At 51.2% G+C, this 115,343-nt stretch carries 90 protein-coding genes (2 of these 90 cut by a window edge); 48 read left to right on the top strand and 42 right to left on the bottom strand.

The window, feature by feature from the left end; all coding sequences use genetic code 11:
* The 8 genes from CLR69_RS10935 to CLR69_RS10900 form a co-directional block, all read right to left on the bottom strand.
* Positions 1-45, bottom strand: the 5' portion of a protein-coding gene (locus CLR69_RS10935) for a hypothetical protein (RefSeq protein ID WP_129712658.1). It extends 300 nt beyond the left edge of the window; 45 of the gene's 345 nt are visible here — the first part of the coding sequence; it begins with the start codon at positions 43-45; the stop codon falls past the left edge of the window.
* A complete protein-coding gene (locus CLR69_RS10930; RefSeq protein ID WP_129712657.1) occupies positions 38-379 on the bottom strand; it encodes a hypothetical protein in 342 nt (113 codons plus the stop codon). Before CLR69_RS10930 ends, CLR69_RS10935 begins: the two co-directional genes overlap by 8 nt.
* Positions 380-455: 76 nt before the next feature.
* On the bottom strand, positions 456-935 hold the full coding sequence (locus CLR69_RS10925; RefSeq protein ID WP_129703206.1) for an Hcp family type VI secretion system effector: 480 nt from the start codon (positions 933-935) through the stop codon (positions 456-458).
* Positions 936-1,287: 352 nt separating this feature from the next.
* Positions 1,288-1,917 carry a glutathione S-transferase family protein gene (locus CLR69_RS10920; protein ID WP_129712656.1) on the bottom strand — a complete coding sequence of 210 codons (630 nt, stop codon included), beginning with the start codon at positions 1,915-1,917 and terminating at the stop codon, positions 1,288-1,290.
* Positions 1,918-2,114: 197 nt separating this feature from the next.
* Positions 2,115-2,882 carry a Fe(3+) dicitrate ABC transporter ATP-binding protein FecE gene (gene fecE, locus CLR69_RS10915; RefSeq protein WP_129712655.1) on the bottom strand — a complete coding sequence of 256 codons (768 nt, stop codon included), beginning with the start codon at positions 2,880-2,882 and terminating at the stop codon, positions 2,115-2,117.
* Complete coding sequence (fecD, locus tag CLR69_RS10910) at positions 2,883-3,842, bottom strand: Fe(3+) dicitrate ABC transporter permease subunit FecD (RefSeq protein ID WP_129712654.1); 960 nt, start codon at positions 3,840-3,842, stop codon at positions 2,883-2,885. It lies immediately after the preceding gene.
* Positions 3,842-4,837, bottom strand: coding sequence for an iron-dicitrate ABC transporter permease FecC (gene fecC, locus CLR69_RS10905; protein WP_129703215.1), 996 nt, complete (start codon positions 4,835-4,837; stop codon positions 3,842-3,844). Before fecC ends, fecD begins: the two co-directional genes overlap by 1 nt.
* Positions 4,834-5,748, bottom strand: coding sequence for a Fe(3+) dicitrate ABC transporter substrate-binding protein FecB (locus CLR69_RS10900; protein WP_129712653.1), 915 nt, complete (start codon positions 5,746-5,748; stop codon positions 4,834-4,836). The genes fecC and CLR69_RS10900 overlap by 4 nt, the downstream gene beginning before the upstream one ends.
* A 477-nt stretch (positions 5,749-6,225) precedes the next feature.
* On the opposite strand from CLR69_RS10900, the gene CLR69_RS10895 reads away from it, so the two are divergent.
* The 5 genes from CLR69_RS10895 (at position 6,226) to CLR69_RS10875 (ending at position 10,758) form a co-directional block, all read left to right on the top strand.
* Positions 6,226-7,848, top strand: coding sequence for an EAL domain-containing protein (locus tag CLR69_RS10895; protein ID WP_129712652.1), 1,623 nt, complete (start codon positions 6,226-6,228; stop codon positions 7,846-7,848).
* A gap of 120 nt (positions 7,849-7,968) precedes the next feature.
* Positions 7,969-8,310 (top strand): zinc ribbon domain-containing protein YjdM, encoded by a 342-nt coding sequence (locus CLR69_RS10890; RefSeq protein WP_010285776.1) that lies wholly within the window; start codon positions 7,969-7,971, stop codon positions 8,308-8,310.
* A 136-nt stretch (positions 8,311-8,446) separates the two neighbouring features.
* Positions 8,447-9,532: a lytic murein transglycosylase B gene (mltB, locus tag CLR69_RS10885; RefSeq protein WP_129703221.1), complete on the top strand. Its 1,086-nt coding sequence runs from the start codon at positions 8,447-8,449 to the stop codon at positions 9,530-9,532.
* Positions 9,533-9,586: 54 nt separating this feature from the next.
* Positions 9,587-9,724 (top strand): hypothetical protein, encoded by a 138-nt coding sequence (locus CLR69_RS22885; protein WP_165345993.1) that lies wholly within the window; start codon positions 9,587-9,589, stop codon positions 9,722-9,724.
* A gap of 308 nt (positions 9,725-10,032) precedes the next feature.
* Complete coding sequence (locus CLR69_RS10875) at positions 10,033-10,758, top strand: sulfite exporter TauE/SafE family protein (protein ID WP_197730546.1); 726 nt, start codon at positions 10,033-10,035, stop codon at positions 10,756-10,758.
* Here CLR69_RS10875 and CLR69_RS10870 read toward each other — a convergent pair.
* The 6 genes from CLR69_RS10870 to CLR69_RS10845 form a co-directional block, all read right to left on the bottom strand.
* Positions 10,755-11,648 carry a LysR family transcriptional regulator gene (locus CLR69_RS10870; RefSeq protein WP_129712650.1) on the bottom strand — a complete coding sequence of 298 codons (894 nt, stop codon included), beginning with the start codon at positions 11,646-11,648 and terminating at the stop codon, positions 10,755-10,757. The genes CLR69_RS10875 and CLR69_RS10870 overlap by 4 nt on opposite strands.
* Positions 11,649-11,727: 79 nt before the next feature.
* Complete coding sequence (locus CLR69_RS10865; protein ID WP_129712649.1) at positions 11,728-12,435, bottom strand: GGDEF domain-containing protein; 708 nt, start codon at positions 12,433-12,435, stop codon at positions 11,728-11,730.
* Positions 12,422-12,874, bottom strand: a complete 453-nt coding sequence (locus CLR69_RS10860) for a DUF1987 domain-containing protein (RefSeq protein WP_129712648.1) — start codon at positions 12,872-12,874, stop codon at positions 12,422-12,424. Before CLR69_RS10860 ends, CLR69_RS10865 begins: the two co-directional genes overlap by 14 nt.
* A gap of 1 nt (position 12,875) precedes the next feature.
* Positions 12,876-13,430 carry a SiaB family protein kinase gene (locus CLR69_RS10855; RefSeq protein ID WP_129712647.1) on the bottom strand — a complete coding sequence of 185 codons (555 nt, stop codon included), beginning with the start codon at positions 13,428-13,430 and terminating at the stop codon, positions 12,876-12,878.
* A 13-nt stretch (positions 13,431-13,443) separates the two neighbouring features.
* Positions 13,444-14,688, bottom strand: a complete 1,245-nt coding sequence (locus tag CLR69_RS10850) for a SpoIIE family protein phosphatase (RefSeq protein WP_129712646.1) — start codon at positions 14,686-14,688, stop codon at positions 13,444-13,446.
* A gap of 355 nt (positions 14,689-15,043) precedes the next feature.
* Complete coding sequence (locus CLR69_RS10845) at positions 15,044-16,237, bottom strand: alpha/beta fold hydrolase (RefSeq protein WP_129712645.1); 1,194 nt, start codon at positions 16,235-16,237, stop codon at positions 15,044-15,046.
* A 211-nt stretch (positions 16,238-16,448) separates the two neighbouring features.
* Here CLR69_RS10845 and CLR69_RS10840 point away from each other — a divergent pair, with 211 nt between their 5' ends.
* Both CLR69_RS10840 and uxuA read left to right on the top strand, forming a co-directional pair.
* Positions 16,449-17,183 carry an FCD domain-containing protein gene (locus CLR69_RS10840; RefSeq protein ID WP_129712644.1) on the top strand — a complete coding sequence of 245 codons (735 nt, stop codon included), beginning with the start codon at positions 16,449-16,451 and terminating at the stop codon, positions 17,181-17,183.
* A 276-nt stretch (positions 17,184-17,459) separates the two neighbouring features.
* The gene (uxuA, locus tag CLR69_RS10835) at positions 17,460-18,656 is read left to right on the top strand and encodes a mannonate dehydratase (protein ID WP_129712643.1); all 1,197 of its coding nucleotides are present in this window, start codon (positions 17,460-17,462) and stop codon (positions 18,654-18,656) included.
* Between the two features lie 100 nt (positions 18,657-18,756).
* Here the strand turns inward: uxuA and pelI are convergent, their stop codons facing one another.
* The gene (gene pelI / locus CLR69_RS10830) at positions 18,757-19,812 is read right to left on the bottom strand and encodes a pectate lyase PelI (protein ID WP_129703239.1); all 1,056 of its coding nucleotides are present in this window, start codon (positions 19,810-19,812) and stop codon (positions 18,757-18,759) included.
* Positions 19,813-20,389: 577 nt separating this feature from the next.
* Between pelI and CLR69_RS10825 the strand changes: the two genes are divergently transcribed.
* Complete coding sequence (locus CLR69_RS10825) at positions 20,390-21,595, top strand: glycoside hydrolase family 28 protein (RefSeq protein WP_129712642.1); 1,206 nt, start codon at positions 20,390-20,392, stop codon at positions 21,593-21,595.
* Positions 21,596-21,687: 92 nt separating this feature from the next.
* Here the strand turns inward: CLR69_RS10825 and CLR69_RS10820 are convergent, their stop codons facing one another.
* From CLR69_RS10820 to CLR69_RS10805, 4 genes are all read right to left on the bottom strand, one after another.
* Complete coding sequence (locus CLR69_RS10820) at positions 21,688-22,857, bottom strand: HlyD family type I secretion periplasmic adaptor subunit (RefSeq protein ID WP_129703244.1); 1,170 nt, start codon at positions 22,855-22,857, stop codon at positions 21,688-21,690.
* An 11-nt stretch (positions 22,858-22,868) separates the two neighbouring features.
* Positions 22,869-25,007, bottom strand: a complete 2,139-nt coding sequence (locus CLR69_RS10815) for a type I secretion system permease/ATPase (RefSeq protein WP_129712641.1) — start codon at positions 25,005-25,007, stop codon at positions 22,869-22,871.
* Between the two features lie 39 nt (positions 25,008-25,046).
* A complete protein-coding gene (locus tag CLR69_RS10810) occupies positions 25,047-26,459 on the bottom strand; it encodes a TolC family outer membrane protein (RefSeq protein WP_129703248.1) in 1,413 nt (470 codons plus the stop codon).
* A gap of 247 nt (positions 26,460-26,706) precedes the next feature.
* Entirely contained in the window at positions 26,707-41,325 is a 14,619-nt protein-coding gene (locus tag CLR69_RS10805; RefSeq protein WP_129712640.1) for an Ig-like domain-containing protein, read from the bottom strand.
* Between the two features lie 707 nt (positions 41,326-42,032).
* On the opposite strand from CLR69_RS10805, the gene CLR69_RS10800 reads away from it, so the two are divergent.
* The 7 genes from CLR69_RS10800 to CLR69_RS10770 all read left to right on the top strand — a co-directional run bounded on the left by CLR69_RS10800 (position 42,033) and on the right by CLR69_RS10770 (position 49,748).
* Positions 42,033-43,679 (top strand): multidrug ABC transporter permease/ATP-binding protein, encoded by a 1,647-nt coding sequence (locus CLR69_RS10800; protein WP_129712639.1) that lies wholly within the window; start codon positions 42,033-42,035, stop codon positions 43,677-43,679.
* Positions 43,680-43,873: 194 nt separating this feature from the next.
* Positions 43,874-44,923: a type II asparaginase gene (locus CLR69_RS10795; RefSeq protein WP_422762868.1), complete on the top strand. Its 1,050-nt coding sequence runs from the start codon at positions 43,874-43,876 to the stop codon at positions 44,921-44,923.
* A gap of 280 nt (positions 44,924-45,203) precedes the next feature.
* Complete coding sequence (aroL, locus tag CLR69_RS10790) at positions 45,204-45,725, top strand: shikimate kinase AroL (RefSeq protein ID WP_129703254.1); 522 nt, start codon at positions 45,204-45,206, stop codon at positions 45,723-45,725.
* 139 nt (positions 45,726-45,864) lie between these two features.
* Positions 45,865-46,149, top strand: a complete 285-nt coding sequence (ppnP, locus tag CLR69_RS10785) for a pyrimidine/purine nucleoside phosphorylase (RefSeq protein ID WP_129703256.1) — start codon at positions 45,865-45,867, stop codon at positions 46,147-46,149.
* A 346-nt stretch (positions 46,150-46,495) separates the two neighbouring features.
* Positions 46,496-47,773: a nucleoside permease gene (locus tag CLR69_RS10780; RefSeq protein WP_129703258.1), complete on the top strand. Its 1,278-nt coding sequence runs from the start codon at positions 46,496-46,498 to the stop codon at positions 47,771-47,773.
* Positions 47,770-48,771: an ADP-ribosylglycohydrolase family protein gene (locus CLR69_RS10775; protein ID WP_129712638.1), complete on the top strand. Its 1,002-nt coding sequence runs from the start codon at positions 47,770-47,772 to the stop codon at positions 48,769-48,771. Before CLR69_RS10780 ends, CLR69_RS10775 begins: the two co-directional genes overlap by 4 nt.
* A complete protein-coding gene (locus tag CLR69_RS10770; protein ID WP_129712637.1) occupies positions 48,771-49,748 on the top strand; it encodes a PfkB family carbohydrate kinase in 978 nt (325 codons plus the stop codon). Before CLR69_RS10775 ends, CLR69_RS10770 begins: the two co-directional genes overlap by 1 nt.
* On the opposite strand, the gene CLR69_RS10765 is transcribed toward CLR69_RS10770, so the two are convergent.
* Positions 49,722-50,468: a GntR family transcriptional regulator gene (locus CLR69_RS10765; protein WP_129703264.1), complete on the bottom strand. Its 747-nt coding sequence runs from the start codon at positions 50,466-50,468 to the stop codon at positions 49,722-49,724. The genes CLR69_RS10770 and CLR69_RS10765 overlap by 27 nt on opposite strands.
* A gap of 816 nt (positions 50,469-51,284) precedes the next feature.
* Here CLR69_RS10765 and CLR69_RS10760 point away from each other — a divergent pair.
* Positions 51,285-53,075, top strand: a complete 1,791-nt coding sequence (locus tag CLR69_RS10760) for a methyl-accepting chemotaxis protein (RefSeq protein ID WP_129703266.1) — start codon at positions 51,285-51,287, stop codon at positions 53,073-53,075.
* Between the two features lie 93 nt (positions 53,076-53,168).
* Here CLR69_RS10760 and rdgC read toward each other — a convergent pair whose 3' ends face one another.
* Positions 53,169-54,098 (bottom strand): recombination-associated protein RdgC, encoded by a 930-nt coding sequence (gene rdgC / locus CLR69_RS10755; protein WP_129703268.1) that lies wholly within the window; start codon positions 54,096-54,098, stop codon positions 53,169-53,171.
* Between the two features lie 225 nt (positions 54,099-54,323).
* Between rdgC and mak the strand changes: the two genes are divergently transcribed.
* The gene (gene mak, locus CLR69_RS10750) at positions 54,324-55,235 is read left to right on the top strand and encodes a fructokinase (protein ID WP_129712636.1); all 912 of its coding nucleotides are present in this window, start codon (positions 54,324-54,326) and stop codon (positions 55,233-55,235) included.
* 3 nt (positions 55,236-55,238) lie between these two features.
* Here mak and CLR69_RS10745 read toward each other — a convergent pair whose 3' ends face one another.
* Complete coding sequence (locus CLR69_RS10745) at positions 55,239-58,922, bottom strand: SbcC/MukB-like Walker B domain-containing protein (RefSeq protein WP_129712635.1); 3,684 nt, start codon at positions 58,920-58,922, stop codon at positions 55,239-55,241.
* A complete protein-coding gene (sbcD, locus tag CLR69_RS10740) occupies positions 58,919-60,145 on the bottom strand; it encodes an exonuclease subunit SbcD (protein ID WP_129712862.1) in 1,227 nt (408 codons plus the stop codon). Before sbcD ends, CLR69_RS10745 begins: the two co-directional genes overlap by 4 nt.
* Positions 60,146-60,439: 294 nt before the next feature.
* Here sbcD and phoB point away from each other — a divergent pair, with 294 nt between their 5' ends.
* From phoB to proY, 6 genes are all read left to right on the top strand, one after another.
* Positions 60,440-61,129, top strand: a complete 690-nt coding sequence (gene phoB, locus CLR69_RS10735) for a phosphate response regulator transcription factor PhoB (protein ID WP_005975981.1) — start codon at positions 60,440-60,442, stop codon at positions 61,127-61,129.
* 27 nt (positions 61,130-61,156) lie between these two features.
* Positions 61,157-62,479: a phosphate regulon sensor histidine kinase PhoR gene (gene phoR, locus CLR69_RS10730; protein ID WP_129703274.1), complete on the top strand. Its 1,323-nt coding sequence runs from the start codon at positions 61,157-61,159 to the stop codon at positions 62,477-62,479.
* A 15-nt stretch (positions 62,480-62,494) separates the two neighbouring features.
* Positions 62,495-63,433 carry a PstS family phosphate ABC transporter substrate-binding protein gene (locus tag CLR69_RS10725; protein ID WP_129712634.1) on the top strand — a complete coding sequence of 313 codons (939 nt, stop codon included), beginning with the start codon at positions 62,495-62,497 and terminating at the stop codon, positions 63,431-63,433.
* 241 nt (positions 63,434-63,674) lie between these two features.
* A complete protein-coding gene (locus CLR69_RS10720) occupies positions 63,675-64,781 on the top strand; it encodes a cobalamin-independent methionine synthase II family protein (protein WP_129712633.1) in 1,107 nt (368 codons plus the stop codon).
* A 589-nt stretch (positions 64,782-65,370) separates the two neighbouring features.
* Complete coding sequence (gene brnQ, locus CLR69_RS10715; protein ID WP_129712632.1) at positions 65,371-66,690, top strand: branched-chain amino acid transport system II carrier protein; 1,320 nt, start codon at positions 65,371-65,373, stop codon at positions 66,688-66,690.
* 140 nt (positions 66,691-66,830) lie between these two features.
* Positions 66,831-68,207, top strand: coding sequence for a proline-specific permease ProY (proY, locus tag CLR69_RS10710; protein WP_129712631.1), 1,377 nt, complete (start codon positions 66,831-66,833; stop codon positions 68,205-68,207).
* Positions 68,208-68,373: 166 nt separating this feature from the next.
* On the opposite strand, the gene CLR69_RS10705 is transcribed toward proY, so the two are convergent.
* From CLR69_RS10705 to CLR69_RS10695, 3 genes are all read right to left on the bottom strand, one after another.
* Entirely contained in the window at positions 68,374-69,648 is a 1,275-nt protein-coding gene (locus CLR69_RS10705) for a mechanosensitive ion channel family protein (protein WP_129703284.1), read from the bottom strand.
* Positions 69,649-69,864: 216 nt separating this feature from the next.
* Positions 69,865-70,467 carry a peroxiredoxin C gene (locus CLR69_RS10700; protein WP_005975989.1) on the bottom strand — a complete coding sequence of 201 codons (603 nt, stop codon included), beginning with the start codon at positions 70,465-70,467 and terminating at the stop codon, positions 69,865-69,867.
* A gap of 211 nt (positions 70,468-70,678) precedes the next feature.
* Positions 70,679-71,260 carry an acyl carrier protein phosphodiesterase gene (locus CLR69_RS10695; RefSeq protein ID WP_129712630.1) on the bottom strand — a complete coding sequence of 194 codons (582 nt, stop codon included), beginning with the start codon at positions 71,258-71,260 and terminating at the stop codon, positions 70,679-70,681.
* 184 nt (positions 71,261-71,444) lie between these two features.
* Here CLR69_RS10695 and queA point away from each other — a divergent pair, with 184 nt between their 5' ends.
* The 5 genes from queA (at position 71,445) to secF (ending at position 77,057) form a co-directional block, all read left to right on the top strand.
* Positions 71,445-72,512 carry a tRNA preQ1(34) S-adenosylmethionine ribosyltransferase-isomerase QueA gene (queA, locus tag CLR69_RS10690; protein WP_129712629.1) on the top strand — a complete coding sequence of 356 codons (1,068 nt, stop codon included), beginning with the start codon at positions 71,445-71,447 and terminating at the stop codon, positions 72,510-72,512.
* A 97-nt stretch (positions 72,513-72,609) separates the two neighbouring features.
* Positions 72,610-73,755 (top strand): tRNA guanosine(34) transglycosylase Tgt, encoded by a 1,146-nt coding sequence (gene tgt, locus CLR69_RS10685; RefSeq protein ID WP_129712628.1) that lies wholly within the window; start codon positions 72,610-72,612, stop codon positions 73,753-73,755.
* Positions 73,756-73,864: 109 nt separating this feature from the next.
* The gene (gene yajC / locus CLR69_RS10680) at positions 73,865-74,197 is read left to right on the top strand and encodes a preprotein translocase subunit YajC (protein WP_010282033.1); all 333 of its coding nucleotides are present in this window, start codon (positions 73,865-73,867) and stop codon (positions 74,195-74,197) included.
* A gap of 27 nt (positions 74,198-74,224) precedes the next feature.
* The gene (gene secD / locus CLR69_RS10675) at positions 74,225-76,072 is read left to right on the top strand and encodes a protein translocase subunit SecD (RefSeq protein WP_129712627.1); all 1,848 of its coding nucleotides are present in this window, start codon (positions 74,225-74,227) and stop codon (positions 76,070-76,072) included.
* A 73-nt stretch (positions 76,073-76,145) separates the two neighbouring features.
* Complete coding sequence (secF, locus tag CLR69_RS10670) at positions 76,146-77,057, top strand: protein translocase subunit SecF (protein ID WP_242451639.1); 912 nt, start codon at positions 76,146-76,148, stop codon at positions 77,055-77,057.
* 72 nt (positions 77,058-77,129) lie between these two features.
* Here the strand turns inward: secF and CLR69_RS10665 are convergent, their stop codons facing one another.
* The gene (locus CLR69_RS10665) at positions 77,130-77,699 is read right to left on the bottom strand and encodes a SadB/YajI family lipoprotein (RefSeq protein WP_129712625.1); all 570 of its coding nucleotides are present in this window, start codon (positions 77,697-77,699) and stop codon (positions 77,130-77,132) included.
* A gap of 217 nt (positions 77,700-77,916) precedes the next feature.
* Here CLR69_RS10665 and nrdR point away from each other — a divergent pair, with 217 nt between their 5' ends.
* From nrdR to pgpA, 6 genes are all read left to right on the top strand, one after another.
* Positions 77,917-78,366 carry a transcriptional regulator NrdR gene (nrdR, locus tag CLR69_RS10660; protein WP_005975999.1) on the top strand — a complete coding sequence of 150 codons (450 nt, stop codon included), beginning with the start codon at positions 77,917-77,919 and terminating at the stop codon, positions 78,364-78,366.
* Between the two features lie 35 nt (positions 78,367-78,401).
* Positions 78,402-79,538: a bifunctional diaminohydroxyphosphoribosylaminopyrimidine deaminase/5-amino-6-(5-phosphoribosylamino)uracil reductase RibD gene (gene ribD, locus CLR69_RS10655; RefSeq protein ID WP_129712624.1), complete on the top strand. Its 1,137-nt coding sequence runs from the start codon at positions 78,402-78,404 to the stop codon at positions 79,536-79,538.
* 109 nt (positions 79,539-79,647) lie between these two features.
* Positions 79,648-80,124 carry a 6,7-dimethyl-8-ribityllumazine synthase gene (gene ribH / locus CLR69_RS10650; protein ID WP_012773708.1) on the top strand — a complete coding sequence of 159 codons (477 nt, stop codon included), beginning with the start codon at positions 79,648-79,650 and terminating at the stop codon, positions 80,122-80,124.
* A gap of 24 nt (positions 80,125-80,148) precedes the next feature.
* A complete protein-coding gene (gene nusB, locus CLR69_RS10645) occupies positions 80,149-80,568 on the top strand; it encodes a transcription antitermination factor NusB (RefSeq protein WP_039301606.1) in 420 nt (139 codons plus the stop codon).
* Positions 80,569-80,637: 69 nt separating this feature from the next.
* The gene (thiL, locus tag CLR69_RS10640; protein WP_129712623.1) at positions 80,638-81,618 is read left to right on the top strand and encodes a thiamine-phosphate kinase; all 981 of its coding nucleotides are present in this window, start codon (positions 80,638-80,640) and stop codon (positions 81,616-81,618) included.
* A complete protein-coding gene (gene pgpA / locus CLR69_RS10635; RefSeq protein WP_129712622.1) occupies positions 81,593-82,129 on the top strand; it encodes a phosphatidylglycerophosphatase A in 537 nt (178 codons plus the stop codon). Before thiL ends, pgpA begins: the two co-directional genes overlap by 26 nt.
* Positions 82,130-82,195: 66 nt before the next feature.
* Here pgpA and dxs read toward each other — a convergent pair whose 3' ends face one another.
* Genes dxs through xseB form a run of 3 tightly spaced genes read right to left on the bottom strand, consistent with a single transcriptional unit; the run spans position 82,196 to position 85,236 of the window.
* Positions 82,196-84,061 carry a 1-deoxy-D-xylulose-5-phosphate synthase gene (dxs, locus tag CLR69_RS10630; RefSeq protein WP_129712621.1) on the bottom strand — a complete coding sequence of 622 codons (1,866 nt, stop codon included), beginning with the start codon at positions 84,059-84,061 and terminating at the stop codon, positions 82,196-82,198.
* Between the two features lie 18 nt (positions 84,062-84,079).
* Positions 84,080-84,991, bottom strand: a complete 912-nt coding sequence (gene ispA, locus CLR69_RS10625; RefSeq protein ID WP_129712620.1) for a (2E,6E)-farnesyl diphosphate synthase — start codon at positions 84,989-84,991, stop codon at positions 84,080-84,082.
* Complete coding sequence (gene xseB / locus CLR69_RS10620) at positions 84,988-85,236, bottom strand: exodeoxyribonuclease VII small subunit (RefSeq protein ID WP_129712619.1); 249 nt, start codon at positions 85,234-85,236, stop codon at positions 84,988-84,990. The genes ispA and xseB overlap by 4 nt, the downstream gene beginning before the upstream one ends.
* Positions 85,237-85,489: 253 nt before the next feature.
* Between xseB and thiI the strand changes: the two genes are divergently transcribed.
* Positions 85,490-86,938 carry a tRNA uracil 4-sulfurtransferase ThiI gene (gene thiI / locus CLR69_RS10610; RefSeq protein ID WP_129712618.1) on the top strand — a complete coding sequence of 483 codons (1,449 nt, stop codon included), beginning with the start codon at positions 85,490-85,492 and terminating at the stop codon, positions 86,936-86,938.
* Positions 86,939-86,974: 36 nt separating this feature from the next.
* Here thiI and yajL read toward each other — a convergent pair whose 3' ends face one another.
* Both yajL and panE read right to left on the bottom strand, forming a co-directional pair.
* The gene (gene yajL / locus CLR69_RS10605) at positions 86,975-87,565 is read right to left on the bottom strand and encodes a protein deglycase YajL (protein WP_129712617.1); all 591 of its coding nucleotides are present in this window, start codon (positions 87,563-87,565) and stop codon (positions 86,975-86,977) included.
* Positions 87,528-88,436, bottom strand: a complete 909-nt coding sequence (panE, locus tag CLR69_RS10600) for a 2-dehydropantoate 2-reductase (RefSeq protein WP_129712616.1) — start codon at positions 88,434-88,436, stop codon at positions 87,528-87,530. Before panE ends, yajL begins: the two co-directional genes overlap by 38 nt.
* A gap of 188 nt (positions 88,437-88,624) precedes the next feature.
* On the opposite strand from panE, the gene CLR69_RS10595 reads away from it, so the two are divergent.
* Positions 88,625-89,116: a YajQ family cyclic di-GMP-binding protein gene (locus CLR69_RS10595; protein WP_010282093.1), complete on the top strand. Its 492-nt coding sequence runs from the start codon at positions 88,625-88,627 to the stop codon at positions 89,114-89,116.
* 69 nt (positions 89,117-89,185) lie between these two features.
* On the opposite strand, the gene CLR69_RS10590 is transcribed toward CLR69_RS10595, so the two are convergent.
* From CLR69_RS10590 to CLR69_RS10555, 8 genes are all read right to left on the bottom strand, one after another.
* Positions 89,186-90,550, bottom strand: a complete 1,365-nt coding sequence (locus CLR69_RS10590) for an MFS transporter (protein WP_129712615.1) — start codon at positions 90,548-90,550, stop codon at positions 89,186-89,188.
* A 223-nt stretch (positions 90,551-90,773) separates the two neighbouring features.
* Entirely contained in the window at positions 90,774-91,664 is an 891-nt protein-coding gene (gene cyoE, locus CLR69_RS10585) for a heme o synthase (protein WP_129712614.1), read from the bottom strand.
* A 14-nt stretch (positions 91,665-91,678) separates the two neighbouring features.
* The gene (locus CLR69_RS10580; protein WP_011092734.1) at positions 91,679-92,011 is read right to left on the bottom strand and encodes a cytochrome o ubiquinol oxidase subunit IV; all 333 of its coding nucleotides are present in this window, start codon (positions 92,009-92,011) and stop codon (positions 91,679-91,681) included.
* Positions 92,011-92,625, bottom strand: a complete 615-nt coding sequence (locus tag CLR69_RS10575) for a cytochrome o ubiquinol oxidase subunit III (RefSeq protein ID WP_129703319.1) — start codon at positions 92,623-92,625, stop codon at positions 92,011-92,013. Before CLR69_RS10575 ends, CLR69_RS10580 begins: the two co-directional genes overlap by 1 nt.
* Entirely contained in the window at positions 92,615-94,606 is a 1,992-nt protein-coding gene (cyoB, locus tag CLR69_RS10570; protein ID WP_129712613.1) for a cytochrome o ubiquinol oxidase subunit I, read from the bottom strand. The genes CLR69_RS10575 and cyoB overlap by 11 nt, the downstream gene beginning before the upstream one ends.
* Positions 94,607-94,610: 4 nt before the next feature.
* A complete protein-coding gene (gene cyoA, locus CLR69_RS10565; RefSeq protein WP_129703324.1) occupies positions 94,611-95,573 on the bottom strand; it encodes a cytochrome o ubiquinol oxidase subunit II in 963 nt (320 codons plus the stop codon).
* A gap of 424 nt (positions 95,574-95,997) precedes the next feature.
* Complete coding sequence (ampG, locus tag CLR69_RS10560; RefSeq protein WP_129712612.1) at positions 95,998-97,485, bottom strand: muropeptide MFS transporter AmpG; 1,488 nt, start codon at positions 97,483-97,485, stop codon at positions 95,998-96,000.
* 59 nt (positions 97,486-97,544) lie between these two features.
* Positions 97,545-98,123 carry a lipoprotein gene (locus CLR69_RS10555; RefSeq protein ID WP_129703327.1) on the bottom strand — a complete coding sequence of 193 codons (579 nt, stop codon included), beginning with the start codon at positions 98,121-98,123 and terminating at the stop codon, positions 97,545-97,547.
* A gap of 314 nt (positions 98,124-98,437) precedes the next feature.
* Between CLR69_RS10555 and bolA the strand changes: the two genes are divergently transcribed.
* The 9 genes from bolA (at position 98,438) to CLR69_RS10510 (ending at position 109,185) form a co-directional block, all read left to right on the top strand.
* Complete coding sequence (gene bolA, locus CLR69_RS10550; protein WP_129703329.1) at positions 98,438-98,752, top strand: transcriptional regulator BolA; 315 nt, start codon at positions 98,438-98,440, stop codon at positions 98,750-98,752.
* A 317-nt stretch (positions 98,753-99,069) separates the two neighbouring features.
* Positions 99,070-100,374, top strand: a complete 1,305-nt coding sequence (tig, locus tag CLR69_RS10545; RefSeq protein WP_129703331.1) for a trigger factor — start codon at positions 99,070-99,072, stop codon at positions 100,372-100,374.
* 527 nt (positions 100,375-100,901) lie between these two features.
* Positions 100,902-101,525, top strand: a complete 624-nt coding sequence (gene clpP / locus CLR69_RS10540; protein WP_014700831.1) for an ATP-dependent Clp endopeptidase proteolytic subunit ClpP — start codon at positions 100,902-100,904, stop codon at positions 101,523-101,525.
* A 163-nt stretch (positions 101,526-101,688) separates the two neighbouring features.
* The gene (gene clpX / locus CLR69_RS10535) at positions 101,689-102,963 is read left to right on the top strand and encodes an ATP-dependent protease ATP-binding subunit ClpX (protein ID WP_129703333.1); all 1,275 of its coding nucleotides are present in this window, start codon (positions 101,689-101,691) and stop codon (positions 102,961-102,963) included.
* 192 nt (positions 102,964-103,155) lie between these two features.
* Entirely contained in the window at positions 103,156-105,537 is a 2,382-nt protein-coding gene (gene lon / locus CLR69_RS10530; RefSeq protein WP_129712611.1) for an endopeptidase La, read from the top strand.
* Between the two features lie 197 nt (positions 105,538-105,734).
* Positions 105,735-106,007, top strand: a complete 273-nt coding sequence (gene hupB / locus CLR69_RS10525) for a nucleoid-associated protein HU-beta (RefSeq protein ID WP_005976031.1) — start codon at positions 105,735-105,737, stop codon at positions 106,005-106,007.
* Positions 106,008-106,278: 271 nt separating this feature from the next.
* Entirely contained in the window at positions 106,279-108,159 is a 1,881-nt protein-coding gene (gene ppiD, locus CLR69_RS10520) for a peptidylprolyl isomerase (RefSeq protein WP_129712610.1), read from the top strand.
* A gap of 138 nt (positions 108,160-108,297) precedes the next feature.
* The gene (locus CLR69_RS10515; protein ID WP_129703339.1) at positions 108,298-108,663 is read left to right on the top strand and encodes a helix-hairpin-helix domain-containing protein; all 366 of its coding nucleotides are present in this window, start codon (positions 108,298-108,300) and stop codon (positions 108,661-108,663) included.
* Positions 108,664-108,786: 123 nt separating this feature from the next.
* Complete coding sequence (locus CLR69_RS10510; RefSeq protein ID WP_129703341.1) at positions 108,787-109,185, top strand: acyl-CoA thioesterase; 399 nt, start codon at positions 108,787-108,789, stop codon at positions 109,183-109,185.
* An 82-nt stretch (positions 109,186-109,267) separates the two neighbouring features.
* Here the strand turns inward: CLR69_RS10510 and queC are convergent, their stop codons facing one another.
* Together queC and CLR69_RS10500 are read right to left on the bottom strand one after the other, a co-directional pair.
* Positions 109,268-109,963, bottom strand: coding sequence for a 7-cyano-7-deazaguanine synthase QueC (gene queC, locus CLR69_RS10505; RefSeq protein WP_129712609.1), 696 nt, complete (start codon positions 109,961-109,963; stop codon positions 109,268-109,270).
* 140 nt (positions 109,964-110,103) lie between these two features.
* Positions 110,104-111,180: a PLP-dependent cysteine synthase family protein gene (locus CLR69_RS10500; protein ID WP_129712608.1), complete on the bottom strand. Its 1,077-nt coding sequence runs from the start codon at positions 111,178-111,180 to the stop codon at positions 110,104-110,106.
* Positions 111,181-111,465: 285 nt separating this feature from the next.
* On the opposite strand from CLR69_RS10500, the gene CLR69_RS10495 reads away from it, so the two are divergent.
* The 3 genes from CLR69_RS10495 to CLR69_RS10485 all read left to right on the top strand — a co-directional run.
* Complete coding sequence (locus tag CLR69_RS10495; protein WP_129712607.1) at positions 111,466-111,927, top strand: Lrp/AsnC family transcriptional regulator; 462 nt, start codon at positions 111,466-111,468, stop codon at positions 111,925-111,927.
* Positions 111,928-112,005: 78 nt separating this feature from the next.
* Complete coding sequence (locus tag CLR69_RS10490) at positions 112,006-113,775, top strand: SmdA family multidrug ABC transporter permease/ATP-binding protein (RefSeq protein WP_129712606.1); 1,770 nt, start codon at positions 112,006-112,008, stop codon at positions 113,773-113,775.
* Positions 113,768-115,343 carry the 5' portion of a SmdB family multidrug efflux ABC transporter permease/ATP-binding protein gene (locus CLR69_RS10485; RefSeq protein WP_129712605.1) on the top strand. The gene runs 200 nt beyond the window's last position, so 1,576 of the gene's 1,776 nt are visible here — the first part of the coding sequence; it begins with the start codon at positions 113,768-113,770; the stop codon falls past the right edge of the window. Before CLR69_RS10490 ends, CLR69_RS10485 begins: the two co-directional genes overlap by 8 nt.

The raw sequence follows: 115,343 nt of genomic DNA, 5'->3' as shown, positions 1-115,343 counted from the left end.
GAAACCATTCTCTAAGAGTTCCTTTTCTGTCTCTTGGTCATTCATGTTCCTGCCCCTTTATTAATTTATATGATTTATATGCCAACTTCATTGGCCCTATGTGATAAACTAAAAAAATAGAAAGCATCATGACAAAAAAGTAAACAAAGAATTCAATTAAATCAGCTCGTGTGTTAAAAATAAAATTAATGGTAAATGCAGCTATTATAATAACAAACAAAAAGCACCCGTTATAAAACCGTGTTCGTAATGTATGAATCAGTCTCTGTAGCGTTTCTTCACTATCCTCACCACGAGAGATTATTTTTCTCATGAAGTTAATATCATTCTGTGTGAAACCATTCTCTAAGAGTTCTTTCTCTATCTCTTGGTCATTCATGGTTTTTTTCTCCTAACTTTTATTATATTTTATAGGGTGTAGCAATGTGTTAACACTATCACCCATCAATTATGTATTAGTAAGCTGAATCAGTCCATAAGAGGAAAGAACTGGTTCTTGCTACCACATGCTCCCATTCGATTGATGCAAACTTGAACGAAATGCTTTCCTGTGGCTGGGTTTCATTATGTGTTAATGAGTTAGGATAGAAAAACTGAATGTCATTGATAATGGCGTCTCTTAGCACCATTTTAAAATAGAGTTCGTTGCCACCCGCTTGAGAGGTTCTGTAAAACAGGAATTCACAGGTTAGTTTTTCGTTATCACCTAATGCCTGTGCCAGAAGAGGCGTTGCCTTATCTATCGGTTTTCTGATTTCCACAGGGTTGAGGGAAACATTATCCTGCCGAGTTATTCTATTCATTAACTCATAAACAAAAATTTCATCTTCATGGGAAGTCTGATATTTATTGCCAATCGAGTCTGCACTTGAACAGCCCGCAGAGATGAGACCTTGCTTGGTGCCAGTGAGTTTCAAATAGATCAAATTTGCCATTATTTACTCCTTAATGTTGTCCATAATCCTGCCCCATAAATCCTTTTTCCTTATGGGAGGATAATTTCTGCATTTTTTAATCAATGAGTCAATAGCGGTTATCGTGCGATGTATAACACTAACCATGCTTGATTCTCGTGGTAATTAGTATGCTAATTTTTTTAATAAAGCTAATGCTAATGAGAGGGGGCTGGGTTGTGACTATACAAGTTTTTATATTGATTTTAATGAGTTTTTGGCTGATTTATCAGGTCGGAATAGATAAGTGGGGTCAGTTCTCCACAGTAGTCTGGGAGCGCGAGGCCACTCGTAATTTTTCTAAAGTATGGCGTGGTGGCCTCGCGTTTATTCCTTATTCTGCGCTTGCTTCAATATTCTGAACTTTCCGCCAGCTGGGAAGGTTTTTCAGCCGCTGTGAATAGCGTTGAATATTAGGAAAACGTTCAGCAGGAACGAGCCGTTCTATAACGGTATGAATAACGAAACCCAGCATAATATCTGCGCCAGTTAATGTATCCCCCACGATAAATTCTCTCGAAGACAGCGTGTCATCTAAAAACGAAAAGACTTTATCGAATTCGTTGTCAGCGTAACCCTCAAGGAAATTCAGTGTGGTACCGGTATTCTTTTCAAACTCGCCAAAAATCTTTAGTAAAACCGGTAACATGGCGGAGCTTTCTGCAAAGTGTACCCACTGAAGATAATCAATGTATTCGGCTGTGTTTGCATCTGGGGCTAAGTGTTGTGCGTAACGATTGATCAGGTATTCAACAATCGCCCCAGATTCTGCGATGATTTTTCCATCCTCTTCAATTAATGGTGATTTACCTAAAGGATGTATCGCTTTCAGTGATGCTGGGGCCAGATGCGTTTTTTCATCTCGCTGATATCTGACAAGTTCATAAGGTATTCCGGCTTCTTCAAGCAGCCAGAGGATACGAACAGAACGTGAATCGTTAAGATGGTGTAATTTTAGTCCCATACAACTCTTCCTTAAATTCTGATGGTTTGAGCTAATCGCTAGGATGTTGTTCCCACTACGTGTAGTAGATTCCACGTTAATACACGTAGAGTAGCGATTCCGATGGCTCGCGGCCAACAAGGCTATTTTTGTAGGGGTATAAATATTTTTATGAGGTAGGTGTGCCTATCGACGGTGGATAGGAGCACGACCCATGCTCACCGCACGACACACATCGGCTGGCCTGATACGGGGTCGGCGTGGATCTCTGCATCAATGCTGAACACCTGTTGTAGTAATTCAGGCTTCATGACCTCGTGCGGTGACCCCTGCGCCATTACGCGCCCACCCGCCAGCATCACCAAATGATCGCAGTAGCGGCTGGCCTGGTTCAGATCGTGCAGGACAGTCACCACCGTTTTTTCAGCCTGATTCAGTTCGCGCAGCAGCTTCATCAGCTCCACTTGATGATTGATATCGAGGTAAGTCGTCGGTTCGTCGAGCAGCACAACGGGGGTATCCTGCGCCAGCAGCATCGCCAGAAATGCCCGCTGACGTTGCCCACCGGACAAATCGGTCAAGCGTTTGTCGGCGAGGTCGACGATGTGCGTTTTCTCCATCGCGAGCTGCACGCGCTGGCGATCGTCCTGTGATAACCGTCCCCACAGCGATAGCCAAGGGCTGCGTCCGTAGGCCACCATATCACGCACGGTAATCCCTTCTGGCGTCAAATGATGCTGTGGCAACAGCGCCAGATGACGTGAAAGTTGTCGTGCAGAGAAAGTAGATAGCGGTTTGCCGTTGAGCTGAATAGCACCGGACTCTGGAGTAAGCAGCTTGGCGAAACACTTCAGCAGCGTTGATTTTCCACAGCCGTTAGGGCCGAGCAGGGCGGTAATTTTTCCCGCAGGCAGTGAAAGCGATAGGCCGTCAAGAATCCGCTTTTCGCCATAACCTGCCGTCAGGTTTTGTGTTGTTAGTTCCATTTAGCGCATTCTCACGAGAAGCCAGAAAAACCAGGGCGCACCGATAATAGCAGTGAGCACTCCTGCGGGTAATTCCATTGGTGGGTTCAGTGTACGTGCCAGCAGATCGGCAAGTAATAGCACTAGTGCACCAGCAACGGCAGAAGCAGGAAGAAGCCAGCGATGCCGTCCTCCGACAAGGTGACGAATCAGATGCGGCACAACGAGGCTGATAAAGCCGATAGGCCCGCAGACGGCAACGCTGGTTGCAGCGAGTGCCACGGCGAGCGCCAATCCCCAGAACTGAATGCGTCCGATGTTGACGCCGAGTGTACTGGCGCGATCGTCGCCCAGCGCCAATAAATCCAGATCGCGGCAAAAACGCAGGCTGAGCGGAATTAGTACGCAGAGGACAGGCAGCGCGACCAAGACGAATGACCAGTCACGTCCCCATAGGCTTCCCGTCAGCCACAACAACGCATTGTTGACATCTTGCGGTCGGGAGAGGATCAGGTAATCAGTGATGCTTGCCCAGGTGGCTGATAGCGCTATCCCGATGAGTGCCAGACGCATTGGGGACGACGTTCCCGCGATAAGTCGCAGTAGCAGCAGCCCGGTGATGCCGCCGATGAATGCAAGGAGCGGCAACCAGATTACGGGTAATGAAGGCATCAGCATGAGTGCGCTGACGGTTGCCAAACTCGCCGCGTGGTTTACGCCGAGAATATCCGGCGAGGCAAGTGGGTTACGTATAATCCCCTGAACCAATACGCCAGAAATCGCCAGCGCAGCGCCGACGAACAGTGCCAGTAGAACGCGGGGCAAGCGGTATTGCGTCAGTACGTAATGATGTTCGTTGGCGTTGTGCCAACCGCTCATCAACGCCGACCACGGTAGCGGAATCGCTCCCATACGCAGCGACAGAACGCTGGTGATGAGTAACAGCAGTGTAATCGAGATGAACACAGTGACGGGGCGCATTATCCTCGTCTCCTTGCGAGCCAGACGAAACAGGGAGCACCGATCAGTGCCAATACCGCTCCGGCAGGTAGTTCGCCCGGCCAGGCCAACGCGCGGGCAAGCAGATCGGCTAGTAACATAAACGTCGCCCCCATCAGCATACTCATCGGGAGCATCTTTCTTTGGTCGTAACCTGCCCAGAAACGTGCCAGGTGCGGTATTAACAGACCGATAAACGCTACCGGTCCCGCCACGCTCACGCAGGCACCCACTAGTATCAGCACTGCCAGATTCAAGATCAGGCGCAGGCGACCCAAGTTGACGCCCAGCGTATGGGCGCTTACGTCACCGATATTCAACAGATTTAGCTGGTTTGCCATTAGCAGGACAACCGGAGTGACGATGATGACAAAGGGGAAAAGCTGCCAGAACTCCACCCAACGTGCGTGTGATACGCCACCCGCCAGCCAGTAAAAAATGCCATAGGCGTGATCTTCCGCCAGCAGCAACGTGATGCGAGTTAAGGCCATACACAGGGCCGAAAGCGCGACACCCGCCAGAATAAGGCGATTACGATCGAGTGTTTGGCGCCAGCCGCCTCCCGCAGCCATCACGATAAGCCAGCACAGGCCACCGCCGCAGGCGGCAACAAAGGCAATAGGGTAGCCAGAGAGTGAAGACGTGAAGGCGCTGGTTAGTGCCATCGCCAGCGCTGCGCCACTGTTGATGCCGAGCAGAGAAGGAGAAGCCAGCGGATTATGGGTCAAGGTTTGAAGCAAAGCGCCGGACAGGGCCAGACTGGCGCCGATCAGTATGGCAACCAGACTGCGTGGCAGGCGCAGGTTGAGCACCAGTGCTTCCGGTAGCGAAGACGGCGATCCCGTTATCAGCGCTTTGATGGCACCCAACGCGGGGATGGGGATTGCCGAATAACAGAACAAGCTGAGCCAGAATACGCCCAACAGCACCGTTATTGGTAACCCCCAACGCCAGAACGGATGGAAATTTTTCCTCATTGCTCGCTGCTGATGCTAACGGGTTGATGTTTAAAAATCTTCACCGTATCGCTGCCGATGCGTTCCGCTGCAAAGATACCGCGCATCCGCGCCCAGGCATTACTGTCTACGGCGGCAATCTGCTGTTTTTGCTGTGCTTCCAGCATGTTCCAGAGCGCATCCTGCTGCCAGCGTTTCACAATACTTTCTTCACGGTAGTGCGTCACAATCAGCCACTGTGGATTAATCGCCAACAGCTGTTCCAGATTGATGGAGGCCATGGGCGCATTGTTGATGGGCTTCGGCACGCTCAGGCCTAGAGCAACCAGCACGCTACCGGTGTAGGCCTCGTTGGAGTACAGGTTAAACTGCTGTTCGCGCGAGGTGCCGAAGGCGACGCTTGTCCCCTTGGGAAGCTGGGCTGCATAGGCTTTCATTGTCTCACGATGCTGGGTAAGACGAGCCTGCATCTCGTTGTCTTTCCCCAACACTTTGCCGATGATCTCCGCCGAATGCAGGTTTTCTTCATAAGTTTCGTTGCGTGATTTCAGCAGCAGTACCGGAGCGATAGCCTTCAGCGCCGTGTAAATACCGCTATGGCGACTACTGTCGGCGATAATCAAATCAGGTTTCAGGGCGCTGATGGCTTCCAGGCTCGGCTGCGCGCGCGTTCCCACGGAGTGCCACGGTTTAAGGTGTTCACGGACTTCCGCCAGGATCCGGTCTGGATCGTTGTCATCGGCGATGCCGACTGGGCTGACGTCTATCGCGGCCAGCGCATCAGCAAAAGAGAGCTCCAGTACCACAATGCGCTGAGGCGGCGTGTCGAGCGTAAAGGAACCCTGTTCATCCTGCACGGTTACGGCGTTGGCGCGACCTAATCCGAAGAGGCAAAGCGTTGCAATCAGGGCAACGCGAATCAGAGCAAACATAGCGTAACTCCATAATAGTTAAGCTGAGTTTTTACCCAGCGAAGGGAAAGATAGGGGCGTCGTCCCCTGAATGTAGAAAACACGGGGTAGCCTGCTCAACTGTTTTTATTCGTGAGGGATTGTTCGCACCAGTATGGCTCTGATAGCAATATGAGCGCCAAACCAACAGAGAAAAAGGAGGGAAATCAGACATAAAAACAGCTAACGGTGGCCAAAAAACAGTAATAAGGTGCCATGTTAATATGATAATGGTTTTCATTACAATTAAATCATCGGGTGAAACCGTCACGACAAAAGAAGCGTAAGGCAACATTCTGTTTTTGAAGAGAATAAATGTGTCATCGCTGTGTGGCAGTGCTCCTGTAGCAAGTGGTTGTCAGCAGATTAAAATCATAATTATTTAGGATATCCATACATTGCGGGGAAGGGTTATGTGCTATGTTGGATTTCTCGTGATGATTATACGTCGCCCTCCCTATGAGCAAAAACCTGTTAGCCTATTTTCAAACGCTCTATTTTAAGAAAGGTTTTTTCTTATTATCCCTCTGCCTATTTTTTATTCTGATTTCGCTTTTTGCGTTGACGCTTGTGGTTTATTCAACCATCACGATGCGGGAATTTGAAGACAATGTGGATAACTTCTCTAATGCGACGCTGAAACACGCTGAAGAAATCATGGGGCAAGCGACGTCGGTATTGGATTTGTTGGAAAACAATTTCGCAGCCTATTGTGACAACTCGCATTTAGATCTATTGAGAAAAACGACTTACGACAATGATTATATTCAGGACATCGCCTATTTTGATGGTAACTATGTCAGTTGTTCTGCCATGCTGGGTGATGTCAATGCGTCTTTTCTTGCTGCGTCGAATTTCTCTTACAAAGGTAAGTATCATCTCTGGTTTAAAGTTGGGAGCCTGCTGAACAAGAAAAAGGGGATGGTTTATATTGGATCAGCGCGCCATTTTGTTGTGCTCAACCCACGTTCATTTTTGGATGTCCCTTCCTACAGCTACAATATCAAATACGCCCTATTAGAGAAAAATAAACAAGAGGTGCGGGTTATTCTTTCTGGCTCGATGAGTGATGACGTTTTTTCCCGCCTGAGAACGGGAGGAAATCGAGCCGATAGATTTTATATTGGTAATAATTATTATGTCACGAAGGTGTTACCGGGCAGCGATTTGGCGTTGGCGGTGAGTGCGGTTAAGCCGATCGATTCGCTGCTTTATATCCGGCAATTTTTCTATTCACTGCCTGTCTTTCTGCTACTTTCCCTGCTGCTGTCCACAATTATTTCCAGAAAGTCGCTGGCGATTCAGAGACCGAGTTATGTTTTTAATCAGGCTCTGAGACAAAAAGAGTTTGAATTACATTATCAGCCGATTATTGAACTGAATACGGCTCAGGTTGTGGGGTGTGAAGCGCTAATACGATGGCGTCATTCTGACGGCCGCTTAGTTATGCCGGACTCTTTTATACCAATGCTTCGTCAAGTGGGATTGATGAAAGCACTGACGTTATACGTCATCGATCAAGCGTTACAAACGGCTTGCATACTAAAGAAAAGTGATCCCGAGATGTTTGTTTCCATCAATCTTGAAGCGGCAGAATTCGAAGATATTTCCATTTTCAATTATCTCGTGGAGCACATTGCTGCACACGATCTTGAAGGGGCGAATATTAATGTCGAGCTAACCGAATCATCAATGATCGAACCACAAAAAGCCGGGCTTATGGTGGAACTGTATCAGCAGAAAGGTATTGACGTTGCCATTGATGATTTTGGTACTGGATATGCCGGGCTGTCATATCTTGAACGGGTCAAAGCCAATACGCTTAAAATTGATAAATCTTTTGTCGGGCATATTAATAACCATTCACCCACGGATATCGTTCTGTCCCATATCGTCAGCATGGCGCATTGCCTTAACCAGCAAATTGTTGCGGAAGGCGTCGAGACTCCTATTCAGGAAGCTTACCTAAAAAGCCTCGGCGTAGCCTATGCGCAGGGGTGGCTGTATTCCAAAGCACTAACGCAAGAGGCGTTAATTGCGTTTTTGGCGGCAACGCGAGAAACCACGTCTGACGGGCAGTAAAGCCACGATAAACGCTGCTTCACTATCAAAAATGTGCATAAAAGGGTAAAATATCGAAAATATGGTAGTTACCTAATGATATTTATTACTTTTTTATTATGAATTTTTCAGGAGTTTATCATGCAACAGTTGCCTCATTGTCCAAAATGCAGTTCTGAATACACCTGGCAAGAGGGTGAAATGCTCAATTGCCCTGAATGCGGAAATGAGTGGTCGGCGGCGGGTGATGCGGCGGCGCAGGATGACGTTTTAGTGGTAAAGGATGCCAACGGCAACCTGTTGGCTGATGGTGATACGGTAACGGTCATTAAAGACCTGAAAGTAAAAGGCAGCTCGACGCCGCTGAAAATCGGCACCCGTGTGAAAGGGATTCGTCTGGTAGAAGGCGATCACAACATTGATTGTAAAATCGACGGTTTTGGCCCGATGAAGCTGAAATCCGAGTTTGTGAAGAAAAACTGATTTAGGTGTGATGGCGTGCGCCGCTCTTCCATTCGGTCGGCGCGCGGCACTTTTTCACTTCAGGCTGGTTTTTTCACATCAGACAATCCTTTACCATAGCTGATATTGATTTCTTACCTGGCTATACGGATATCTGATGCGTCATTTGGTTCGTTTTCTCCCTCTGCTCGTTTTGCTCTCTGCTTGTAGCAGTCAGCCAGCTCCTCCTCCCGCAGAAGTGCCTTCGGGTAATCCTTTCAAAGGCGGCTTCTTGCTTGAACCCGCACACAATGTTCACCCGCTAGGCGGTGATTTTGCGACTAATGCGGCCACCGCGCGGTTTGTCGATAAAATGGTACTGGAGCATGGGTTTAACCGTCAGCAATTGCATGATGTGCTGGTACAGGCAAAAAGTCTGGACTGGGTGATTCGCCTGATGGATAAACAAGCCCCGACATCGCGCCCGCCTTCAGGGCCGAACGGCGCCTGGAATCGCTATCGTAATCAGTTTATTACGCCAGATAACGTGCAGAATGGCGTAGCGTTCTGGAATCAATATCAGGATGCGTTACAGCGTGCTCAGGACATTTACGGTGTTCCTCCTGAGATCATCGTCGGTATTATTGGCGTAGAAACCCGCTGGGGCAGAGTGATGGGGAAAACGCGCATCATTGATGCGTTGGCAACGCTGGCGTTTGATTACCCACGACGTGCCGACTACTTTGCGGGCGAGTTGGAAACGTTCCTGCTGATGGCGCGTAAAGAAGGCAATGATCCACTCAGCCTGCGCGGCTCTTACGCCGGTGCGATGGGTTATGGACAGTTTATGCCTTCATCCTTCAAGAACTACGCTGTGGATTTCGACGGCAATGGGCATACCAACCTGTGGGATCCGGTGGACGCAATTGGTAGCGTTGCCAATTATTTCAAAGCGCACGGGTGGGTGAAGGGCGCGCCTGTCGCGGTACAGGCAAACGGTCAGGCGCCGCTGCTCGCGAATGGTTTTAATACTCGCTACTCGCTTACTGAACTTCAGGCCGCAGGGTTGATGCCACAGCATTCGCTAGCGGGATACAGTGAAGCCAGCCTGCTGCGGTTGGATATCGGCACGGGGTATCAGTACTGGTACGGCTTGCCGAACTTCTACGCCATCACGCGCTACAACCACAGCACGCACTATGCGATGGCCGTATGGCAGCTCGGCGAAGCGGTAGGCCGCGCACGTCAAGGTCAGAGCTACTAAGATATCTGCTGTTTGGTGTTGGTAGCCCCATTTGCCGGGTCTGTCTCTTACATAATGCAGGGGCGTAAGTGGGGGTTGGCCGTTATCCGGCATAAGAAATTATGCAGCGGTAAGCGTGACCGCCGAGTGAGCGGCATGGATGCCGCGAAAGCCAGTGCCGCGTCGGGAACGCGTCACTGGTGGCTCGATTAGCGGTCATGAACACCGATGGCATCGCGCAGCGACATAATTTAGCCGGAAGCCAGGGTTCGCAGGGCGGCGGCGATTGAGCGCCCTGCGTCGGGCGCGTGCTACGAGGTAGCATGAGAATAGCGATATTGTTGCGCACGAAACGGTCTCTGAGCCTGCATAAATATGTGACTCCGAGAATCCCAATCTTCCCTCTACCTCCAATTTTCCTTGAACCAGCCTCAATACAATCCGCATAGACACCCGCAGCCGTCTCATTGGAATATTCATGCGTAGGGATCTTCCTATAGCGTTGCAAACCGAGGCAATAAATGACGACGATGATGGTGGTGTTCCTGCTGGCTGGCGTGGTGAAAGGTGTAATTGGCCTGGGATTACCGACGATCGCCATGGGGCTGTTAACGCTGGTGATGCCCGCAGCCAGCGCGGCAGGGTTGCTGATTGTGCCTTCCCTGGTGACCAATATCTGGCAGCTTGTCTGTGGCCCTGCCTTTCTTAGCCTGATTAAGCGGTTCTGGACGCTATTTGCCGGAATCATTATTGGGACGTTCTGGAATGTATTGCCTGCGCTCACCTCGTCGTCTTCATGGACGAGCGCGGCGCTCGGCGGCATTTTGGTGGTTTATGGCCTGTGGGGCATCGTGGCGACGACTTTGCCGCAGCCAGGCCGTCATGAAATATGGCTGTCGCCGCTGGTAGGCTACATCACCGGGGCGATCACGGCGGCAACGGGGGTCTTTGTGATTCCCGCTGTGCCTTATCTGCAATGCCTGCGGCTCAATAAAAACGATCTGGTACAGGCATTGGGGCTGGCGTTTACTGTCTCCACGCTGGGGCTGGCGTTGCAGCTCATGCGGGGGATCGGGCTACAGGGTATCGACCTCTGGCAGTCCGTGCTGGCGCTCATTCCCGCGCTACTGGGTATGATGATAGGGCAACGCCTGCGCCACGCGATTAGTGAGCAGGTTTTCCGGCGCTGCTTTTTTAGCGGGCTGATTGTGCTGGGCGGATACATGGCGCTACGCGGGCTGGCTTAATCCGCATGATCTCCGGTAATAAACGTCACGAAATCCTGAACATAGCCGGGCAGGGTGGAAAACTGTCGGGCGCAGATAACCAGATTGCGCGTCGCCCAGTCATCTGACAGCGGGATGGTATGAATATCTAGCCGTTCCATCATGCGCTGTGCCGCATGTCGAGGAAGAATGCCAATACCGATACCGCTGTGAATCACCTGAGTGACAGCATCGAAGCTGGCCAGGCGCACACGGTAGTTCAGTCGTTTTCCCTGTTTTCTTGCATGGTCATCGATGTGTTCCTGCAGCGCGGCACCTTCACTGAGTCCGACAAACTCGGCGTCGGTAATATCTGAAAAGCTGAGCCGCTTCTCCCCAAACCATGTGCTATTTTTCGGAACCACAACCACCAGCTGATCCTGGCGGAACGGACGAGTTTCCAGTCCGTCAAGCGTCACGGAGTCGGCCACAATGCCGAGATCGGCGGTTTGGTTGCGGATCGCATCGACGATATCACGGCTGAGTTTTTCATTCACCGCAACGGATATTTGCGGACAGACTACCAGATAGCGGCCCAGCAGAGCGGGTAAATATTCATTCAGCGCCGCCGAGTTGCACAATAGTGGAATATGGCCGCGTAGTCCTTTGCCGTATTGGTGTAATTCGCTGCGCATATGTTCTACCTGACGCAGGATAATGTGGGCATGGTGCGCGAGCGAAAATCCCGCGTCAGTGAGTGAAACGCCCGCCTTTGATCGCAGCAGCAGCGCGACGCCCAATTCATCTTCCATACCCCGAATTCGCTCACTGGCGGCCTGCACGGTGAGACTGGACGCCGAAGCACCCGCGGTAATACTGCCTGCTTTCTGAATATTGAGAAACAGCCGGAGATCGGTTAAATCGAATCGCATAGGGGAATCTGTCTCGGGTGAGCCGATACCCACTATTATGGTCGTGAGTCAGGGCGACGGCAATCGTCCGCCCTGAGACTTATTGAAACTCCACCCTATTTCTTCCTTTTTCTTTGGCCTGATAGAGTGTCACATCCGCTGCGCCATAGAGCGCATCGAAACTGGTGTTTTGCGGTGCCCAACTGACGCCAAAGCTGGCGGTAACGCGCTGCTGTGGCAGTACGCTGAGCGGCATCCTGTTGAGATCGTGATGAAGGCGGTTGGCGATCGAGACGGCTTGCATGAGCGTATGTCCTTCCAGCAAGATGGTGAACTCTTCGCCACCGACGCGGCCAATGCTGCTTGTAGTATTCAGGATGTGCTGCACGCGTGACACCAGATCGCAGATCACGGCATCACCGGTAGGGTGGCCATAGGTATCATTCACCTGTTTGAAGTGATCGATATCCAACACGATGAGCGCAGCCTGATTGCGTTCCAGCGCGTGGTTTATGCGTTCAATAATCGCGCCGCGGTTATACACGCTAGTCAGCGGATCGTGGCTGGCTTTGTACTCCAATTCGACTGCCAACTGATTAAGCTGCGCATTCAGACGGTTCAGTTCCTTCTCTGCTCGGTCACTGCGTGAAATCAGGCGGTGCGATTCTCGCACCAATCGCTGGTAGTGATCGGTGAGTGCCAGCAGCGTGTCGCGATAGACTTCCGCTGGTCTTTCCTGCTGATTAGCGATGTTGCGCGCGGCGAGCAGAATGTCGTATTCCGGTGTAAACAATTCAATTGTGCTCATGGTTATCACTCAAAATCGTGCTGTGAAAGGTCAGGGCAGGAAAATCGATGTGGAGTTCTTCACCAAATTCTTCCGCAATGTCATCGTCTTTGTCGTAATACCAATACAGCGCAATAGAAAGTGCCTGTTCAGCGGCCTGATTAAGCAGATTGAACAAACTAAACAGCATCTTGGTGCTGGAGCTGTTGAAGTAGATCAGGGAGACGTGTATCTCGATGTTTGGCAGTGTCTCATCCGGTGGCATTGTTTCTGCATCGATCGTTAACGCGTGCAGATACGACTCAATCTCAGTGAGCAGTGGGCGATAAAACGCCGCGGCATTCTCAGGATAAGATTCGCCGGAAAGATAAAGACGGTGTGTGTCAAAGTGAAAATCAACTGCCGGGGTACAGGATGTCCCCGAAATATGGAGGTTGCTTATGGTCGTTATATTTTTCATGTCAAATGATTGCCTTCAGATAAAACGTAGATAGCCCCGTTGATGCGTCGGCCCGAAACGTAAACTGGAGTGGCTCACTGGCATCACGTGCGACGGTCAACAGCCCCATATCCGCGCCTTTGCTTGATGACGGGGTTTCATCACGCAGAGAGACCTTATAGGCGAGTCGGATTTCATCAAGCGTCATACCGCGCAGCGGTTCAAGGCGTTCCCGCAGCTTCTCGACATCGTCGGGGCGTACGGGATTAGCGCACAACAGGAAGTATTTCCCATTTTCATAACCCAGACACACGGAACCATGACGAACCTCGGCGGGGCTCTCAAGAGCGGTCAACTGTGCGGCAGAATAGCGAGTGATGTTCTGTACCATTTCCACGAACGTGGAGAACAGTCGGCGACGAATACCGGCGGGAAGCTGCTTTTTTTCCAACTGTAACCGCATGGTTTCAGCCAGTGAACTGATGATGTTTTGTGAAAAATACCCCACGTAATACAGCGTGATGTCATGCTGATGTGAGGGCGAAAAAAACTCGGTGTATTTGATGTTTGGCATCATGCTGCCTACCTGATTAAACAAAAGTCGAACAATGTCGGAAGCCCCAAAATGTTAAATCGTCTCGTCGGGTCTGATCGCCCTGGTAGATTTTGTGTGCTGACAGAAGCTGGTTAGCCAGATCACGCATTGGTTGGTGTTGATAGTGTTGGAGATGTTCTTGTAGTCGACGTTTACCAAACATAATTCTGCGTTCTCCGCCAATTTGATCCGTCAATCCATCCGTGGTGATGAAAAACATGTCGTTGTCATGCAGCGGTAATTCATAGCTCGACCACTGATAGTCATAAGGCGTTTCGGTATAACCGATACCCATACGATCACATTGGAGTGGCGTCAGCTGTCCGGTGTGGCGTTGCATCATGAAGGCTGGCATCCGCGCGCCGGAAAATGTCAGCGTGTTGCGCGTCATATCGCAGAACACCAACATTGCATCGCAGCCGTCATTAGAGGTGGAAAGCTGGCGTGATTCGCCGCGCTGCCCCAACGTATCTTTGATATGGCGGTTGATCGCTTGTAATAACTGTGCTGGCAGCATCGGGCCGTGCTGCGTGAGTGCCTGTTCCAGTGCGGAAGAGAAAATCAGCGTCATAAATGCGCCGGGTACACCGTGCCCGGTACAGTCCGCGACGGCAGCCAGCCAGCCGTTTTGATAGGTTTTAAAAGCATAACAGTCGCCACCGACACAGTCTCGTGGCTCCCAGGCTAAGCACCAGTCGGCCAGTGTGCGAGACATCGCCTGCGTTGACGTCGTCAGCATCGCGGCCTGAATCACGCTGGCATATTCGATGCTCTGCATAATTTGCTGATGTTGACGCAGGTGCATATCGGATACGGCCTTGATCAGATCGATACCGAGTCCGATACCGATATAGCGCCCGTTCTCGGTGATCATAAAGCCATCTGTCAGCGATTTATCACCAGTGATCACCGTTTGATCGGCGACATCGTTCAATGACGCCAGCGCATCAACGATCAGCGGGTTTTTATCCATAAACGCGATGCAGCTCTTTTTATCATACAGTTCGCGATAAAAAGGCCGGGACATCTGCGAGAGAAAAATATGGCGGTTGATTAAGCCGAAAGGGCGTCCATCCTCAACGACAGGCAAGCTGACCCATTCTTTATTTTTACTGAATAACTGCAATACGGTGGCATTGTCGGTGTTGGGAGAAACGTCCGGCAAAGGAATGCAAAGATCTCGCGCCACCGGAGTACCCCGGAGGAGTGGTTGGGCGCAAGGAGCGGGCATGGAGATCATGGTTAATCTTTGGGCGGATTTGTCTTTAAGTAAAAATACCTGCCCTTGATGACCAAATGATGACAATTCCCGTCATACTTCAAGCCGTAGGTGCGTTGGCAATACTCGGCTCATCTCTGAGCCTCGCCCTGAAGGGCCGCCGCAAGCGGCGTTCAAATCGACTTAGCTGATTTGTCCTTACTCACCCCAGTCACTTACTTGTGTAAGCTCCTGGGGATTAATGAACCTCATAAATGAGGTTCCCCCTTCGGGCTGGCGCTAGCGCTGTTCAAATCGGTTTAAAACCGATTTGTCGTGCGATTGCCGCTTGCCTACAACTCGAATGATCTAGGGAAGGCACCCGCTTTTGGTAAGGTTATTGCGCGCCCAGTACGTTGGCCATGATCTGATTTTGCCAGTCGAAATAGGGATTAAAGGTCAGGCGCACATGGGTTTTGCCATTCTCGATATATCCCCAGTCGGAATACCACAGCGTGCTGCGATCCGCGCAGGCCGTCAGGTCGCTATTGGTTTGTCCATTGGCGCAAATAACGATCGCGCCCGTTTTGCCGTATTCCTTATTCTCTGGTGAAAACAGGAGCGACATATGCGAAAACTGGCTGATACGCCATTCAGGTAGTGAGCCGGTACGCACCAAAACGCGCGAGGAATGCACACCCGCAGGGCGATCGCCATACCAGATCAGGCGGCTGCGTGGGTTGGTAAACTGCGTATCGAACGTATTGACAATATAGGTCGTATCGACGACGGAATCGTGCTCCGCCAGTACGATTAACACCGGTTTGTCATAAGGTTTTTTGGCCAACTGCGAACGAACTCCGCTGCTGGAATAATAATATTGGGCGAAACCGTTGGTCGGCACTCGCATATAGCGGGTCGCCAACTGCTCAGGATAGCCGGGGCGCGGTGACATCAGCCAATCGGTAAATACGGACAGCAGAGGTGTCATGAAATCGTATTTTTCGTTGGACTTAATCGCGGGTGAGAACAGCACCAACCCTTTAATTTCGGGGTGTTGTGAGGCGTATTCCAGGACCAGATTACCGCCAGTCGAAAAGCCGCCCAGATAGACTTCATCGACTTCTTTACTGAGGATGGCTATCTGCTCGGCGACCACTTTGCGCCAGTCATCAACGGTGACGTGCAACAGATCGGATGGTCGAGTGCCGTGCCCCGGCAGCAAAACGGTTCTGACCAGAAAGCCTTGTTTGACCAATTGCGGTGTGATGTCAATGAACGAACCCGGTGAGTCTCCCAGTCCATGAACCAGCAAAATTGCTTTATGCGGTTGACCCGCAGGACGGGTTTCACTGGGCGTGTTCCAGCGTAATTCCAGCTGTTTATCCGTGGTTTGGAAGGCGCGATGCTGCGCTACCCAGCGTGTGGTGTCTTGCTGGTAACGTTCGAATGACGTTTGCCCTAATGGTGTGATGTCGCGTGGATTGCTATTGCACCCCACGATAAAAAGTACGCCGATGATGGCGAATAAACCAGTCATCACCCGTTTCCAGACTGTCCACGAAACGAACCGGAATACGTCTATTGTCATTAATGCTCCTTGCCTGCTGGCAATATCAACCTGATCGGTAACGGGATATGGCGTTTCGACAACACTATATCTGAAATTATTTGGCAAGCATGGCGCTCAACGTGCTGGCGTGGTGGGGCTTCATGTTATACTTCAGACAAATTGGGCGTTTTTTCTGTCTTTTGGTCAGGCCAATATTGCGATGGCCGATGTTGAATAAAGGGATGGCGGTATGCGTTTATATCAGCAGATTGGTGACAATCTTCGCGTGGAAATTCTGAAGGGAAACTATCAGATTGGAGACCGCTTGCCTCCCGAGCGTGATATTGCTGAAACCTACAACGTCAGCCGCAGCGTGGTGCGTGAAGCCTTAATCATGCTGGAACTGGAAAAGTTGATTGAGGTGCGTAAAGGTTCTGGTGTCTACGTTATGCAACTCCCTAGCGCACAGGGAAAAGATAGCGCGGTGGAGAGCGACTATGGCCCTTTTGAGCTGATGCAGGCGCGTCAATTGCTGGAAGGTGAAGTCGCTGCATTTGCCGCAATGCAGGCGACCAAGAGCGACATTGTGAAGATGCGACAAGCCATTGAACAAGAAAGGGCGTCTCTTGAGAACGGTAGCGTGGATGAAAGCGCTGATGAACAATTCCATTGCCTGCTGGCGCAGTCTACCCAAAATAGCGTCTTAGCGAATATGGTGTATGAGGTTTGGCAGGCGCGTAAGCGCAGTCCTATGTGGCAGGGAATTCACTCTCATACCGATGATTTTAGCTATCAGCGCCAGTGGTTAGACGATCATGAACAGATCCTGCGTGCCGTATCTCGTCGTGATGTGAACATGGCACGTCAGGCGATGTGGCAGCATCTTGAGAACGTAAAAATTAAACTGTTGGAAATCTCGAATGTGGATGACCCCGCGTTCGATGGCTACCTGTTCGAATCCGTCCCTTCCCGTCTGGAATCCTGATATCCCAGCTATTTCCTTTCCTGAGTTAACGTTCTCTCCGGCACTATATTGGTGTGCGATTGGTGTGCGGAGGGGAAATATATCAGACCAAATTTGTCATCATTGACTTATTTTCCATTTACACAGCCTTTTTATGCATGGTGTTAGTCCAAATAACGGTTTTTTTGTGTAATTGGTCAATCAATTTGTGGGTTTCGTTTGACAGCCCGTCTCGGTGAGGTAGGCTTTTGCTATCTCGACGAAAACCACTATTTTTGGCAAAAAAGGTAACTCGGTATGGAACAAACCTGGCGTTGGTATGGCCCGAACGATCCTGTCTCACTGGATGATGTGCGGCAAGCCGGAGCGACTGGCGTGGTGACGGCGTTACACCATATTCCCAATGGCGAAATTTGGTCGATTGAGGAAATTGAGAAGCGCAAAGCCGAATTGAAGGCAAAAGGGCTGGTGTGGTCGGTAGTAGAAAGCGTTCCTGTTCATGAAGAGATCAAAACTCAGACGGGGAATTATCAGCAACATATTGCCAACTATCAGCAGTCACTGCGTAATCTGGCACAGTGTGGCATTGATACGGTGTGCTATAACTTCATGCCCGTACTGGACTGGACGCGAACCGATCTGGAATATGTGCTGCCGGATGGCTCAAAAGCACTGCGTTTCGATCATATTGCCTTTGCGGCTTTTGAACTGCATATCCTGCAACGCAACGGTGCCGAAAAAGATTATACGGCGGATGAGCAGGCACAGGCTGCCGATTACTACCGTGCAATGAGCGAAGAAGATATTGCGCGCCTGACAGGCAACATTATCGCGGGTCTACCGGGGTCCGAAGAGGGCTATACGCTGGAGCAATTCCGTGGCCGCCTGGCAGAGTATGATGGTATCGATCATGCCAAACTGCGTGAGCATCTTGGGCATTTCCTCCGCGAAATTGTGCCAGTGGCGGAAGCTGCGGGTATCCGCCTTGCTATTCACCCCGACGATCCACCGCGTCCGATCCTTGGGCTACCGCGTGTGATGTCGACCATTGACGACATGCGCTGGCTGAAACAGACGGTCGATAGCCTTCATAACGGCTTTACCTTCTGTACGGGTTCTTACGGTGTGCGGGTAGATAACGATCTGGTTAACATGTTGGAAATGTTTGCCGATCGCGTGCATTTCACCCATCTGCGTGCGACCTGCCGCGAAGACAATCCCAATTCCTTCCATGAAGGGGCGCATTTGCAAGGGGATGTAGACATGGTGGCGATCATTAATGCCATTTTGGCGGAAGAGTTGCGTCGTCAGAAGACGGGCGATCGCCGTCCGATCCCTATGCGCCCGGATCACGGGCACCAGATGCTGGACGATCTGAAAAAGAAAACCAATCCGGGCTATTCGGCAATCGGACGATTGAAAGGGCTAGCGGAACTGCGTGGCGTTGAGCTGGCGCTGAAGCGCACGCTGTTTACCGAATTGCAGCAAGGATGATGAAATGAAACAGACCGTGCTTTGTAGGCACGGTCTGTTGAAGATTGATGCGTTAGGACCCTAAAGAGGTATTCGCTTAGATATCGTTCTACTAGCTGAATTACAGGGCTTTCACGTTTGAACGGCTGACTTTGCAGTTCTTGGTATCCCAGAACTCGCCGTGTTTAGGTGAGTTACCTTTGCCTTTTTCTACGCCAGTAAACTCTTCACATACAGGCGGTTTGCCTTCTTTATAGTTTTTAATGCGCAGATCGCGAATTTCAGCGACATCACCAAAGTTACGGTTTACACCAGCAATACTATCAATGGTGCCGTTAACGGTTGCGCTGATAATGGTGAGGTTGCGTGGGCCACCGTTGTTGGTGCAGTCACCGCAAGAACGCCACAGTTTGCCGTGTTGACCCGTCAGAGTGAAGTTGCCCTGCACGATAGTGTGGCTGTTTTTGGCATTCTGTTGCAGTACTTTGTCCGGTTTGCCGCCAGGGCCATTGGTGGTGTTATGTGCGACACCGCCGACGATGGTCAGGGTTTTACCGTTATTGGTTGCTGCATCTTCACAGATGTCTTCCCAGATTACGTTTTCAATACGGCAGTCACCTGATTTACAGTGGATGCCGTCAGAACCGCCTTTTTCAGAGATGCGCAAGTTCTTGATGGTTGCATTTTCCAGAGTAATAACAGGAGGCTGCTTATCACTGTCTCCAGAACAACTCAGACCCAGAGTAATACCGCCGCAGTCGACGGTTTTGTTTTTGATCACTGCACCTGCTTTACATTCTGAGCTGGCGGCTTTAAGTGACGCCGCGCGCAGTGGTGCAACTTCCAGATTGGCATTGGTCGGTGCTGCGTTAGACTTCAGGACTTTATTATTGCCGCTAACCGTATCCACCCAATACCAATATTCCGACTTCGGATTAGCCGTTAAATCCGTAAATGTTCTGTCGGTGGAATTGAGCTCTGCGATTTTTTCGCTGCCAGCCTGATTATTACTGGTACTGCGATACACATCCTGACGAACTACATTGCCTGCATCGGTAGACCAGCTTAAATAGGTGGCATTATCTTTTTTCAGCAGCATCAGCATGGTGTCATCAGCCTGAGCTTGAAAAGAAAAAGCAGCCGTACATAAAAATATCGGTGTTAAATACTTAAACATGTGTTTTTCCTTGTAAATTAAACGGATATTTTTTTCTCTTTATTTGGAAAATAAAGAGGGAGTCCTTGCGCATCGACGGGGATTATATATTAGAGAATATAAAATGAATAATAATTCATGAAAAATATTGAGGTGGGATAAGTTATTTAATTTAGTCTGTTATTATTTTTTATTTAATTTTATCTTTTGTTTATTATATTTTATTTAATTATTTTTTGTGAATTAATAAATATTTTGATGGTTCTTATTAAAGAATAAGAAAAATGAATGTCGTGAAGAGATAAAAATCTTAGCATTCGCTGACGGCTGCACGTGACGGGATTCGGTTTGTTTCCACGTTCTGTTGATACTTCATTTAATTTTCTGGTGATATTTTAATCACGCGTAAAACTGGATGTCTTTTCTGGGAAACATAGACAAAGTTTTATGTAAATGGACTTTTATTAATCTACATATGTATGTCCGACAATTTTTAGTTTCTATAAAAGTGTTTTATTTTTCTTATTAAGCTAAAAAGAAGCGTAATTCCTTTTTTGGTTACAACCAAATTGCGGATATCTATAAGGTAAGGTTTGACATGGAATATCAATCAAAGCGGGTTTTATCATTATCACTAGGCCTTATCGGCCTGTTCAGCACATCGGCATGGGCTTCTGATTCGCGAACGGTAAGTGAACCGAAAGCTCCATCTTCCTGTACGGTGCTGAAAGCGGACAGCAGTACGGCCACCAGCGCCATTCAAAAAGCACTGAATAATTGTGGGCAAGGAAAAGCGGTAAGATTGAGTGCGGGAAGCACTTCCGTCTTTCAGAGCGGGCCACTTTCTCTGCCTTCGGGCGTCAGCTTATTAATCGACAGCGGGGTGACGCTGCGGGCTGTGAATGACGCCAAGTCTTTTGACAATGCGGCGTCATCCTGTGGCGTAGTGGATAACAACGGTAAAGGTTGTAATGCATTTATTACCGCCACGAGTACGACGAACAGCGGAATCTATGGGCCGGGCACCATTGATGGGCAAGGGGGCGTGAAGCTTCAGGATAAAAAAGTGAGCTGGTGGGATCTGGCTGCTGACGCCAAAGTGAAGAAGTTAAAACAGAATACCCCTCGCCTGATTCAGATTAATAAGAGCAAGAATTTTACGCTGTATAACGTCTCTCTCATTAATTCCCCGAATTTCCACGTCGTGTTCAGTGATGGTGATGGTTTCACCGCATGGAAAACCACGATTAAAACGCCGTCCACCGCCAGAAACACTGACGGTATCGATCCGATGTCATCAAAAAATATCACTATCGCTTACAGTAATATTTCAACGGGTGACGATAATGTCGCGATCAAAGCCTACAAAGGCCGTGCCGAGACGCGCAATATCTCCATCCTCCATAACGATTTTGGTACCGGACATGGCATGTCGATCGGTAGTGAAACCATGGGCGTTTATAATGTCACGGTCGATGACTTGAAGATGAATGGCACCACCAACGGTTTACGCATTAAAAGCGACAAATCGGCTGCTGGTGTGGTCAACGGTATTCGGTATAGCAATGTCGTGATGAAGAATGTGGCCAAACCGATTGTGATTGATACGGTATATGAGAAAAAAGAAGGGAGTAATGTCCCGGACTGGAGCGATATCACGTTTAAGGATGTGACGTCGGAAACCAAGGGCGTCGTAGTGCTGAACGGTGAAAATGCCAAAAAGCCGATAGAAGTGACGATGAAGAATGTCAAACTGACCAGCGACAGCACATGGCAGATCAAGAACGTCACGGTTAAGAAGTAGTTCAACTAATACGTTGTTTTGTCATGACAGCGCCGCGCGGGAAACCGTGCGGCGCTTCTGTTTGTTACTTACTGGCATTGTACTGCGTGAGCTTAACGCTCACGCAGCGCTTCATTGACCTTGTTCAGTGGTTTAATCAGATAATCCAGAACGCTTTTCTGGCCGGTTCTTATCTCGACGCTGGCAACCATGCCGGGCACGATAGGGAATTTTTCCCCCACCTTGTTAGTCAGCTCGGCCTGTGTGGTACGCACATAGACCCGATAATAAAACTGATCGCGCCTGACTTCGTCCTGAAGGGTATCGGGCGACACGCTTTCGACTTCGCCCGTTAAATTACCGTAGATGGAAGAGTCATAGGCGGTAATTTTTACCGTGGCGGGTAAGCCCGGTCGGATATAGGCAATATCACGCGGGTTGATGCGCGTTTCGATCAGCAACTGATCTTCCAGCGGTACGATCTCCATCAATTTACCGCCCGGTTGTAGCACGCCGCCAACGGTCGTTACCTGAATGTCTTTCACAATTCCGCGCACTGGTGACGTAATGGTGGCGCGCTTGAGCTGGTCGGCTTTTCCGCTGACGACCTCCCTCTGTGCTTCCAGATCGGCATTGTTTTTGACCTGTTCTTCACGCGCCCGCACGGCATATTGATTGCGTGCTTCATCGATTTTTCCGCGTATTTCGCTAATTTGGCGGCGTAATCGAATCACCTCAACGGCGCTGGCTGCACCGCGCTGCACCAGTGGCTCCGTCATCCGCAGTTCCTGCTCGACCAGCCGCATCGACTGTTGCAGATTGGCGACTGTCTCATCGCGATTGCGCAAGCGTGATTCATAAAGCTGGCGCTCCCGCGTGGCCAGTGCAGACTCCTTCATCGTTTCCGCGCTGAATTTTAGCGGTTCGCCGCTAAGTTCTGCGTGCAGACGTTCAGCAGATGCCCGCAGCGTCTGTACGCGGGAGAAGGCTTCGCCGTAGACGGACTGAAAGCGGTTGACGTCCAACTGCGCCAATACCTGTCCTTTCTCGACGACATTGCCTTGCTGCACATAGAGCTGGCCGATGATCCCGCCATCCAGGCTTTCAATCACCTGCGCACGGGTCGATGGGGTTACCTTACCGCTCCCAACGGAAACCTCATCCAGCACGGCGAATTTGGCCCAGACAAAAAAGGCGACCAGCCCCAGCAGGCTGAGCCAGATAATGACGGATACACGTCGCCCCTGGCGTTTCAGGTCATCATGGATCGTGATACTACTCATTGTGTTTCCCCTTACGCCACGCTCTGTGCGGAGTCTGCTGGTTTACTGGCGGCCTTCAAAATCTGGTCACGCGGGCCATCTGCCACGATGCGTCCGTTATCCATGACGATCACGCGGTCAACCAGCTTGAGCAGTGCAGGGCGGTGCGTCACCAGAATCAGCGTGCGGCCCGTGAGCCAACTGCTCAATTGGTGAATAACGTGGTTTTCCAACTGCTCGTCCATAGACGCGGTGGGCTCATCCAACAGCACAATCTGAGGATTACGTAATAACATCCGACTAAGCAGGATCATCTGCTTCTGTCCGCCGGATAAACCGCGTCCGCCCTCATGAATGATACGATCCAAGCTGGCAGCGTCCTGCTGGATCAGGCTGAGTGCGCCACTAATGCGCAATGCCTGTAACAGTTCCTGTTCGGTGGCGTGTGGGTTGCCGAGCATCAGATTCTGTCGCAGGCTACCAAAGAACAGGCGGGAGTCCTGTGACAGAAAACCCAACTGACGGCGGACATCGGCCGGGTCGATCTGGCTAATATCTACGCCATCAATGATGACCTTGCCGCGCGTCGCGGTAGCCTGATTGGCGAGCAGCTTGAGCAGGGTAGATTTACCTGCGCCAACCTTACCCAGCAGCGCCACTTTTTCGCCCGGCTTAATGTCCAGTTTCACGATCTGTAAGGCGGTATCACCCTGTTCGGGATCGTAGCTGTATTGGACGTTGTTGAGCTGAAAATGACCCTGAAGGATCGGGCAGTGCGCCATTTTTCCTTCTTCTGGCCGGTCCAGCGGTTTTTGCAGCAAATCGTCCAGCCCGGTCATGGCGGTTTTGGCGTGCTGCCAGCGCGAAAAGACCATCGTTAGCTGCATGAGCGGGGCGATGGTACGGGAGGAAAGCAGGCTACAGGCCACGAGTGTACCGGTGGTGATATCACCTGCCAGCACCAGATAGCTACCGAACACCAGCATTCCGGCATAGGTTAACTGCTGGACGGTTGACGCCCAGCCGCTGAGCCGCGCCCCCCAGACGCGCTGCTTCATCCCGATGGAGGCGCTGACGTCGTGCGTTTGCTCCCATTGACGCTGGAAGTAGGGTTCAGCCTGCAACGCTTTGATATCTTCAAGCCCTTCAATAGACTCGACCAGCACCGCATTACGCAGCGCACTTTCACGCATCCCTTCCTTGGCGAGTTTCGCCATCGGCCATTGCAGCATCAGGCCAGGGATCACAATCAGCGGAATCGCGAGCATAGGAATAAACACCAGCGGGCCGCCGATCATCGCCATGATGCCGAGAAACAGAAAGACAAACGGCATGTCGGCTGCCGCCCCAACGGTCGTTGAGGTCAGCAATTCACGTACCTGATCGATTTCCCGCAGCTGAGAAATAAACGAGCCGGTGGACTTGGGTCTGGCCTCATTTTTTATTGCCAGCGCGCGGGCGAATAGCATCCCCGATACGTTCAGATCGATGCTCTTGCCCATCAAATCGGAGACGACGGTGCGCGACAAACGGATGGCGTACTCGAGGGCGGCGGCTAATAGCACGCCGAAAAACAGAACCCATAGCGTGGGAATCGACTGCGCCGGAATCACGCGGTCATACACCTGCATGGAGAACAGGATCCCTGCCAGTGCCAGAACGTTACCCACGATCGATGCCAGAGAGATTTCCCCGATCTGCCGTTTTGCGCCGCGAAAATGTTGCCAGAACCAGTGCTTGCGATACGGTTTGACGAAATCATCGATGCGTGTATCACGGCCACGCTCCGCAATCCCAACCAGCACGATAATTCCCTGACTGTGTTTGATGAGTTCTGTTAGTTCAGCCTCACGCTGAAGATCGCCGCCGTCATCCAGCCAATAGGTCGCGATTCCTTCGTCATTCAAGGATTCGATGACGACGACACCGCCATCGTCGGTTTCTGCCAGCACCGGTAGAATTTTGTTGCGCCAGCGAATCTTCTCCGTGTGTCGCAGGCTGATGGTCAACCCCATCAGGTGGCTGATCTGTTCTAACTGGCGTGCGATGGGGAGATGTTCATACCAGCGCATCTGCTGGCGTACCGACTGGGGATCGACCACTTGCCCATAGTGAGCTGCGGCGCGTGCCATCGCGGCTATCCAGATCTCAGTTTTGGTGACTTGTGTCATTTACATTCCTGCATGTTCTTATCCGGCAGGCAAGCCGGCTTACAGCGACGGTAGCGTCTCGCCACTGGCTTGATGACGTTCAATACCCAGCATATCCAGCAGATTATCGACGGCCGCGGCATAGTTAACCGCCGCCTCCCAGCCGTCGTATAACGCGCCGATGCGTGAGGTTTCGGCCTGCAACACGTCTTGTTCGACGCTGAGCAGGTCATTCAGGCTGCGTTTGCTGAGCTTGTATTCATCCTGATAAACGTTGCGGGTGTAAGTCGCGCTGGTAATTTGCTGCTGGCTGGCTTTTTCACGCTGTTGCGCACCGATGAGATCGGCATAAGCCGTTGAGGCTTTCTGATTCATATCCAGCTTCGCTGCTTCGACTTCGGCCTGCGCCGCTTCACGCGTACCTGATGCGGCATCAACGCGTGCGCTGACTGCGCCTCCCTGATAAAGCGGGGCTTCTACGACCAACTGTAGCTGGTCATCCCAGTAATTCCGTCTGTCGGTTTCATAGCGGGTACGCGCAGCTTGTACGGCAACGGTAGGCCAGTGCTGTGCTTCTGCCTGACGAATTCGATGGCGAGAGGCTTCCTGCTTGGACTGCGCACTCAACACCGCGTTGCTCTGCTGGTAAGGAAGCGCCTTGAGGGTAATCTTTTGTTGCAGCAGCGCACGTGGCAGATCGGGCAGGGCGCTAGGGAGGACACCGGTCAGCACGCTGAGCTGTGCCAGTGAGGAACGTTCCAACGCACGATATTGTTCCAGCGTCGCCCTCATACCCGAGATGCGGGTTTCTGCTTGAAGGGTATCGGATTGCGTACTGAGACCCGCTTCGGAACGGAGCGTCGCGATATCTTTTACCTGACTGAGTGACGTGATATTGCGTTCCGCTGCCTGATTCAGTTCCTGATAACGTTTAACTTTCAGGTAGGTGAGTAAGGTTTGCTGGCCGACGGTGGTCATGATGCCATAAAGCTGATAGCGGTAGGCATCCGATAAGCTGTGCTGCTCATCAATGCTGCCGCCCGTCTTACCAAAATCGTACAGGAGCTGCTTCAGCGTGATGCCCGCTGTGGAATTGTTGCTCATCGTGCCGCCAGAATCACTTTGATCTGATCGCCCGACGTTACCACTTAGGCCGATTTGCGGAAACCAGGCGCTTTGCGCTACGCGCAGATCGGCGTCGCCGACACGAATTTGCGCCGAAGCCTGTGCGATTTGTGGGTTGCGTGCAAACGCGCGAAGAATCGCCTGCTTTAGATCCAGACTATCAACCTGTTGCTCTGTTGGCGCGGCGGACCAGTCAAACGCGACGGCCTGCGCGAGCGTCGCTGGACTATAGAAGAAGGGAAGGCTGCCGCAGGCTAGCCCGAGTGCCAGTACATAACGCGGTATGTGTGTCAAAAAAGCGCGATTACGCGGAAAAAACATGCCCCTGATAAAAAATGGTTTGTGCATCAATTGCCCCTGTTTTCATCACTCTTGTTTTAGTCCCTTTAAAAGGAGGGAAGGGCACGCTGGCAAAATGCGTTAATACCCTTCCCGATCTCTCTCTTCTTCATATTTTTATGCTGCTGGGGGATATTTCGTGCGCGACAATACCGTTATTTTCACGCTACCTCGTAGCATGCGACCGACTCGGGGCGGCTCAAACGCCGCTCGCCCCGAGCCCCGGTCCTTTGTTGGGCCGGCACTTAAAACGCGGTTACACCATATTGACGAGCAGCCCTTGCTGCACCAGCACATCTCCCAGGTTGTTGGCGTTATCCAGCGATGAATGGTGGTAGACATCGAAGTGCTGGCCATCAATATCACGCTGTCCTACCGTGCTCCAGGCACCGCCGCCTGGAATCAGGTTCACCTTGCTACCTTCACCCCCGACGATCAGCAGGTCATCTTCTGGTCGGTCGGTGACATTCAGGGCGCGCTCGAGATCCAGCGTGATGCTGTTGGTACCGTTTTGGCCTAAATCAAAGATCTCCACGTTGTCGATTTTCAGCCCCAACACGGTGAGATCCAGATTGAGTTCGGTGCCATCCAAAACCAGCGTATCAATGCCATCGCCACCATCGATCTGCGTAAAATCGAGAGTCGAGAGCGTAATGAGGTCATCACCTTCACTGCCTTCGATGTCGGTGCCTGTGTGCACGCTGCCGTCGGCCAGACTGATAACAACGCCGCCGATGGCATACACGCTGTCATCCACTTCGGTGCTGGCGCTATTGTCGATGGTGGTTGTCTCGCTAAGCGCAGTCGCCGCCACTTTCGAGCTGACATGCAGGGTTTGCACATCGGCGCTTTCCCCTGTATCGCTCTGTTCACTGGATAGTGAAGCCACCTGAGCAAGGCTGTTATCGTCAACGTCCAGCGCCATCATGCTCGCGATCGGCAAGCCGATAACGACGCCAGAGGTTAATCCGGCAGAAACACCAGTGAAGTTACCGGCCTGGTCGGTAACAGAGGCTTCAACTGCCGTACCGAGTAGCGCTGTCAAAATTGCCCCTACATTGAAGGCGTTAATGCCGAGTAGGGTACTGGTGAAATGTGCGCTCCACTTGCCATCGGCACCGACGGTGCCCTGTAGCGTTTGGCCGAGCAGGGTGACATTGACCTTGGTACCTTGCTGGACATAGCGTGATACCCCGCTGACGGTGACGCCGTTTGTCAAAAGGCCAAGCGTGTTACCAATCAGTGACCCGACCGCATCAATGCCCAACTGCGGTAGTTGGTGTGTTTTCACGATTACATTGCTGCTGGTGTTGTTGGTATTGCCGTAGCGGTCGGTGACGGTAACACCCACGGACAAATTACCGTCGGCGATGTTGAGGAGGTTGGCGCTGGGTACGCTGATGCTCCAGGTGCCGTTACTTGCGACGGTGGCGTTGAGCGAGAGCCCGCCTACGTTTAACGTGATGCTGCCGCCTGCTGCATTGGTTGTGGTCCCGCTAATGATCTGGTTCACGCCAGCTTCAGCCAAATTCAGGTAACCGTCTCCACCAAACAGGGAACCGAGGTTGACCGTTGGCAGCGCGTGAATACCTACGCCGATCGACGCTCCTGCGCTGATTGTTTTCCCTGCCGCGTTGGTTAACGATGCGCTGAGAGAAAGTGTACCGTCCGTCAGATTGTTGAGATCGAGTGCTGGTAGGCTCACAGACCAACTACCATTGCTCTGTACCACGGCAGAATACGTCTTTGTTCCCAGCGATATTTGGATCGTGGAACCTATCGCATTGGTACTGGTGCCACTGATCACTTGACCCGCAGCGGCTTCGATGGCATTCAGCAGGCCATCACCGCCAAAGAGTGGGTTGATGGTCAGCGTTGGCTGGCCGTTAATCGCCACACTCAATGCACCGGTTCTTTCGCCCACGTTACCCGCGGCATCAACCAGACGGACGCCGACACTCGTGACGCCATCCACGAGGGCTTTCAGGTCGAGGCTAGGAACCGGCAGGCTCCAACTGCCGTTTGCGCCGACCGTTGTGGTGTAGGTCTTGTTGCCCAGCGTGACGTTGAGTGCGGTACCGGCAGCCACGTTGGTCGTTGTTCCGCTGATGGTTTGGGCGCTCAGTAGGCTGGAGAGATCCAATACCCCATTGTTAAACAACGTGTTAAGAGTGATGGTTGGTGGCAATATGGCGACGTTAAGACCCGTGCTGATGCCATTGCTGTTACCTGCCGGATCGGTCACTGTCGCGCTGACGGTGAGGTTGCCGTTGGCCAGGCCGGACAGTTGCAATGGCGTTACGCTGGTGCTCCAGGTGCCGTCATTACCTACAGTGGCATTGAGCGTCAGAGAGCCGATGCGTATCACTACGGACGATCCTGCTATCGCATTGGTGGTGGTTCCGCCGATCGTCTGCGTCAGTGCAGCCTCTGCGGCGTTGAGGAAACCATCACCGCCAAACAGCGAGCCAAGACTAATCGTTGGCAAGTTTTTGGCAATAATGTTGATGGCGTTATTAACCGTGCCAGTGTTGCCGGAGGCGTTGGTGACGGATACGCCAAGCGTCACGCTACCATCGGCCAGTGCACTAAGATCTGACGGTTGCAGCGTCAGGCTGAACACGCCACCCGCACCGACGGTAGATAGGAAGGTTTTACTGCCAAGGGTAACGGTAACCTGCGATCCCACACTTGCATTGGTTACCACGCCACCGATAGTTTGTGCGACCAGTGCTTCTGCTGCATTGAGGAAGCCATCGCCGCCAAATACCGGATTCAGCGTAATCACTGGCTGTGCGAAATCGAACTTGATACCTGCACCGGCGTTGGTGCTATTACCTACGCTATCTGTCGCGGTCGCGGACACGGTGAAGTCACCGCTGCCCAGCCCTTGCAGGACGCCCAGTATGCTAGGGGTGACGGCCACGCTCCATTTACCATCTGTGCCAACGGTAGCCGTAGCGATTTGTGAACCCGCGATGCTCAGCGTAATGGTTCTGCCTGCCAGACCAGTGGCCGTGCCGCTCAGGGTTTGATTGACCAGCAGATCGGCCAGGTTGAGCACGCTATCACCAAAGACCGGGTTGAGCGTAATGCTCGGCAGATTCTTGATGACTGCTGGAACGTTGACAACCTGGCTGGTGGTGTTGCCCGCATGGTCGGTGACTGCAACGCCTACCGCTAAGGTTCCATCCTGCAAGGCTTGCAAATCAAGAGCAGGAACGGACAGGCTCCAGGCACCGCCTGCGCCGACGGTAATACCGGTATAAATGGTGTTACCCAACGTCACAGCGACCGTTGCACCCGCAGCGATGTTCACATTACTGACCACACCGCTGATAATCTGGCTGGTAGCGACATCAGCCGCATTTAAGGCGCCATCGGTGAAAGCAACGATGGAGTCAATCACGGGCAGTGATTTCAGCACGTCAATGTTGATCAACTGGGTTTTCTCGTTACCGTGTGAATCGATAATGCCTACGTTAACTTGCAGTAGCCCGTTACTTAATCCGTTGAATAATGTCGAAGGAAGCGAAACGCTCCAGGCACCGTTAGCGCCCACCGTGGCCTCCACCGTGGTGCCGAGCACGGTGACTTGTACTTTCGCGCCCAGATAGTCCCCCGTCGCGTTACCGCTGATGACCTGTGTCACCAGCGATTCGGCCAGGTTGAGAATGCCATCATTACCGAAGATATTGCTGACGCCAGCACCGAGCGTTTGATTGAGCGCGACGTCCAGCGTGACATTAAGGTGTGTGGTGTTGCCGGAGGTGTTCGTCAGCGTCACACCGATGACCTGCGCGCCGTCTGTCAGACTTTGCAAATTGACGGACAGCACGGGGATGCTCCAGGTACCGTTAGGGCCGACAGTGGTTGTGCCTGTCAGCGGGCCTGCGGTTAGCGTAACGGTGGCACCCACTTCGCCTGTCCCGGTAATTGCACCCCCCGCCAGCGCCTCTGCCAACGTCAGAATATTGTCATCAAACAGCGTAACGCTAAGCAGTGGGATGGCGGTATCGACGGCAACCGTCTGCGTAGTGGTGGTGCTATTTCCTGCTTTATCGGCGAGAGTCGCCGTGATGGTGTGGCTACCATCGGCTAGCTGTGCCAGATCGGCCGCGGGAACATTGACGCTCCAGGTACCTGTTGCGGAAACCTGCGCGCTGTAGGTTTTCCCATTCAGGCTAATCGAAACGATTTGCCCTGCTTCCGTAATGGATGCCGTACCGGTAATCGCCTGTGCCGTACTCATTCCCGCGGCGTTGAGCACGTTGTCCGACGCAAAGGAGATGATGTTCAGCGTAGGCGCTACCGTATCGACCAGCACCGTTTTGGTGCTGGTTATGAGCGGGAATGTTGTTACGGTTGCCGAGACAGTAATATCACCGTTGATCGTGAAATAGGTACTGGCGGAAATGGTGGTTTGCCAAAATCCATTGGCATCAGTCGTGATTATGCCACTAGCTGGCATGCCCCCAATTAACACGGTTATTGGGGCCATTGGCTGGCCAGCCACTCGCCCGGATAGGGTGATATCACCGCTTATCTCAGCAGCGTTAATAATATCGTCACCTGCGATGGGGTCGATCACCATCGTCATTGAAGGTGGCGTCAAGTCGACATTGAATCCTACACTGGCTTGCGCTGCCGGATTGCCCGCTTTATCTGTTGCATCGGCGGTGATGGTATACGTCGTGTTCGCCAGAGTTTGCAGCGCCGAAGACGGAATGTTAACGCTCCAGATCCCCCCTGTGAGCACTTTTGTGGTGTAGTCGATGCCATTCAGCCTGACGACCACGTTTTGCCCGACTTCCAGCCCGGTCGAGGTACCGCTGATGGTCTGTGTGGTGCGACTTTCCGCATAGGTGAGGCCATCCAGTCCGGCAAAGGCGGTAATAGCGAGTGCCGGGGTCGATTGTACGGCAAGGATTGCCTGAGAATTCAGCGTTGTGCTGTTACCTACGGCATCTGTCGCCGTGATGACGATACTCTGTGTACCGTCAGTAAGTTGGGTGAGCTGAGCTGTCGTCAGCTCAGCCGTCCAGACTCCAGCGATAATTTGCGTAACAAGCGTTTGTCCTCCCAGCGTGACGGTCATGCTGGCTGCATCCCCCGCGCTACCGCTTAACGTCCTGCCCGCAAGCGTTGCGGCTTCAGCAATACTCAGGTAGCCATCGCCAAACGGCGTATTGAGTGTGATCGTCGGTGGAGTGAGGTCGCTGGTAAACGAAATTGGCGTTGAACCGACATTCCCTGCTGCGTCGACGGCTGTCACCGTGATGGTATGCGGACCATCGGTCAGTGAGCTCAACGCATTAGCAGGCAGTGTGACAGACCAGTTGCCCGCGCTATCTACCGTCGCGGTGTAGCGAATGCCGTTGAGATCGATCTCCAGTTTCACGCTTTGCCCGTTACCGCCGATCTGCGTACGACCAGAGAATGTCAGTGCTGACGCAGCCTCGGCGCTGCTCAGAATGCCATCTGCACCAAACGGCTGTACGTCGACAATCGGCGATGGCAGGGTTAATGCTGCACTCACATCGCGCGGGACGCTGGTGTTGGTATTGCCTACCCGGTCAGTGACGGTGACAGCAATACTGTAATTTCCTTCGGTGAAGAGCGCCAAATCGGTAGGGGACAGATCTCTGGACCAACTGCCGAGTCCATCTGCGGTGGCGGTAAAGGTGGTTTCCAGCAGCGTGGTTTTATTCGTCACCGTAACGGTGACGTTCTGACCCACGCCGGTAATGCCGGTTTGACCGGTCAGGCTCTGGGTAACCTGAATCTCGGTAGTATTAAGAATGCCATCGCCAAAAGGCAGATTCAGCGTTGCCGCTGGCAGGGTTGTCGTCAGAATATCTGCGGTGCCTGATGCGGAGCTGGTATTGCCTGCACCGTCGGTGACGGTGACGGTGAAGGTTGCTGTGCCGTCCGGTATATTGATTAGCGTGGTGCTGTCCAGCGACAGCGTCCAACTCCCATTGGCATTCACGGTAGCCGGGAAGCTTGTACCATTAATGCTGACCGATACGGTTTGTCCCACATTGCTGGATAACCCTGTTTGTCCTGAAAGTGTACCGCCCGGCAGTGCATCTGCCAGACTCAGTTTGCCATCGCCGAACGGGGTATCCAGCGTAGCGGCAGGAACATCCACAATCACGCTGGCAAACGTTCTGCTTCCTGAACCTGTATTACCTGCATGGTCTGTGGCGGTGACGTTGATGGTGTGTGTGCCGTCACCGAGTGAAGTCAAATCGGCTGCGGGTAAGGTTACATTCCACTGGCCATTGGCGGCAACGGTGGCGCTGTAGGTATGGGTGATTGTGCCGTTGGTGATCGAGACGGACACACTCTGGCCAGGATCGAGGAGCCCCGTTGTACCCGTTAGCAGTTGATCCACGGTGCTTTCTGCCTGATTGAGCACCCCGTCAACAAACGGTGGAGTGATACTGATGGAGAAATTGGTATTAATGACGACATCCAACGCGCCGCTCGCACTGCCGGTATTACCTGCACTGTCTGTGACTGTCGCGCTGACCTGCACGTTGCCATCTGCCAGGATGCTAAGTGCATTGGCTGGGATGGTTGCGCTCCACAGTCCACCTGCGAGTGTCACACCCGTTACGGTGTAAGTCCCTATTGTGACCTGAATCGCAGCCCCGATTGGCAGGTTGGTGTAACTACCGCCGATCGTTGTTGCTATCGCCACTTCCGCGGTAGTGAGGACATTGTTGTCATACAGCGCATCCAGCGTCAGCGTTGGGAGCGATTGCGTTTTTAGCGTGATATCAATGCTGGTGGCGCTGGCATTCCCTGCGCCGTCGGTCACGCTGGCCTCAAGCGTTTTCACGCCGTCGCCCAGCGCCAGCAGGTCGTTCGCCGCAATGGCGATCTGCCAGACGCCGTTGCTATCTGCAACAACGCTATAGACGTGCACACCGACTTTGATGGTGACCAAAAGACCTGCTTCGGCCTTACCGCTCAGTGGGAGTCCGGCCAGTGCGTCTGCCAAACCGATATCGCTGGTATCGACCAGCATGTCGATGGACAGCAGTGGTGGAATGGTATCAACCGTAAACGGATGCGTCGCCGTGGCTGGGTTTTGCGCGATGTCACTGACCGCTGCGGTAACATCCTGACTGCCCTGTGGCAGGCTTTGCACATCGCTAGCGGGAACGGTGGTGCTCCAACTGCCGTCAGCGCCGACGGTCGCCAGATACGTTTTACTATTTAACGTCACCGTGACGCGCTGTCCTGTCTGAACATTTGTCGTTGAGCCTGAGATTATCAGGTCGGATTGGCTATTCTGTGCGCTGATAATGTCGTTGCCTGACAGTGTCGCAATGGTGATGCCCGGTAAGTTGGCGACATCGGTAATGACGGTGATTGAGTGCGTGGCTGCACCGGGGTTACCGCTCACGTCGGTCACGCTGGCACTCACGGTTTGTCTGCCGTCAGGTACGTTGCCAACATCTGCTGCCGGAACCTGTACGCTCCAACTGCCATCCGCACCCACTGTGGCAAAGTAGGTCTGATTATTGAGGACGATAGTGACTTGCTGGCCTTGTTCTACATTTTGGCTGCTGCCGTTGATTGTCAATGGCTGGCCCGACTCTGCCAGATTGAGATAATCATCGTTCGACAGTGTAGCTATCGTCAGGGTTGGTGCTTTGGCAGGATCGGTATCCAGCGTAATCGAATGGCTGACGGTGCCGGTATTGCCTGCGGCATCGGTCAAGGTGGCGGTGATTGCTGTAACGCCGTTCGGCATGTTTTGCAGGTCGCCTGCGGGCACGGTGACGCTCCATGTGCCATCGGCCTGTGCCAGCCCCTGATAGATTTGCCCGTTGATGGTGACGTTGACAATGATGGGACGGCCGCTGTCGTTGATAGGCGATGTCCCGCTGATTTCCAGTGGCAGCAGGCTTTCCGCGATGTTGATGATATCGTCGACGCCAATCGGGTTGATGGTCAGCACTGGTGGGGTTAAATCTACGAATGCACTGCCCTGAACGGTAGACGTGTTGCCTGCCGCGTCGCTGACGGTAACGGAAATGTTGAGTATGCCGTCTGGCAGCCCAGTCAGAACGGACGATGGCAGTTGAAGGCTCCAGTTACCGTTGTTGTCAACCGTGCCGGAATAGATCGTGGTGCCAATGGTGACGCTGACGGTTTGTCCGGATCCGTGAAGGCCTGTGCTACCAGAGAGCGTCTGCCCAGATAGTGCGTCATTGGCATTCAGGTAACCGTTGCTGAATGGCATATTCAGCGACGCTACCGGTGGATTATGGATGCTGACGCCCAATTGCTGTGTACTCGACAGGGTATTGCCAGCCTGATCGACGGCCGTAACATGAACCGCAATAATGCCATCACCCAACAGTTGCAGATCGCCAGATTGAACCGTGGCGCTCCAGGTACCGTCTGGCTGCACCTGTACGGTATAGGTTTTTCCGTTGAGTATGACGTTGACATCCGTTCCCGGTGCTACGTTGACGGCACTACCGTTAATCGTAATGCCGTTTGTCGCTTCCAGCGCATTTAGCTGGTTATCCCCAGTAATTGGCGCAATAGACAGCCCACTTGCATTGGTATTAACCGTGACGGTGCTGCTGGATGTCGCGGTATTGCCAGAGACATCATTCACGCTGACGGTAATGGTCTGGCTACCGTTAACCAGCAGGGCCATATCGGCGTCCGAGATCGTGGTGCTCCAGTTCCCGTTTGACAAAACCACGGCAGTATATGGTTTGCCATTGAAGACAATCGTCACCGTCTGGCCTTGCTCAACATTTCTACTGGTGCCGCTGAGTACCTGACTGACTCGAGCTTCCGCGCCGTCAATAATATTGTTGCCCGCGAAAGTACCCACTGTGATGACTGGTGCGTTTAACGGGCTGGCATCGACACCAATCGTCTGCGTGGTGGTGGTGGTATTGCCTGCGGTATCAGTCAGACGGGTAACGATGCTGTAACTGCCATCGGACAAGCTGAGCAGATCGGCCGACGGAATGGTGATGCTCCAGGTGCCATCACTACCGACGGTGCCGCTGTAGGTTTTACCGTTCAGCGTTGCGGTGACGGTTTGTCCTGCGCTGGACGGCGAGGCGGTGCCGGTTAGCAACTGATCGCTCAATACTTCGCTGCTATTCAGGACGTTATCGGTAGCAAAATTGGCTGTCGTCAACGTTGGCGGCGTACGAGCTACGGTAATATTGCTGGTTAGGGTATTGCTGTTTCCTGCTGCGTCGCTGACGCTAACCTGCAATGTTGTTGCACCATTAGGCAGATTTTGCAGACCGTTCACAGGCAGAGAAATCGTCCAGTTGCCTGCTGTATCAACGATCCCTGTGTAAGTCACGCCACCTAGCGTGGCGGTGATGACTTGCCCTGGTGAGGCGATACCGGTTGTGCCGCTGAGCGTCTGGGTCACGCCAGCCTCTGCGGCATTAAGTATGCCGTCGCTAAACGGCGTGTTCAGCGTCAGTATCGGGCTGCTGTGGGTAAACACATCAATGGTGCGGCTGCTGCTTAATACGTTCCCCGCACTGTCTATCGTAGTGACGGTCAGGGTTGATGTGCCGTCGGCCAGTGTGCTGACATCCGCGGCAGACACGGTGATGCTCCAGGCTCCGTTCTGCTGTACCACGCCATCGTAACTTTTCCCGTTTAGCATGATCGTGACGGTGGTGCCGGTTGCCACATTCTGGCTGCTGCCGTTAATGGTCAGGTCTTGTGTGGCTTCGACTTGATTCAGCCTGTCATCACCCGCGACGGTGTCAATGGCGATACCGCTTAGGGCGGTATTTACTGTAATCGTCTGGCTGAGCGTTGCCGGATTACCGCTGACATCGTTGACGCCGATCGTTACGGTATGCGTGCCTTGTGCCAGATGAATAAGATCGACAGATGGCACGCTGACGCGCCATTGGCCGTTGCTGTCAACTGTTGTGGTGTAGGTGTTATCACCGAGTGTAACGGTAACGCGCTGCCCAGCTTCGACATTCAGGCTACTGCCGCTGATGACTTGCGCAACGTTGATTTCACCGCCGTCAATGACGTTATTGAGCGCGATGGCGTTGATAGTGAGCAGAGGTAGGTTAGCTGGATTGGCATCCAGCGTTAATGACCCTGTGCTGGTGGTGCTGTTACCCGATGCTCCGGTCAATGTTGCCGTAACGGTGTAATTACCGTCAGCTAAAGCCTGGAGATCGGCGGCGGGAATGGTGGTACTCCAGTTACCATCTGCCTGAATTTGTGCCTGATAATTTTTATTGTTGACGGTAACAATAACGGTGCGTCCAGCATCCGATTGTAGTGCATGACCGGAGATCAACTGATCGTTCAAACTCTCGGCCGCGTTAATGATACCGTCGCTGGTCAGCGGTTTCAGCGTTAGAACAGGGAGATCCATGTCGATGGTAATATCGCGAGCGATCTCTATGCTATTGCCTGCGGTGTCGGTTGCCTCTACACGGATTGTTTGTACGCCGGTTGACAGGGATTGCAGGTCGGCGGCAGGAAGTGCTGCGATCCAGTTCCCCTGATTATCCACGGTTGCCGTATACGTTTTGCCATTCAACGTGACAACAACGCTTTGTCCCCCTCCGCTGATGCCGGTTTTCCCTGTCAGGTTTTGCCCGCTGGCCGATTCCACAATGTTCAGTATTCCGTCACCGAAAGGCTGATTAATTGTTGGCTGCGGCAGATTATTGATATGGATATCAATATTGCGGCTGGCAGTTACTGGGATATCGCCAGGGTTGGCCACGCTGGCCGTAATGGTTGCCGTCCCATCTTGTAACGCCAGCATGTCGCTGCTGCTGATTGTTACACTCCAACTGCCGTTTGCGGCAATCGTGCCTGTATAGGTTTTGCCATTAAGTGTAACGGTAACGCTTTCTCCAGGGGTGACGTTGACCGTCGAACCCGAAATGGTCAGCGGCTGTGATGCTTCGAGGCGATTAATCTGGTTATCAAGTGCGACAATGCTGATAGAGATACTGTCACTGCTGGTGTCGATAGAAGACCAGATTTCATGATTCCCCGTGTTCCCCGCGAGATCGGCGATCTGGGCAGAGATAGATACCGTTCCCTCGCTGAGTTCAGCCATATGCTCAGCCGGAATTTCCACACTCCAATTACCATCGCTCTGGATGGTGGCAAAGTAGAATTTCTTGTTAAGAAGAATAGTTGCGACCTGCCCCGTTTCCACATTCGCACTGGTGCCCGTTAGCAACTGGCTGACTCTGAGATCTGCCGCGCTGATAAGGTTATTCTCATCGACAAAAGCATTAACGAAGATCGTTGGCTGGAACGCCGGGTCGGCACTAAGCGTAATAGATTTCTCGACGCTGGTGGTATTCCCGACGGTATCGGTGAGCGAAGCGGATAGCGTGTAGCTGCCATCAGCTATGCCGCGCAGGGCCGCCGTGGGTAAATTGATACTCCAGTTGCCATTGGCGGCAACAACGCCAGTATAGAACTGTCCATCGAAGGTGATAACAACGGTACGACCCGCTTCACTGATTGAAGCAGTGCCGTTGACCGTCTGGTTGCTTTGCGATTCGACGAGATTGATGGTGTCATCGCCTGCAATGGTGCCGATGGTCAGGGTAGGGGCGGTGAAATCGGTATGACTGACAAATGTGTGGCCTGCCTGATTGCCTGCGGCATCCTGTGCAGTCACCAGCAGCGTATTATCACCTTCTGGCAGTTGTTGGAGATCGGCCGCAGGGACGGTGACTTTCCAGTTGCCAGCCGCATCAACCGTCCCCGTGTAAGACTTCCCGCCAAGAGACAAGATGACGCTCTGACCTGCGCCGCTGATACCGGTGTGGCCAGTAATCGTCTGGCTGACCAGCGCCTCTGCACCGTTCAGTGAGCCATTGCCGAACGGGGTATCAATCGTCGGTTGCGGCAGGGTATGAATATGAACGCCGAGGGGCTGGTTGTCGGTTACGGCCGCACCTCCCGCAACATTGACACTGGCGGTGACGGTGGCATTGCCGTCTGACAGAAGCTGAAGATCGGCACTCGGGATTTGCAACGTCCAACTGCCGTCAGCCGCGACGGTGGTCGTGTAATTTTTCCCATTCAGCGTAACGGTAACCGTTTGTCCCGCAGGAACATTGGCGGTATTACCGCTGATCGCCAGTGGTTGAAGGGATTCTGCCCGGCTTAACAGATTGTCATTGGCGATGATGTTGATGGCAATACTATCGCCAGACTTGTCTACGTTGATATCCCGGCTTCCGCTCGCCGTGTTGCCCGATTTGTTACTCACATTAACGCTAATGCTGTGTGGACCGTCTGCCAGCAGGGCTATATCCGCAGTTGAAACATTAATGCTCCAGATACCGCCAGACTGCACGGTAGCAAGATAAGTTTTTCCATTCAGGCTAATGGTTACAACTTGTCCTGCCTCAACGTTGGCCGTCGTTCCGCTTAACTGCTGGCTGACTTTGGCTTCCGCACCATCAATAACGTTGTCATCCGCGACGTTATTGATGGTGATGGTTGGGGCGTTGGTCGCACCGCTGTCAATGGTGAGTGGACGGGTAACCGTGGTGGTATTGCCAGCGGCATCCGTCAATGTAACGGTCAGATTCTGGTTGCCATCTGCGATAGCCACCAGATCGGCCGTTGGCAGTGTGACGCTCCAATTTCCGTCACTGCCGACGGTAGTGGTGTAGGGTTTGGCATTCAGCGTAATGGTAACTGTGAGGCCTGCTTCACTGAGTGATGCTGTGCCGCTGACGATCTGATCGACCGCCAGTTCCATGCCGTTGAGAATGTTGTCCTGAGCGATGGCGGAGACGGTCAGCGTCGGTGGCGTTGTATCCACGCTGATATTCTGCGTCACAATCGCTTCGTTGCCTGCGATATCGCGGACCACAATCTCCAGCACGCTGACATTATCCGATGGCAAGTTTTGCAGTACGTCTTTAGGGATCGTGACCGTCCAATGCCCGTTGGTATCTACCGTTCCTGTAACGTAATATCCGCCGATCGTCAGGCTGACGGTTTGGCCTCTACCGCTAATTCCGGTTTCCCCACTGATGGTCTGATCTTGTGCGGCTTCGGCTCCGTTTAATACGCCGTCGGTGAACGGCGGTGTCAGCGTAATTGATGGGAGCGTATTGATGTGTACATCCAGCGAGTGATCGACGGTGACAGTTTCTCCGCTGATCCCTTGCACGCTGGCAGTAATGGTATTGCTACCATCCGTCAGAGCAAGCAGATCGGCGCTAGGAATGTCCACAGACCATTTGCCGTCAGCCCCTGTTGTGGCGGTGTAGGACTTTCCGTTCAATGTAACGGTGACGATTTCACCCGCTGCAACGTTAGCTGTGGTGCCATCAATCGTTAGCGGTTGTCCTGCTTCTACGGCATTCAGGCGATTATCAAATGAGATGATACTAATGTTGACCGCTTCGGCGCTGGTATCCACCGTGATGGTTTGTGGAGGTAGCGTGGTGGTGTTGCCCGCTTTATCCGTTAATGACGCCACCAGATTATAGGTGCCATTAGTTAACGCCTGCATATCACCGGAAGGAATGAAAACGCTCCATGCGCCGTCACTCTCCACGGTAGTGGTGTAAGTCGTGCCGTTAAACGTCACCGTGACGGTCTGGCCGACATCCGATAGTGAAGCCGTACCGGAAATAAACTGTGAAGATTGGAGTTCGTCTGCGGTGATCAGATTATTTCCGGTAAACGGTGACAGGGATAACTCGGGTGGCGTGGTATCGACAATGATGGTGCGGTTAACCACAGTGATATTGCCAGCGCTATCGCTAATCGTGAACGACAAGGTGTGCTCGCCTTCGCTCAGAACGCGAAGGTCTGCGGCAGGAACGGTTAATGTCCAGTTACCCGCCGCATTAATCGTCGTGGTGTATGTTTTTCCATTGAACGTAATCGTGACATTCTGACCCACTTCGCCCGTCCCGTTGAGCACCTGGCCGTTTGCCAGTTCTCCTACGGTGAGGTAGTTATCTCCCGTAAATTTATCGACGGTTAAATGCGGAGGCAGCGTATCAATGGTGAGGTCGAGGGTTTTCTCGTGGATGATGCCGTTCGCGCCCGGCACGCTGACTTTTAATGTATAAATACCGTCTTCCAGTCCGGTAAATGCATCTGCTGGCAGAGTAAATTGCCACGTACCGTCGGCAGCCGTTATGGTGGTGTAAACCACGCCGTTCAGCGTGATGGTGACGGTTTGCCCTGCGCTGACTCCGGTGGTTTTCCCGCTGAGGATATGTGGTTGGCCTATCTCTGCACGGTTCAGTCCGTTATTGCCAGCGAAGACATCAATGGTTAAGGGTTCTGGCTGTGACGGTGGTGTGTTGTTGTTATTGTCATTGCTCGATGATGCCACAGCGACTGCGACCCCTGCGACAGCGGCTCCGCCGAGAGCGACAGCACCAAGAATGCTACCCAACGTGGCGGTCGATAGTGCGCTGGTGGTACTGCCAATCAGTAATGACGCCATGTCACCCAGTGTGGCGTATTCTGGCGTGAGGGCTACGGCTTCTGCCGTGAGTGCGGCCCCTTCTCCTGCTGCCGCGCCGGAGAACTGGGCATGGATAAGCCGAGTGCCATCATCAAAAACCAACTCACTGTGATAGCCAGCTGTGTCGAGGGTGAAGAAGCTTTCATAGCGGATGGTTGTGCCGTCTTTCATGTGCAAGATAAGATCGTTGCCGACGCGCTCATAGCGGGACACCATCTCGGGTGTGCCCTGGACTCGAACGGTGCTGCTTTCCAGTAGTTCGACGTTCCTCGTCCCCTGTGGAACGTTTTCTATGAACCGGCCATTATGGCGCGACAGGATGTTCACATTTCCCGCAATAACATTCATATCTGACATGAAATAGCCTCTTACTCATCTGCAACCATTGTCTGGATACATCCCCCCGACAGAACGATGTGGCAACGGGAATGTATAGGTATATGCGCAACCAAAAATGGAGCACAAAAACAGGCCTGGTTTAGATAACAGTAAAGTGTGGCTAAATTGAATGCAGCGTAGGCCCCTTTCCGTAGGGAATCTCGCTGGTATGAGATTTGTCCGATTCTTGATATTTATAGGTGTGGCTTAACTAAAAATCCAACTTTTTTGAAATGTTTTGAAAATAAAAAAATATGACAATATTCCTACATATTAAAGGCGTTAGTTGGCGAATTCCTTTTTAAGATTATTACTATGCTAATTATCATGTTTAATTACCATCACTTAGCATTTTTTATGGCATGTTAAGACGTTTTTTGCACACATTGAAGCGAAGATGGAGGGAGCAGCTTTCTGTAAACCGCTATCTTGAAGTGTATTGATTGTATCAATTTGTGTTTTTTTATTTGACGGAGACGTGTGGTCTGTTAACGGAACTTGTTGTCAGGGAAATAATAATAGCTGTGATTATTCATTCTTTTTTCTAATGAGTTTCGTTAACGGCGCAAAGTGTGTTGCGGGAGTAGCGAATGTGACACAAGACCGGATATGAGAATTATTCTTGATATCACGGTCATCACCATTACACTGCGGGCGATTGTTTTCATTATAGAGACCAGGTTGTTATGGAATTGCTCCGCATTGTTTACCAACAATACCGTTGGCCATTTCTCGCTGTTATCATTTTAAGCTTGCTGAGCGCCGCATTGGGTATTGGGTTGATTGCCTTTATCAACCTGCAATTGATTGAAACGGTCAATCAGTCGTTAAGTGTCTTGCCACAGTTTTTGGGCTTGCTGCTGCTCCTGATGGGAGTAACGCTGGTATCGCAACTGGCGTTGACCACGCTCGGACACCATTTCGTTTATCGCCTGCGCGGGCAATTTATCAAACGAATTCTGGATACCAACATTGCACGTATTGAGCAGATTGGGAGCGCGCAACTGCTCGCCAGCCTGTCCAGCGATATCCGCAATATCACCATCGCGTTTGTACGCCTGCCGGAACTGATTCAGGGTATTGTACTGACTATTGGCTCAGCGGCTTATCTGGCGTGGCTCTCTCCAAAAATGCTGGTAGTGACATCCATCTGGATTGCGATAACCCTCTGGGGTGGGTTCATGCTGGTTTCCCGCGTGTACAGCCACCTCACTCAGGTTCGGGAAGCGGAAGATCGCCTCCAGAAAGATTATGAAACCGTGATTAACGGGCGTAAGGAATTGACGCTCAATCGGGAGCGGGCGCAGAAACTGTACGAAGAGGTTTATCAGGCCAATGCGCAAGATTATCGACAGAATGTGATTCGTGCCGACACCTTCCATCTTAGCGCGGTGAACTGGTCGAATATTATGATGCTGGGCGTGATTGGTGCGGTCTTTTTCATGGCAAACAATCTCGGTTGGGCGGATACCAATGTTGCGGCGACTTACTCACTCACGCTGCTTTTTTTACGGACGCCGATGCTTCAGGCCGTTGGTGCACTACCGACGCTGTTGAGCGCACAAGTGGCGTTTAATAAGTTGAAACGCTTCGATCTCGCGGACTATCAGGAACCTTTTTCCTCTGCAATGGCTCCTGCCGACTGGCACACGCTGGAACTGCGTGACGTGATGTTTCGCTATAACGATTCCGGCTTTGAAGTTGGGCCAATCAATCTGGTGATTAAGCGTGGCGAACTGGTGTTTCTGATTGGTGGGAACGGGAGCGGGAAATCGACGCTGGCAATGCTGCTGACAGGGCTTTATACGCCGGTGTCGGGGATATTACTGTTGGATAATCAACCTGTTACGCTGGAAACTCGAGGGGATTATCAAAAGCTATTTTCTGCCATTTTTACCGACTTCCACCTGTTTGGACAAATGATGGGCCCACAGGGAATGGAGCCAGATATGGCGCTGGTCGATGGCTGGCTGGAGCACCTGAACATGCGGCATAAGCTGACGCTAGAGAATCATCAGGTGATGAATTTGCAGCTATCACAAGGGCAGCGTAAGCGTGTAGCACTACTGCTGGCTGTCGCCGAACAGCGCGACATTCTGCTGTTGGATGAATGGGCTGCCGATCAGGATCCGCAATTCCGTCGTGTGTTCTATCTTGAGCTGTTACCGCAGTTGCGCGCATTAGGCAAAACGATTGTGGCGATCAGCCATGACGATCACTATTTTGAACATGCCGATCGTCTGCTTGAAATGCATCAAGGTACGCTGTCAGAACTGACGGGCGCAGCCCGTGAACAGGCCTCGCAGGATGCCGTCGCGCAGATTAGTCGGTAACGTAAGAATGTCACCCTGTGAGTCACAACACACCGTTAGCGTGAAGTCTGACAGGCATATATTAATTCGTTGAATTCTGGGGCATTATAAGCGCCAATGTTGGCAGGCTGCCAACAGAGTGGAGGTTTTTTACTTACAGATCAGGCACCTGACGTATCTGGTCTGCCACTTAACTCAATAAGTTGGTATATGTTATGAAAAGGATGTTTAACGCATTATTCGTTGTTGTTTTTGTTTGCTTTTCGTCTCTGGCAAATGCGGCAGAAAATCTACCCAACATTGTCATTTTGGCAACGGGCGGTACGATTGCTGGTTCCGCAGCCGCTAATACGCAAACCACTGGGTATAAAGCCGGTGCGTTGGGCGTAGATACGCTGATTCAAGCGGTGCCAGAGCTGAAAACGCTTGCCAATATCAAAGGTGAGCAGGTTGCCAGCATCGGCAGTGAAAATATGACCAGCGATGTGCTGTTAAAGCTGAGCAAGCGCGTGAACGAACTGCTGGCACGCAGCGATGTTGATGGCGTGGTCATTACGCACGGTACGGATACGCTCGACGAATCTCCTTATTTCCTGAACCTGACGGTGAAAAGCGACAAGCCGGTAGTCTTTGTTGCTGCGATGCGTCCGGCAACGGCAATCAGTGCCGATGGCCCGATGAACCTGTACGGTGCAGTAAAAGTGGCAGCGGATAAAAACTCTCGCGGTCGTGGTGTGCTGGTTGTATTGAACGACCGTATTGGTTCTGCCCGTTTCATCAGCAAAACCAACGCCTCTACGCTGGATACCTTTAAAGCGCCAGAAGAAGGTTATCTGGGCGTGATTATCGGTGACAAAGTTTACTACCAGACTCGTCTGGATAAAGTTCACACCACGCGCTCCGTATTCGATGTGACCAACGTAGATAAGCTGCCAGCTGTCGACATTATTTATGGTTATCAGGACGATCCAGAATATATGTATGACGCTGCTATCAAACACGGCGTAAAAGGCATCGTGTATGCGGGCATGGGTGCAGGTAGCGTATCCAAACGCGGCGACGCTGGCATCCGCAAAGCGGAAAGCAAAGGCATTGTTGTTGTGCGCTCCAGCCGTACCGGTAGCGGTATCGTCCCACCGGATGCAGGCCAACCCGGTCTGGTTGCCGATTCTCTGAGCCCGGCAAAATCACGTATTCTGTTGATGCTGGCGCTGACGAAAACGACGAATCCAACTGTGATTCAGGATTACTTCCACGCTTATTAATCGCTTGGGCGGTTTTTAGTGTGTTAGCCCCGCGGTTAAACGCGGGGCTTTTTGCTTCTGCTCTGTCAGTTTGTACTCCCGCTTATGCAACTTTTCATTCCCACTGAGAAGTCACTTCCCTCTCTGTCGATTTTATCGGTATGATTCAGCCCACGACAAAGCAGGTAATCACCCCGTTTATCTTTGATACCCGAAATCGTTCGAGTTGTGGCTCCGCCAATGCGCGTGCGGCTTGAACTATGGCGGAACGGGTGAGTAAAAAAGAAGGATTCGTCATTACATGACACACCCCATTTTTATGGTTGGTGCCAGAGGCTGTGGGAAGACCACTGTAGGGCATCAGCTAGCGCAGGCGTTGGGATATGACTTTGTCGACACCGACCTGTTTATGCAACAGACGACCAATATGACCGTCGCTGATGTGGTCGCGCAGGAAGGATGGCATGGTTTCCGCCAGCGTGAAAGCCTGGCACTTCAGCAGGTGGCGTCTAACCGCTGCATTGTCGCGACAGGTGGCGGAATGGTGCTAGCGGAAGCCAATCGACGGTTTATGCATGATAAAGGTATTGTGATTTACCTCCACGCGGATGCTGAACTGCTGGCTCAGCGGTTGGAAGAAAATCCGCAGGATAACCAGCGACCTACGCTGACGGGGCGCCCCATCGCAGAGGAAATGGCCGACGTACTGGCCGCGCGTGACGCGCTTTATCGCGGTGTGGCGCATCACGTCATCGATGCATCGCAGGCGCCAGACGCTATTGTGGCAAGCGTGTTGAAGGCGCTACGCTCGTCGGCAGCGTAGGGCGGTAAAATGGGACACTGGCAAAATATTCACCAGTCAGTGTTACTGAGCACTAACTTTCAATGAATAGATCGTGACAGTGGCTCAACTCTCCTTTTAAGATGAATTTCCTGAATTTTTCGACGATAGGTGCCGCGCTATGCTGAATGTAAATGAGTATTTTGCAGGGAAGGTCAAGTCAATCGGTTTTGAAGGCGACAGCATTGGCCGCGCCAGTGTCGGTGTTATGGACGCGGGCGAATACACGTTTGGAACTGGACAGCCGGAAGAAATGACGGTCATCACTGGGGCATTAAAAGTACTGTTGCCCGGCGCACCGGATTGGCAGGTTTTCACACCGGGAGAAACGTTTTTCGTTCCGGGGAAAAGTGAGTTCAATTTGCAGGTAGCAGAGCCAACCTCTTACTTATGTAAATACCTGTAATACCTATTTTATTTATATTCTATACCCTAGGTAATTCGAGTTTCAGGACAAAACGGTAGCGTTTTGAACCATGCATACGCAACTTGAAATATGACGGGTATACATCCTTCTCGCCGCGTTATGTGTTACATGACGCGGCGTTTTTTATGCTGATTCTGCACCGCCCCCTTTATCCCCATTTTAACTCCACGCTGTTATCGCGCTTTTCTGCCATTCTTTTCCCTGAAATGATAAATTTTGCTGCAAAAATGTTACATGGCTCAAGTAATGAACTCAAAGGTATTTAAAAGGTATTATTAATTGGTATTTTAAAGGTGTACCTTACTCTGTCATGAAGGATGTAAATATGAAAACTACAGCAAAGCTGTCGTTCATGATGTTCGTTGAATGGTTTATCTGGGGAGCCTGGTTTGTTCCACTCTGGCTGTATTTGAGCAAAAGCGGGTTCACTGCGGGCGAAATCGGCTGGTCGTATGCCTGTACTGCGATTGCCGCTATTTTGTCGCCGATTCTGGTGGGGTCACTCACCGACCGTTTCTTCGCCGCACAAAAAGTGCTGGCAGTACTGATGTTCGCCGGAGCGATACTGATGTATCTGGCGGCGCAGCAAACGGAATTTATGTATTTCTTCCCGCTGCTGCTGGCGTATTCATTAACCTACATGCCCACTATCGCCTTGACGAACAGCATCGCCTTTTCGCATGTGGCCGATGTGGAGCGGGATTTCCCACGCATCCGAGTATTGGGAACGATTGGTTGGATCGCCTCCGGTATCGTATGTGGTTTTCTGCCGACGTGGCTTGGGTTTAGCGATATTTCTCCGACTAATATCCCGTTGCTGATTACTGCCGCCAGCTCTGCGTTGCTTGGTTTCTTTGCCTTTTTCCTGCCAGATACGCCGCCGAAAAGCACTGGCAAGTTGGATGTTAAAGTTATGCTGGGGCTGGATGCGATTGTGTTGTTAAAAGACAAAAACTTTCTGGTGTTTTTTGTCTGCTCCTTCTTGTTCGCGATGCCGCTGGCGTTTTATTACATTTTTGCCACTGGCTTCCTTACCGAAGTTGGCATGAAAAACGCAACAGGCTGGATGACTCTGGGCCAGTTCTCGGAGATTTTCTTCATGCTGGCGTTGCCGTTTTTCACCAAACGCTTTGGTATTAAAAAGGTATTGTTGCTGGGGCTGGTGACGGCGGCTATCCGTTACGTCTTCTTCGTCTACGGCGATGCTTACCACTACTTCACGTATGCGCTGCTGTTCCTCGGCATTCTGCTACACGGTGTGAGTTACGATTTTTACTATGTCACCGCCTATATCTACGTTGATAAAAAAGCGCCAGTGCACATGCGTACGGCTGCGCAGGGTCTGATAACGCTCTGCTGTCAGGGCTTCGGCAGCCTGTTGGGATACCGTTTGGGGGGCGTGATGATGGAGAAACTTTTCGCCCACGGTGAGCCGGTAAACGGCCTGACCTTTAACTGGACCGGCATGTGGCTTTTTGGTGCGGTGATGATCGCGATTATTGCGCTGATCTTTATCCTGCTGTTCCGGGAGTCAGATAAAGCGATCTCGACGATCGATGTAGAGGGTGCAAATCAGCATTTCAGTACAGAGGAAAACAAATGAAACAAGAACGTATTCTCGGTGCCTTATACGGCCAGGCTTTAGGGGATGCGATGGGTATGCCATCGGAACTGTGGCCGCGAACGCGCGTTAAAGCGCATTTCGGCTGGATTGATCGTTTTTTACCGGGTCCGGCGGAAAACAATGCAGCGTGTTATTTCGGCCGCGGCGAGTTTACGGATGATACCTCGATGGCGCTAAGTCTGGCCGATGCCATCATTGAATGCGATGGAGAGATCAATGCTGATGCGATTGGCCGCCACATCCTGAAGTGGGCGGAATCGTTCGATGCATTTAATAAAAATGTACTCGGCCCAACGTCTAAAATTGCGTTGAATGCGATCAGACAAGGTACGTCGGTAAGCGAGCTGGAAAATAATGGCGTCACGAATGGTGCCGCGATGCGGGCGTCCCCGCTCGGTTGCCTGCTGCCCACGCACAATCTTGATGCCTTCATTGAGCAGGTAGCGCTGGCCTCCAGCCCGACGCATAAATCCGACGTGGCGATTGCGGGAGCTGTTGTTATTGCCTGGGCTATTTCCCAGGCGATTGACGGAGCTGGCTGGCAGGATATCGTCGATGCGTTGCCGTCTGTGGCGCGGCGTGCTCAGGAAAAACGAATTACTACGTTTAGCGCTTCTCTTGCCGCGCGTCTGGAATTGGCTCTGAATATCGTGCGTAACGCAAACGGTACGGAAAGCGCCAGCGAGCAGCTTTATCAACTGATTGGTGCGGGAACGAGCACGATCGAATCTGTTGCGACCGCAATCGCAATGGTGGAGCTGGCGCAAACCGATCCAAACCGCTGTGCGATTCTGTGCGCCAACCTCGGGGGGGATACCGATACGATTGGGGCGATGGCGACGGCGATATGTGGTGCACTGCATGGGGTAACGGCGATTGATGCCGCGTTGAAGCAAGAACTGGATGACATTAACCAGCTTGATTTTCATCGCTATGCCAGCTTGCTACTGCAATTCCGTTCAGCACGGGAGGCGTGATGAAAGCCAGCAAACTTGCTGCAAAACTGGATGAATTAACGACACGTCAGCCGTTGACCATCATTGGGGCTGCGGTGATTGATGTGATTGCCGATGCTTATGCGTTGCCGTACCGCGGGTGTGATATCGAACTGAAGCAGCAAAGCGTGAATATTGGTGGCTGCGCCTTGAATATTGCCATTGCGCTTAAACGCCTTGGGATGCAAGCACAAAACGCTTTGCCTGTCGGGCAGGGCGTGTGGGCAGATATCATTCGTAATAGTCTGGAAAAACAGAACATCACCACGGTGGTTCAAACCGATTCGGGAGACAATGGTTGGTGTCTGGCGCTGGTTGAGCCGGACGGCGAACGTACATTTATGTCGTTCAGCGGCGTTGAAAACCAGTGGAGTGACAGCTGGTTAGCATCGTTATCCGTCGCATCGGGGAGTTTGATTTCTCTTTCTGGCTATCAACTGGCGGCACCGTGCGGTGAGCGTCTGGTAAGCTGGCTGGAAACCTTGCATAGCGTCACGCCATTTATCGATTTTGGTCCACGCATTGCCGATATCCCGGCAAACCTGATGGCGCGCATTATGGCACTTCATCCCGTGGTGTCCCTTAATCGTCAGGAAGCGGAAGTAGCGGCGGAAATGCTTGGTGTGTCGGCTGAGGCGCAAACGCTGGGGCGTGCCTGGAGGGAGAAATACTGTGCGCCAGTGATTATTCGTCAAGACAAAGCGGGGGCCTGGTATTTCGATGCGACGTCTGAGGGGCTCGTCGCACCGTTTCCGGCAACGGTGGTTGATACCATCGGCGCGGGAGACAGCCATGCGGGAGGGACGCTGGCAGGCTTGGCCGCTGGGTGGTCATTAGCAGACGCCGTCACGCTGGGGAATGCTGTTGCGGCTTATGTTGTGAGTCACCGGGGGGGCGATTGTGCACCCACCCAGACTGAACTTCGTGCTCAGTTACTCCTCGCAGACGAACACGTATAGATCGCTACGGCAATAGCTGATGCTGTATTCGATAGGCCGGTTCTGCTGGTCGAGCGCAATTTGCTTGATGACCAGAACCGGTACTTTATTATCAAGCTGAATGTGTGACTGAAACTCGGCGTCGGGCATACGTGCGCTGACGCGGCTGCGTGTACGCTGCGGATTGATGTTCTGGCTGCGAAAATAGTCATAAAGCGAGACGCCGATATCTTCAGCATCAGCGATCAGATCAACAGGGACATATGACTCTTCAATGGAAACGGCGTCTTCATCCACATAACGGATACGCTTTAACAGAAAAACCGAGGTTTCTGGCGCAATAGCTAATTGTTCGGCTACTTCCTTGCTGCTTTTTACGATTTGTTTGTTCACCCATAGCGTATTGGGCTTTTTGCCTCGTAGCACGACCTGTTGTGAAAAGCCGCGCGCTTCTTTCAGCGAATACTCAAAAATATTATTGATTTGTGTACCGTAGCCGCGCACGCGGGTAACAACACCTTCTTCTTCCAGCGTCTGCATAGCTTTGCGCACGGTAATGCGCGACACACCAGCTAACTGACTTAGGTCACGCTCTCCCGGCAGAATATTGCCATGCTCCAGCGCACCGCTGCGCACGGCATTTTTGACCGTTTCGGCAAATTTTAGGTAGAGCGGAGTATTGTCTGCTGCCGCAAAGCGCTGAGTAAGCTGTTCTATTAATTGAGTATGCGCGTGTTCCATTCTTCTCTGTTCCTGGTCTACCTGCGTAGAGTATTCATAATACCACTGGTATTATCGTCTCTGTACTTGTCATTCTTCAAGCTATCTGTGCCTTGGCTTCGTTCAAATACTCGGCCCGTCGTGGGCCTCGCTCTTACGGGCTAACGCGTCGCATTGTTCAAAACGAACTCGTTTGTCCTGAAACTCAAATGGTTAGTGTGGATACCTAAAATGGCAACGTTGCACTCCATTGTCAGACAATGGCATCTGCGATACGAAATGCACCGTAGGCTCTCGATGGGAGGGAATGTGTTAATGCAGATGTTCATTTTTGGTTGTTTATTCATCAATGATAAGTGATTTTATGTCGAAAAATTCCACTGCGTGGCCGCATAAAATCAAGTTTATTTATTAACCGGTAGCATATATCTCTAGCGTGTAATCTCTCGCTCTTTCTTGTAACGCTAATCATTAATTCCATATATGAGTTGTTTTATTTAATTATGTTTATTAATTAATAATATGAAAGAATGGATGGTTATTAAGAATTATCCCTAACTTGTTAAAATTTAATAAATAATGAGCCTTATCAATAATTTTTTATTATGGAAAATAATAAGTTTTTTATTCTTTATGGTTGTTTATTTATGGTGATTTACATTGGTTTTTTAGCGTATTTTTAATTACCCTACTTTTTTTACGTAATGGATTGGTTGAACGTATTAATTTTCAACGCAGTTTTTAAGATAAATGGCAGCTGTAGAATGTGATCGCATTCAAGTTTTATTTTGCTGTGCCGTTATGGATAGTATAACTATTCTACGCAAAGAGTATTTTATGCTGAAAACGACCCGTTCCCGCATTCTTGCGGCCTGTTCGACCATTGTTGTACTTTCGCTTGTTATTAATACCTTTCTTAATTACACCATAGCCAATAACGCCAATAAGGAATCGATCCAGAATACGCTGGATGCGGTTGCGACCAGCCATAGTATAGCGGTTAGCGACTGGGTTGCTTCTAAAACGCTGATGATCTCTGCACTGCATGACCGCGCTATACAGGATGAAGATCCTATTCCGCTGTTTAAACAGATTGTGGCATCCGGTGGTTTCCTGAACGTGTACATGGGCTACGCGAATGGCACTGCCAAATTTGCCGATCCTGGCGGTATTCCTGCCGATTACAACCCTACCATCAGACCCTGGTATCAGCAGGCGGTGAAAGAAGGCAAGCCGCTAGCGACTGCGCCGTACGTTGATATGGTAACGAATACGCTGGTGGTTTCTTTCGTCGCTCCGGTGCTGGAAGGAGGCAAGGTGAGAGGCGTAGTTGGTAGTGACGTCACGATGAAAAGCGTGATCGAAAACGTCAAAGCCATCAACCCAACTCCGGGGAGTTTCGGTGTGTTGATTGACCGTAACGGTACGATCATTGCGCACCCGGATGAAAAACTGACGCTGAAAAACATCACCGACATTGCCCCTGCGATTAATCTGAACGAGGTTCTTTCCGCTAATAGCGCTCACGATGTGGATTTTTCTGGGTCGACAAAGCTGGTGTTGGCAAAACCGATTACTGGCACGAGCTGGTATATGCTGGTGGCGTTGGATAAAGCGGAAGCCACTGCTGGCATGCGCTCTCTGTTGTCTACTTCTATCATCACACTGGTTGCTATTGCGCTGCTGGGAACGCTGATTATCGGTTTCATCATCACGTCAACGCTCAAGCGCCTGCTGCAAATCCGTGACGCAATGGATGATATCAGCAACGGCAACAACGACCTGACACAGCGCCTGCCTGATGAAGGGCATGATGAAGTGTCGCAAATTGCCCGCTCGTTTAATATTTTTGTCGATAAGATCAGTCAGGTAATGATTCAGATTCGGGATATCAGCGCATCGCTTCAGGTTGCTGCGGATGAGATCTCAGCAGGGAACAACGATCTCTCTGCGCGCACTGAATCTGCGGCGTCGAGTATTCAGCAAACGGCAGCGTCGCTGGAAGAGATCTCTGCTGCGGTGACGCAATCGGCAGGGTCTGCGCAGCAGGTTAACGCTAAAGCGCTGCTGCTCTCGAAAGATGCGGGGACGGGCGGAAAAGTGGTGTCTGATGTGATTGTCACGATGGAAGATATCGTGGTCGCGTCGGGTAAAATCGGCGACATTATCGGCGTGATCGATGGCATTGCCTTCCAGACTAACATTTTGGCGCTTAACGCCGCAGTCGAGGCCGCGCGAGCGGGTGAACAGGGGCGTGGTTTCGCCGTTGTTGCCGGTGAAGTTCGCAGTTTGGCACAGCGCAGTGCGCAGGCTGCAAAAGAGATTAAAGAGCTGATTGAATCGACGGTCTCCAGCGTCACCTCTGGCTCGGTGCAGGTGCGTCAGGCCAGCGACAAGATGAATGAAATTGTTGGCGGTGTGTCTACCGTGAGCACGGTGATGTCTGAAATTACACATGCAGCGGATGAACAAATGCGTGGCATCAACGAGATCAACAAAGCGGTAGCACAGTTGGATTCGATGGTGCAACAAAACGCTGCGTTGGTGCAGGAATCTGCTGCCGCGTCGGGCGCGTTGCAATCACAGGCTGAAGAACTGAACGCCGTCGTCGGGGCATTCCGGGTCTAACGGATTCAGAGACTGAGGGTGTTTTGCCCGCCAGAACGCTGGCGGGCAATCACCGACTGTATTAACAATCGATAGTATTAACAATCGATCGTATTAACGTTGGGCTTCGCCGCCCAGCGCTTCAATCAGATTTGCAATCAATGCTGCCAGCTCGCTGGTCATCAAAATGAAATCGGCATCAAACCGTTGAGCAAAATCTTCCCGATCGATGTCGTCATTCTGTTCCCGCAGCGTATCTGAGAACTTCAACCGTTTTACCGAACCGTCATCAGACAAGACCAGTTGAATGCGTTCCTGCCAGTCCAGCGCCAGCTTGGTGACTAGCTTGCCCGCTTCAATATGCACGGCAATTTCATCGCACACCAGATCCTGTTTTTTACAGCGGATCACGCCACCGTCTTCCAGAATCGCTTTCAGTTCTGCTTCATCCTGTAGCACGAAGCCTGCTGCTGGCTCACCGGAACGTACCCACTCAGTCAGCGTTAGCTCAATAGGGTTTTCCATTGTCAGTGGCACAACAGGCAGAGAGCCCAGGGTTTTGCGCAGTAACGCCAGCGTATCTTCTGCTTTTTTGGCGCTAGCGGCATCGACCATAATCAAGCCGTTAACCGTATCGATCCATAGCCAGACCTGACTGAAACGGCTGAATGCACGTGGCAGCAGGCTGTGCAGCACTTCGTCTTTCAGCGAATCTTTTTCGGTTTTTTTCAGCTTGCGGTGTTGCTCCGCTTCCAGACGTTCAATTTTTGCCTGAAGGGTTTGTTTGATGACGGGGGACGGAAGAATTTTTTCTTCTTTGCGAACGCAGATAACGATTTGCCCATTAACGACGTGCGTTAATGCATCGCTATGCGATCCCATCGGCGATACCCAACCCGTTTTCATCATATCCTGACTGCCGCACGGGGTGAACGCGAAGGCACTGAGCCGTTTTTCCATTTCATCCGCAGACAAAACGTTATCTTTGGACAGCACGCTGTCCCGGCTTAGGCGGTAAATCATTAAGTTTTTAAACCACAGCATGGTGTTATCCCTGACTGGGCGCGCAGGTTTGCACGCGGGTTTGTAACGTTGCGCGCATGATAACGAATTCGAGACCGTAATGTGGAATAAAATACCGCGATTCAGAGGAATACCTATCACGATTTGGGTGACAGTAGATTGCTTTCTCTGATTATCTCTATTAAGAAAGTTTTCAGGTCGGTGACAAACTTACGCGGGCCTATTTACAACACGTGGGGAGACATCATGAGAATCGGTATCGATCTGGGCGGGACGAAAACAGAAGTCATTGCGTTGGACGATGAGGGGCAAGAACGTTTTCGGCAGCGTATGCCGACGCCAAGAAATGACTATCCAGAAACGTTGCGGACTATTGCCACGTTGGTAGAGATGGCTGAAAAAGCAATCGGCTGTCGCGGTAGCGTTGGCGTGGGTATTCCCGGTACGCTGTCGCCGTTTACTGGTAAGGTAAAAAATGCCAACTCGACCTGGCTCAACGGTCAGGCGCTGGATCTCGATCTTGCCACGCTGTTAAATCGGCCCGTGCGGGTTGCGAATGATGCGAACTGCTTCGCTGTTTCAGAAGCGGTAGACGGTGCTGGAGCAGGAAAGCAGACCGTTTTCGCGGTCATCATCGGCACTGGCTGTGGATCGGGAATTGCGCTGAACGGTCAGGCTCACGTCGGCGGCAACGGTATTGCTGGTGAATGGGGGCATAACCCGCTGCCCTGGATGGATGAAGATGAACTTCATTATCGGCAGACAGTTCCCTGTTATTGCGGCAAGTCCGGCTGCATTGAATCCTTTATTTCTGGAACGGGGTTTGCACTGGATTACCAGCGTCTGAGCGGCCAGCCGCACAAGGGTGAAGCAATCATTGCCTTGGCAGATCAGGGTGATGCCATCGCAGAGCTGGCATTACAGCGCTATGAACATCGTCTGGCAAAATCGCTGGCACACGTGATTAACCTGCTCGATCCTGACGTGGTGGTACTGGGAGGCGGAATGAGTAATGTTTCTCGTCTTTATCAGACCGTGCCGGAAAAGATTAAACAGTGGATCTTCGGCAGCGAGTGCGAAACGCCTGTGCGGCAGGCCATACACGGCGACTCCAGCGGGGTTCGCGGAGCCGCCTGGCTATGGCCAAAGACGGAGTAAGGGCTAAACGGCGTACTGCGGTGCCAGTCGGCTGATACCCAGCCCGTTAACTTTCTGTACTTTGATCTGTACTGGAATTCGTTCTTTCATGGCTTCGACATGACTGATGACGCCGATGGTTTTACCGGAGGCGTTCAGGTTATCGAGCGCATCCAGCGCGATATCCAGCGTTTCGGCATCCAGCGTACCGAAACCCTCATCCAGAAACAGAGAGTCGATGCTGGCTCTATGGCTGACCAGATCGGATAGCGCCAGTGCGAGCGACAGGCTCACCAGAAAACTCTCGCCACCGGATAGCGTTTTTGTGTCGCGTTCTGCGTCTGCCTGCCAGGTATCCATCACCAGAAGTTCTAGCTCGCCACCGGGCTTACGTTTTAGCTGGTAACGATCGTGCAGGCGTGAAAGTTGGAGATTGGCGAGATAGATCAGATGATCCAACGTTAGTCCCTGAGCAAACTTGCGGAATTTGTCCCCTTTACTTGAACCGATCAGCGAGTTTAACGCATCCCAGTCGTCATACATTTTCTGGCTTTGGGCGATCTCGTTAAGCAAGGTCTGCTGGTTCTGGCGCTGTTGCCGATCGTCAGATAGCTGACGTTGGAATTCGCCTTGTTGCCTCAGATTGGCTTTCAGCGTGTCATCCTGTTCTGACAACCGCTGTTGCACAGATTCCTGCGTTGCTTCTTCTGGGAGGGATGCAGGCCGTTTTTGTTGCTGCTCAAGTAATGCCTGTTCAGCCTGGTGGTGAAGCGCCGCTGCCTGCTGCAAGCTTCGATACAGTTTCTCCTTCAATGCCTGCAAGGCCTGTCGCTCTTGCTCATCAAGCAGCGCATTCAGGAAGGCGGTTTCATCAGCAAAAGCACTGTGCTGCAAAGCCTGAGTAAAACGTTCAGTCGCACTGTCGCGTTGATGTGTACTCTGTTCATACTGCTGTTGCGTGCGGGTCAGTTCTCCCGTCAGGCGACTCAACGTCGTTTCGGTCTGCTGACGTGCTGACTGGGCTAACCGAAGTGCATCGTCATACTGCTGGCTGATTCGTTGTAGCTGTTCGCGCACATCGGCGATTTGCCTGTCACCGAAAAGCGCCTGCCGCGCTTGTTGGCTTATTTGGAGTGTGTTGTTGTGCTGCTCCAGCTGTTGCTGTTGCACCTGTAGCTGCTGTTTTACCTCGGTCACACTGAGGTTCAGATGCTGAAAATCGCTTTCCAGAGTGGCTAATAAAGGAATTAAGCGAGACTGCTCCTGTTCTTTGGTTTTCCAGTCTTGCCATTCGTTCTCGCGCTGAACCAACCAGCTATCTTGTGCTGCGGTTTCCGGTAGAAGCAGGCCCGCATTTTCCAGCGTCAGTGTGATTTCCTGAGTGTACTGCTCTAGCTGCCGCTGCACGTCTTGCAGTGATTGGACAATTTCTGCCTGTGAATCGTTTAGCGAGGTTTGTTGCTGGGCGTTTAGCGCAATTTTTTGGTCGAGTTCTCGCAGTAATGTCTCTGAAGCAGTCAGTGAATCCTTACTTTCCTGCCACCGCTTTTGCTGTTGTTCGCGAGCGGTAATCTGCTGGCGAATGTCTTGTTCTTCGGCCTCACTTTGTTCAAACCAAGCGGCAACCTCGTCCTGCTGTTCCAGCGTGTAGTTAACTTGTAAGCGCTTACTGACATCTTGCCACTGTTGTAACAGGGTTTGATGTTCGCTATCGAGCTGAGCGATGTCCTGTAGGAGTTGTTCCCGCTGTTGCTCTAGCGAGGTCAACCGAGCCGTCGTATTTGCCAGCGCCGTTGCTAATTGGCTCACTTCCTGCTGTAGCGCCGTTAGGCGCTTTTGGGTTTCGGATGGTTGCAGTGCCTGATAGCGTTCAATCGCCGGATGCTCGGTCGAACCGCACAGCGGACAAGGATCGCCAGCCTGTAGCCGTTGCCGTTCGGCTTCCAACTTAACGATACGCTCTTCCTGCCGGTACATTGTTTCCAGATCGGCCAGATGCTGGGTGCGCTGTTCATGCTCAGACTGTTGCTGTTTCTTTACGACTTCTGACTGGCTGATATGCCCTTGTATCTCATCTTGTCTGGCGAGATGCTGCTGTTTACGGGAATGAAGACGCTGGAACTGGTCGCTGATTGTCGCGAGCTGTTGGCGTGCGGTTCGCTGGTCAATGAGTTGGTTAAACCGCTGGAGCAGGGTGGAAAGTGGCTGTTGTGTTTCCTGATTTTTCCGTATCTCATCCTGCTGTGTGAACAACTCGCGCGCGGCATCAACGACGGTTTGTTGTTCACGCAGTTGTGCCGTCAGCGTTGCAGCCTCTTGCTGGATCGCTGCCGACTGTTCAACGTGCTGTGCCTGTTTTTGATTTAGCTTTTGTTGCTCGTCTTGAAGCTGGCGCAACTGCCGAAACTGTGCGCGCCACAGGGGAAGTTGCTCTCCCCACTGCTGGTGATGCGCGTGTTGCTGACGGTAAGATTGAATCTGTTCAAGCTGTTGTTTGGCCTGCTGTTTCTCCGCCGCTATCTGCGTTTGCTTGCTTTCGTCGGCTTGCAGACGACGCTGCGTTTTTGCCAGTTCGTCCTGCTGCTGGGCTTTTTGCTGAACCAGCGTGGCAATACGATGGTCAAGCGGCACAACCTGTTCGTTGATCAACAACTCTTGTTTCTGACGTTCCCGTTTATGGTCACTAACGTTCTGTTCCGCCTTTTCTTCCTGCTGGCGTAGCGTTGTCAAAGCCAACTGTTCTGCGCTCTGTTTCTCAGTCAGTTGTGCAATCTGCTGGGCAAGCGTAAGGGATTCCTGTTGATAGCGCTCTCTGTCCTGATGCAGTGGCCTCAGTTTTTCTGCCGGTTCGCTGTTGGCTAATTTTTCGAGCTGCTGCTTGGCCTGCTGAATGGCTGATTCAGCAGTCGCATGTTGCGCCTGCGTGTTAGTGAGCTGCGCTTGCCGCTGCGTCAATTGCTCAAACCAGCGAAGCGTAGTCAGTGCTTGCTCACGCTCGGCGTTGCTCTGTTGCTCTTGCTGGAGTAGCCCGGCAAGCTGTGTTTCTACCTGCTGACGCTGTTCATCGGTCAACAGCTGAATGCCCAAAGCGCGCGCCTGTAGCGTGTTCAACGCGATGTTTGCCTGTTTGTGCTTTTCATAGACGCGCTCGGAAATCAGTCCGTAAATATCCGTGCCGGTCAGTTCTTCCAGCAGTTCCGCTCTGTCGTCTGCTTTTGCGTTGAGAAACGCGGCAAATTGCCCCTGCGACAGCATCATGGATCGCGTAAAACGGCCAAAATCCAGTCCGGTGAGCTGCGTGGTCATCTCTTTCTTATCATTGAGCTTTTCACACAGAATTTTGCCGCCTTCAATGAGCGCCAGTTCGGCCTTGGGGGCCTGTAAATTCCCATCCGGTGAATTTCTAGCCCGACGCTGGCTCCAGAAAGCACGATATCCGACACCTTTAACCTCGAACTCGACCTCGGCGAGGCACTCCGCAGTGTTGCGAGTCATCAGATCGTTATTACCAGCGGAAAGCTGACCCAACCGTGGTGTTTCGTGATACAGCGCCAGACAAATGGCATCCAGCAGCGTGGTTTTTCCTGCCCCGGTTGGGCCGGTAATAGCAAATAAGCCGTTGCTGGAAAAGGGCTCCTGCGTGAAGTCGATCTTCCATTCGCCTTTCAGCGCGTTGAGGTTTTTTAAGCGCAGACTGAGGATTTTCATTTGGCAGGCTCGCTATTTTCCAATTCATCAATAACCTGATTAAACAGCGTACGAACGCGCTGTTGGCGGCCCTCTTCCATGTCTGTCTCCGTTGCCAAACGACGTTCAAAAACGTCATGCACACTCAATTCGTTTAGCGTTTCCTTGTCCTGTCGGATCATCGCCTGCAAACGCTGTTCGCGCGTGCGGCGTAGCAGAAGCACCTCAACGGGCAGGTTCTCGGTCATCGCTTGAACGCGCTTTTGCATGTCGCTCAGATAATCTTGCGTGCTGAGTTCGATATCCAGCCATACCGGTTTATCCCCCTGATAGTTCTGAAAGGTGGCCAGTTGCTGTTCAATGTCGCTCAGACTGCCTTTAATCAGCTGCATCGGCTGGGTTACGGGAATGGGCAGTATGTCTATTTGCGGTGGTGCATCGGGTATAAAGCTGACCAGACAAACGGATTTTTCGCTGCCGAGTTCATCAAAACTTAGCGGGATAGGCGAACCGCTGTAGCGGATGTGCTCACTTTGGGTCACGCGCTGTGGGCGGTGAATATGCCCAAGCGCAATGTAATCCGCAGGGGGAAAAGCCTGAGCGGGAAAGGCATCGAGCGTACCGATATAGATATCGCGCACGGATTCCGAAGCGGTTGCGCCAATCGTCGTCAGGTGCCCGGTTGCAATAATCGGCAGCGGTAAGCCAAGCTCGTCTCGCTTCTGACAAGCCAATTGGTAACACTGCTGATAGTGCGCAGTAATCGCTTCCTGTAGCGCCAGCTGTTTTTCATCACCGGATTGCCCAGCTTTACTGGTTAGCACATCACGCGGACGTAAAAAAGGAATCGCGCAGAGCAGGGCGCCGGGCTGCTGTTGACGATTTTCCAACAGCAGTACCTGTTGTGATGGATCGTCGCTGGCACAGGCAATCACCCGCGTGTTCAGACAGGCGAGCAAGCCACGGGATTCATTCAACATCGCGACAGAATCGTGGTTGCCGCCGAGAATGACGAGCTGGCAGCCAGTGCGCTGTAGCTCTACCACGAAGCTATAATACATTTCCCGCGCATAGCTGGGAGGCGAACCGTTATCAAAAATATCGCCTGCGACTATAATGGCATCGACATGGTGGTGTTCCACCTGAGCGATAAGCCAGCGCAGAAAAGCCTGATGCTCAGCGGCGCGGCTTTTGGTATAAAAATATTGCCCTAAATGCCAATCGGCGGTGTGGATAATGCGCATCGTGCTCTCTCGATATTCATGCCGTGTGGCGTTGGATGACGTTGTCATTGTCCATTATGTGAAATGGTGTGTCGTCGCATGGTGCTCTGTCACCGTAATGCCATGATTATATATAGCAGGGATGGTGGCTGTCGCGGTGGAATCAAACGTTTGGAAAGTGGCTCGAAGAATAGGATGTACGCGCTGTAACACCATGCGATGAGGGGCCGTGTGTTTTTCATAAATCTGTCATAAAACTGACGCATAATGCCTTTCGCCTGCTAACAGCGACGATGATTAACGACAGGATTAACAATGGCAAAACGCATATTAGTCGTGGAAGATGAAGCACCAATTCGTGAAATGGTCTGCTTTGTACTGGAACAAAATGGTTATCAGCCAGTTGAAGCCGAAGATTATGACAGTGCGGTAACGCAACTGTCGGAGCCTTTCCCAGAGCTGGTGTTATTGGACTGGATGCTGCCAGGAGGTTCGGGCCTGCAATTCATCAAGCATATGAAGCGCGAAGCACTGACGCGTGATATTCCGGTGATGATGCTGACCGCACGTGGCGAAGAAGAAGACCGCGTACGCGGGCTTGAAGTGGGAGCGGATGATTACATTACCAAACCCTTTTCACCCAAAGAGCTGGTGGCGCGAATCAAAGCCGTTATGCGCCGTATTTCACCGATGGCGGTGGAAGAAGTGATTGAAATGCGTGGCTTAAGTCTCGACCCTTCCTCGCATCGCGTGACGACCGAAGAGCACGCATTGGACATGGGGCCGACGGAGTTTAAACTGCTGCATTTCTTTATGACGCATCCTGAACGTGTTTATAGCCGGGAGCAGTTGCTGAATCACGTGTGGGGCACTAACGTTTATGTTGAGGATCGTACTGTCGACGTCCATATTCGTCGCCTGCGTAAAGCGCTGGAAACCAGCGGACATGACAAAATGGTGCAAACCGTTCGGGGAACGGGCTACCGTTTTTCAACGCGTTACTGAGGTGATCGTAACCGGAGAAACACTAACGTGCTAGAACGTTTATCCTGGAAAAGGCTGGCATTGGAGCTAGCTTTTTTTTGTCTACCCGCTTTACTGCTGGGGCTGATTTTTGGCTATCTGCCCTGGTTTCTGCTGGTCGCCGTTTTAGGCTTACTTTGCTGGAATTTTTATAACCAGCTCAAACTCTCTTACTGGCTGTGGGTCGACCGCAGTATGACGCCGCCGCCCGGCCGCTGGAGCTGGGAGCCGCTGTTCTACGGGCTCTATCAGATGCAGTTGCGTAACCGACGCCGACGCCGTGAATTGGCGCTCTTGATTAAACGGTTTCGCAGTGGTGCCGAATCTTTACCGGATGCCGTGGTGATCACCACTGAAGAGGGAACGATCTTCTGGTGTAATCATCTGGCGCAACACCTGCTCAACTTCCGCTGGCCGGAAGATAACGGGCAGAATATCCTCAATTTATTGCGCTACCCCGAATTTACTAATTACATGAAAGGACAAGATTTCAGCCGTCCTCTCACGCTGCAATTGAATAATTCCCATCATGTTGAATTCCGCGTGATGCCCTATTCCGAAGGGCAGCTACTGATGGTGGTGCGTGATATTACGCAAATGCACCAGCTAGAAGGCGCCAGACGTAACTTTTTTGCCAATGTAAGTCATGAATTGAGAACCCCGTTGACGGTGTTGCAGGGCTATCTGGAAATGATGCAGGAAGAAACGCTGGATACGGCGCTTCGCGGGAAAGCGTTGAATACTATGCAGGAGCAAACCCGACGCATGGATGGGCTGGTTAAACAACTGCTGACCTTGTCCCGCATCGAGGCTGCCACGGCGATCGATCTGAATGAAAAAGTCGATATTCCGCTGATGCTGCGCGTGTTACAGCGTGAAGCGCAGACCCTGAGCCAAGGGCGCCATGAGATCGTCTTTCGTGTGAATGAAAACCTCTGCGTGTTTGGTAATGAAGAGCAGTTGCGCAGTGCGGTATCCAATCTGGTGTATAACGCGGTCAACCATACGCCAGAGGGAACGCGTATCGAAGTCTGCTGGCAGAAGATCCCACAAGGTGCGCAATTTCAGGTCAGCGATAACGGGCCAGGAATTGCAGCCGAGCATTTGCCGCGCCTGACTGAACGTTTTTATCGCGTGGATAAAGCGCGTTCGCGACAGACGGGCGGTAGTGGGCTGGGGCTGGCGATTGTTAAGCATGCGCTCAGTCATCATGATTCCCGTCTGGAGATCATGAGTGAGGATGGTCTGGGATCACGTTTTGTCTTTACGTTGCCGAATCGGTTGATTGTCCCTACCTCTCTGGCTGAAAATACGGTGAAACCTTCAGCCTGACGGAAAATGCTATCCATGAAATCCGCCATACGTATTGCGGGCGCTTTTTTACTGCTGCTCAGCGCGTTTTGCTCCGCGCAGCCTCGTCAGATGCTGGCAGGTAACCTCTCCAGCGCGGGGTCGGATACGCTGGCTAACCTGATGGCCTTTTGGGCGGCGGATTTCAGCCAGCATTATCCGAACGTGAATTTACAGATTCAGGCTGCTGGGTCGTCCTCCGCGCCAACGTCTCTGGCATCAGGTGCCGCACAGCTCGGGCCGATGAGCAGGGCGATGAAGGCCAGCGAAATTGAGGCTTTTGTTCAGCATTACGGTTATCCGCCGCTGGCGGTGCCGGTGGCAATGGATGCGCTGGTTGTATTGGTTAATCAGGATAACCCCCTGTCCGGGCTGAATTTGTCACAGTTGGACGCGATCTTTTCGATTACGCAGCGCTGCGGTAACCACCAGCCGATAAAACACTGGGGTGACCTTGGGCTGCACGGCAGTTGGGAAAAGCGCACGCTACTGCGTTATGGGCGCAATTCTGCATCGGGAACCTATGGGTTCTTTAAGCAAAAAGCGCTATGCCGTGGCGATTTTCTTCCCCAAGTTAATGAGCTGCCAGGTTCCGCGTCCGTTGTTCAGGCGATTGCTGCATCAACCGATGCGATCGGCTATGCCAGCGTAGGCTTTCGTTCCAGCGGTGTAAAAATGCTGCCATTAGCCGCACAAGGCACCGACTACATTTATCCCTCGACTGAAAATATTCGCAGTGGCTTGTATCCCTACACCCGTTATCTCTACATCTATGTCAACAAAGCACCCGGACAACCGCTGGAAGCGCTGACGGCGGCATTTTTGGCGCGCGTGCTGTCTGAGACGGGACAATCGCTGGTGAATCAGGATGGCTACTTGCCGCTGCCGGAAGAAACGCGTCGTCAGGCGCGTCAACAGATTGGCCTGCCTGAATAACTTCTTTCTCTATGACGATTTGCGATATTTTCTTACTACATGAATTTTATTCATGTGATGTGAAAATTCTTCCATTGCCCTGCGATTCGCCACGTGACACGATAGCTTTAAATTTAGACGTCCAGATGGCCAAATAAGATTAAATGTAACTATCCCTCTGGGCAAATATTTCATATTGAAACTATCTGTCAGTACACTTATTTCCTGAAGATGAGTGCTGGCAACATGTCAGGAGCGACATATGGCGAACACTTTATCCCCTTTCCGTGCCGATATCGTCGGCAGCTTCTTACGTCCAGCAGCGATTAAGCAGGCTCGTCTTCAGCATCAGGTGGGCGAGATTGATGATGTCGCGCTGCGTAATATTGAAGATCGTGAGATTCTGCGGGTGGTAGAAAAGCAGCGTGAAGCGGGCTTGCAGGTTGTGACAGACGGTGAGTTGCGCCGTGCCTGGTGGCACTTTGACTTCTTTGCCGATTTGCACGGCGTGGAGCGCTACGAAGCCGATCACGGTATTCAATTCAACGGTATCCAGACCAAATCCCATGCGATTCGTGTCGTGGATAAAGTGAGTTTTAATCCTCAGCACCCGATGCTCGATCATTTCCGTTACCTGAACAGCATTTCTGGTGATGCCGTTGCTAAAATGACGATTCCTAGCCCGAGCGTGATGCATTTCCGCGGTGGCAGAAAAGCGATTGATGCGACGGTTTATCCCGATCTGGCCGAATACTTCGACGATCTGGCACAAACCTGGCGCGATGCGATTCACGCATTTTATGATGCGGGTTGCCGTTTCCTGCAACTGGATGACACCGTGTGGGCCTACCTGTGTTCTGACGATCAAAAACGCCAGATTCGTGAACGTGGCGAAGATCCGGCGCAGTTGGCACGGACCTATGCCGACGTCCTGAATAAAGCACTGGCTGATAAACCCGCCGATCTGGTTATCGGTTTACACGTTTGTCGTGGTAATTTCCGTTCAACCTGGATTTCTGAAGGCGGGTATGAGCCTGTTGCAGAAATTCTGTTTGGTGAAGTGAATGTCGATGCATTCTTCCTGGAATACGATACCGAGCGAGCGGGGGGCTTTGAGCCGCTGCGTTTTGTGAAGCCGGGTCATCAGCAAGTCGTGCTGGGGCTGATCACCACGAAGAACGGCGAATTGGAAGACGCTGAAGTTGTGCAGGCACGTATCGCGGAAGCGGCAAAGTATGTCGATCTTAGCCAGATTTGTCTGAGCCCGCAGTGTGGTTTTGCTTCAACGGAAGAGGGTAACAGCCTGACGGAAGAACAGCAGTGGAATAAGCTGAAGCTTGTCGTGGATATTGCCAATCGCGTGTGGTGATACCCATGAGGTAACCTTATCTCCATAATGGATAGACAGAGGCTGGATCATACGATCCGGCCTTTTTTATGGCCGTTATCCTGCTCTTCGCTCGCGACATTTTTGTGCAATATGTTTTTTTTATGATCGAACTACGCATTTTATGCCTATTTTTATCAGTTTTATTGCAGTGAAATATCGATAAATGCGCAAATCATGTGTCATGCAAATCATGATAAACCAATTTATATTCTTATTTTTTAGTGTAATTAGGCTAGATACTCTGGTTTTTAGATCTCCGCTTGTCTTTTTACGCTATAAACGTTTTACTTAGCACCCAATATGGCTGTGCAAAAAATAACTCCTCTATACTCGTCATACTTCAAGTTGCATGTGCGTTGGCTGCATCAGTCACCCGAATCACTTACCTGAGTAAGTTTATCGGGACGCCTTCTTGAAACTCGAATTATTTAGAGTATTAGCCGCCATCTTTCGCGTCGCTAGAGTGTGGGCATCATGCTTCGGTGTACCCGTTTACGAACGGCTTCTGGCGGCGATAAACGGCACGATTTTCTTTTTATCGATTTGATACAGGCAACACGACATCACTATGAGTCATCGTTTAACTTCCAAAGATATTGTGGCATTAGGTTTTATGACCTTTGCTTTATTCGTGGGGGCAGGAAATATTATTTTCCCGCCTATGGTGGGATTACAGGCAGGAGAGCACGTTTGGACTGCGGCAATCGGCTTCCTGTTGACGGCGGTTGGCCTACCTGTGCTGACTGTCATCGCCCTTGCTCGGGTTGGCGGCGGCGTCGATGCGCTAAGCTCACCGATTGGTAAAAAAGCCGGTGTGGTTCTGGCGACCGTATGCTATCTGGCTGTTGGGCCGTTGTTCGCGACGCCGCGCACGGCGACTGTCTCGTTTGAAGTTGGTTTGGCTCCGTTGGTCGGTAACGGTGCGACTCCACTTCTGATTTACAGCCTGATTTATTTTGCTATCGTCGTCGGGATTTCTCTGTATCCGGGGAAACTGCTGGATACGGTCGGCCATGTGTTGGCACCGTTGAAAATTATTGCTCTGGCGGTACTGGGTATTGCTGCGGTGCTGTGGCCTGCGGGTACACCGATTCCTGCGACAGAAGCGTATGAGCACCTGCCGTTCTCCAATGGCTTTGTTAACGGCTATCTGACGATGGATACGCTGGGCGCGATGGTCTTTGGTATCGTGATCGTCAATGCGGCACGCTCACGTGGCGTGACTAGTTCAGTACTGCTGACTCGTTACACCGTGTGGGCTGGGTTAATTGCCGGCATTGGTTTGACTCTGGTCTATTTGAGCCTGTTCCAGCTCGGTTCTGTCAGTGGTGAACTGGTGCCGCAGGCACTGAATGGGGCAGAGATTCTCCATGCTTATGTGCAACACACGTTCGGTAACATGGGAAGCAGCTTCCTGGCGTTGTTAATCTTTATCGCATGTCTGGTGACGGCGGTGGGGTTAACCTGTGCGTGTGCTGAGTTCTTTGCGCAATATCTGCCGTTGTCCTATCGCACGCTGGTATTTGTGCTGGGAGCGTTCTCAATGGTGGTGTCTAACCTTGGCTTGAGCCACCTGATTCAACTTTCCATTCCTGTACTGACGGCGATTTATCCACCGTGTATCATTCTGGTTTTACTGAGTTTTACGCTGCGTTGGTGGAATAGCGCTTCACGTATTGTGGCCCCTGTCATGTTAGTCAGTCTGTTATTTGGCATGATAGATGGTATAAAATCGTCGGCTTTCAAATCGCTGTTACCCGAGTGGAGCCTCAACCTGCCGCTGAGTGAGCAAGGGTTGGCCTGGTTACCACCGTCACTGCTGATTTTACTGGTAGCAGTGATTTACGACAGACTGTGTGGTCGTCAGGAAGTTACGGTACATCAATAATATCGTTCATACCTGATAGCGCTGGAGTGGTAGGAATACCTACTGTTCCAGCACGGCGTTGGGTTTCTGCACCACAGGTATTTGCCTGTGGTTTTTCTTTTTGTAATGTTTTTCTTTATATAAGACAGGGTTGCTTATCAATGGAACAACCATCCTCCAAGCTCAAGCGTGGGTTAAGCACGCGGCATATCCGCTTTATCGCCCTTGGTTCGGCGATCGGAACCGGTCTGTTTTATGGTTCCGCTAGCGCGATCCAAATGGCTGGCCCCAGCGTATTGCTGGCTTATCTGATCGGTGGGATTGTCGCGTATATCATCATGCGCGCACTGGGTGAAATGTCGGTGCATAATCCGCAATCCAGCTCGTTTTCTCGCTATGCGCAGGATTATCTCGGGCCGTTGGCGGGATATATCACCGGTTGGACCTACTGCTTTGAGATGCTGATTGTCGCCATTGCTGATGTGACCGCGTTTGGCATCTACATGGGCGTCTGGTTCCCTGCGGTGCCGCACTGGGTCTGGGTCTTGAGCGTGGTACTCATCATCGGCGCCATCAATCTGATGAATGTGAAAGCCTTTGGTGAACTGGAGTTTTGGCTCTCTTTCTTCAAAGTAGCCACTATTATCATCATGATCGTTGCCGGGGTCGGCATCATTGTCTGGGGGATTGGTAACGGTGGTCAACCTACTGGCATCCATAATCTCTGGAGCAATGGTGGGTTCTTCAGTAACGGTGTAATGGGGATGATTCTATCGCTACAGTTGGTGATGTTTGCCTATGGCGGCGTAGAGATCATTGGGATCACTGCCGGTGAAGCCAAAGACCCGCATAAATCTATCCCTCGCGCGATTAACTCTGTGCCGTGGCGCATTTTGGTGTTCTATGTCGGTACGCTGTTCGTCATTATGTCGATTTATCCGTGGAATCAGGTAGGCACCAACGGAAGCCCGTTCGTGCTGACGTTCCAGCATATGGGCATTACGGCTGCGGCAGGTATCCTGAACTTTGTCGTGATTACCGCGTCGCTGTCTGCGATTAACAGCGATGTCTTCGGTGTCGGTCGTATGCTGCACGGGATGGCGGAGCAGGGGCATGCTCCGAAAGTGTTTAGCCGTATTTCCAAACGTGGTATTCCGTGGGTAACGGTCGTTGTGATGATGATGGCGCTGCTGGTAGCGGTGTACCTGAATTACATTATGCCTGGCAAAGTGTTTCTGGTGATTGCCTCATTGGCTACCTTTGCGACGGTGTGGGTGTGGATCATGATTCTGTTTTCTCAGATCGCCTTCCGCCGCCGTCTTAGTCCTGATGAAGTGAAAGCGCTGGCGTTCCCGCTGCGCGGGGGGATCGCGACCTCCGTGTTCGGTATCGTCTTTCTGTTCTTCATCATCGGTTTGATTGGCTACTTCCCGGATACCCGTGTGTCGCTGTATGTCGGTATTATCTGGATATTGCTGCTTTTAGTGGGTTATGTCTGGAAGAAAAAGCGTCAGAACGCGGTGGCTGCACAGAATTAAGCCCGTAGCTTGGCGCTCCATTGGAATAATATTGATTACTTAAGCCCGTTATTAGGGGAAACACAGGGGGAGGTTTCCGCAGGAACGCCTCACCCCTGTGGTCGCCCCGTGTATCTCGATGCTTAAACGATCGCATTACTCCTACTGGAGCGCTTTTTAATCGATATTACGCTTTCGGAGCCGTCATCTGCTGTCCCATTATCCGCATATCGTGGCCTGTCGGTGTTTGATGAATACGGAGATCGAACTCCGGTAAGATTGCAAAGATATGGTCGAAAATGTCGGACTGGATGCTTTCGTAATCAACCCAGGCAGTGGTGTTGGTAAACGCGTAAATTTCCAGCGGTACCCCTTCTGACGTCGGCGCAAGTTGCCGTACCATCAGCGTCATCCCTTTATGAATGCCCGGATGAGTGCGCAGATAAACCTGAAGGTAGGCGCGGAACGTCCCCAGATTCGTCAGACGACGACCGTTCAGCGGCGATGTCAGGTCGGAACCGGATTGCGCATTGTGCTGATCCAACTCGTTCTTCTTACTTTGAATATAAGATGACAGTAGCTTGCTGCGCAGTAATCGTGATTGTTCGTCTTCCGTCATGAAATGCACGCTAGTGGTATCGATATTGATGCTTCTCTTGATGCGCCGTCCCCCTGATTCTGACATAGAACGCCAGTTTTTGAAGGAGTCTGACACCAGCGAGTAGGTGGGAATGGTGGTGACGGTATTGTCCCAGTTTTTTACTTTTACCGTCGTCAGCCCAATGTCGATGACGGCACCGTCAGCGCCGTATTTCGGCATTTCGAGCCAGTCTCCCAGCGTCAGCATATCGTTGGCGGAAAGCTGGATGCCCGCGACTAACCCCATGATTGGATCTTTGAACACCAACATCAACACGGCGGCCATTGCACCTAAACCACTAATCAGAATCAGCGGTGATTTCCCGATGAGCAGTGACACCACCATGATGCTGATGACGACAGTGGCGATCAGTTTCAGACTCTGGAAGATGCCGCGCAGCGGCAACTGTGCTGCGACCTTGGTTCTGGCGGAAACGTTAAGCAGGACATCAAGTAGCGAGAAGAGGGATAGCAGCGCAAAAATCATAATCCACACTTGGGAGCAGATGATAAGCGCTTCACGGGTTTCACTTTGTGCGGGGAGCCACACAAAGACCTGAATATTCAGGATCACCCCTTGTAGCAAGAAGGCCAGCCGATTAAACAAGTTGTGTTGCGTCAGTGCCTGCTTCCACCCGTGCCCCTCGGTTTTCCCAGGCTTATTGAGTGAGCGTAGAACCATTCTTTTCAGCACAACCTGATGCAGAATCAGGTGAATGACGGCAGAAATGAGTAATATCAGCCCAAGAACAATCAGTAATGCAATGATGCCAGCGTGTTGGATATCTGCTTCTCTCAACCACAGCGCGAGGTTTTGTTGCATGCGTTCTCCTTTTATTCCATCAATCTGTCGTGCATTAATACGATGTGACGTTAAGGCTAAGGATTTAGCGCCCCTAGTCAACCTTTTGTATTCTCTGGGATCGCTGAGGAAGGTGAGTGGTGAGGGAAATGATTAGGGAGACATCAGGAACAAAAAAGCCAGTCGCATAGCAACTGGCTTGATTATCACATTACCTCAGAGGGCAAAGATGAGGGATTACAGCTTGTCCGCGTTTTCAGACAGGTATTTCGCTACGCCATCTGGTGACGCACCCATACCGGATTTCCCTTTTTCCCACTGTGCAGGACAGACTTCGCCGTGCTCTTCGTGGAATTGCAGTGCGTCAACGGTGCGCAGCATTTCATCGATGTTACGACCCAGCGGCAGATCGTTCACTACCTGATGGCGAACCACGCCGTTTTTGTCGATCAGGAAAGAACCACGCAGTGCAACACCCGCTTCTGGGTGCTCAATGCCGTAGGCCTTCTGGATTTCGCGCTTAATGTCAGCAACCATCGCGTATTGCACTTCGCCGATGCCGCCTTTGTCCACAGGGGTGTTACGCCATGCGTTGTGAACAAACTCGGAGTCAAAGGAAACGCCAACCACTTCTACGCCGCGTTTCTTGAACTCGGCATAGCGGTGATCGAAAGCAATCAGCTCTGACGGACAAACAAAGGTGAAGTCCATCGGCCAGAAGAAGATCACGGCAGCTTTACCGTTGATATGCTTCTTCAGGTTGAAATTTTCGACGATTTCGCCACTGCCTAAAACGGCAGCTGCGGTGAAGTCTGGGGCTTGACGAGTTACCAGGACCATAATTACTCCTGTAGATAGCGGTTAATGATCGGAGGATGTAAAAAACAGCAATTAGTATAGGGACTCTGCCTGAGTGAATACAGGCAAAGAGACCAATCAATGAGATAGCTTTTGTCTATTGAACTCATCGCTATTTCCTTTCAATAAATCACATTAACCCTTTTAATAGAAAGGACAATATATTGCGTCAAAAAACGGAAAAGTTGTGATCTCACAGCTGTTGCGTTTTCGCTAACTGCATCATGCGTGGATAAAATTGCCAGAAGAGTATTTCAAATTGGTGATAGTGCTGCTCGATATCCTGAAAAGAGCCGGACAGTGCTGCCAGCTTTGGGCGGCGCACTGACATTCTGTGCAGTACATCGGCGATAAACGGTAGCTCCGCATAGCGCGTCATCCAACGTTCCGGCCACAAATAGAGATTTAGGTTCTGAAAGCGTTCAGGGGTTTGCGCCAGATGGGGCTCGATTTGTGACTGCGCGCCATCGATAAAAGTTTGCAGGGGCATATCCGGCACTAGCTGTAACCAGTGGCGTGCAAGATAGTGATCCCATAAAACATCTAGCGTAATGGGGGCGACACGGCGGAATTCTTCGCTGAAGTACTGACGCGCCTGTTTGACTTCCGGCAGGCTATCGGTCAGCGAGTCAACGCGGCGATGCAGACGGATACCCGCGACGATCTCGTCAGCGTAGCTGTCCTGTGGGTTGCCGCGAACAAAGTCCGCCATCAGATTACCTAACAGGGAGCTGTCGGCCAGCGTGGCCAGATGGAGGTGAGCAAGAAAATTCATTAGCGTAGTATATCTGCTTCTTCTTTTATTATGCACGTCCTCTTATATATGGCGAAAGTGGGCAGTTTGCCTACTGTAATTGTGATGCGTTACGCCTGCCGTGTGCTTATTTCTTGCAGCCATGCGCTTGCGGCTCTAGACTAGGCCGCCCATTTTTAATGTATTAACAGCTAAGTGAATTGCCATGCGTGTTGCCGATTTTTCGTTTGAACTTCCCGAGTCATTGATTGCCCATTATCCACAAGCGCAACGCAGTGGCTGCCGTTTGCTATCGCTGGATGGGCCGACAGGAAATCTGACGCACGGCGTGTTTACCGATTTGCTGGAGAAGCTGAATCCGGGCGATCTGCTGGTATTCAACAACACACGCGTGATACCTGCACGTTTGTTTGGCCGCAAAGTCAGTGGCGGTAAGCTGGAAGTGCTGGTGGAACGCGTGCTGGACGATCGTCGGGTACTCGCGCACGTTCGGGCCTCAAAAGCGCCAAAGCCGGGCACAGAACTGCTGCTGGGTGATGATGAAAGTGTTAAGGCCACAATGGCGGCTCGCCACGATGCGCTATTTGAACTGCATTTTGATGACGCGCGTGATGTTCTGACGATTCTGAATGACATCGGCCATATGCCGTTGCCACCTTACATCGACAGGCCTGATGAAGACGCTGACCGTGAGCTTTATCAGACGGTCTATAGCCAGCGTCCAGGAGCTGTAGCGGCGCCGACGGCGGGGTTACATTTTGATGAGCCGATGTTGGCCGCACTGCGCGAGAAGGGCATCGAAATGGCGTTCGTTACGCTGCACGTGGGGGCTGGGACTTTCCAACCAGTACGTGTCGATACGATTGAAGATCACATCATGCATGCGGAATATGCCGAAGTGCCACAGGACGTCGTTGATGCCGTGCTGGCGTGCAAGGCGCGCGGAAACCGTGTGATTGCGGTTGGCACCACCTCGGTACGTTCACTGGAAAGTGCTGCACAAGCCAGCCAGAATGCAGCGATCGCACCGTTCTTCGACGATACCAAAATTTTTATCTATCCGGGCTATCACTACCGCATTATTGATGCGCTGGTGACCAATTTCCATTTGCCCGAATCGACGTTAATCATGCTGGTATCGGCCTTTGCCGGTTACCAGAACACCCTGTCTGCCTACCGTGAAGCGGTGGCAGAGCAGTATCGTTTTTTCAGCTATGGTGATGCGATGTTTATTACGCACAACCCGATGGCCGAACAGGAAAAAGTGGGATAACCCCTGCTTTCTGCACAATAGCGATGCCACAGACCACGCTCTGTCAGGCATTAATACATGGTTACCATCAGACTGTTTTTCTGATGCTGGAGGCTAAGTGAAGTACGAATTACAAACAACAGACGGCCGTGCGCGACGCGGCAGATTGATCTTTGAACGTGGCGTGGTGGAAACCCCGGCTTTTATGCCCGTGGGGACTTACGGTACGGTGAAGGGCATGACGCCGGAAGAAGTGAAAGAGACTGGCGCGCAGATTCTGCTCGGTAATACATTCCATCTGTGGCTGCGTCCCGGTCAGGAAATCATGAAGCTGCACGGCGATCTGCACGATTTCATGCAGTGGCACGGCCCGATTCTAACGGACTCTGGCGGTTTTCAGGTGTTCAGCCTCGGCGATATTCGCAAGATTACCGAGCAGGGCGTGCATTTCCGTAACCCGATCAACGGAGACTCTATTTTCCTTAGCCCGGAAAAATCGATGGAGATTCAACACGATCTCGGTTCCGATATCGTGATGATCTTTGATGAGTGTACGCCGTACCCTGCTGATTGGGATTATGCAAAGCGTTCCATGGAGATGTCGCTGCGCTGGGCGAAACGCAGCCGCCAGCGTTTTGATGAATTAGAGAATAAAAATGCACTGTTCGGTATTATTCAAGGCAGTGTTTACGAAGATTTACGAGATGTATCCGTAAAAGGGCTGGTAGACATTGGCTTTGATGGGTACGCTGTGGGCGGTTTGGCGGTGGGTGAACCGAAAGAAGACATGCACCGTATTCTGGAGCACGTTTGCCCGCAGATTCCAGAAGATAAACCGCGCTATTTGATGGGTGTTGGCAAGCCGGAAGATCTGGTGGAAGGTGTACGCCGCGGTGTCGATATGTTTGACTGCGTTATGCCAACGCGCAATGCACGTAACGGGCATCTCTTCGTGACTGATGGCGTCGTGAAAATCCGTAATGCGAAGCATAAAGATGACGTCAGCCCGCTAGACGAACACTGTGATTGCTACACGTGTCGCAATTATAGTCGCGCCTACTTGCATCATCTTGACCGTTGCAACGAAATACTCGGAGCACGACTCAATACCATTCATAACTTGCGTTATTATCAGCGTTTAATGGCGGGTTTACGTCAGGCCATTGAAGAGGGTAAATTAGAGCACTTTGTGGTGGATTTTTACCAACGGATAGGTAAATCCATTCCGCCGCTTGCTGAAAAAGACGTTGCTGCAAGCAACTGACAGCGCGTTTGCTATGAATTGCATTTTGCTGTGAAGCGTTTTTATGATTGTAAGGTTGATAATTTATCTTTTTGATAGCTTATCTTTTGACAAAAAAGAGGATATTTAAATGAGTCTTTTCATCTCCGATGCTGTAGCTGCAACCGGCGCTCCGGCTCAGGGAAGCCCGTACTCTCTGGTTATTATGCTGGCCGTTTTTGGTCTGATTTTCTACTTTATGATCCTGCGTCCTCAGCAAAAACGCGCCAAGGAACACAAAAAGTTAATGGATTCCATCGGCAAGGGTGATGAAGTCTTAACGACTGGCGGTCTGGTTGGTCGCGTGACCAAAGTGTCCGAAACTGGCTATATTGCGATTGCGTTGAACGAAACCAATGAAGTGGTTATCAAACGTGATTTCGTGGCTGCCGTGCTGCCGAAGGGCACGATTAAGGCCCTGTAATTTCCGATTTTCCCGAAGGGAACTGCCGTGTTAAATCGTTATCCTTTGTGGAAGTACCTGATGCTGGTCGTGGTGTTGTTTGTCGGCCTGCTCTACGCACTTCCTAACCTATATGGTGAGGATCCGGCGGTACAAGTTACTGGCGCGCGGGGAACCGCCGCCAGCGAAACGACGCTGATCCAAGTTCAGAATGCTTTAAAAGAACAAAATATTACCAGTAAATCGATTGCGTTGGAAAACGGTGCAATTCTGGCTCGCTTCTCTAACCCCGATATTCAGCTCCGCGCGCGTGAAGCGCTCGTTAATGAGCTGGGCGAAAAATTCGTCGTCGCACTTAACCTTGCACCTGCCACGCCAACCTGGCTGCGGTTGTTAGGCGCTGAACCGATGAAATTGGGGCTTGACCTGCGCGGCGGCGTTCACTTCCTGATGGAAGTGGATATGGATACTGCGCTGGGTAAACTGCAAGAACAAACAATGGACTCTTTACGCAGCGATCTGCGTGAGAAGAACATTCCTTATGCCTCCGTGCGCAAGATTGATAATTACGGCGTCGAAATTCGTTTCCGTGATGCTCAAACGCGTGATGATGGCCTCAACTATCTGACGTCCCGTCACCGCAATCTGGTTCTCAGCAGCAGCGGTAGCAATCTGCTACGTGCAGTGATGTCTGACGAGCGTCTGCGTGAAGCGCGTGAGTACGCTGTACAGCAGAACATCAATATCCTGCGTAACCGTGTGAACCAACTGGGCGTTGCTGAACCGCTAGTACAGCGTCAGGGTGCTGACCGTATCGTCGTTGAGTTACCGGGTATTCAGGACACGGCGCGTGCGAAAGAAATTCTTGGCGCGACCGCTACGCTCGAATTCCGTCTGGTCAACAGCGATGCTGATGCGACAGCGGCGGCAAACGGCCGCGTGCCGGGCGACTCTGAAGTGAAGAACATGCGTGACGGTTCACCCGTTGTACTGTTCAAGCGCGTCATTCTGACGGGTGACCACATCACTGACTCCACATCAAGCAATGACGAATACAATCGTCCTCAGGTGAATATTTCGCTGGACAGTGCAGGTGGTAACACCATGTCCAACTTCACCAAAGACAGTATCGGCAAGCTGATGGCAACGCTGTTTGTAGAATACAAAGACAGCGGCAAGAAAGATGCGACGGGCCGTTCGGTGCTGGAAAAACACGAAGAAGTCATCAACGTGGCGACAATTCAGTCGCGACTGGGTAACAGCTTCCGTATTACCGGTATTGATAACCCGAATGAAGCGCGTCAGCTTTCTCTGCTGTTACGTGCCGGTGCGCTGATTGCGCCAATCCAGATCGTGGAAGAACGTACCATTGGACCAACGCTGGGGATGCAAAACATCACTCAGGGGCTGGAAGCCTGTTTGTGGGGCTTGATCGCATCGATCCTCTTCATGGTCTTCTTCTATAAGAAATTTGGTATGATTGCGACCAGCGCACTGGTTGCTAACCTGGTGTTGATTGTCGGTGTGATGTCTCTGCTGCCAGGTGCGACGCTGACCATGCCAGGTATCGCGGGTATCGTGCTTACACTGGCTGTCGCCGTGGATGCTAACGTACTCATTAACGAACGTATCAAGGAAGAACTCAGTAATGGTCGCTCCGTGCAGCAGGCTATTCATGAGGGCTACAAAGGTGCATTCAGTTCGATTGTTGATGCGAACGTCACGACGTTGATTAAAGTCATCATCCTGTATGCAGTGGGTACCGGTTCTATAAAAGGGTTTGCTATCACCACTGCGATTGGGATTGCCACCTCAATGTTTACGGCGATCGTCGGTACTCGTGCCATCGTTAACCTGCTTTACGGCGGTAAACGCATCAACAAGCTGTCTATCTGAGGAGTGCGTTGTGGCACAGGAACAGGAATACAACATTGAACAACTAAACCATGGGCGTAAAGTCTATGATTTCATGCGCTGGGACACATTGGCATTTGCCATTTCCGGCCTGCTGATCATTGCCTCTATCGCTATTATGGGCGTTCGTGGTTTTAACTGGGGGCTCGACTTTACCGGTGGTACGGTCATCGAGATTAACCTTGAGAAACCGATTGATCTCGATGTACTGCGTAGCTCGTTGGAAACCGCGGGTTTTTCAGAGCCACAGGTGCAGAATTTCGGTAGCAGTCGTGACGTGATGGTACGTATGCCACCGGTTTCTGGCAGCGAGAACGAAGCGCTCGGTAACAAAGTGCTGAAGGTGGTGAATGATACTTTCCAACAGCATGCTACGGTGAAACGTATTGAGTTCGTCGGGCCGAGCGTGGGTAGCGATTTGGCGCAGGCTGGTGCATTAGCGCTGTTGTCTGCACTGATTGCTATCCTTATTTATATCGGTTTTCGTTTTGAATGGCGTCTGGCGATGGGGGCCGTACTGGCTCTGGCGCACGATGCGATCATCACGATGGGTCTGCTGTCTTTATTCTCTATTGAGATTGACCTAACGATCATTGCGTCGCTGATGTCGGTAATTGGCTATTCACTTAACGATAAGATCGTCGTATCTGACCGTATTCGTGAGAATTTCCGCAAGGTCCGTCGTGGGACACCTTACGAAATTACCAATATTTCTCTGACGCAGACGCTACATCGTACCATCATCACATCCGCGACCACGCTGGCGATGATTGTGATCCTCATGGTCTTCGGTGGCGCCTTGTTGCATGGCTTCTCGTTGACGATGTTTATTGGTGTGATCATCGGTACGATCTCTTCTATCTATGTTTCTTCTGCTCTGGCACTGAAATTGGGTATGAAGCGTGAACACCTGATCGTTCAGAAAGTGGAAAAAGAAGGGGCGGACCAACCGTCTATCCTGCCTTAATCTGCCGACTGTAAACATAAAAAACCCCGCGCTGCGGGGTTTTTTGCATCTTAGCGTTGGGAAATGCGTTTGCTAGGGAGACTCGGTTGCGGCAACAGGCGGCGGACTTTGTATTTCCTGAATCTGATGCACACGAACAAAGCCAAGTTCTTCCGGCGGTAGACCGCTCAGACGCAATTCAATAATGGCTTCAGCTTTTGGGAGAAGCGTAGGTGAGACGACAAAGGACTGTGTCTGTGTGTCGCCAGCTAAAGGCTTCCCGCTCACAGGATCGAGCCTCCCCCAATCAAGCTGCGCGCCAAAGGCTGGTAGCCCTTTCGCATCAAGCGTCCGAATATGTAACAACGCACTTGTTCCGTTCGCTTCTGCCTCGATATTGCGTAGCGATACGCTGAGTCTGCCAATACTGCTTTCCAGCATGGTACTGGTTTGTGCTGCGGGCAGTAAATAAACGCCGGAGGTGGATTGGGAGTTCAACGCATTTTGTCGTTCTAATGCCGTGGCCTGATCGGTCAGCGTTTGTAGTTGCTGATTGAGCTGACCTATCTGATTCTGTAATTTTGGCATCTGGCGCTGTTCAGCGCACCCTGCAAGCAAAAGCAGTGCTGGCAGGAAGGTCAGTACGCGATATCGGGTTCTCATATCTGTGGTTCCCCTTTCGATGTTTTATTCATTGATCCGTTGATCCCTGTTGCTGAGTTTAGCTGTGATTAAGCCTAAGTCATAGGTGAGGCCGCTCTTTTCATCCTGTTACTGGAAGAGATGCGAAACCCTTCGCAACGCGGATCAGGAGTTTTGGTTAGTCCGTTAATTCAGGGTAAACTGTCTTCACGTTAAGGATTACTGGTCAGGACATATCATGCATTGCCCGTTTTGTTCCGCTGTTGATACCAAAGTCATTGATTCCCGTTTGGTCGGTGAAGGTTCGCAAGTCCGTCGTCGTCGGCAGTGTCTGGTTTGTCATGAACGTTTCACCACGTTTGAAGTGGCTGAGCTGGTGATGCCGCGAGTCATCAAAAGCAATGAAGTGCGCGAGCCTTTTAATGAAGATAAATTGCGCAGCGGCATGCTGAAGGCGCTGGAAAAAAGGCCGGTGAGTTCTGATGACGTCGAAATGGCGATTAATCATATTAAATCTCATCTTCGTGCGACCGGAGAACGCGAGGTGACCACCAAGATGGTGGGGAATTTGGTGATGGAAGCGTTGAGAAAGCTGGATAAAGTCGCTTATATCCGGTTTGCGTCGGTGTATCGTAGCTTTGAAGATATCCGTGAATTTGGCGAAGAGATTGCGCGTTTGCAGGACTAAGTCGTGTCGATTTGACAAAGATAAGAGGGACGGGAATGAGCGCTTTTCAGGAAAACGGCCAATTGCCTCAGGATGAATTATACATGGCGCGCGCGTTAGAGCTGGCGCGTCGTGGTCGCTTTACAACGGCACCCAACCCCAATGTCGGTTGTGTGATCGTGCGTGATTGCGAAATTGTCGGTGAAGGCTACCATTTCCGTGCGGGTGAACCTCACGCAGAGGTACATGCGCTGAGAATGGCGGGGGAACGTGCGCGTGGTGCAACGGCGTATGTCACGCTGGAGCCGTGCAGCCACCATGGCCGAACACCGCCTTGTGCCGATGCGTTGGTTGCTGCTGGCGTCTCCCGTGTTGTTGCCGCGATGCAGGATCCAAACCCGCAGGTAGCGGGTCGCGGTTTACATCGCTTACAGCAAGCGGGGATTGCCGTTAGTCATGGTTTGATGATGGCTGAAGCCGAGAAAGTCAATGTAGGCTTCCTGAAACGTATGCGGACGGGCTTTCCTTACGTGCAGCTCAAAATGGCGGCATCTTTGGATGGGCGTACTGCGATGGCATCGGGAGAAAGCCAGTGGATTACCTCACCGCAGGCGCGGCAGGATGTGCAGCGTTTCCGCGCTGAGAGCGCAGCGATTTTGAGCAGCAGTGCGACGGTGTTGGCTGACGATCCTTCTCTTACCGTGCGGTGGTCAGAGCTGGATTCCGACGTTCAGCAACGCTATTCAGAAGCGGATCTCAGACAGCCCGTTCGGGTGATTGTAGACAGCCAGCAGCGCGTCACGCCTCAGCATCGGATTGTTAGCCAACCGGGTGAGACCTGGCTGGCACGAGTACAGGCTGATGCACAGGCATGGCCACAGGGCGTTGAGCAACTGATGCTACCGCAGCACAATGGTGGCGTTGATTTAGTGGCGCTAATGATGGTGCTGGGAAGGCGTCAAATTAACGCCGTCTGGGTTGAGGCTGGTGCCAGTCTGGCGGGGGCGTTGCTTAATGCGGGTGTTGTTGATGAACTTATCGTTTATCTCGCGCCAAAACTGCTGGGTGAAAATGCCCGTTCACTGTGCCTTTTGCCAGGATTGGATCAGCTGTCTCAGGCGCCGGAATTTGATATCGCAGAGGTTCGTCAGGTTGGCCCCGATTTGCGCTTACGCCTGAAACCTAAATTCTGATATGTATGTAAATACGTGGTGCGTGCCCGACAAAACCGAATACGTGCCAACAAAAATTATGATAGAATCCGCCCCCCTACGGGGCATAAAGACCAGATAAAGGAAAGCTATGAACGTTATCGAAGGTGTTGTTGCTACTCCTGATGCCCGTGTGGCGATTGCGATTGCGCGTTTTAACCATTTTATTAACGACAGCCTGCTGGAAGGTGCGATTGATGCATTGAAACGCATTGGTCAGGTTAAAGACGAAAATATCACGGTTGTCTGGGTGCCAGGTGCTTACGAATTGCCATTGACAGTTCGTGCGCTGACTAAAAGCGCGAAAAATGGCGGATATGATGCCGTTATTGCTCTGGGAACGGTCATCCGTGGTGGAACGGCGCATTTTGAATTTGTTGCTGGCGAATGTAGCTCTGGCCTGTCCTCCGTTGCGATGGACAGCGAAATCCCTGTTGCTTTCGGCGTTCTGACGACGGAGAGCATTGAACAGGCGATTGAGCGTGCTGGCACGAAAGCGGGGAACAAAGGTGCAGAAGCTGCCTTGACCGCGCTAGAAATGATTAATGTATTAAAAGCGATTAAGTAAGCCTGATTAAGTAAGGGGAATTCCGTGAAACCTGCTGCTCGTCGCCGCGCTCGTGAATGTGCGGTTCAAGCGCTTTACTCCTGGCAATTATCTAAAAATGATATTGCCGATGTTGAACACCAATTCCTGAGCGAGCAGGATGTCAAAGATGTCGACATTACCTATTTCCGTGAATTGCTGGCGGGCGTTGCCACTCAAGCTGAGAAGCTTGATCAACTGATGGCACCTTTTCTGTCTCGCCAGATTGACGAATTGGGACAGGTTGAGAAAGCGATTCTGCGTTTGGCGATGTTTGAGTTGAGCAAGCGCGAAGACGTTCCTTACAAAGTGGCGATTAACGAGGCCATCGAACTGGCTAAAATTTTCGGTGCTGAAGATAGCCATAAGTTTGTGAATGGCGTGCTAGACAAAGCCGCTCCGAGTGTACGGAAAGGCAAGAAGTAAAATGAATCGAATCAGGGCCGGATAATCCGGCCCTGATCGCTTTTGAATGATAGGCTGGCTGGAAAGGTTATGGTTGAAGGTGAGTTTGACCTTATTGCCCGCTATTTTAATCGGGTTCGAAGTTCACGTCGCGATGTTGAGTTAGGCATCGGTGATGACTGCGCGTTACTGACGGTAGCAGATAAGCAGATGCTGGCGGTGAGTACCGACACGCTGGTATCAGGCGTTCATTTCCTACCTGATATCGATCCCGCCGATCTGGGTTACAAATCTCTGGCGGTTAATTTAAGCGATCTGGCCGCAATGGGCGCCGATCCTGCCTGGCTTTCTCTGGCCATTACCCTACCTAAAAGCAATAGCCAGTGGCTGTCCGCCTATAGCGACAGCTTGTTTGAACTGCTGGATTATTATGGTATGCAATTGGTGGGGGGAGATACGACGCGTGGCCCGTTGAGCCTGACGCTGACTATCCACGGCCTGGTGCCTGCTGGCCGGGCGTTAACGCGTCGAGGAGCCAGAATTGGCGACTGGATTTATGTTACCGGCTCATTAGGTGATAGCGCTGCTGGTCTGGCTATCCTCCAAAATACACTTCAGGTTGATGATGATGAAGTGCGGCAGGGACTGCTTCAGCGTCACCTCCGTCCTCAGCCCAGAATCCTGCAAGGACAGGCACTGCGCGATCTCGCCAGTTCTGCCATCGATCTTTCTGACGGCCTCATCTCCGATCTACAGCATATACTTAACGCTAGCGAGTGTGGTGCGCGTATTCATCTGGACGCGATTCCACAATCTAATTGGCTGAGAAGCTGTGTTGATGAAGAACAGGCGCTGCGCTGGGCGTTATCGGGTGGTGAAGACTACGAACTGTGCTTTACCGTGCCGGAAATTAACCGCGGTGCACTGGAGCTTGCCTTGGGGCATCTCGGCGCTGACTATACCTGTATCGGGCAAATCGGGCCTTCATCTGAAGGGCTGCGCTTTTTCAGAGATAATAAAGCGACCGAGCTGAACTGGAAGGGGTATGACCATTTTAGCGAGCAAAACTGATCCCGAGAACAAGACGAAAGGCGCTGAAGTGGCAAAACGCCGCTTACGGCTGAGCAATCCGTGGCACCTGTTGGCGACAGGGTTTGGTAGCGGCCTGTCTCCCTGGATGCCGGGTACGGTAGGGTCGCTGGCAGCGATTCCACTGTGGTATCTCATGTCGTTCCTGCCGCTTGAATTGTATTCGCTGTTGGTGATGCTGAGTATTTGTATCGGTGTTTACCTGTGTCATCAGACGGCAAAAGATATGGGGGTCCACGATCACGGCAGTATCGTCTGGGACGAGTTTGTCGGTATGTGGATTACCCTGATGGCGATTCCGGTGGATAGCTGGCAATGGGTAGCCGCGGGGTTTGTCGTCTTTCGCTGTCTGGATATCTGGAAGCCTTGGCCGATTCGCTGGTTCGATCGCAACGTGCATGGCGGCATGGGGATTATGATCGATGATATTGTCGCGGGAGTGATCTCTGCGGGAATTATCTATTTTATCGGCCATCACTGGCCGATATTCTGATGCTATCGAATTATTGAACCACTGCATTATTGAACCGGGGCCAGTGCCCCGGTTTGCGTTAGTCGCTTATTCCATCCATTGTGTGATTCTGCGCTCAATGCCAGCGGCATCCAGACCTAGATCGACACGGATTTCTTCCTGCGAACCTTGCGGGATAAATACGTCCGGTAGCCCAATGTTCAGTACTGAAACCGCAAGGCGTTTCGCCATCAGGAATTCATTCACACCGCTCCCAGCACCACCCATAACCGCATTTTCTTCCAGCGTCACAAACGTGCTATGAGACTGTGCCAGCTCTTCAAGTAACACTTCATCCAGTGGTTTCACAAACCGCATGTCGACGAGTGTGGCGTTTAACTTCTCTGCCGCAGTCTGGGCTTCTGGCAATAGCGTACCGAAGTTCAGAATAGCGATCGTCTCGCCCTGACGGCGTACCACACCTTTGCCTATTGGCAGCTCTGATAGTGGTGTCAGGTCAGTTCCTGTACCGTTCCCACGTGGGTAGCGTACCGCCGTAGGGCCTTTCTGGTAGTGATAGCCCGTATGCAACATCTGACGGCACTCATTTTCATCGCTAGGCGTCATGATGATCATATTCGGGATGCAGCGTAAGAAAGAGAGATCGAAAGCACCCTGATGCGTTTGCCCATCGGCACCCACAATACCGCCACGATCGATAGCAAACAGAACTGGTAGATTCTGGATTGCCACATCGTGGATAACCTGATCGTAGGCGCGTTGCAGGAAAGTCGAGTAAATGGCAACGACCGGATGATAGCCACCGACAGCCAGACCCGCAGCAAACGTTACGGCGTGCTGTTCAGCAATCGCTACGTCAAAATATTGCTGCGGATAGTCGCGTGAGAACTGCACCATACCGGAACCTTCACGCATCGCTGGCGTGATCGCCATGAGCTTGCTGTCTTTAGCGGCAGTTTCCTGTAGCCATTGACCGAAGATTTTAGAATAGGTGGGTTGCGCGCCTTCTTTGCTTTTCGGCAATGTGCCACTGGCTGGATCGAATTTTGGCACCGCATGCCAGCTGATCGGATCCTGCTCGGCGGGGGCGTAACCTTTGCCTTTTTTCGTCATAATGTGCAAAAGCTGCGGGCCTTTCAGACTGCGCATGTTTTTCAGCGTATGCGCTAGCGCCTGAACGTCATGACCATCGACTGGGCCAATATAATTAAAGCCCAGTTCTTCAAATAGTGTCCCCGGCACAACCATGCCTTTAAGGTGTTCTTCGGTGCGTTTTACCAGCTCTTTAATGGGAGGCAGGCCGGATAAAACCTTTTTACCGCCTTCGCGCAGGCTGGCGTAGAGCTTACCGGATAACAGCTGTGCCAGATGGTTGTTCAATGCGCCGACGTTTTCTGAAATCGACATTTCATTGTCGTTCAACACAACCAGCAGATCGGATTTAATGTCGCCCGCGTGGTTCATCGCCTCAAAGGCCATACCTGCGGTAATTGCGCCGTCGCCGATGACACAAACGGTACGGCGGCCTTTGCCTTCACGCTCGGCCGCAACGGCCATACCTAGCCCAGCGCTAATTGAGGTGGATGAATGCCCGACGCTTAATACGTCATATTCGCTTTCATCGCGCCACGGAAAGGGGTGCAAGCCGCCTTTTTGACGGATCGTTGAAATACGATCGCGGCGGCCTGTGAGGATCTTGTGCGGGTAAGCCTGATGGCCGACATCCCACACCAGATGATCAAAAGGCGTGTTATAGACGTAATGCAGCGCAACCGTTAATTCAACCGTCCCTAATCCTGAAGCAAAATGGCCGCTTGAACGGCTGACGCTGTCCAGCAGATATTGGCGTAGCTCATCGCACAGCTTTGGCAGGCTCTCTTTCGGCAACAACCGAAGTTCATCCGGTGTTTCCACTAACGCCAATGTAGGGTACTTCGCGGTATCAAAACTCATTAGAGACTCATTAAGTAATTACTTATCGCGTTCAACGATGAAATTCGCCAGCGCTTGTAGTGGGGCAATATTCAGGGAGATCGAGCTGGATGCGACAAGTTCGTCCAGCGCTGCCAGTGATTCCTGATAGAGCTCCTGTGCTTTTTTCCGTGCATTATCTAACCCCAGCAAGCTGGGGTAGGTGCTTTTACCTAACTGCTGGTCGGCACCCTGACGTTTGCCTGTTGTCGCGCTGTCGCCAACAACATCGAGAATATCGTCCTGAACCTGAAAGGCGAGCCCGATCGCGTTAGCATAGCGATCCAGATGAGGTAATGCTGCGCGGCCGATGTCACCAGCGGCCAACGCACCCAGTCGAACGGCGGCGCGGATCAAGGCACCTGTTTTGTGGCGGTGAATCCGCTCTAATGCAGCCAGATCGACCTGATGACCTTCCGCTTCCAAATCGAAAGCCTGACCACCACACATACCTGCTACGCCACTTGCCTGTGCTAATTCTGAGAGCATCGCCAGTCGATCGCGGTCAGAGACCTGCGGCATCGGCGCATCGGCCAGAATGGAGAAGGCCAGAGTCTGCAAAGCATCGCCCGCCAGAATGGCATTCGCTTCGCCAAATTTGATATGACAGGTCGGCTGTCCACGGCGCAAATCGTCGTCGTCCATCGCTGGCAGGTCGTCATGAATCAATGAATAGGCATGGATACATTCAACTGCGGCAGCAGGGGCATCCAGACTCTCTAGCGGCACGCCAAACAGTTCACCAGTAGTATAAACCAGAAATGGACGCAGGCGTTTGCCCCCTAAGAGTGAGCCATACTCCATTGCATTGACCAGTGGACTACTCTGAAAGGGGAGGTCTGCGATGAAATGCCCCAACATACGGTTAGTGCGTTGGTAATGCGCATTCAGTTGCGTGCTGAAATCGGTCATAGCGACTCATTATCCGGCGTAAACGGTGACAGCGGCGCTTCAGGATCGTCGCTCAGCAGGATTTGTACGCGTTGTTCGGCCTGTTGCAGCTTTTGCTGCCCTTGACGAGCGAGCTGGATGCCATGCTCAAACTCATTTAGCGCATCGTCCAGCGGGAGTTCACCTGATTCGAGGCGGGTAACGATTTTTTCCAGTTCGTTCAGTGAGCTTTCAAAGCTGACTGGCTGCTCGGTCTTTTTAGGCATAGTGGTTTCGGAATCCTGGTGTTATACGCCGTTGGCTTGTGGCGGCAAAGCGTGGTGTTGCGTTTGGTCATCCGTGGATGGCGCGACGATTATACGGTTAAAACGCACAGTATATCTTCATATAATGATATACTCCGCGCCTTGGATGCTATTGGTAAAATCATCTCTGTTCTGGCTGATTTTACCGATAACGTGATTTTAGTGCTCAGGGTAAATTTATTTACACCTTTCTGACCAAGTAACGACAGCCACCATGAAGTTTATCATTAAATTGTTCCCGGAAATCACCATCAAGAGCCAATCTGTTAGGTTGCGCTTTATCAAGATTCTAACCGGAAACATTCGCAACGTATTAAAACACTATGATGAAACGCTGGCGGTTGTCCGTCACTGGGATCATATCGAAGTTCGGGCTAAAGACGAAAGTCAGCGTGGAACGATTCGTGATGCACTGACGAGAATTCCGGGTATTCACCATATTCTGGAAGTTGAAGATCACGCCTATACCGACGTACACAGCATCTTTGAACAGGCGTTGGCGCTGTATCGTGAACGGTTGGAAGGCAAGACGTTTTGTGTGCGGGTAAAACGCCGCGGTAAGCATGAGTTTAGCTCACAAGACGTGGAGCGCTATGTTGGCGGCGGTTTGAACCAACATATTGAGACTGCGCGAGTCAATCTCACTTCGCCGCAGGTCACCGTGCATCTGGAAATTGAGCAGGATCGTCTTCTGCTGATTAAAGGTCGCTATGAAGGGATTGGTGGCTACCCGATTGGTACACAAGAAGACGTGTTGTCACTGATTTCCGGTGGTTTCGACTCTGGTGTATCCAGCTATATGTTGATGCGTCGCGGATGCCGCGTGCACTACTGTTTCTTCAATCTTGGCGGTGCGGCACACGAGATTGGTGTGAAGCAGGTTGCGCATTATCTGTGGAATCGATTTGGTAGCTCGCATCGGGTTCGCTTTGTTGCTATCGATTTCGATCCCGTTGTCGGTGAAATTCTGGAGAAGGTTGATGACGGTCAGATGGGCGTCGTACTGAAACGCATGATGGTGCGTGCTGCCTCTAAAATTGCCGAGCGTTACGGTGTTCAGGCGTTAGTGACTGGCGAAGCGTTAGGACAGGTATCCAGCCAGACGCTGACTAACCTGCGCTTAATCGATAATGCCTCCGATACCCTGATTCTGCGTCCGCTGATTTCTCATGATAAAGAACACATTATCAAACAGGCTCGCGAACTGGGGACAGAAGATTTCGCCAAAACGATGCCGGAATACTGTGGTGTGATCTCCAAAAGCCCGACGGTGAAGGCGGTGAAAGCGAAGATTGAGGCCGAGGAAGGCCACTTTGATTTCTCTATTCTGGACCGTGTAGTGAGTGAAGCTCGGAATATTGATATCCGTGAGATCGCCGAGCAGACCAAGCAAGAAGTGGTTGAAGTCGAAACGGTGGCATCATTTGCGCCAACCGACGTACTGCTGGATATCCGTTCTCTAGATGAACAGGACGATAAGCCGCTTGAATTGGATCAGATCGAAATCAAATCCTTACCGTTCTACAAACTGGGTACGCAGTTTGGTGATTTGGATCAGAGCAAAACCTATCTGCTTTACTGCGAGCGTGGCGTGATGAGCCGCCTGCAGGCGCTTTACCTGCGTGAGCAAGGTTTTAGCAACGTAAAGGTATACCGTCCTTAATGTAGAAAAGGCGCGCAAGCGCCTTTTTCGTCTGGCTTAATCGTGATAGTTATAAATTCCGGGTGGCAGAATAAGCTGCTCGGCGACCTCGGCGGCCTTTTCTTTCCCCAGCAGCAAATCAATGATCTTCAGAGCGAAATCCATACTCGTACCCGGTCCTTGTGTGGTTAACAGATTTACACGTGGATCGTAGACGACACGTTTCTCCATCCATTTCTCTGGCGCGATATTATCTTTAAATGTGGGATAGCCTGTCATGTTTCCGGTGGGGAACAACTGATGATATTCAAGCACCAGCGCAGGTGTGGCGCACATTGCGGCGACAATTTTTCCCTCCAGATGTGTTTGCCGAATACACTCCACCAGAATTGGGCTATCGCGGAAGCATTCCGCACCTTGCAGCCCACCCGGTAACACCAGCACATCGAAAGAGCTATCGGCAACCATTGCCAGTGGCGCATCGGCCAGCAGCCTTACCCCGCGTGAGCAAACGATTTCAAGATTGCCATCGCTGGCCACACTGGCTAGCGTCACCTGAATGCCCGCGCGGACAAGCAAATCTATGGTGGTGACGGCTTCAATTTCTTCACTACCAGGCGCCAGACACACCAGTGCCGATGCGGTCATAGTCATTTTCCTTTTGCTTAATGTAGTCAAACAGACGGGCATTTTCAGGGAGTATCAGGCCGTGGAGACGCGCACGGTGCAGCAAATACCCAGTAATGTAGTCAATTTCGGTATGTCGCTGAGCGATGATGTCCTGCAACATCGATGAGGTATTTGCTGCGGTGTTCTGAATAATTTGATTAACGTAGAGCAGCAGACTGTCTCGCGATGTGTGGAAGCCTTCCCGTTCCATAACATTGGCCACTTCCTGACAAAGTGCGGCAATAAGCTCCGGGTACGCAGAAAGTTCGCCATTGATGCAGTGATATTTCACCGTTAGTGGATTGATGACGCAGTTAGCTGCCAGCTTCAGCCAGCAAGTTGCGCTAATATTGGTATGCCAGGCGACATCCGGTAAGGCTTGATGCAGTATTTCAGCTAAATGACTTTGACTACTGTCCCCGTTAAATGTACCTATATGTGTCGTGCCCGCGGCAACGTGTACAACGTTGTTTGCGTCGCGCCGTGCTGCATGGGTGGTGATACCGAGCACCAGCGGCTGCTGTAACGACGGCAGCTCTTCCCGCGTACCCATCCCGTTATGTAACAGCAGAATCGTGCAATGGGGGTTTAGCTGGGGCAGCAGTACGGCAACAGCATCGGAGACTTGCCAGGCTTTTAGCGTGACCAGCAGCAGTTCACTTTGGGCGAGATGATTGGGATCGTTAGCCGTCAGGTTGAGATTGCAATGCTGGCCGTTTAACATAGTGACATTGACCGAGCAATACGGTTGCGGAATGCGCAGCCATCCCTGGACATCATGCCCTTGCTGATGCAACGCGGCGAGCCAAAGTTGGCCCAGCGCGCCACAGCCAAGAACGGTGATTTTCATGTGCGTCTCCCTTGTTTGATGCAGGCGCTGTCGATCTCTTATCTTAGGCGATCATTCACATTGTGATCTTGTGCTATTCGACCTGTTTACCTGATGCAGAGTAAAAATCGGGATTGTGTCTGGCATCTTGCTTATCGCAGAAGAGCGGTTATTATGCTCGCCAGCCAAATTTGTCAGGAGAGCGAATTATGCCATCTTTCGATATTGTTTCGGAAATTGATATGCAGGAAGTCCGTAACGCGGTGGAAAATGCGACGCGCGATCTGAGCACCCGCTGGGATTTTCGTAATGTTCCGGCCAGCTTTGAACTGAATGAGAAATCACAGAGTATCAAAGTGGCCAGCGAATCTGATTTTCAGGTACAACAGCTGGTTGATATTCTGCGTGAAAAGCTGGTTAAGCGGGGTATTGAAGGCGGATCGCTGGAAATTCCTGAAGAGATGGAACACAGCGGCAAAACGTACAGTGTGGAAGCGAAGCTGAAGCAAGGTATTGAAACGACGCTAGCGAAGCAAATCATCAAGCTGATTAAAGACAGCAAACTGAAAGTTCAGGCGCAGATTCAGGGTGAACAGGTTCGTGTCACCGGTAAATCACGTGATGATTTGCAGGGTGTAATGGCGTTGATTCGTGGTGGCAATCTGGGACAGCCGTTCCAATTTACCAACTTCCGCGATTGATGCTTTCTATCCATCCGCCGATCAGCCGATCAATAGAAAAGGCCAGCGAAAGCTGGCCTTTTGCTTAACCTAGGCTTGACCCGCTAATTGCTCTAACTGCTGTCGATTGGTCTTTTTGTTGTCGATCTTCACGTAGGCGCTGTACTCATCCGGCACGATAACCACTTCGGCAACACCGGGTTGGGTGCGTATTTTTTGTTCCAACTGACTATCTTGCAATGCTAAATCGGACAGTGCGATTCTCAGGCTGCTGAGATAGGGCGGTTCCTGCATGGTGAAGCTGACAAACAGCCAGATAACCGCAATGGCCGCGCCAGCCATAAACACGACTGATGCGCCATAAAGTTCAAACAGCCCGCCACCGAGACTTCCTCCGATTGCTACACCGATAAACTGTGTGGTGGAGTAAACACCCATTGCGGTGCCTTTGTATCCCGCGGGCGATTCCTTGCTAATCAGCGATGGCAACAGCGCTTCCATGACGTTGAAAGCCAGGAAAAACAGTTGTACACCGATGATAATTTGCCAGAGATGGTTGCCTGACGCCCACAGAACAATTTCTGCGGCGATTAATACCACGATGCAGCCGATGAAGACCTGTTTCATCCGTCTTTTCACTTCAGCATAAATGATGAAGGGTACGACGCCAGCAAAGGAGACCAACATGGTGACCAGATAGACTTTCCACTGGTCCTGTGGTGCCAGTCCTGCGGACTCCATTGCGCGGGGTAGGGCGACGAAACTCGACATCAATAAAATATGCAGACACATGATGCCGATATTCAGTTTCAGCAGGCGGCTATTGCCGAGTACTTTGCGGAAACTGCCACGCACCATCGCCGATTCTCTATTCAGGACGTGTGCGGGCGCAGAAGGGATTAAGGTCAGTGTGATAGCAATGCCAGCGAGTGACAGAACGGTGATGCCCCAAAAGAGCGCTTGCAAACCGAAGGCGTGCGTAACGATAGGGCCAACGACCATCGCGATAGCAAAGGTGACGCCAAAACTCACGCCAATAAACGCCATGGCTTTGGTTCGGTTCTGTTCACGCGTCAGGTCGGAAAGCAGCGCCATGACGGCGGCGGAAATGGCACCCGCGCCTTGCAACGCCCTGCCGAGAATAATGCCCCAAATGGAGTCGCTCAGTGCAGCGATGACGCTACCCAGTGCAAAAATTAGCAGCCCCCCGACGATCAGAGGCTTTCTGCCAATACGGTCGGAGACTAAGCCGAAGGGGATCTGGAAAATAGCCTGCATCAGGCCATAGATGCCAATCGCAATCCCGATCAGTGCTTCACTGGCGCCTTGTAATGCCATACCGTAAGTTGTTAGAACGGGCAACACCATGAACATGCCAAGCATGCGTAGTGAAAAAACGGCTCCCAAGCCCCATGTGGCGCGTAATTCACCAGGGGTCATTTTATTATCGTTCATGCATACCTCTGAAAACAATTGGCGCTATTTTAGTGCGTTATTGGCCAGACAGTAAACGATAGGTTTGTTACGTGATTTGGCGAAAGAGAAAATGGGGGAAGGGGGAAAGAAGAAACGCAGGGGCGCGTTTTTCAACGTCGCTTGCGACGGCCCGGAAGCTCGCCATAAAAAAACAGGTGGACGAGCCACCTGTTTTTCTTAATAAATAACGTGCTGCTTATGGTTAACGCAGGTAGGTCAGCAGTACTTCATGCGCTGGAGCCATTGAGTCCACGGACATCATCACGCTTAGTGAGGTAATCGCGACAATGGAGAAAACAAACAGTTTTCTTGCCCATACGCGGTCATCAATAGCATTTTTATAGCCTGATAACGCCATACCTAACCACCACACGCTGACTGCTGCGGCAACGATCAGATATTTGTAGCCCGCATAACCGCCGAGAGACAGCATCAATGTTGCCACCGCAAACGCGACGATATAGAGCGTGATGTGGTTTTTTGCAACGGAGATGCCTTTCACAACGGGCAGAACCGGGATGTTGGCTGCCTGATAATCCTTGAAGCGGAAAATCGCAATCGCGTAGGAGTGCGGCATCTGCCACAGGCTGAAGATTAACAGCAGAATCAACGCGCCAGCGTCGAACTGGTTGCTAACGGCACAGTAACCGATAACAGGTGGTGCTGCGCCGGACAGGCTGCCAATCAACGTGCCATAAACAGAATGTCGCTTCATGTACAGGCTATATACACCCACATATACGACGAAGCCCATCACCGACAGCCACATGGCCAGCGGATTAGCCGCGATGTACAGCAGAGCAAAGCCCGCAATACCTAACAGCGATGCGTAAACCAGCGTTACCTTCAGCGAAATCAGTCCTTTTACCAGAACCCGATTTTTGGTTCTCTCCATTTTCTTATCGATATCGCGGTCAATGACGTTGTTAAACACGCAGCCAGACGCAACGACTAACGACACACCCAGTAGGGTGGCGAGAAACAAGGGATAATCAATGTGGCCTTGGGCCGCAAGGAGAAACCCACCGATAACGGAAATCAGATTTCCGAAAATAATTCCTGGTTTAGTAACTTGCAGGTATTGCTTAATCATCTTTTACGGCTCTGTTACTGGATCATCATGTTGTGGTGTGCGCTCATCATAATCCAGATGGAGCCCACGACAACAATCGCGATAATCAGGACGGCAAACACAAGAGCCACTACATTCCAGCGCTCTTCTGAGGACGTATTCAGGTGCAGGAAGTACACCAGATGCACCAGAATTTGAACCACTGCACATCCCACCACTGTGAAAAGAATGGCGTTATGCGATGCAGTGCCGCTCATGACCATACTGAAAGGAATGACTGTCAAAATAACGGACAGAACAAAACCTATCACATATGACTTAACGCTACCGTGGCTGGCACCTGCATGATCGGTTGTTGAATGACTCATTAGATTGCCCCCAGCAGATAAACAACGGTGAAGACACAAATCCACACCACGTCAAGGAAGTGCCAGAACAGGCTCAGGCACATCAGACGTGTTTTGTTGGTTGCAGTCAGGCCACGTTTGGACACCTGAATCATCATGATGACCAACCAGATCAGACCGCCCGTTACGTGGAGTCCGTGGGTGCCGACCAGTGCGAAGAAGGCAGACAGGAACGCGCTGCGATCCGGGCCATAGCCTTCAACGATTAGGTGATGGAATTCATAGATTTCCATCCCGATAAACACCAGACCGAACAAGAAGGTCACACCCAACCAGGTATTAACCTGTGATTTGTTGCCCTTATTCATGGCGATCATAGCCATGCCGTAGGTAATACTACTGAACAACAGTGCGAACGTTTCTACCAGCACGAAGGGCAGTTGGAAAATGTCTTTCCCGCTGGGGCCACCAGCAGTACCGTTAACCAGTACTGCATAGGTTGCGAACAGTGACCCGAAAATGATCAGGTCGCTCATCAGGTAGACCCAGAAGCCGAATACTTTATTGGCTCCTGCGTCGTGGTGCCCATGCTCGGCATGGGCAGTATTGTGGTTAGTCAGAGTTTCAGTTGACATGTTTCACGCCTGCCTTACTGAGTTGATCAAAATTCTGATTCTCAATTTGCTCAATTTCTTTAACCGGTACGTAGTAATCCACGTCTTGATTAAAGCTGTGCACGATCCAGGTCACAATCATGCCTGCGAAGCCAGCGATGGCCAGCCACCAGATATGCCAGATCATAGCAAAACCGAATACCAGGCTAAATGCAGAGATAATCACACCGGCGCCGGTATTCTTCGGCATGTGAATCTCTTCATAGCTGGCAGGGCGCTTGTAAGCCTCACCTTTCTCTTTCGCTTCCCAGAAAGCATCACGCTCGTCAACATGTGGCACGATAGCGAAGTTGTAGAACGGTGCAGGAGAAGAGGTTGCCCACTCCAGCGTACGTCCACCCCATGGGTCGCCTGTCAGATCGCGGTTCTGGTCACGGTCACGGATACTGACGTAGAACTGGATAAGCTGACACAGTACACCGATACCAATTAATACTGCACCGATGGATGCCACAACCAGCAAGGCGTGGAATTCAGGGTTGATTTGCTGGCTCAAACGACGCGTCATTCCCATGAAGCCGAGAACATACAGCGGCATAAAGGCAACGAAGAAGCCGATAATCCAGAACCAGAACGCGCGTTTACCCCAGGTTTCGTTCAGGGTGAAACCAAAGGCTTTCGGGAACCAGTAAGTAATACCCGCGAAGCAACCAAACACCACGCCGCCGATGATCACGTTATGGAAGTGAGCAATCAGGAACAGACTGTTGTGCAGGACAAAGTTTGCCCCCGGTACGGCTAGCAGTACGCCTGTCATCCCACCGATGGTGAAGGTGATGATGAAGCCCGTGGTCCACAGCATCGTAGAGTGGGACTGAATACGACCTTGATACATGGTGAACAGCCAGTTGAAGATTTTAACCCCGGTCGGGATTGAAATAATCATTGTGGCTATACCAAAGAAGGCGTTGACGTTCGCGCCGGACCCCATGGTAAAGAAGTGGTGTAACCAAACGATGAACGATAGAACCGTAATCGCAATGGTTGCCCATACCAGTGAGGTGTAGCCAAACAGACGTTTTTTACAGAAGGTCGCAACCACTTCGGAGTAAACACCGAATATCGGTAGCACCAGAATGTAAACCTCAGGATGACCCCATGCCCAAATCAGGTTGATGTACATCATCATGTTGCCACCCATATCATTGGTAAAGAAATGGGTGCCGAGGTAACGGTCAAGCGTCAGCAGCGCAATGGTAACGGTCAATATCGGGAATGCGGCAATGATCAGCACGTTAGTACACAGCGCTGTCCAGGTGAATACCGGCATTTTCATCAACGTCATGCCCGGTGCACGCATCTTCAGAATTGTCGCGAAGAAGTTAACGCCAGTCAGCGTGGTACCGATACCGGATATCTGTAGACTCCATATCCAGTAATCGACCCCGACGCCGGGACTGTACTCCTTTCCTGAAAGCGGCGGATACGCCACCCAGCCAGTCTGCGCAAACTCACCGACCCCGAGAGAGAGGTTGATCAAGACAACGCCAGCGACAAATAGCCAGAAGCTGAGAGAGTTCAGGAATGGGAAAGCAACGTCACGCGCACCGATCTGCAAGGGAACCGCAAGGTTCATCAAGCCAACAACGAACGGGGTTGCCACGAAGAAGATCATGATGACACCGTGCGCGGTGAAGATCTGATCGTAGTGGTGAGCGTTTAGGAAGCCTTCTTGCCCGGCAGAGGCAAGAACCTGCTGGCCGCGCATCATGATGGCATCGGCAAAGCCACGTATCATCATCACCAAGCCGACGATGATATACATGATACCAATTTTCTTGTGGTCTACGGAGGTGAACCACTCGGTCCACAGCCATTTCCACTTACCGAAATAGGTTATTGCCGCTAGCAGCGCAAGGCCGCCAACGATGATCGCCGCCACGGTGACCATAATAATGGGTTCGTGGTACGGAACCGCATCGAGTGTAAGTTTTCCGAACATCGTATTATCCCTCGGCTCCTTTGTGCGAGCTATGCTCGCCCATGTTCATACCCTCACCGTGTTGCATGTTTTCATCGGGCTTCATGCCTTCACCATGATGTTGCATGTTCATGTCGTTGCCTATGAATTTGCGAATAATATTATTGAACAAATCCGGCTGGACACTGGAGAAGTATTCGACAGGATGGAATTCACTTGGCTTAGCCAACGTGTTGAATTCATCCATGGTGTTCAGTGTCTTGTTGGACGCACGAACGTTCGCAACCCACTGATCGAATTCCTGTTGGGTCGGTGTGGCAATCGCGGTGAACTTCATACCAGAGAAGCCTTTACCGCTATAACCGCCGGAGATACCGTCATACTTGCCCGGTTCATTAGCGATTAAGTGGAGCTTCGTCTGCATTCCGGCCATGGCGTAAATCTGTCCACCAAGACGAGGGATGAAGAAGGAGTTCATCACGGAGTCGGATGTGATCTTGAATGCAACAGGCACGTTGGCAGGGAAAGCCAATTCGTTAACCGTAGCGATACCAAGGTCCGGGTAAACAAACAACCATTTCCAGTCAAGCGAAATAACTTCGACATTGATAGGTTTGACGTCTGATACCAGCGGCTTGTACGGATCAAGCGAGTGGGTCGTCTTCCAGGTAATCGTGCCAAGAATAACGATAATGATAATTGGTACAGTCCAGACTACGGCTTCTATCTTGTTGGAGTGTGACCAATTCGGGGTATATTTTGCCTTTTCATTGGAAGCACGGAACTTCCAGGCAAAAGCTATCGTCATAACGATAACGGGAATCACAACGATCAACATCAGCCCGATGGCAGTCAGTATTAGCGATCTTTGTTCTAACCCGATCTCTCCTTTGGGGTTCATCAGCGCCATATCGCAACCGCTCAGTAGAACAGTGGCTGCAAATAAAGACAGCATCCCAAAAATTTTATTGTATTTCTTGAGTCTCATCTAGCGACCTCAATAACAAGGGCTCTATTGTCATTTCATGCGAGCGGGCATTTTACGGGAAGGTTACTGCACTGTAAACATGATTAAGGTTATGTCAGCCGATTGTTGCTGTTTTTTGCCCTTAATGTCACAAAGATAGCCAAAATAAAAATGGTATTTAAAAACAGCAAATTAAGTGGCTACCCAGATGAGAGTATGGATGGATAATAAGAAATTACAACTTACCTTAACGCTTATTTTCTATTTTTAGTTTGGTGAAATTTTTTGCCCAACATGTGTTTTTGATAACGAATGAAATTAGTTCTGGGGAGATTTTACAAGGAAATAAAATTCCCTCTAGCAAGATAATTATGAAAAAAATAATTAAATAAAGGAATGGTGTAATAGGTTCAGGTAGCGGGTGGTGCTACCTGAACGAATATCGTTAGTGTACGGACGGCTTAGATGCTCGTCTGAGTGATAGGTAGTCCAGCAAGCTACCAAAGAAAATGCCTAGTAGCGCGAGCGTGCCGCCTGCAATGAGTAGATATTCTGCTAACAGGTGCAATGCAGACCATTCCAGTGCATTGCTGACGAGCAGAATGAGCCACAGCGCCAGTAATATCACCCCGAGTCCTAACACATGTAAGGCCTTTCTGTAATAATTCTGGAAGTTTGTGCGCAACTGAAATGTGTCTGTTTTCTGGGTAAACTCCAGCGTTTCGCGACAAATCATCAGGATTGCCAGACCTGGTAATGCGGCAAAAATCGAGAACAGATAGAACCATGCCCAGCCGTAGGATTCGACAAACCAGCCAGCAATCGGGCCAACATAAACTCGTCCAACGGCGGCAAGGGCAGAGAGCAGGGCAAACTGTGTAGCTGAGAAGGATTTATTACACAACGTCATCAGCAGCGCGACAAATGCTGCTGTCCCCATACCGCCACAGAGGTTTTCCAGAAAAACTGCGGTAGCCATGGTGAACAGACTCTTGGCTGTGATCGCCAGCAGCCAGTATCCCGCGTTGGAAACGGCTTGAAGGATGCCAAACAGCATCAGCGCTCTGAACAGCGAGAGCCGCTGCATTAATAATCCGCCGTAAATCGCCCCCACGATGGTGGCGAAGAGTCCAAGCGTTTTATTGACCAGCCCAACATCACCGGCATTAAAGCCAACGCCGCGTATCAGGAACGTCGTCGTCAAACTGATCGCAAAGGCGTCACCGAGTTTGTATAACACGATCAACAGAAGAATGAGCCAGGCGTTATTGCGTTCGAAGAAATCGCGTAGAGGTGCAACGATCGCTTGCTCCATGGTGCGCGGCGCAGGCTGGCTATTGAATGGTTCCGGTGCAAATAGCGTGGCGAAGACACCGATCAGCATTAATCCTGCCATTAGCCAATAGGTTGCCTGCCAGCCGAGATAACGATCGGCCATCCACAGCGCCAGTCCACCAGAAACCAGCATGGCAATCCGATAGCCTAATACCGAGGTTGCAGCGCCCGTACCGCGTTCTTCAGGGGGAAGTAAATCCGTCTTATAGGCATCAAAAACAATATCCTGAGAAGCGGAGCAGAACGCGACCAGAACAGCCAACGCGGCCAGCCACCAGAGATCGCGTGCCGGATTCATAAATCCCATACCAATAATCGCAGCAATCAACAGCAGTTGGCTGAGTATCAGCCAGCCGCGGCGTCGGCCAAGAAACGGTGGGGTGTAACGGTCCATCAGGGGGGACCACAGAAACTTGAATACGTAGGCTTGCCCAACCAGAGAGAAAAAACCAATGGTTTTGAGATCGACGTTCTCGACGGTCATCCAGGCCTGCAGTGTGCCGGATGTCAATGCCAGTGGTAAACCGGAGGCGAAACCAAGTAACAGCATAAAAAGCGAATTACGTTGGCTGAACAAAGTAATGATACGACTAAACATGGATAGTCCTTTCCCTTACTCCATGAGAGAGCTGGAGTAAGGGAAGCGGCGTGCCGAAATTAACGGGCGTTCTCTTTGATAAACGTACTTACGGTGGTGTCTTGTGCCATGTCGTTGATGACATCGCCTAACACCGTGTTAACCGCATTGGTGATGTTTTCGTTATTGGCGGTAAATGCGCCTTGAACATTATAGGTTGAGCGGTAATTTTTCACCTGCTTGTTGCCATTTGCCGCCTGAGAAATAATTGAGATATCCGCTTTGGTCGTGATGTTGTAGCGCAGGTTGCCTTCGGAGACATCGGCGTACAGGTGGTTAACCACAATCTGTAAGGCAACTGGGCCGCCTGTTCCGATCATATAGCCACGCGCAGTCATTTGCTTTTCCAGCGCTTCTTGCAACAGGAAGCGCAGATCGCGGGAAGGTGTCAACGTAAGCAACTGGCCGTCGCGATTCACTTTCGCCAAAGCTTGATCTGCACGCTGGTCTGCACCATTGATGCTAATAGTTACGCCCATCAAGGTCGGATCCTGAGAAGGCACGCTAATTTTTGGGCTGATGTTCAGCGTATTGCTTTTTGCTGCGCAGCCTGCAAGTAGGATGACGGCCAGAAGAGGGAAAAATAATTTTTTTAACATTCGTATTTTCTCAGTGATGATTAGTGTGGTGAGCTGACAAATATTGCTGGTATCATATCATCGCCACAGGCAGGAAAAAGATCCCATAGCAGGTAAATTGTCCTGAAATTCATCTTTTTCATGCTTTTGAGCTGGAAAAACCGTTTTTATCACATCAAGACCGTCGAACATATATCAACCTGTTGCGAAAATTTTCTTGCCGTCTTTAGGCATAACGGGTTGAAAACCGCTAAGGTTGTAATGATTCGGGCATCGGTGAATGACAGTCATGTCGCGTTGATATCAAATTTCCCCCAAGCCGAAAGGGTAGCCGTATGATGCGTGAAACGATAGAAGAGAAGCTGCGTGTCGGTTTTGAGCCAGCGCATTTAGAGGTGATTGATGAAAGTTATCGTCACAACGTGCCTGCCGGAGCGGAAAGTCATTTTAAAGTTGTACTGGTTAGCGATAAATTCACGGGCGAACGCGTGATTGGGCGACATCGTTCAGTCTATGCCGTATTAGCTGCGGAACTTGCAGGTTCTGTGCATGCGTTAGCGTTGCATACGTATACAACCAAAGAGTGGACGAGTTTGCAAAACGCAGTCCCATCTTCACCGCCCTGCGGTGGTGCAGGCATCCTTTCTTAAGTCATTATTATGGCCCGTCCTGACATATCAGGGCGGGTTACTGACAAAAGTGTGAATCCGTTGCTGTAATAGTCCGCCCGCCGTTCTCGACTCATCCCCTCTATATCGCTATAATGCTGCGTCTATTTTTTCCTGAATGTATTCGGGACGCTTCTGACTACAAGGACGGGGTTGGCAATTTCCCGGTTCTGCGAGGTTTATTTGAACTGTGCACCTTAGGTGGTGGCAGTCTGAATAAGCTCCGCTGTCGTGAGAGTTTTTCGTCGCGAGAATAGTTTTGGGGTTGACCGATCACTGTGATTTTTTGAGGTAACAAGATGCAAGTTTCAGTTGAAACCACTCAAGGTCTGGGACGTCGCGTAACGATTACCGTTGCTGCTGACATCATTGAGAGTGCGGTGAAGAGCGAGCTGGTCAACGCGGCCAAAAAAGTACGTATTGACGGTTTTCGTAAAGGCAAAGTGCCGATGAATGTTGTTGCTCAGCGTTATGGTGCCTCCGTGCGTCAGGACGTATTGGGTGACCTGATGCAGCGCAACTTTGTTGACGCTATCATCAAAGAAAAAATTAATCCGGTTGGTGCGCCTAACTATATCCCTGGCGAATATGCCGTAGGTGGCGACTTCACTTACTCTGTTGAGTTTGACGTGTATCCTGAAGTCGAACTGAAAGGTCTGGAAGCAATCGAAGTTGAAAAACCGGTTGTTGAAGTGACTGACGCTGACGTTGATACCATGCTGGACACGCTGCGTAAGCAACAGGCAACCTGGAAAGAAACCGACCGTGCTGCGACAGCAGAAGATCGTGCAACGATCGATTTTACCGGTTCTATCGACGGTGAAGTCTTCGAAGGCGGAAAAGCGTCTGACTTCGTTCTGGCAATGGGCCAGAATCGCATGATCCCTGGCTTTGAAGATGGCATCGTTGGGCACAAAGCGGGTGAAGAATTCACTATCAATGTGAACTTCCCAGAAGACTACCACGCTGAAAATCTGAAAGGAAAAGCGGCTCAGTTCGTTATCGTCCTGAAGAAAGTTGAAGAGCGTGAGCTGCCGGAACTGACTGAAGAATTCATCAAACGTTTCGGCGTGGCTGATGGTTCTCAGGAAGGTCTGCGTGCTGAAGTCCGTAAAAATATGGAACGTGAACTGAAAGGCGCGGTGCGTAACCGTGTGAAAACTCAGGTTCTGGACGGACTGATCAACGCAAACGAAATCGAAGTGCCAGTTGCACTGATCGATGGCGAAATTGATGTTCTGCGCCGCCAGGCTGCACAGCGTTTTGGCGGTAACGAGAAGCAAGCGCAGGAATTACCGCGTGAGCTGTTCGAAGAGCAAGCGAAACGCCGTGTTGTGATCGGTCTGCTGCTGGGTGAAGTGATCAGCAGCAACGAGCTGAAAGCTGACGAAGCACGCGTTAATGCACTGATCGAAGAGATGGCCTCTGCTTACGAAGATCCGCAGGAAGTTATCGAGTTCTACAGCAAAAATAAAGAGCTGCTGAACAACATGCGTAACGTCGCTCTGGAAGAGCAAGCAGTAGAAACTGTGCTTGCTAAAGCGAAAGTGGTTGAGAAATCAGTAAGCTTCAACGAACTGATGAATCAAACGACTACGGCATAAACCTTGTTGGTATCAACATTGTTTATTGCGTAGCGGGGTGTTTCCCTATCAAAGCCCGTGCCTTATGGCGCGGGCTTTTTGCTTATGAATCTGCATAATCATCGTGCCGATGACGAGCGTTTAGGCGAACGGTTATTTCCGGTGTTGAACGCTTTTGTTCCTGTCAGGCAATGCGCAAAGAATGACCGCCTGAAATTGCACTATTATTAAATCAGGTGAGGAATTTATTAGTTCAGGCAAAGAGTTAAACCACAGGTTTGCTGTGCCGATAACGTGTTAATAATAAAATAATTGGCTCTTTAATAGAGAGCGATTGATAGTGTAAGCTTGAAATACAATGCATGTGCCCCCACTCACTGAAGAGGAAACGCTGGCGCAGCAGGTAAGGATTCTCGGCCGTTGGGTTGTTCAGCTGTGGCGGGGTAGGGTTCCATAGTCATCCCCCCCTATCTCTAGTAGAATTGAGCAATGCAATGCGTTGAACAACGCAATAAGAGTGCCGGACGCATTTTATCTAGGAGACGTGAATGTCATACAGTGGCGAACAAGAAAGACAAGCACCTCACATGGCGTTAGTGCCGATGGTGGTTGAACAGACCTCGCGTGGGGAACGTTCTTACGATATCTATTCCCGTCTGCTAAAAGAACGGATAATCTTCCTGACTGGTCAGGTTGAAGATCACATGGCGAATCTGGTTGTGGCACAGATGCTGTTTCTGGAAGCTGAAAACCCAGAAAAAGACATTTATCTGTACATTAACTCTCCTGGTGGCGTTATTACTGCGGGTATGTCTATTTATGACACCATGCAGTTTATCAAGCCGGATGTCAGCACGATCTGTATGGGACAGGCTTGTTCAATGGGGGCGTTCCTGTTGACGGCGGGAGCTAAAGGTAAACGTATTTGTTTACCTAACTCGCGCGTTATGATTCACCAGCCATTGGGTGGTTTCCAGGGGCAGGCAACGGATATTGAAATCCATGCCAAAGAAATACTGAAAGTGAAAGCCAAAATGAATGAGCTGATGGCTAAACACACGGGGCAACCTCTTGAAGCGATAGAGAGAGACACAGAGCGCGATCGTTTCCTCTCTGCCAGCGAGGCAGTAGAATACGGTTTGGTAGACTCCGTATTCACTAACCGTGGGTAATACTCCGCCATAGTAGCGGTCTGGTGTAGCTAAAAATCAGTGTTCGACCGATAGTCTGTTGTGCGGGGTTATTTTACGCGTATTGGCTATAAGTATCGGCGTTCGTTGTAGCGATATCGCTGTGGTTGGCCTGCGGGCAAAAGACGAAGAAGAGGTTTAACTCATGACAGATAAGCGCAAAGACGGTTCAGGAAAGTTACTGTACTGCTCTTTTTGCGGCAAAAGCCAGCATGAAGTGCGTAAGCTGATTGCCGGGCCGTCGGTGTATATCTGCGATGAATGTGTTGACTTGTGTAACGACATTATTCGCGAAGAAATTAAAGAAGTGGCGCCACACCGTGAGCGCAGTGCGTTGCCGACGCCACACGAAATTCGCCGTCACCTTGACGATTACGTCATTGGTCAAGAACAGGCCAAGAAGGTGTTGGCTGTTGCGGTATACAACCACTATAAACGCTTGCGTAATGGTGACAGCAGTAACGGGATTGAACTGGGTAAAAGTAACATCCTGCTGATCGGTCCGACAGGGAGCGGTAAAACGTTGCTGGCTGAAACGCTGGCACGCTTCCTGGATGTGCCATTCACCATGGCGGATGCTACCACGCTGACTGAAGCGGGCTACGTCGGTGAAGATGTTGAAAACATCATTCAGAAGCTGTTGCAGAAGTGCGATTACGATGTACAGAAAGCGCAGCGTGGCATTGTCTATATCGATGAAATCGACAAGATTTCTCGTAAGTCAGACAACCCGTCGATCACTCGTGATGTGTCTGGTGAAGGTGTCCAGCAGGCGCTGTTGAAGCTGATCGAAGGAACCATTGCAGCGGTTCCGCCGCAGGGTGGTCGTAAGCATCCGCAGCAGGAATTTTTGCAGGTTGATACCTCCAAGATCCTCTTTATCTGTGGTGGAGCGTTTGCTGGGTTGGATAAAGTGATCGAGCAACGTACTGATACAGGACGCGGCATCGGCTTTAATGCAACGGTTAAAGGATCGGCTGAAAAAGCGACCGAAGGCGAGTTGCTAAGCAATGTTGAACCAGGTGACTTGATTAAATTCGGTTTGATTCCAGAGTTTATCGGTCGTCTGCCTGTTGTTGCGACGCTGAGAGAATTGAGTGAAGACGCACTGATTCAGATTCTGCGTGAGCCGAAGAACGCGCTGACCAAGCAGTACCAGGCGCTGTTCAATCTGGAAGGCGTTGAGCTGGAGTTCCGTGATGAAGCGCTGACGGCGATTGCCAAGAAAGCGATGGCGCGTAAAACCGGTGCCCGCGGCCTGCGTTCTATCGTTGAAGCTGCTCTGCTCGATACCATGTATGACCTGCCATCGCTGGATAGCGTGGATAAAGTCGTTATTGACGAGTCTGTTATTGCGGGCCAGTCTGAGCCATTGCTGATCTATGGCAAGCCTGAGACACAGCAGGCTTCCGGCGAATAATTAATCAACTTGGCCGTGTCAGAAAATAAAAATGGGGGATTTTATCCCCCATTTGTTTTTTACACGCATGCTGGTCGTTGAATGTGAGACATTTATCCCCATATACTCAAATACCTATTTGATGAAACCCGTGAAAACCGCGTTTCACGAGATTCCCATAACCTGGCGGAAACGAAACTAAGAGAGAGCTCTATGAACCCTGAGCGTTCCGAACGCATAGAAATCCCCGTATTGCCCTTGCGCGATGTGGTGGTTTATCCGCACATGGTCATTCCGTTGTTTGTTGGTCGGGAGAAATCGATTCGGTGCCTTGAAGCCGCAATGGATCATGATAAGAAGATCATGCTGGTGGCACAGAAAGAAGCCTCAACGGATGAGCCAAGTATTAACGATCTTTTCTCGGTAGGGACGGTAGCCTCAATTCTTCAAATGCTGAAACTGCCAGACGGCACGGTAAAAGTGCTGGTCGAAGGGTTACAGCGTGCGCGTATTACGACGCTTTCTGACAGCGGTGAACATTTCGCTGCACATGCAGAATATCTTGATTCCCCGGCAATTGACGAGCGCGAGCAGGAAGTGCTCATGCGTACGGCAATCAATCAGTTTGAAGGTTACATCAAGCTGAACAAGAAGATTCCGCCGGAAGTCCTGACATCTCTTAATAGCATTGATGATGCCGCGCGTTTAGCCGACACCATTGCTGCGCATATGCCGCTGAAATTGGCTGATAAGCAGTCTGTACTTGAAATGTTCGATATCACTGAACGCTTAGAGTACCTGATGGCGATGATGGAATCCGAAATCGACCTGTTGCAGGTAGAAAAGCGGATCCGCGGCCGTGTTAAGAAGCAAATGGAAAAAAGCCAGCGTGAGTACTATCTGAATGAGCAAATGAAAGCCATTCAGAAAGAGCTGGGTGAAATGGATGACGCGCCGGATGAACACGAAGCGTTAAAGCGTAAGATTGAAGCGGCGAAAATGCCGAAAGACGCGCGTGAAAAAGCCGAAGCCGAGTTACAAAAGCTGAAGATGATGTCACCAATGTCGGCAGAAGCGACGGTGGTGCGCAGCTATATTGACTGGATGGTGCAGGTACCGTGGAATGCGCGCAGCAAAGTGAAGAAAGACTTGCTGAAAGCGCAGGAAATGTTGGATACCGACCATTACGGTTTGGATCGCGTGAAAGAACGTATCCTTGAGTATCTCGCAGTACAGAGCCGAGTCAGCAAGATCAGAGGACCGATCCTGTGTCTGGTTGGGCCTCCTGGCGTGGGTAAAACGTCGCTCGGTCAGTCTATCGCCAAAGCGACCGGACGTCAGTATGTGCGTATGGCGTTGGGTGGCGTGCGTGATGAAGCGGAAATCCGCGGGCATCGCCGTACCTATATCGGTTCAATGCCGGGCAAACTGATCCAGAAAATGGCGAAAGTCGGTGTGAAAAACCCGCTATTCCTGCTGGATGAGATCGACAAAATGTCTTCCGACATGCGTGGCGATCCGGCCTCTGCCCTGCTGGAAGTGCTCGATCCTGAGCAGAACGTCGCATTTAACGATCACTATCTGGAAGTCGACTACGATCTGTCCGATGTGATGTTTGTTGCTACGTCTAACTCCATGAACATCCCGGCACCGTTGCTTGACCGTATGGAAGTTATTCGTCTTTCCGGCTATACCGAAGATGAAAAACTGAATATCGCCAAGCAGCATTTGCTGCCGAAACAGATTGAACGTAATGCGCTGAAAAATGGCGAACTGTCGGTTGAAGACAGTGCGATTGTTGGCATTATCCGTTATTACACGCGTGAAGCGGGTGTGCGTAGTCTGGAGCGTGAAATCTCCAAGCTGTGCCGTAAAGCAGTGAAAACGCTGTTAATGGATAAATCCACTAAGCATATCCAGATTTCGGGCGATAACCTTAAAGATTTCCTTGGGGTTCAGCGCTTTGACTATGGCCGTGCAGACGATGAAAATCGCGTAGGGCAGGTGACCGGACTGGCCTGGACGGAAGTTGGCGGCGATCTGCTGACGATTGAAACCGCTTGCGTACCGGGCAAGGGTAAACTGACCTATACTGGTTCGTTGGGTGAGGTCATGCAAGAGTCGATTCAGGCTGCGCTTACCGTGGTTCGTGCCAGAGCAGAAAAATTAGGCATCAATGCTGATTTTTACGAGAAACGTGATATTCACGTTCACGTTCCTGAAGGTGCGACGCCAAAAGACGGGCCGAGTGCGGGTATCGCTATGTGTACTGCGCTGGTTTCTTGTCTGACCGGGAACCCGGTACGCGCTGATGTGGCGATGACGGGTGAGATTACCCTGCGTGGCCTGGTGCTGCCGATTGGCGGTTTGAAAGAGAAACTGCTGGCCGCACACCGTGGTGGTATCAAGACGGTATTGATTCCTGATGACAACAAGCGCGATCTGGAAGATATCCCACAGAACGTGATTGCCGATCTGGAAATTCATCCAGTGAAGCGTATCGAGGAAGTGTTGGCGTTAGCGTTGCAGAATGCGCCTTCTGGCATTCAGGTGGTCACGACCCCTAAAGCCAGAGCCAAGGCCAAGGCAAAATAGTGACCTGTCGCAAAAACCCTTGAGAAAATCAGGGCTGGTGAGTGAATTCGTGCTTGCCAGCTTTTTTTTGTACCGCTAAGTTAGAGCACTGTTAGTTTTAGCTGTAACTGGCTAAGCATGACAGTATTGATAATAAGTTACGTGTCGCGTCTTGGGACATTGAAGCGCGATAAGAGAATTCCAGAGGGGATGACAGAGTGAACAAGTCACAATTGATCGACAAAATTGCCGCAGATGCTGATATTTCCAAAGCGGCAGCAGGGCGTGTGTTAGATGCAATTATTGGTTCCGTTACCGAATCCCTGAAAGAAGGGGATGATGTTGCTTTGGTTGGCTTTGGTACTTTCTCAGTGCGTGAACGTGCTGCTCGTACCGGTCGTAACCCGCAAACTGGTAAGGAAATCAGTATCCCTGCGGCAAAAGTACCAGGATTCCGTGCTGGTAAAACGCTGAAAGACGCCGTTAACTGATTATTGCGTCACAGGTTTGGTTCATAACCACTTCGGGTTGCCAAACAATACCTGACGCAATGATATTGGTAGGGTAAGATACGAGGCGCATCATTTTATGATGTGCCTTTTATTTATATAGGACTATACATACCCGACACATGGCAGAACGTGGCGGGCAATAAGCTTAAGTGCGCCCTAGCCTTGTATTGGGCTATAGCAATCGCAAGGATGCATGGCTTCGGCCAGCGCAGGGAGTTTTATCCATTCTACAGCGGAGTGTTGTCACATTATGATGGACAATTTACGTACGGCCGCGAATAACGTCGTGCTCAAAATTATTCTTGCTTTGATCATCGCATCATTCGTTTTAACTGGCGTTGGTGATTATCTTATTGGTGGTTCAGGAGATTACGCCGCAAAGGTGAACGGGCAAGAGATTACCCGGGCACAGCTTGAGCAGGCGGTACAAAACGAACGCAGTCGTCAGCAGGAAACCCTGGGTGAGAATTTCTCTCTCCTGGCGAGTAATGATGGTTACATGCAGCAATTGCGTAGGCAGGCACTCTCCCAACTCATTGATGAAACCTTGCTTGATCAGTATGCCAACAAGCTGGGGCTAAGTATCAGTGATGAGCAAATCAAACAGGCGATCTTTGACGTTCCCGCGTTTCAGACAAACAACCGTTTTGATAATGAAAAGTATCTGGATCAGGTTCGTCGCCTAGGCGCAACGCCGGAAATGTATGCTCAGATGCTGCGTAAGCAGCTGACTTCGCAACAGCTGATCCGCGGTTTTGGTAATACCGCGTTCCTGCTACCGCAGGAGATCGATAATTTGGTGAAACTGGCTGCGCAGGATCGCGTTGTCCGTGTGGCAACCATTGATATCGCTGCCAAGGCGAAAGCTCAGACGGTTGCTGACGATGAAGTCCTGAGTTATTACGAGCAAAATAAAGGGAATTTCATCGCACCAGAAGAATTCAAAGTCAGCTACATCACGCTGGATGCAGCAAGCATCATGGATAGCGTGAAAGTAGATGATGCGGCTATCAACGATTTCTACGAGCAGAATAAGAACGACTATTCCCAACCTGAGCGCAAAAAATTCAGCGTCATCCAGGTGAAGAATGAGGCTGATGCAGCATCTATTCTGGATTCACTGAAGCAGGGCGGGGATTTTGCTGCGTTAGCGAAAGAGAAATCAACGGACATCATCTCGCGTCGCAACGGTGGCGATTTGGGATGGATGGACGAAAACAGCATGATTGATGAGCTTAAGCAGGCAAAACTGACGGAGAAAGGTCAGGTTTCTGCAGCGATTAAATCCTCTGTGGGCTATCTGATTGTGCGTTTGGATGATGTTCAGCCGCAGCAGGTCAAACCGTTGAGCGAAGTGCGTGCCGAGATTGCTGAGAAAGTGAAGCACGAGAAAGCGCAGGATGGTTACTATGCGTTGCAACAAAAAGTCAGCGAAGCGGCTAGCAATGACAACGAATCTCTGGCTTCAGCCGAAGAAGCGGCCGGTGTGAAAGCGACGCAGACAGACTGGTTTACGCGTGAGAAGATTCCTGCTGCGCTGAACTTCCAACCGGTAACGCAGGCTATCTTTAGCGGTGCGCTGCTGGGCGAGAATGGTGCCGCGGGCAACAACTCCGATGTGATTAACGTTGATGGTGACCGTGCTTTCGTTCTGCGTATCACTGAGCACAAGCCTGAAAGCACCCGCCCTCTGGATCAGGTTCGTACCGAGATCGTAGAGACACTGAAGCGTCAGAAGGCTGAACAGCAGGCTCGTGTGGATGCTGAAAAAATTCTGGCTGAGCTGAAGCAGGGTAAAGATGACGCGCTGAAAGCAGCTGGACTGAGTTTTGGTGAAGCGAAAACGATGTCTTCTATCTCTCAAGGTGATGCAACGGCTGAGGCGATTTTTGCTATGCCGCACCCACAGAAAGATAAACCATCTTATGCAATTACTCAGGATCAGGCTGGTAACGTCGTGCTGGCTGCGCTGGATAGTGTGACGCCGCATCAGCTAAACGATGAGCAGAAAACACAGTTTGCCAGCCAGGTTCAGCAAGGTTCGCTAGGCGCGCTGTTTGATTCTCTGCTGTCCAGCTTGCGTAGTGAAGCAAAAATCAAGATGGGCAATGCGGCGCAGGAACAGCAATAAGCTCCGCAAAAATTTGCAAATCGTTGCAACAACTAAAGGCCGCTTTCGCGGCCTTTTCCACATTTAAATTCTGCTGTTTGCGGTGTTGATGGGTCTGCGGCAAGGTAGCCGTGCTGTCAAACACAAGGAGGAAACAGCATGAAAAAATCAGGAATAAAAGCACTGTGCTTAATCATTGGAATGAGTTTGTCTGGGTTGCCATTACTGGGTCAAGCTGCACCTAAAGCCGCTGACAGTACGGTGACGGCGGTGAAGTCTGCGCCAGCAGATCAGAAAGCGGAAAAAGCAACGCTTCCTGATGGTGATGAAGATAAGGTAAGCATTAATACGGCGAACGCTGCCGATTTGGCTGAAATAATGAATGGTGTCGGCCTTAAAAAGGCGGAAGCGATCGTTAACTATCGTGAGCAAAATGGTCCTTTTACTCAGATCGAACAATTAACTGAAGTTCCGGGCATTGGGGCGGCATTAGTTGAACGCAATCTCTCTCGTTTAAAGCTGTGACGTTTTTAAAATTGTGATGTTGGTCGCAGCCCTGTCGAGCACTTCCTCGGGGCTGCGAACCTCTGCTAGGCTAATTATCAGGTCATACCAGTTGTTGGTTTTTGTCACAGGAGCATTAGCGTTATGCAGACTTTCATTACCGTTCGTGGTTACCACATTGATGTTTATCAGCATGTTAATAACGCGCGCTATCTGGAGTTTCTGGAAGAGGCTCGTTGGCAATGGTTGGAAACATTGCCCGTTTTTGGCTGGATGCGTAGTAACAATATTGCTTTCGTGGTGGTAAACATCAATATCAACTATCGCAAACCTGCCGTTCTCGGTGACGTGCTACGTGTTGATAGCGAATTACTGCAGATGAATACGAAAAGTGGCGTGATCAGTCAGAAGATAACCCGAGTGTCTGATGAAAGTGATGTGACGGATGCCACGCTGACGTTTGTTTGTATTGATTTAGTGACGCAAAAAGCGCTGCCGCTAGAGGGAGAACTGCTGGAGCACCTGGACGAGATTCGCCGTTAACATGAAATAGCAGGCCATTGCTATACAGAGTGGCCTGCTGTTTTTTAATGGGTGTGATGTCTTAGTGTGGTGACGTTAAATATCAGCGTAACCCGACTTTCTGCTTCAGTGAGGCCATGACCGCCGTAGAGTCTTTTTGATATTGTTCGAGTCCGTTTGCGCGTAAATGGCAAGCGGCACACTGGCCGCATCCATCACCCTTGATGCCGTTATAGCAGGTTAGCGTGTGGTAACGCACGGTATCAAGTTGCTGGTAATAATCCGCCAGCGCCCAAGTCTCAGCCTTATTGAGCCACATCAGCGGAGTTTCAAAACGGATATCACGGGCAATCCCTAAGACAATAGCCTGATTCAGTGACTTTACGAACTCGTCGCGACAGTCTGGGTAACCGGAAAAGTCAGTCTCACACACGCCGGTAATGACGGCTTCTGCACCAACCTGATAGGCGTAGATCGATGCGAGCGTCAGGAAAAGAATGTTTCTTCCCGGAACGAAGGTGTTAGGGATACCTTGTGCATTGGCGTCGTAATCAGGAACCGGGATACTGTCGCGCGTTAGGCTGCTGGTGGCGAGCTCATTGAGTAAGCCGACGTCCAGTACTTTATGCGCCGTTGCCCCCAGCTTCTGGCTGAGTTCTTGTGCGACATCAATTTCAGCCCGGTGGCGTTGCCCATAATCGAAGGTGATGCAGTGGACGTCATCATAATGTTGCAGGGCTTGGATCAGACAGGTTGTGGAATCTTGTCCACCGCTAAAAACGACAACCGCATGCTTCATTCTTCATTCACCTTAACACGACGTTAACCACCATACGTTTGTAACGCATGTGGTGCAAAGTCGCTATGTTACCTGAAAACCATGTGACCTGAAAAATAGCCTGTCTTCAGTGCTGCGGCTGCGCGCTGAAGACATCGGCCTCACGCCAGGCTGGGTTCCGGTATGAGAGAAGACATCTCCGGGTTGTTCAGAGCGTTGAGGTAAGGGCCAATGTCGCCGATATTTTTTTCTACCCAACTGCTGTTGTAGTAGGTATCCAAATAGCGTTCACCGCTGTCACATAGCAGGGTAACAATTGCGCCTTTTTGGCCACGATTAACCATTTCTTTTGCCAATTGCAGCATCCCCCAGACATTCGTACCGGTAGAAGCACCCGTTTTGCGGCTTAATACGCTTTCTAACCAGTACAGTGTTGCGATGCTGGCAGCATCTGGCACTTTGATCATGCTATCTATGACGCCTGGAATAAAAGAAGGCTCGGCGCGCGGACGACCGATACCTTCTATTCGACTGCCGCACGGGCCAATGATGGAACGATCCTGTTTCTGATAGCAGTCGTAGAAGACGGAGTTTTCTGGGTCGACGACGACCAGTTGCGTATCCAGCCCCTGATAGCGAATGTAGCGCCCGAGCGTTGCTGATGTGCCGCCCGTACCGGCACTCATCACAATGTAGTCCGGTACTGGGTGTGGTTCACGAGCCATTTGGCGATAAATGCTGTCGGCAATATTGTTGTTGCCACGCCAATCAGTGGCACGTTCCGCGTAGGTGAACTGGTCCATATAGTGGCCGTTCATCTCTTGCGCCAGCTGTTCGGATGCGGCATAGATCTGTCCCGCCTGTTCGACAAAATGGCAGCGTCCGCCGTAGAAAGCGATTTGCTCGATTTTTCTTTTTGCGGTGCAGGACGGCATAACGGCAATAAACGGTAGGCCAAGCAAGCGTGCAAAATAGGCTTCTGATACGGCAGTACTGCCGGATGACGCTTCGATAACCGGCGTGCCTTCTTTAATCCAACCGTTGCACAGCCCATAGAGAAACAGAGAGCGCGCCAGACGATGCTTCAGACTACCGCTGGGATGTGTGCTTTCATCTTTGAGATAGAAATAGATACCGGGGTAATCCGGTAGGGTCAGACGGATAAGGTGCGTATCAGCCGAACGCTGAAAATCGGCTTCGATAGCGCGGATGGCATTTTTAACCCAGGCAGTGCTCATGATGAAAACTCAGTTAGATAGTTATGCGAATAGATTAGCGAGTTTTTAGGATAAAAAAATTACCTTTTTATCTCTCTATGTTTATTTTTGGGGGGTTATTTACTCTTAATTAATTCATATTGAGATATTTTTTCTGTCGAAATCGATGGAGGGGATCGTTCCTAAAGTTATGGTGCCAATAATGCTATCCTCCCGTTTTTGGGCGAAAAGGGTATTGCTTTTCTCTCTTAATTGCGGAAAGTAGAGAAATATTTTCTATAGGTTGCCAATCTGTTGGGTAAAAGTATGCTGGATAAAATTGATCGCACACTGCTGAATATGTTGCAACAGGATTGCACGCTTTCGCTACAGACGCTGGCCGATGCGGTTAATCTGACATCCACGCCGTGCTGGAAACGTCTGAAGCGTCTGGAAGAGGAAGGGATCATCCGAGCTCGGGTGGCGCTGCTGGATAATGAACGTCTCGGATTAGGGCTAACCGCGTTTGTCTTATTGAAGACGCAGCAGCATAACCGTGACTGGTATCAGACCTTCACGCGGGTGGTGTCCGAGATGCCGGAAGTGCTGGCTTTCTACCGCATGGCTGGCGAATACGATTACCTGATGCAGGTTCAGGTTGCTGATATGAAAAGTTATGATGATTTCTATAAGCTGTTGGTGAATGGTATTCCCGGTCTGGTAGATGTAACATCTAGCTTTGCTATGGAGCGAATCAAACATACCACGGCACTGCCTTTATCCCTGTGATTCATCGTATATCCATCTTTTGTATAATCACTTTTCTGAGTCTGTCATGACCCATCTGGCTATTGGAATGAAAACCGCGTGAGACTGTTTGCTCAACTGAGTTGGTATTTTCGTCGTGAATGGCGGCGCTATCTAGGAGCCATTGCTCTATTGATTGTGATTGCTATTTTGCAATTGCTGCCACCTAAACTGGTTGGCGTGATTGTCGATGGCGTAACACAGCACGGCATGTCGATGACCGAAATGATGAAGTGGATTGGCGTGATGCTGCTTACCGCCGTCATGGTTTATCTGTTGCGGTACGTGTGGCGTGTATTCCTGTTTGGGGCGTCATACCAGTTGGCGGTTGAGTTACGAGAAGATTTTTACCGTCAGTTGAGTCGTCAGCATCCTGCATTTTACCAACGCCATCGTACCGGCGATCTGATGGCGCGTGCGACTAACGATGTCGATCGCGTGGTGTTTGCTGCCGGAGAGGGCGTGCTGACGCTGGTCGATTCTATGGTGATGGGGTGTGCCGTGCTGGTTGTCATGTGTACTCAAATCAGCTGGGAACTCACCCTGTTGGCGCTGCTCCCAATGCCGATCATGGCGCTTTTCATCAAACGCTACGGTACCCAACTGCATAACCGTTTTAAATCCGCTCAGGCGGCGTTTTCTTCGCTTAACGATCAGGCGCAGGAAAGTTTAACCAGTATTCGGATGATTAAGGCCTTTGGGTTAGAAAACTACCAATCCGCGCGTTTTGCGCAGGTTGCAGAGGATGCAGGTGCTAAAAACATGCACGTTGCCCGAGTCGATGCCCGCTTCGATCCCACCATTTATATCGCCGTTGGACTGTCGAATTTGCTGGCGATTGGCGGTGGTAGTTGGATGGTGATTAACGGTTCGATAACGTTAGGCCTGTTGACGAGTTTTGTCATGTATTTGGGGTTGATGATCTGGCCGATGCTGGCCCTGGCCTGGATGTTTAATATCGTTGAACGCGGTAGCGCGGCATACAGCCGTATTCGTCAGCTACTTGCCGAAGAGCTTGTGGTGAAAGACGGTGAAGAATCATTGCCTGCCGAGCGGGGCGTGTTGGAGGTGAATATTTCCGCATTTCGCTACCCGGATAATACCCGCGATGCTCTACAACATATTCAGTTTACGCTAGCACCTGGCAATATGCTGGGGTTATGCGGGCCGACAGGGTCGGGTAAAAGTACGCTGCTGGCGTTGATTCTGCGTCATTTTGATAGCCAATCGGGAGAAATTCGCTATCACGATCGTCCCTTGAACGCGATTCGGTTGGATGAACTACGGAGTCGTTTTGCCGTTGTGGGGCAAATGCCTTTTTTATTTTCGGACACCGTGGCACAAAACATTGCACTGGGTCGACCTGATGCCACGCAACAAGAGATTGAACAGGCAGCGCGGCTTGCGAGCGTTCATGACGACATTCTGCGTTTGCCTCAAGGCTACCAGACGGAGGTTGGCGAGCGTGGTGTGATGCTGTCGGGCGGTCAAAAACAGCGGATCGCGATTGCCCGAGCGTTACTACTGGATGCAGAAATTCTGGTGCTGGACGATGCGCTGTCTGCGGTTGATGGACGAACGGAGCACCAGATTTTGCAGAATCTCAAAACATGGGGCGAAAAGCGGACGCTGATCATCAGCGCACATCGCCTATCTGCGCTAACCGAAGCGAATGAAATCGTGGTGTTGCAACAGGGAAAAACAGTGCAACGTGGCACACACCGAGCGCTGGCCGCAGAGCCTGGCTGGTATAGGGATATGTACCGTTATCAACAGCTGGAAGCGGCGTTGGATGATGTGCCGCAGTTGGAAGGATCGAAAAATGAATAGCCCTCAACAGTTTTGGCCTACCCTGAAACGTCTGCTGGCCTATGGTTCTCCTTGGCGAAAACCGCTGATACAGGGCGTTCTGATGCTGTGGATTGCTGCTATCGCTGAAGTTTCTGGTCCCGTATTGGTGAGCTATTTTATTGACGATCTGGTGGCAAAAGGCCAGTTTCCGCTAGCGATTGCGGCTGGTTTGGCAATGGCCTATATCCTGCTGCAAATTCTGGCTGCCTCACTGCACTATTTTCAGACGCTGTTATTTAACCGGGTCGCGGTGGGTGTTGTTCAGCAACTGCGTATTGATGTGATGGATGCCGCTTTGCGCCAGCCACTTAGCACATTTGATACACAACCTGTTGGACAGTTGATTTCACGCGTCACCAATGACACCGAGGTGGTGAAAGACCTGTACGTCATGGTGGTGTCAACGGTATTACGCAGTGCGGCGCTGGTTGGTGCGATGCTGGTGGCGATGTTCAGTCTGAACTGGCAGATGGCACTCGTTGCGCTGATGATTTTCCCCGCAGTTGCGACAGTCATGGCGCTCTACCATCGCTTTAGTACGCCAATTGTGCGCAAGGTGCGAAGCTATCTTGCGGACATTAATGACGGTTTCAACGAAGTGATTAATGGCATGGGCGTTATTCAGCAGTTTCGTCAGCAGGCTCGCTTTGGCAAGAAGTTGGGTGCAGCCAGCCATGAACACTATGAAGCGCGGATGAAAGCCTTGAGGCTGGAGGGGTTTCTACTGCGGCCGCTGCTGAGCTTATTTGCCGCAATGGTACTGTGTGGCTTATTGATCCAATTTGGTTTTAGCTCGATAGGGTCGGTTGGCGTTGGGGTTCTGTACGCGTTTATCAACTACCTTGGCCGTCTGAATGAACCACTGATTGAGCTGACTACCCAGCAATCGATGTTACAGCAGGCGGTCGTCGCTGGTGAACGTATCTTTGAGTTGATGGATGGCAAAAAGCAGACCTACGGCAATGACGAGCGTCCTCTGACTACCGGGCGCGTGGATATTGACGATGTCTCTTTCTCTTATGGCTCGGAAAAACGTGTGCTACAGAATATTTCTCTGACGATACCTGATCGCGGCTTTGTCGCTTTAGTGGGGCACACCGGTAGTGGAAAGAGTACGCTAGCCAGCTTACTGATGGGGTACTACGTGCCGGATGAGGGTGTGATTCGGCTTGATGGTCGGCCACTGGAGACGCTCTCTCATACCGTTTTGCGCCAAAATGTGGCAATGGTGCAACAGGATCCCGTTGTGCTGGCGGAGTCCATGCTTGTGAATGTGACTCTGGGTCGTGATATCAGCGAGGAGGCCGTCTGGCGCGTGCTGGAAGTGGTACAACTTGCTGAACTGGTTAGGGATTTTCCTGAAGGTCTGCATACGCGTATCGGCGAACAAGGGAACAACTTGTCTACCGGACAAAAACAGCTGTTAGCGATTGCGCGGGTCTTGGTGCAAACGCCTAAAATTCTGATTCTTGATGAGGCCACGGCGAATATTGATTCAGGTACGGAGCAGGCGGTGCAAAAGGCGCTACGCATCATCAGGGAACAGA

Source organism: Pectobacterium zantedeschiae (assembly GCF_004137795.1).
In the GTDB taxonomy this organism is placed as follows: Bacteria; Pseudomonadota; Gammaproteobacteria; order Enterobacterales; family Enterobacteriaceae; genus Pectobacterium; species Pectobacterium zantedeschiae.
Note: the sequence above shows the minus strand (reverse complement) of the source record. Positions and strands in the feature narration are given on the sequence as shown.

What these genes read in the sequence shown, in the direction of transcription:
- clpX (WP_129703333.1), top strand. Translation starts at nt 101,689, where the DNA reads ATGACAGATAAGCGCAAAGACGGTTCAGGAAAGTTACTGTACTGCTCT.
- CLR69_RS10695 (WP_129712630.1), bottom strand. Translation starts at nt 71,260, where the DNA reads ATGAATTTTCTTGCTCACCTCCATCTGGCCACGCTGGCCGACAGCTCC.
- uxuA (WP_129712643.1), top strand. Translation starts at nt 17,460, where the DNA reads ATGGAACAAACCTGGCGTTGGTATGGCCCGAACGATCCTGTCTCACTG.
- cyoE (WP_129712614.1), bottom strand. Translation starts at nt 91,664, where the DNA reads ATGATTAAGCAATACCTGCAAGTTACTAAACCAGGAATTATTTTCGGA.
- fecE (WP_129712655.1), bottom strand. Translation starts at nt 2,882, where the DNA reads ATGGAACTAACAACACAAAACCTGACGGCAGGTTATGGCGAAAAGCGG.
- fecC (WP_129703215.1), bottom strand. Translation starts at nt 4,837, where the DNA reads ATGAGGAAAAATTTCCATCCGTTCTGGCGTTGGGGGTTACCAATAACG.
- proY (WP_129712631.1), top strand. Translation starts at nt 66,831, where the DNA reads ATGGAACAACCATCCTCCAAGCTCAAGCGTGGGTTAAGCACGCGGCAT.
- CLR69_RS10700 (WP_005975989.1), bottom strand. Translation starts at nt 70,467, where the DNA reads ATGGTCCTGGTAACTCGTCAAGCCCCAGACTTCACCGCAGCTGCCGTT.
- CLR69_RS10805 (WP_129712640.1), bottom strand. Translation starts at nt 41,325, where the DNA reads ATGTCAGATATGAATGTTATTGCGGGAAATGTGAACATCCTGTCGCGC.
- CLR69_RS10575 (WP_129703319.1), bottom strand. Translation starts at nt 92,625, where the DNA reads ATGTCAACTGAAACTCTGACTAACCACAATACTGCCCATGCCGAGCAT.
- cyoB (WP_129712613.1), bottom strand. Translation starts at nt 94,606, where the DNA reads ATGTTCGGAAAACTTACACTCGATGCGGTTCCGTACCACGAACCCATT.
- secF (WP_242451639.1), top strand. Translation starts at nt 76,146, where the DNA reads ATGCGCTGGGACACATTGGCATTTGCCATTTCCGGCCTGCTGATCATT.
- pgpA (WP_129712622.1), top strand. Translation starts at nt 81,593, where the DNA reads ATGACCATTTTAGCGAGCAAAACTGATCCCGAGAACAAGACGAAAGGC.
- CLR69_RS10895 (WP_129712652.1), top strand. Translation starts at nt 6,226, where the DNA reads ATGAGCAAAAACCTGTTAGCCTATTTTCAAACGCTCTATTTTAAGAAA.
- CLR69_RS10775 (WP_129712638.1), top strand. Translation starts at nt 47,770, where the DNA reads ATGAAACAAGAACGTATTCTCGGTGCCTTATACGGCCAGGCTTTAGGG.
- xseB (WP_129712619.1), bottom strand. Translation starts at nt 85,236, where the DNA reads ATGCCTAAAAAGACCGAGCAGCCAGTCAGCTTTGAAAGCTCACTGAAC.
- ppiD (WP_129712610.1), top strand. Translation starts at nt 106,279, where the DNA reads ATGATGGACAATTTACGTACGGCCGCGAATAACGTCGTGCTCAAAATT.
- CLR69_RS10765 (WP_129703264.1), bottom strand. Translation starts at nt 50,468, where the DNA reads ATGGAACACGCGCATACTCAATTAATAGAACAGCTTACTCAGCGCTTT.
- CLR69_RS10925 (WP_129703206.1), bottom strand. Translation starts at nt 935, where the DNA reads ATGGCAAATTTGATCTATTTGAAACTCACTGGCACCAAGCAAGGTCTC.
- CLR69_RS10515 (WP_129703339.1), top strand. Translation starts at nt 108,298, where the DNA reads ATGAAAAAATCAGGAATAAAAGCACTGTGCTTAATCATTGGAATGAGT.
- CLR69_RS10900 (WP_129712653.1), bottom strand. Translation starts at nt 5,748, where the DNA reads ATGTTTGCTCTGATTCGCGTTGCCCTGATTGCAACGCTTTGCCTCTTC.
- CLR69_RS10770 (WP_129712637.1), top strand. Translation starts at nt 48,771, where the DNA reads ATGAAAGCCAGCAAACTTGCTGCAAAACTGGATGAATTAACGACACGT.
- CLR69_RS10725 (WP_129712634.1), top strand. Translation starts at nt 62,495, where the DNA reads ATGAAATCCGCCATACGTATTGCGGGCGCTTTTTTACTGCTGCTCAGC.
- CLR69_RS10855 (WP_129712647.1), bottom strand. Translation starts at nt 13,430, where the DNA reads ATGATGCCAAACATCAAATACACCGAGTTTTTTTCGCCCTCACATCAG.
- CLR69_RS10760 (WP_129703266.1), top strand. Translation starts at nt 51,285, where the DNA reads ATGCTGAAAACGACCCGTTCCCGCATTCTTGCGGCCTGTTCGACCATT.
- CLR69_RS22885 (WP_165345993.1), top strand. Translation starts at nt 9,587, where the DNA reads ATGCAGGGGCGTAAGTGGGGGTTGGCCGTTATCCGGCATAAGAAATTA.
- CLR69_RS10595 (WP_010282093.1), top strand. Translation starts at nt 88,625, where the DNA reads ATGCCATCTTTCGATATTGTTTCGGAAATTGATATGCAGGAAGTCCGT.
- CLR69_RS10875 (WP_197730546.1), top strand. Translation starts at nt 10,033, where the DNA reads ATGACGACGATGATGGTGGTGTTCCTGCTGGCTGGCGTGGTGAAAGGT.
- pelI (WP_129703239.1), bottom strand. Translation starts at nt 19,812, where the DNA reads ATGTTTAAGTATTTAACACCGATATTTTTATGTACGGCTGCTTTTTCT.
- CLR69_RS10555 (WP_129703327.1), bottom strand. Translation starts at nt 98,123, where the DNA reads ATGTTAAAAAAATTATTTTTCCCTCTTCTGGCCGTCATCCTACTTGCA.
- rdgC (WP_129703268.1), bottom strand. Translation starts at nt 54,098, where the DNA reads ATGCTGTGGTTTAAAAACTTAATGATTTACCGCCTAAGCCGGGACAGC.
- ispA (WP_129712620.1), bottom strand. Translation starts at nt 84,991, where the DNA reads ATGACCGATTTCAGCACGCAACTGAATGCGCATTACCAACGCACTAAC.
- CLR69_RS10510 (WP_129703341.1), top strand. Translation starts at nt 108,787, where the DNA reads ATGCAGACTTTCATTACCGTTCGTGGTTACCACATTGATGTTTATCAG.
- ribH (WP_012773708.1), top strand. Translation starts at nt 79,648, where the DNA reads ATGAACGTTATCGAAGGTGTTGTTGCTACTCCTGATGCCCGTGTGGCG.
- CLR69_RS10580 (WP_011092734.1), bottom strand. Translation starts at nt 92,011, where the DNA reads ATGAGTCATTCAACAACCGATCATGCAGGTGCCAGCCACGGTAGCGTT.
- CLR69_RS10495 (WP_129712607.1), top strand. Translation starts at nt 111,466, where the DNA reads ATGCTGGATAAAATTGATCGCACACTGCTGAATATGTTGCAACAGGAT.
- CLR69_RS10890 (WP_010285776.1), top strand. Translation starts at nt 7,969, where the DNA reads ATGCAACAGTTGCCTCATTGTCCAAAATGCAGTTCTGAATACACCTGG.
- CLR69_RS10795 (WP_422762868.1), top strand. Translation starts at nt 43,874, where the DNA reads ATGAAAAGGATGTTTAACGCATTATTCGTTGTTGTTTTTGTTTGCTTT.
- CLR69_RS10500 (WP_129712608.1), bottom strand. Translation starts at nt 111,180, where the DNA reads ATGAGCACTGCCTGGGTTAAAAATGCCATCCGCGCTATCGAAGCCGAT.
- dxs (WP_129712621.1), bottom strand. Translation starts at nt 84,061, where the DNA reads ATGAGTTTTGATACCGCGAAGTACCCTACATTGGCGTTAGTGGAAACA.
- sbcD (WP_129712862.1), bottom strand. Translation starts at nt 60,145, where the DNA reads ATGCGCATTATCCACACCGCCGATTGGCATTTAGGGCAATATTTTTAT.
- queA (WP_129712629.1), top strand. Translation starts at nt 71,445, where the DNA reads ATGCGTGTTGCCGATTTTTCGTTTGAACTTCCCGAGTCATTGATTGCC.
- tig (WP_129703331.1), top strand. Translation starts at nt 99,070, where the DNA reads ATGCAAGTTTCAGTTGAAACCACTCAAGGTCTGGGACGTCGCGTAACG.
- ribD (WP_129712624.1), top strand. Translation starts at nt 78,402, where the DNA reads ATGAGCGCTTTTCAGGAAAACGGCCAATTGCCTCAGGATGAATTATAC.
- ampG (WP_129712612.1), bottom strand. Translation starts at nt 97,485, where the DNA reads ATGTTTAGTCGTATCATTACTTTGTTCAGCCAACGTAATTCGCTTTTT.
- CLR69_RS10860 (WP_129712648.1), bottom strand. Translation starts at nt 12,874, where the DNA reads ATGAAAAATATAACGACCATAAGCAACCTCCATATTTCGGGGACATCC.
- CLR69_RS10840 (WP_129712644.1), top strand. Translation starts at nt 16,449, where the DNA reads ATGCGTTTATATCAGCAGATTGGTGACAATCTTCGCGTGGAAATTCTG.
- nrdR (WP_005975999.1), top strand. Translation starts at nt 77,917, where the DNA reads ATGCATTGCCCGTTTTGTTCCGCTGTTGATACCAAAGTCATTGATTCC.
- clpP (WP_014700831.1), top strand. Translation starts at nt 100,902, where the DNA reads ATGTCATACAGTGGCGAACAAGAAAGACAAGCACCTCACATGGCGTTA.
- CLR69_RS10825 (WP_129712642.1), top strand. Translation starts at nt 20,390, where the DNA reads ATGGAATATCAATCAAAGCGGGTTTTATCATTATCACTAGGCCTTATC.
- aroL (WP_129703254.1), top strand. Translation starts at nt 45,204, where the DNA reads ATGACACACCCCATTTTTATGGTTGGTGCCAGAGGCTGTGGGAAGACC.
- thiI (WP_129712618.1), top strand. Translation starts at nt 85,490, where the DNA reads ATGAAGTTTATCATTAAATTGTTCCCGGAAATCACCATCAAGAGCCAA.
- CLR69_RS10705 (WP_129703284.1), bottom strand. Translation starts at nt 69,648, where the DNA reads ATGCAACAAAACCTCGCGCTGTGGTTGAGAGAAGCAGATATCCAACAC.
- yajL (WP_129712617.1), bottom strand. Translation starts at nt 87,565, where the DNA reads ATGACCGCATCGGCACTGGTGTGTCTGGCGCCTGGTAGTGAAGAAATT.
- cyoA (WP_129703324.1), bottom strand. Translation starts at nt 95,573, where the DNA reads ATGAGACTCAAGAAATACAATAAAATTTTTGGGATGCTGTCTTTATTT.
- phoB (WP_005975981.1), top strand. Translation starts at nt 60,440, where the DNA reads ATGGCAAAACGCATATTAGTCGTGGAAGATGAAGCACCAATTCGTGAA.
- CLR69_RS10590 (WP_129712615.1), bottom strand. Translation starts at nt 90,550, where the DNA reads ATGAACGATAATAAAATGACCCCTGGTGAATTACGCGCCACATGGGGC.
- CLR69_RS10820 (WP_129703244.1), bottom strand. Translation starts at nt 22,857, where the DNA reads ATGAGTAGTATCACGATCCATGATGACCTGAAACGCCAGGGGCGACGT.
- CLR69_RS10850 (WP_129712646.1), bottom strand. Translation starts at nt 14,688, where the DNA reads ATGATCTCCATGCCCGCTCCTTGCGCCCAACCACTCCTCCGGGGTACT.
- yajC (WP_010282033.1), top strand. Translation starts at nt 73,865, where the DNA reads ATGAGTCTTTTCATCTCCGATGCTGTAGCTGCAACCGGCGCTCCGGCT.
- lon (WP_129712611.1), top strand. Translation starts at nt 103,156, where the DNA reads ATGAACCCTGAGCGTTCCGAACGCATAGAAATCCCCGTATTGCCCTTG.
- CLR69_RS10870 (WP_129712650.1), bottom strand. Translation starts at nt 11,648, where the DNA reads ATGCGATTCGATTTAACCGATCTCCGGCTGTTTCTCAATATTCAGAAA.
- fecD (WP_129712654.1), bottom strand. Translation starts at nt 3,842, where the DNA reads ATGCGCCCCGTCACTGTGTTCATCTCGATTACACTGCTGTTACTCATC.
- CLR69_RS10745 (WP_129712635.1), bottom strand. Translation starts at nt 58,922, where the DNA reads ATGAAAATCCTCAGTCTGCGCTTAAAAAACCTCAACGCGCTGAAAGGC.
- CLR69_RS10920 (WP_129712656.1), bottom strand. Translation starts at nt 1,917, where the DNA reads ATGGGACTAAAATTACACCATCTTAACGATTCACGTTCTGTTCGTATC.
- CLR69_RS10865 (WP_129712649.1), bottom strand. Translation starts at nt 12,435, where the DNA reads ATGAGCACAATTGAATTGTTTACACCGGAATACGACATTCTGCTCGCC.
- CLR69_RS10930 (WP_129712657.1), bottom strand. Translation starts at nt 379, where the DNA reads ATGAATGACCAAGAGATAGAGAAAGAACTCTTAGAGAATGGTTTCACA.
- CLR69_RS10815 (WP_129712641.1), bottom strand. Translation starts at nt 25,007, where the DNA reads ATGACACAAGTCACCAAAACTGAGATCTGGATAGCCGCGATGGCACGC.
- CLR69_RS10720 (WP_129712633.1), top strand. Translation starts at nt 63,675, where the DNA reads ATGGCGAACACTTTATCCCCTTTCCGTGCCGATATCGTCGGCAGCTTC.
- mltB (WP_129703221.1), top strand. Translation starts at nt 8,447, where the DNA reads ATGCGTCATTTGGTTCGTTTTCTCCCTCTGCTCGTTTTGCTCTCTGCT.
- mak (WP_129712636.1), top strand. Translation starts at nt 54,324, where the DNA reads ATGAGAATCGGTATCGATCTGGGCGGGACGAAAACAGAAGTCATTGCG.
- CLR69_RS10665 (WP_129712625.1), bottom strand. Translation starts at nt 77,699, where the DNA reads ATGAGAACCCGATATCGCGTACTGACCTTCCTGCCAGCACTGCTTTTG.
- panE (WP_129712616.1), bottom strand. Translation starts at nt 88,436, where the DNA reads ATGAAAATCACCGTTCTTGGCTGTGGCGCGCTGGGCCAACTTTGGCTC.
- CLR69_RS10845 (WP_129712645.1), bottom strand. Translation starts at nt 16,237, where the DNA reads ATGACAATAGACGTATTCCGGTTCGTTTCGTGGACAGTCTGGAAACGG.
- queC (WP_129712609.1), bottom strand. Translation starts at nt 109,963, where the DNA reads ATGAAGCATGCGGTTGTCGTTTTTAGCGGTGGACAAGATTCCACAACC.
- brnQ (WP_129712632.1), top strand. Translation starts at nt 65,371, where the DNA reads ATGAGTCATCGTTTAACTTCCAAAGATATTGTGGCATTAGGTTTTATG.
- CLR69_RS10800 (WP_129712639.1), top strand. Translation starts at nt 42,033, where the DNA reads ATGGAATTGCTCCGCATTGTTTACCAACAATACCGTTGGCCATTTCTC.
- CLR69_RS10780 (WP_129703258.1), top strand. Translation starts at nt 46,496, where the DNA reads ATGAAAACTACAGCAAAGCTGTCGTTCATGATGTTCGTTGAATGGTTT.
- bolA (WP_129703329.1), top strand. Translation starts at nt 98,438, where the DNA reads ATGATGCGTGAAACGATAGAAGAGAAGCTGCGTGTCGGTTTTGAGCCA.
- CLR69_RS10810 (WP_129703248.1), bottom strand. Translation starts at nt 26,459, where the DNA reads ATGCACAAACCATTTTTTATCAGGGGCATGTTTTTTCCGCGTAATCGC.
- thiL (WP_129712623.1), top strand. Translation starts at nt 80,638, where the DNA reads ATGGTTGAAGGTGAGTTTGACCTTATTGCCCGCTATTTTAATCGGGTT.
- ppnP (WP_129703256.1), top strand. Translation starts at nt 45,865, where the DNA reads ATGCTGAATGTAAATGAGTATTTTGCAGGGAAGGTCAAGTCAATCGGT.